Origin of the sequence: Niallia sp. MER 6, assembly GCF_023714395.1 — a bacterium.
Classification (GTDB): Bacteria; Bacillota; Bacilli; order Bacillales; family Cytobacillaceae; genus Niallia.
The window spans coordinates 1-115,343 of record NZ_JAMAUK010000001.1 but is presented as its reverse complement, the minus strand read 5'-3'; the positions used below and the strand labels follow the sequence as shown (position 1 = coordinate 115,343).

Below are 115,343 nucleotides of genomic sequence, written 5' to 3'. Positions count from 1 at the left end.
GCCCTAATGATGGGAATTACAGCTAGCCTAATCATCTTATTCCACATATAGTGGACTAAAGATCTTTTTGTCAAACCATTGATAAAGAGATCTTTTTTTGTTATATATTGGAATAATTAACAAAAAATAAGAAGAACGTACTAGAGAAAGTATGTTATCATAGGGGTGTAATCCTTTTTGTGAAAGAGGTTACATACATAAAACTTGAGGTGATTTTTTTAGATGAGTCTTAATTTGAGAGCGCCAAGAATTTTAGGCATTATTGCATTCGTACTGTTGTTAATCGGTTTCTTAATATCAATAGTACTTTATACGCAAATTGATAAGTGGGATATACTAAGAGATTCTTTTATAGATGCATATAATGCAGATCCGACATTCCAAGAAGATCTAGGACTGACGAACATGCCAAGTACAGCCGAGGAATTTGCTGATGATATGATTACAGCAGGGAAGAATTTCTTGCTACTACCTGTTATCAGTTCATTGATTGCATGCGCAGCAACTTTGTTCGGAATAATTATGATGAATAGGCTACCTCGCACAAGTGGTGTATTATTCATTATTATTGGGGTAATATCCCTTCTCTCTGTCGTTGTCCCTGTATTGTTGATTACAGCAGGCGTAATGATATTGCGCAGATCATCAAGATACAAAAATGAAGCGGGGATACCCGCTTAATACAAGTCCTGCTTGAAGCTTAGATAGGATACCCTCCTAAGCCTTCAGCAGGGCTTTTTTTTGTTTGATTATTCAGTCGTAGTTTTTATACAGTGTTGAGAAACACTTTCTCCCTATGATAAAGGAAACATCGAATCGCTAACGCTCTTGGTGTTTCCTTTATCTCAGTCAAGGCCCTCCAGTTTCTCCGCCGCTAAACGGTCGTCTTCCGCTCGAGGTCATAAGCCAAGCTGTCCAAGAAGGGGGAAGAGCATCCCTTCTCGGCCACCTCGTCTTATGCTTGTCGCCGATAAGCAGGCGCCTTCCGCTTTTCTGTTGACATCTTTTTTGTTGGTGTGTACAATAAGGGTGTAAAGGTGTTTGACTTAACATGGAGGTATTGTTCGATGCTTGAAAAAACAACACGAATGAATTATCTGTTTGATTTCTATCAGTCGTTGTTGACACCGAAGCAACGAAGTTACATGTCTCTTTATTATTTAGATGATTATTCTCTTGGTGAAATTGCTGATGAATATGACGTTAGCCGTCAAGCTGTTTATGATAATATTAAACGGACTGAGGCAATGCTGGAAGAATATGAAAATAAATTACTCTTACTTCAAAAGTTTCAAGAGCGTAATACTCTTTTTGTACAAATAAAAGAGTTATTAAAGGATGATACTCCTTCGGTTTCAGCATTGCTGGAAGCAGTTTGCGAGCTGGAGAAATTAGATTAAGGAGGCGGCGCAATGGCATTTGAAGGTTTAGCTGACCGACTGCAGAATACGATCCAAAAGATCCGCGGAAAAGGGAAAGTAAATGAGGCGGATGTTAAGGAAATGATGCGTGAAGTCCGACTTGCATTGCTTGAGGCGGATGTTAACTTTAAGGTAGTCAAAGAGTTTGTTAAAAAAGTCAGTGAGCGTGCTGTTGGACAAGAGGTTATGAAAAGTCTGACTCCTGGACAGCAGGTCATTAAAGTTGTTAAAGAAGAACTTACGGAGCTGATGGGCGGAGAACAAAGCAAGATTGCTGTATCCAACCGTCCGCCGACAGTCATTATGATGGTTGGTTTGCAAGGTGCCGGTAAGACAACTACAACTGGGAAATTGGCTAATTTACTGCGTAAAAAGCATAATAGAAAGCCGTTGCTTGTTGCGGCAGACATATATCGTCCTGCGGCTATTAAGCAGCTCGAAACACTTGGTAAGCAGCTCGATTTCCCTGTTTTTTCACTTGGAGATCAAGTCAGCCCTGTTGAGATTGCGAAACAGGCGATTGCTAAAGCAAAAGAAGACCATCATGATTATGTGTTAATCGATACTGCAGGTCGTCTGCATGTGGATGAAACATTGATGGACGAGTTAAAGCAAATTAAAGAGCTTTCCAATCCAGATGAAATATTCCTTGTAGTTGATGCGATGACAGGTCAGGATGCAGTCAATGTGGCAAGCAGCTTTAACGAGCAGCTTGGACTGACAGGTGTCGTATTAACGAAGCTAGATGGTGACACTCGAGGCGGGGCAGCGTTATCTATTCGTTCTGTTACACAAACACCGATTAAATTTGTCGGTTTGGGTGAAAAGATGGATGCATTAGAGGCGTTCCATCCAGAGCGTATGGCATCACGTATTCTTGGAATGGGTGATGTGCTAAGCCTAATCGAGAAAGCGCAAATGAATGTCGATGAAGAAAAGGCAAAAGAGCTGGAAATGAAAATGAAAACAGCTTCCTTTACTTTAGATGACTTTTTAGAACAGCTTGGACAGGTCCGTAACATGGGGCCTCTTGATGAGCTGCTGAAAATGATGCCAGGAGCCAACAAAATCAAGGGCTTGGATAATCTCCAAGTAGATGAAAAGCAAATCAGCCATGTGGAAGCGATTATTCGCTCCATGACAAAGGCAGAAAAAGAACACCCGGAAATCATCAACTCAAGCAGACGGAAGCGTATAGCTAAAGGGAGCGGCAGAACCGTTCCTGAAGTGAACAGGCTGTTGAAGCAGTTTGAGGACATGAAAAAAATGATGAAACAAATGACGGGTATGACTCAAAAAGGCAAGAAAAAAGGCAAGTTTAAATTACCATTTAACCCTTTTTAAGGGTGTTAACAAGCGGTTTTTTATTAATTTGAACAGAATGTTTAGTCTGACAAGAAAAAACACTTTACAAACTGTTCAACTATTGATATTATACTATCTTGTGTGAAACTATTCGGAGGTGCATTTTTAAAATGGCAGTAAAAATTCGTTTAAAACGTATGGGAGCTAAAAAGACTCCTTTCTATCGTATTGTAGTAGCAGATTCTCGTTCACCACGTGATGGACGTTTCATTGAAACAGTAGGAACTTACAATCCAGTAGCAAACCCTGCTATCGTGGATATCAACGAAGAGAAAGCTCTACAATGGTTACAAAATGGTGCAAAACCATCTGATACAGTTCGTAACCTTTTCTCTAACGAAGGTATCATGGAGAAATTCCACAACATCAAAAACGGTAAGTAATTCGTTTGAAGATGAAGGAATTAATTGAAACGATTGTTAAGCCCCTTGTGGATTTTCCGGATGATGTTGCGATAAAAGTTACTGAAGAGGATAATCGAATCATTTACTTGCTTTCTGTCAACAAGAATGACATGGGAAAGGTAATTGGGAAGCAAGGGCGGGTTGCTAAAGCGATTCGAACGATTGTTTACGCTGCTGGCTCACAGCAGCAAAAAAAGCTGGTTTTAGAAATTAGCGAATAATAAAGGAGGAGGGGGAACCCTTCTCCTTTATTTGTTTATATCTCTTTGCAGATTCTTTATACTAGAAGTGGGAGCGTATTGGTGGGATGCCGTTTGACGCTTTGCGAGCATTAAAAATAGCAGTGCATGGATAGGAGGAAAAAATGCAGATTCTCCATACTGTCACAGTCAAACAAATATTAACCGAACAAACGAAACAAGCCTTAGAGAAGAAACTCACAGAAGAGCTACTTCAGCTTGAAAAGGAGTGCGAACAATTCAAGTTTGAAGAAAAAAAGCTGCTTAAAAGTCATCCTGCAAATGCTATTAAACAGCAGATTAGCAAGAGACTTGCCAACAAAGAGGAAAAAAAGAAATCACTAGAGTTTCAATTAGCACAATTACATATACTACCATTGGGCAGTGAACTAAAAGAACAAGAGCTTACTGGCATTGTTGATATAAAAGTTGGAGATGTTTGGGATGAGGCCTTGCTTCATAAAACAATACTCCTGAAAGATGGAAAAGTTGTAGACATACGTTAGAGGTGATAATAGTGGAAAAATGGTTTAATGTAGGAAAGATTGTTAATACACATGGTATTCGTGGTGAAGTGCGTGTCATTTCCCGGACGGATTTTCCAGACGAAAGATATAAGATTGGCAATACGATTTTTCTATTTGGAGAAGGCAAAAAAGATCCAGAAGAACTAAAAATAAAAACACATCGCCTTCATAAAAACTTTAACCTTTTGACATTTGAGGGCTATGATAATGTTAATGAGGTGGAATACATGAAAGGCGGCGCTTTAAAGGTGCCTGAAAGCTTTTTAGGAGACTTGGCAGAGAATGAATACTATTTCCACGAAATCATCGGCTGTAAGGTTGTAACAGTTGAAGGAGACGAGATAGGGGTTATATCTGAAATTCTTACACCAGGTGCGAATGATGTATGGGTCATCAAAACTAGTAAAAAAGAAGAAGTTTTAATTCCTTATATCGAGGAAGTTGTTATGAAAGTAGATGTTAAGGAGAAGTTAGTTGTTATCGAGCCAATGGAGGGACTGTTATCATAATGAGGGTGGATGTATTAACACTATTTCCAGAAATGTTTGATGGTGTGTTTAACAGCTCTATATTGAAAAAAGCGAAAGAAGCAGAAAAGGTGACCTATGGTGTCACTAACTTCAGGGATTATTCTGATAACAAGCATCAGTCTGTGGATGATTATCCATATGGCGGCGGTGCGGGAATGGTCCTTAAACCTCAGCCGATCTTTGATGCGGTTGAGGATTTGCAAAAAAAGAGCGGCACTAAGCCGAAAGTGGTACTAATGTGTCCTCAAGGCGAGCGTTATACACAGAAAAAGGCGGAAGAGCTGGCTAAGGAAGAGCATTTAATTTTTATCTGCGGTCATTACGAAGGCTATGATGAGCGAATTCGCGAGCATTTAGCGACAGATGAGATTTCAATCGGCGATTATGTGCTTACAGGCGGCGAGCTTGGAGCAATGGTAGTGATTGATAGTGTCGTCAGACTTCTTCCAGGAGTACTTGGGAGCGAGGCGTCTCATGTGAATGATTCCTTCAGCACAGGACTGCTTGAGCATCCACACTACACCCGTCCTGCTGATTTCAGGGGGATGAAGGTGCCGGATACACTCATTTCAGGAAATCATGCTCATATTGACGAATGGAGAGAAAGAGAGTCGCTGAAAAGAACACTTGAAAGACGTCCGGATTTGCTGGAAAATTACCCGCTCACAGCAAAACAGCAAAAACTATTAAATGAATTGCAGAAAAACAAATAATAGATATTGATGTCTTAAGTTATTTATGTTAAGATAACACTTGTGACTTGAGCAGAAGTATTTCTGCAATGAAAGTCTTATAACGATGTTCCGCTGCAAGGATTTGACTGCAAGAGCGTCTGTTGGAAGGAGTTGAAAACGATGCAAAAATTAATAGAAGATATCACAAAAGAACAACTTCGTTCAGATCTTCCTGCGTTCCGTCCTGGTGACACTGTACGTGTACACGTTAAAGTTGTTGAGGGTACTCGTGAGCGTATTCAGGTATACGAAGGTGTTGTGATTAAGCGTCGTGGTGGTGGAATCAGCGAAACTTTTACAGTACGTAAAGTTTCTTACGGAGTAGGCGTTGAGCGTACATTCCCAGTTCATACACCAAAAATTGCGAAGCTTGAAGTTATTCGCCGCGGTAAAGTCCGTCGTGCTAAACTTTACTACCTACGTAACCTACGTGGTAAAAAAGCTCGTATTAAAGAAATTCGATAATATTTTCAAAAAAGAGCCTGTTCTTTGCAACAAGCTCTTTTTTATTGCAACTTGGCTATTCACCCTTTTTCTTCCGTACTTATATTAGGCATGATAATTTAATTAGGAACGGACCATGGCATTTTACTTCGACTTTTTATTTCGCTACAATAAAAGGGAGAGGGTTTGTCCTTTAGCATTATTTTGTTTAAAAAAGCCTTTTAATAAACTTAAGACAGTTACAATTAGAAGGCATGGAGAAGAGATGCTTACTAAAAACAAGGATTGGTGAACGAAATGGCAAAGAAGAAAAAGAAAAATGAGATATGGGAATGGGGTAAGGCGCTTGTAATCGCAGTAGCATTGGCTTTTGTGATCCGCTCCTTTTTATTTGCTCCGATCGTAGTGGACGGGGAATCGATGATGCCCACATTACATAATTCAGACAGAATGATTGTTAACAAGGTTAACTACAAAATCAGCGAGCCTAACCGCTTTGATATCATTGTTTTCCATGCCCCTGAAGGAAAGGATTATATCAAGAGAGTAATCGGTTTGCCTGGTGATACAATAGAGTATAAGGACGACGTTTTGTATGTGAACGGAAAAGCATATGACGAGCCGTACTTAGATGAATACAAAAAGCAGGTGACTGACGGACCGCTGACAGAATCCTTTAAACTCGAAGATAAAATCGGCAGAAGCACAGTTCCCGAGGGAGAACTGTTCGTAATGGGTGATAATCGCCGTGACAGCAAAGACAGCCGCCATATTGGGACAGTGTCTTATGAGAAAGTACTTGGCAACACGAGCGTGATTTACTGGCCGTTAACAGACATACAAATAGTGAACTAAGGCTTTGCTTATAGAGCAAGCTTGTAACTGAGGTGGATATTTTGACGATACAATGGTTTCCCGGCCATATGGCCAAAGCAAGAAGACAAGTAACAGAAAAGCTGAAGCTTGTGGACATTATTTTTGAGTTGGTGGATGCAAGAATTCCCCAATCTTCCAGAAATCCGATGATTGATGAGATCATCCAGCATAAGCCAAGGATTGTTTTGCTGAACAAGGCAGATATGGCAGATGGAGAAAGAACGAAAGAATGGATTGCCTATTTTAAAGAAAAAGGCATTCAAGCATTAGCGATCAACTCACAGGCTGGTGTTGGAATGAAAGAAATCACAGCTTTAGCTAATGTGGTGCTTGCAGAGAAATTCGACCGAATGCGAGCAAAAGGAGTTAGACCCCGTGCAATCAGAGCAATGATTGTCGGAATTCCGAATGCAGGCAAATCAACATTAATCAACAGGCTTGCCAAAAAGAATATCGCAAAAACAGGGAACACTCCTGGTGTAACAAAAGCACAGCAATGGATTAAAGTAGGAAAAGAATTAGAGCTGCTTGACACTCCAGGGATTCTTTGGCCAAAATTTGAGGATCAAGAAGTAGGTTTAAAGCTTGCTTTGACTGGTGCGATTAAAGACACCATTCTTAATTTGCAGGATATCGCTATTTTTGGTTTGCGCTTTTTAGAGAAAGAGTATCCTGAAAGGCTAAAGGAACGGTTCCAGCTTGAAGAAATTCCAGAGGATATCGTTGAGTTGTTTGACAAAATCGGTGTAGTTAGAGGCTGCCTTACAGGAGGCGCTGTAGTCGATTATGACAAAGTTACTGAACTGGTCATCAGAGAAATCAGAAGCGAAAAATTCGGAAGGCTGACATTCGAAAGAGCAAGAGATTTCATAGAGGAAGACGAAAGCGATAGTTAATAGTAGGGTGAGTCTGACCTTGTTAAAAAAGAGAATTGACCATTATTTTGGGCACTTCTCTTTTTTGATTTTGAGGATACATAACTTGTACTTAAATCTTTCATAATATGGGACGATATAAAGAGAGAGAAGGGAAGTTTCAACAGTGGCAAATGGAACATTAAAAGAAATAAAAGCTAGATTAGATGATATAACAGACAATAATGACCCTTACTGGGAGACGATAAAAGAAGACAAAAGAGTCGGAGTGCAAAAGCTCGTAACTGCATGGGAAAAGCAAAAGGAAAAAGAGTTGCAGCTTCATGCCCGTTTTGTAGAGCTCTGCACATATGAAACAGAACTAAGAAAGCAAGGATATACATATATTGCAGGTATTGATGAAGTGGGAAGAGGCCCGCTTGCAGGTCCCGTTGTAACAGCAGCTGTTATACTCCCGGAAAACTTTTATTTGCCTGGAATAGATGATTCAAAAAAACTGTCTGAAGCAAAAAGAGAGCAATTTTACGAGATTATCCAAAAGGAAGCCGTTTCTATTGGAGTAGGCATTATCGCTCCTGCGGAAATTGACCGTATAAACATATACGAGGCGACCAAAAAAGGAATGCTTGCAGCCCTTCAAAATCTTGATCAGCAGCCTGACTTCCTGTTGATTGATGCGATGAAGCTTGACGTTCCATATCCAAGCAAATCGATTATAAAAGGAGACAGTAAAAGTGTTTCCATTGCTGCTGCTAGCATTATTGCGAAAGTCACGAGAGATGAAATGATGAGAGAGCTTGATAAAGAATTTCCAGCATACGGTTTTGCGAGTAATATGGGTTACGGCACAAAGGAACATCTTCTTGCTTTAGACAGAGAGGGATATACAATTCATCATCGCAAAAGCTTTTCGCCAATTAAGGAAATGGCAGAGGAGAATAGGAGCATGTAAATGAATGACATACGAATTGGACCAAGTTTTCAACCAAATCTAGAAAGAACAATCAGCTCAAAGCTGCTGGAGCTTCGCCAAGGCCAAATTATAATGGGGCATGTTAATAAGCATTTTCCCAACAATATGGCTGAAGTGCAGGCAGGAAGCCAAAGGCTCCTTGCAGAACTTTCTGCTCCCTTAAGCACAGACAAGAACTATTGGTTTCAAGTTCAAGACAATGAAGATGGGAAGCTTAGCTTAAAGGTATTATCAGCAGCAAGTCCAGTAAATCTTGATGGGGGGGCTGACTCTCTTCTTGAGCAATGGTCCTTGCCTCGTACAAATGATCTGAAAAACTTGGCAGCCCAATTGCTAAATGAAAAAATGCCGTTCAATAAAGAAATGCTCTTTCTTGCTGGAAAATGGATGGAATCAGCACAAGACAGCTCGAAAGCTATCGAAACAATTAAGGAAATGCTGCAGAGAAATCTTCCGTTCACAGAGAAGGTGTTTACAAGCCTAATGGCAACAAGGGACGGCAATACGATGAACAATCTTGCTGGTAAATTGCTGAGTGAGATGAGTGCTCAACAACTCTCTCTTCCAAAGCTCGAGGAAACATTAAGGTTGTTTGAGACGGGTAAAAATATTGATTTGCCAGATGGCGGTGCCATCAAAGAGCATTTGCAAAGACTGCTGCATACAATTGGGTTTTCTTATGAAAATGAACTTTTGAACAATCCGGACGGAGGCAAAGGAGCTCAATGGAACCAGCTAAAACCGCTCCTGCTTGATGTATTAAAACAAGATGCTCCCGCTTCTGTAAAGGAGTTAGCAAATGCCCTTACGGACAAGATAACAGGTTTGCAGCTATTAAGTCAGGATTCAGGACCTATTACGCAGCTGATGCTTCAATTTCCCCTTCATTTTCAGCATCATTCCATGGATGCAACCCTGCAATACAGTGGAAAGAAAACGAAAGACGGAAAAATAGACGCAGACTTTTGCCGTATCCTTTTTTATCTTGATTTAGCATATTTAAAAGAAACAGCCATTGATATGCATGTGCAAAAGAGGATTGTTCATTTAACGGTCTTTAATGAAAACCGTGAGATTGAGCCGCTTATGAAAAGTATGCTTGCAGGTTTGCGAGAAAAATTGAACGAAGTCCAATACAGTCTGTCATCAATAGATTTTAAATCCTTTCAAGAAGATAAAGAGAAGAAAATAGATTTAGATTCAAAGCGAAATAACTCTGCCTACTACAAGGGGGTAGATTACAGAATATGAAGAACAAGGATAAGGAAAACCAGCGAAGGCAAGCGGTGGCTTTAAGCTACAAGCAGCATCAGCATGCAGCTCCAATAGTAGCTGCTAAGGGAAGCGGGTTGATTGCCGACAATATCGTGGAGAAGGCGAAAGAAAATGGAGTGCCAATCCAAGAAGATCCATCCCTTGTGGAACTGTTAAGCAAGCTCAATATCCAGGAACAAGTACCGGAAGATTTATATCAGGCTGTCGCAGAGGTGTTTGCTTTTATTTATAAGCTTGATAAAACCTATGGCACACAAAAGGAAATCTAGTATATTAGTCCCCTAAACGAAGGGGATTATTTTTTTTATTGGAAAATAGAGCCTTTTTGATAGACAAAACGGTTGCTTTTTTATAAAATGAAAGCGTGAACAATAGAGTGTTTTTTCCAAAAAGTAAGAAAATATTGTGTTGATAAAGAATATTAATACAGTATTAAAGATACTTTTTAAAAGGAAGGGGTCCTTTTAAATTGGAAAAAATATTTTTTTGTCGAGAAGGAAAAAAGCCATTTTTTTTCGTCCTCGTACATAAGTAAGAGTATGCACTAATGAACCTGGCAAGAAGCGAAAGAAATTTTAGCAAAAGGGGTGTGGGAGAATGAATATTCACGAATATCAAGGGAAAGAAATTCTAGCATTAAACGGTGTAGCTGTTCCTAAAGGAAGTGTTGCTTTTACCGTGGAAGAGGCCCTGTTTGCTGCTGAGCATTTAAACAGTGATGCATGGGTTGTTAAGGCGCAGATTCATGCCGGAGGAAGAGGGAAAGCTGGCGGTGTCAAGGTTGCTAAGTCTCTCGATGAAGTGAAGCAATATGCTGAACAGATTTTAGGAAGCACGCTTGTCACACATCAGACTGGTCCTGAAGGAAAAGTTGTTAAACGTTTGCTGATTGAAGAAGGCTGCCGTATTAAGAAGGAATACTATATTGGCTTTGTAGTCGACCGCTCCACTTCCCGGATTGTCTTGATGGCATCAGAAGAAGGCGGAACAGAGATTGAGGAAATTGCAGCAACACAGCCTGAAAAAATCATCAAGGAAGTTATTGACCCGCTGACTGGGCTAACTCCTTTCCAGGCTAGAAGAGTTGCATTTGCCATCAATATCCCTGGTCCTCAAGTAAATAAAGCGGTTGCTTTTATGACAGGCCTTTATCGTGTATTTTGTGAAAAAGATTGCTCAATTGCCGAAATCAATCCTCTTGTATTGACAGAAGAGGGCGATGTAATGGCGCTCGATGCTAAGCTGAACTTCGATTCCAATGCCTTGTACAGACATAAGGATATTCTTGCATACCGTGATTTGGATGAAGAGGATGAGAAGGAACTGGAAGCTTCAAAATTTGATTTGAGTTATATTGCCTTGAACGGAAATATCGGCTGCATGGTAAATGGTGCTGGTCTTGCAATGGCTACAATGGATATCGTGAAGCATTACGGCGGAGAGCCGGCAAACTTCCTTGATGTTGGCGGCGGTGCGACAGCTGAAAAAGTTACTGAAGCATTTAAAATCATTCTGTCAGATGAAAAAGTGAAGGGCATTTTTGTTAATATATTCGGTGGAATTATGAAATGCGATATCATTGCAGAAGGTATCGTTGAAGCAGCTAAACAGGTGAGCCTGCAGGTGCCGCTTGTTGTTAGACTGGAAGGGACAAATGTAGAGCTTGGCCAAAAAATTCTTAATGAATCAGGCATCAATATAATATCTGCAAGCTCCATGGCGGACGGTGCAGAAAAAATCGTGTCATATGTACAAAAAGGAGGAGAAATCAATGAGCATATTCATCAATAAAGAAACAAAAGTCATTGTTCAAGGTATTACAGGGGCAACGGCTCTTTTTCATACGAAGCAAATGCTCGAATATGGCACAAAAATTGTTGCAGGGGTAACACCAGGCAAGGGTGGCACGGATGTAGAAGGTGTGCCGGTCTTCAATACGATGAAAGAAGCTGTTGAAGCGACAAACGCGACAGTGTCTGTCAACTATGTGCCTGCCCCGTTTGCAGCAGATGCTATTATGGAAGCTGTAGATGCAGAGCTTGACTTGACGATTTGTATTACAGAACATATTCCAGTTCTTGATATGGTGAAGGTTAAGCGATATATGGAAGGCAAAAAGACAAGATTAATAGGACCGAACTGTCCGGGAGTTATTACTCCTGAAGAATGCAAGATAGGAATTATGCCTGGTTATATCCATACAAAGGGCCATGTAGGCGTTGTATCCCGTTCTGGTACTTTGACATACGAAGCTGTCCATCAGCTTACACAGGCGGGAATAGGGCAGTCTACAGCGGTAGGAATTGGCGGAGACCCGGTTAATGGAACTGATTTCATTGACGTCTTAAAGCAATTTAACGAAGATGAAGATACTTATGCTGTTATTATGATTGGTGAAATCGGCGGAACAGCAGAAGAAGAAGCGGCTGAATGGGTAAAAGCCAATATGACAAAGCCTGTAGTCGGCTTTATCGGCGGTAGAACGGCACCTCCAGGAAAAAGAATGGGCCATGCGGGCGCCATCATTTCAGGAGGCAAGGGGACTGCTGATGAAAAGATTAAAACAATGAACGAGTGCGGCATTAAAGTAGCTCCTACACCTGCTGAAATGGGTGCAACATTAATTGAAGTTCTCAAAGAAACAGATCTTTTCGACAAGTGCAAAACTCATCAGGTAGAAGAAAGCAGAGTCTGATTTTTAAAAAAAGACTAGCCCCCTTTTGCGCCATGCAGTTGGGCTAGTCTTTTTATGCTGCAAAAAAACGACGTGTTTCTTCTATTATATAGCAAATCTTTGGAAACTATAGCAAGAAATGATTATAATAGAGATAGCAAGGTTTGTATTTTTATACTTTGCATAGAATATTGTGAGAAAGGAATTGAGTTACTTGCTAAAAAGTTTTAGAGAAAGATTAATACAGCTCCATCATTGCCGCAATATGTCTTGGAAAAGGATCTACACTCTCCTCAAAGCAGACCCTGATCTGCACGCCCTCAACCGTCCCCTTCAAAAAATCGTTACAGACTTTCACTCACACTCCATCCAGCAAACTATCCACCAATACGCCACATTAGGAATACAAACCATCACTTATTTTGATCCTGCATATCCAAGCTTGTTAAAAGAAATATATCAGCCTCCATGGGTGCTTTATGCAAAAGGAGATCTGTCTTTTTTGCAGGAGCAGCGAAAGTTGGCAATTGTAGGCTCCCGTTATCCGACAGTTTACAGTAAACAAGTAATTATAGCCATGATGACTAAACTTGTTCGAGAACGAGTAGTAATTGTCAGCGGTCTAGCAAAAGGTGTGGATGCTATTGCTCATAGGACAGCAGACGAACATAACGGCAAGACAATCGCCATTATTGCAGGAGGATTTAAGCATATTTATCCAAAGGAAAATATTTTACTTGCAGATAAAATAACAAGATCACATCTTCTTTTATCAGAGTATCCACCAGATACAAAACCATTAAAATGGCATTTCCCAATGCGCAACCGGATCATAAGCGGCCTCTCAAGGGGAACGCTTGTTGTCGAGGCAAAAAGAAAAAGCGGCTCATTAATCACAGCGCATCTTGCTTTGCAAGAAGGAAGAGATGTTTTTGCTGTTCCTGGCAGCATATTCAGCCCCACTTCTTTTGGACCGAATGACTTGATAAAACAAGGAGCAAAGCCAGTTTTATGTGCGACTGATATATTAGAAGAGTGGGAATATTATCCATAAAATAGAATAGAAAAGGAAAAAAATGTTTTTCATCTATTTTCAAAAATTTTTAAAAAGGTATTGCTATTTTTTTGAATTTGTTATACTGTTTGCACAGATATAACTTTAATTTTTATGGATTTTCATTCATATAATAACGGTGTAACCGTTTACTTTTTTCGTAATGTTTGACAAAAGAGATCATAGTATACAATAATAGTGAATATTTATTATCCCTCTAAGGAGGACGTTGGATGTCAGAGTTTCTAGTAATCGTAGAGTCGCCTGCAAAGGCAAAAACGATTGAACGTTATTTAGGAAAAAAATATAAAGTAAAAGCATCAATGGGACATATAAGAGATCTACCAAGAAGCCAAATGGGTGTTGATACTGATAAAGAATATGAACCGAAGTACATAACGATCCGCGGAAAAGGTCCTGTTCTTAAAGAATTGAAGACAGCAGCCAAAAAGGCAAAAAAGATTTATCTTGCAGCCGACCCCGATAGAGAAGGGGAAGCAATTGCCTGGCATTTAGCCAACAGTCTGCAGGTTGATGTAGATTCGGATTGCCGTGTCGTATTTAATGAAATCACAAAAGACGCCATTAAAGAATCATTTAAACACCCCCGTCCAATTAATATGGATCTAGTTGATTCCCAGCAAGCAAGACGGGTGCTTGATCGCCTAGTAGGCTACAACATCAGCCCGCTGTTATGGAAAAAGGTCAAAAAAGGGCTTAGCGCAGGAAGAGTGCAATCTGTCGCAGTTCGTTTAATCATCGACAGAGAAAAAGAGATTAAAGCATTCGAACCGGAAGAGTACTGGACAATTGAATCAGACTTCGCAAAAGGGAAAACAAGCTTTGAAGCAGCTTTTTACGGGCTGAAAAATAAAAAAATGGAGCTGCATTCTCAAGCGGATGTAGACAATATTAAAAAACAGCTCAATGGCAATAAATTTACTGTTGAGAAGGTAACGAAGAAGGAACGTAAACGAAACCCAGCAGTACCTTTTACAACATCCTCCCTACAGCAGGAAGCTGCGCGAAAGCTAAACTTCAGGGCAAAAAAGACAATGATGCTTGCCCAGCAGCTTTATGAAGGAATAGATTTAGGCAAAAAAGAAGGGACAGTCGGTTTAATCACCTATATGAGAACAGACTCAACCCGTATTTCTGAAGTGGCTCAAAATGAAGCGTATGAATATATAACAGCCAACTACGGAAAAGAGTATACGAAAGAAGAAAACCGCAAAGAAAAGAAAAATACAAATGCACAGGATGCCCATGAAGCGGTAAGACCTACAAGTACGTTCAAGGAGCCAAACTCCCTGAAAGAGCACCTTTCTCGAGACCAGCTTCGCTTGTATAAGCTGATCTGGGAAAGATTCATTGCAAGCCAAATGGCGCCTGCTGTGATGGATACAATGAGTGTAGATTTACGTAACGGGGATGTCATATTCCGTGCAACAGGTTCAAAGATTAAGTTTCCTGGGTTTATGAAGGTGTATGTGGAAGGATCAGATGATGCGGTTGAAGAGCAGAACAAACAGCTTCCTGATTTGCAAGAGGGAGATGAAGTCATCAATAAGGACATCAATCCGAAGCAGCACTTCACACAGCCGCCACCAAGGTATACGGAAGCAAGGCTTGTTAAAACATTAGAAGAGCTTGGAATTGGCCGTCCTTCCACATTTGCGCCGACTTTGGATACTATCCAAAAACGCGGGTATGTGGCTCTCGATAACAAAAGATTTATACCGACTGAGCTTGGAGAAATCATTCATGAATTGATTCTCGAGTTTTTCCCGGAAATCCTTGACGTTGAATTTACAGCACATATGGAGCAGAATCTTGATAATATTGAGTCAGGCCAGATCAATTGGGTAAAGGTAATCGATAGTTTTTATAAGATTTTTGAACAAAGTCTCGAAAAAGCTGAAAAAGAAATGCAATCTGTCGAAATAAAGGATGAGCCTGCAGGGGAAGACTGTGAGGAATGCGGCAGTCCGATGGTATTTAAAATGGGCAGATATGGCAAGTTTATGGCATGCAGTAATTTCCCGGATTGCCGCAATACGAAGGCAATTGTCAAGGAAATCGGTGTGAAATGTCCTAAGTGCCGCGAAGGTAATATTATTGAAAGAAAAAGCAAAAAACGCCGAATTTTCTACGGCTGTGACCGTTTTCCGGAGTGCGATTTCATTTCATGGGATAAACCAATACAGCGTCCATGTCCGAAATGTGATAATATGCTTGTAGAGAAAAAGCTGAAAAAAGGTGTCCAGGTCCAATGTGTAGAGTGTGACTATAAGGAAGAACCTCAAAGCTAAAAAAAGAGTGAGCGGTCCATGCTCACTCTTTCCGTGTGTTTTTGAAGAAGTGTCTCCTGAAGTTTCTTAAATAATTAATCTTTAGTTGAAACTTTTCAACTTGGCAAACGTAGTGTAAAATGCTAAAGGATATAATTTTAAGCCGAAACTGTATGGACTTTTGTTTTTTTCTAGTCTTTCTACCGAAAACGGATAGGAATTAGCATACATATGCATGATAAAAATGCTATCGCCCATATAAAAACATATAGATATTTAAAAAAGTTGGAGGATTTACAATGCAAGATACACAAAAGGTAGTAAATGTCATCGGTGCAGGACTTGCAGGAAGTGAAGCAGCATGGCAAATAGCGAAAAGAGGTATTAAGGTAAACCTTTATGAAATGAGACCTGTCAAGCAGACGCCTGCCCATCATACTGATAAATTTGCAGAGCTTGTATGCAGCAACTCATTAAGAGGAAATGCACTTACTAATGCAGTTGGTGTTCTAAAAGAAGAAATGAGAAGACTGGACTCTGTTATTATTGAGTCTGCGGATCTTTGCGCAGTGCCGGCAGGTGGAGCACTTGCAGTGGACAGACATGAGTTTGCTGGCAGAGTGACAGAAATGGTGAAGAACCATCCCAATGTAACAGTTATTAATGAAGAGGTTACTTCTATACCAGAAGGGGTAACTGTTATTGCGACAGGACCACTTACGAGTGCAGCTCTTTCAGAAAGTCTAAAGGAGCTTACAGGGGAAGATTATTTGTACTTTTATGATGCAGCTGCTCCTATCATCGAAAAAGACAGCATAGACTTAGATAAGGTCTACTTGAAATCCCGTTATGATAAAGGGGAAGCAGCTTATCTGAACTGTCCGATGACAGAAGAGGAATTTGATCGATTTTATGAAGCGCTAATTAGTGCTGAAACTGTACCTTTGAAGGAATTTGAAAAAGAGATCTTCTTCGAAGGATGCATGCCGATTGAAGTGATGGCTTCAAGAGGGAGAAAGACAATGCTGTTTGGACCGATGAAGCCAGTTGGTTTAGAAGATCCGAAAACAGGAAAACGCCCTTATGCAGTTGTTCAGCTACGTCAGGATGACGCTGCAGGCACATTGTACAATATTGTCGGTTTTCAGACACATTTAAAATGGGGACCTCAAAAAGAAGTGCTACAATTAATACCAGGTCTTGAAAACGCTGAAATTGTTCGCTATGGTGTTATGCACAGAAATACATTCATTAATTCACCGAAGGTTCTAAATGCAACATATCAATTCAAAAACCGTCCAAACTTATTCTTCGCAGGCCAAATGACAGGCGTAGAAGGTTATGTAGAATCAGCAGCGAGCGGACTTGTAGCAGGTATTAATGCAGCGAAGCTTGTTAACGGCGAAGAACCAATTCAATTCCCTGTTGAAACAGCGATTGGAAGCATGGCTAGCTATATCACAAAGACGAATGCTAAAAACTTCCAGCCGATGAATGCTAATTTTGGACTTTTCCCTGAGTTACCAACTAGAATAAAAGGGAAAAAAGAAAGATATGAACAGCACGCTAACAGAGCGTTGGAAACAATTCAGAACTTTATGAAGAATGTGTAAATTAATTGCTTGTCGCTACAAAGTATGTTAATATAGTGAAGCCGTTGTGAGGTGAAGCAATGAATAAGGAACAAAACGCTTTCTTGAACCTGTTTATTGAATACTTGAAGATTGAAAAAAACTGCTCACCATATACGATTGATGTCTATAAAAAGGACATCCAGCAATTTTATCTATTTATGTCCAAGCAGCTGCTTGAACATGTACAGGAAGTAAGCGCCCAAGAGGTGCGGATTTTTTTGACAGAGCTTTTCCATGAAGAGCTTGCAAGAAAATCAATTGCCCGCAAAATTTCAAGCCTTCGGAGCTTTTATCGATTTTTAGCAAGAGAAAATATAGTGGGATCTAACCCCTTTGCCGTTATCAGCATACCGAAACTTGAAAGCAGACTGCCTGATTTCTTTTATGAAGAAGAATTGCAGCATATCTTTCGTTCGGTAGATACGACAAGCATGCTTGGAAAAAGAAATGTCGCCATCCTGGAGCTCCTGTACGCAACAGGAATCCGGGTCGGCGAATGTACAAAAATCGAGATGAAGGATATTGATTTCAGCATCTCGACATTGCTTGTCAAAGGAAAAGGGAAAAAGGAACGGTATGTGCCGTTTGGGAGTTTTGCTCATTCCGCTCTTGAATCTTACATAAAGAACTGCAGAAGCAAGCTGATGGATAAATACAAGACGAATCACCCCTATTTATTTGTTAACTACAAGGGTGGTCCGCTGACAGAGAACGGTGTACGCGACATTCTTAACCGAATGATGGAACATTCTGCTGCCAAAGGAAAGATCCATCCGCATAAGCTTAGACATTCATTTGCTACACATCTCTTGGCAAACGGTGCCGATATGCGGACTGTTCAAGAATTATTAGGTCACGCCTTTTTATCGTCCACCCAGATTTATACGCATGTCACAAGCGAGTACTTAAAAAAAACATATATGTCCTTTCACCCAAGGGCATAGCTGTAAACGGATAAAGGAGGAAGTAAACATGTCTGGACTGCCACAGTTTCACGCAACTACTATTTTTGCTGTTCAACATAAAGGGAAATGCGCCATGTCAGGTGACGGCCAAGTCACTTTCGGCAATGCTGTCGTGATGAAACATACTGCCAAGAAGGTAAGAAAACTTTTTAATGGAAAAGTAATCGCAGGTTTTGCAGGCTCTGTTGCCGATGCCTTTACCTTATTTGAGCTATTCGAAGGAAAATTGGAAGAGTATAATGGGAATCTGCAAAGAGCAGCTGTAGAACTTGCAAAGCTTTGGAGAAGCGATAAGGTTTTACGCAAGCTTGAAGCAATGCTGATCATTATGAACGAAACTGATTTGCTGCTTGTATCTGGCACAGGGGAAGTAATTGAGCCGGATGATGGAATTTTGGCGATTGGCTCAGGCGGTAACTATGCTCTGTCAGCCGGAAGAGCGCTTAAACAATACTCAGGTGAACATCTTTCTGCATACGAAATAGCAAAAGCAGCTCTTGAAATCGCTGGCGATATTTGTGTATATACGAACAATAATATTATTGTAGAAGAATTATAAGGAGAGGATTACTTGATGAATAAGAACACAAGCTTAACACCTCGTCAAATTGTAGAACGTCTTGATCAATATATTGTTGGGCAAAAGGATGCCAAAAAAGCTGTTGCGATTGCGTTAAGAAACCGTTTTCGCCGCGGTTTGCTTGATGAGAAGCTGCGTGACGAAATCAGTCCGAAGAACATCCTTATGATGGGACCTACTGGTGTAGGTAAAACGGAGATAGCAAGGCGTATAGCGAAAATAGTCAGCGCTCCATTTGTTAAAGTGGAAGCTACTAAATTCACAGAGGTCGGTTATGTCGGCAGAGATGTTGAATCAATGGTAAGAGACTTGGTTGAAACATCTGTGCGAATCGTAAGAGAAGAAAAGATGGCTCAGGTAAAAGAAAGAGCAGAAGCAGCAGCTAATAATCGACTAGTTGATCTGATGATGCCTGCTTCGGCTAAAAAGCAAAAAAATTACAGTAATCCACTTGAAATGCTTTTCGGCGGCGGAAACACAGAACCTCAAGCAGAGGAGCCGACTGTGGAGGAATCAAGCCGCTATGAAAAAAGAAAAGTGCTTAAAGAAAAATTAGCACTTGGCGAGCTTGAGAACGAAGTGATTACAGTGGAAGTCGAAGAACAGCAGCCATCGATGTTTGATATGCTGCAGGGCTCAGGCATGGAGCAGATGGGGATGAATATGCAAGATGCATTAAGCAGTTTCATGCCGAAGAAAAAGAAAAAACGCAAATTGACTGTACGTGAAGCAAGGGTTGTCTTGACGAATGAAGAAGCCCAAAAGCTGATCGATATGGATGAAGTTACACAAGAGGCAGTCGTAAGAGCTGAACAAATGGGTATCATCTTTATTGATGAAATCGACAAAATTGCCAGCAAAAGCAGCGGTGGTTCTTCCGCTGATGTTTCAAGAGAAGGAGTTCAGCGTGATATTCTTCCCGTAGTAGAAGGTTCTACAATTGTGACGAAATATGGTTCTGTAAAAACAGACCATATATTATTCATTGCTGCTGGAGCTTTCCATATCTCCAAGCCTTCAGATTTGATCCCTGAGCTTCAAGGTCGTTTCCCAATTCGTGTGGAGCTTGGCAAGCTGACAGTGGACGATTTCTATCGAATCTTAGTCGAGCCGGATAATGCATTGATTAAGCAATATCAAGCATTACTGCAAACTGAAGGTATAGAAATTGAATTTTCTGACGATGCTATACGTAAGATAGCTGAAGTGGCTTTTGAAGTGAATCAGAACACAGATAATATTGGTGCTAGAAGGCTTCATACAATTCTTGAGAAATTACTCGAGGATTTATCGTTTGAAGCACCTGATATAACAATGGACAAAATTACCATTACACCGCAATATGTAGAAGAAAAACTAGGTGCAATTTCAAGAAATAAAGATTTAAGTCAATTTATTCTTTAACTTTAAGTCAGTGTTAGATTGTTAATAAAATACTCCTACAATGATTAGAGCAAATAAATGCTCTTGCCATTAGATAAAGAATAAATGATAGTTTCGGTTTTAGTTAATAGGAGGAAAAAGAAAATGGATTTATTGTCAAAAACGAGAAAAATTAATGCGATGCTGCAAAGAGCTGCTGGAAAACCAGTTAACTTCAAGGAAATGTCTGAGACATTGAGCGAAGTAATTGAGGCAAACATATTTGTAGTAAGCAGAAGAGGGAAGCTGTTAGGTTTTGCAATCAACCAGCAAATCGAAAATGACCGTATGATTAAAATGCTGGAAGACCGTCAGTTCCCAGAAGAGTACACAAATAATCTCTTCAATATTCAAGTAACTTCAAGCAACCTTGATGTGGAAAGTGAATACACTGCATTCCCAATCGAAAACAAAGAGCTATTCAGCAAAGGGTTGACAACTATCGTTCCAATCATTGGCGGTGGAGAAAGACTTGGTACGTTAATTCTTGCAAGACTGCAAGAGCAATTCCATGATGATGACCTTATTTTGGCTGAATATGGTGCGACAGTTGTTGGAATGGAAATTCTGCGTGAAAAAGCAGAAGAAATTGAAGAGGAAGCTAGAAGTAAAGCAGTTGTTCAAATGGCAATCAGTTCGTTGTCTTACAGTGAGCTTGAAGCAATTGAGCATATCTTTGAAGAGTTGAACGGAAATGAAGGACTTCTAGTTGCATCTAAAATTGCAGACAGAGTCGGTATAACAAGATCAGTAATCGTTAACGCATTGCGCAAACTTGAAAGTGCTGGTGTTATTGAATCTCGTTCACTTGGTATGAAAGGTACTTACATTAAAGTATTGAACGATAAGTTCTTATTAGAATTAGAAAAATTGAAAGCAAACTAATATAGAAAAAGAATCTTTTCCTTGTTGGAAAAGATTCTTTTTTTTGCTCTAAAACATTGTTTTTTAACAGGAAATTAGTGGGAAATAATATTCTTTTCTAACAGAATGTTGATAATCTGCGATTTTCGAACTACATGATTCGACATTTTTCCATAAAATTTCATTTACATTACAATCTCTGTCGATTATATTCGTTACATAGACAACAATATTTTTTCACCGATAGTTCATTGATACTATGAACTTAGTCGTTTAATTGTTAAGTAAATGCTGGTTATAAAAAACAAAAATATACCTTTTTAATTAGAAAATTGACCGATTTTATCATAAAGTTAACTAAAATAGGACTATAGAATCATTAAAATTGCGGTTCTACCGATAGACATATTATTTTTCATTTATTACAATTATAGACATCGCGTGAAAAATTCGTCATTAAACTGCAAAATTCTACAAAACGATAATTATAGATGTAAGAGGTGTGTGATGAAACTTTTTTCAAATACTATTTCAACACTTGAGAGTGCGTTAAATTACTCTAATACAAAACAGAAGGTTATATCGCAAAATATAGCTAACGTCGATACGCCTAACTATAAAGCGAAGGAAGTATCCTTCAAAAATACATTGTCAACAGCAATGAATGCAAATAAGACTGACAGCAGGCATTTTGATTTCGAAGGCTCAACTGGTTCTGTGAATGTTACTACAGATAAAAACGTTACTTACAATAACAATGGTAACAGTGTTGATGTCGAAAAAGAGATGAGTGAACTGGCAGAAAACCAGATTTATTACAATGCACTTGTTGAAAGAATTAGCGGCAAGTTCAATTCCCTATCAACTGTCATAAAAGGAGGAAGATAAGATGTCGATATTCCACAGCATGAATACAACTGCAACAGCATTAAGTGCAAACCGCTTGCGGATGGACGTCATTTCCTCCAATATGGCGAATGCAGAAACGACAAGAGGAAAGCTAGTTAATGGCGAGTGGGAGCCGTACAGAAGAAAATCAGTCGTATTACAAGCACAAGAAGGGAATTCCTTTGCATCACATTTAAGTGCAGCACAAGGAAGTAATGATGGAACAGGTAATGGTGTGAAAGTTAGTGCGATTGAGGAAGATACAGAAACACCTTTTGAACTAGTGTATGACCCAGAAAACCCAGATGCGAACGAAGATGGCTATGTACAAATGCCTAATGTAGACCCGTTAAGGGAAATGGTTGATTTGATGAGTACAACGAGATCGTATGAGGCGAATGTCACTGTATTGAACGCATCGAAAAGCATGCTTATGAAAACATTAGAGATTGGAAAGTAGAGGTATTCTAAATGGCAACAGTAAATTTTCCAGCAGTGTCATCCGCATTTCCTTTAAATAATTCTTCTGCAACAACGGCGAAAGCAACAGGTTCAGAAGTTCAAAAGAATTTTGCTTCTTTCTTAAAGGACTCACTTAATGAAGTAAATAAAGCACAGAACGAATCAGACGCTTTAACTAACAAGTTAGCTAAAGGGGAAGACGTCGACTTATCGCAAGTGATGATTACTTCTCAAAAAGCAAGCATTATGATGCAGGCAACAATGGAATTTAGAAATAAAGCAGTTGAAGCATACCAAGAGATGATGAGAATGTCTATTTAGGTTAGGGAATTAGGGGCGGTTATTAACATATAAAATAACGGTAACCGGGGGTAGAAATGAAAGAGAATATGAATAAGTTTTTTAATCCTTTAAAAGAATATTGGACAAACCGTTCGAAAAAGCAAAAGACAATGTTAATAAGCAGTGTTCTTTTGCTTCTTCTTGTGATATGTATTGCGGTTTTCTTTTTAACAAGAGTAAATTTAGTTCCTTTATACAGCAATCTGTCTCCATCCGAAACAGGTGCGATTAAAGAAAACCTTGATGGCAGAGGAATTAAGTCGGAAATTTCTGATGGCGGAAAAACGATAAGTGTTCCAGAAGAGGTTGTTGACACGCTGAAAGTTGAGTTGGCAGCTGAAGGGATTCCAAACTCAGGAAATATTGACTATTCGTTCTTTAGTGAAAATGCAAGCTTTGGAATGACAGATAATGAGTTTAATGTCATGAAGTTAGATGCAATGCAAACAGAAATCGCGAACTTGATCAAGGGGATTGACGGTATCAATGATGCGAATGTAGTCATTACATTGCCAAGTGAAGGTGTGTTTGTATCAGATGAAACAGGAGACGCTTCAGCCTCCATTGTACTGAACACAAAAGCAGGCTATAACTTCTCAGAGAGTCAAATAAAAGGATTATATACACTCGTCTCTAAAAGTGTACCAAACCTTCCTACAGAAAATATCGTCATAACAAACCAAAACTTTGAGTATTTTGACCTAAATTCTACAACTAATACAGCAGGTGATACATTCACTGCTCAAAACAATGTGAAGAAGCAAGTTGAAAAGGATATTCAAAGACAAGTACAGCAAATGCTTGGAACATTAATGGGACAAAATAAAGTCATGGTTTCAGTAACTGCTGATATAGACTTTACCCAAGAAAACAGAGAAGAAAACCTAGTTACACCAGTTGATGAAGAAAATATGCAAGGTATTGCTGTAAGTGCACAAAAAATCTCGGAAACATACACGGGAGAAAATGCAGCGGCACAAGGAACACCTGCTGCTGAAGAAGAGACAGATACAACAACTACTAACACAGAAACAACAACTTCTGGTGATGGCGACTATGAAAAAGTCGATGACACGATAAATTACGAGGTTAATAGAATTAAAAAGCAAATCTCAGAAAGCCCTTATAAAATCCGTGATCTTGGTATTCAAGTAATGGTTGAGCCGCCAACAGCAGATGATCCGACATCACTGCCGCAAGAAAGCATTGATGACATCACAAATATGCTAGGCACGATTGTAAGAACATCTATTGATAAGACGGCAGCTGGCGATCTTACTGATGAAGATTTACAAAATAAAATCGCTGTATCTGTTCAGCAATTTAACGGCAAAGCAACTACGACTGAAACAGTATCTGCTGGAATCCCTTGGTGGGTATATGCAGTTGGTGGAGTATTGCTAGCAGTAATTGGACTATTAATCTTCTTAGTTATTAGAGCACGCAAGAAGAAAGCAGCAGAGCCGGAAGAAGAAATTATTTCTCCTGTCTCAATACCTGATGTAAACGAAGAAGTGGAATCAGAAGGAACGCTTCGCAGAAAGCAATTAGAGAAAATGGCGAAAGAAAAGCCGGAAGACTTTGCGAAACTCCTTCGCACATGGATAACAGAGGAATAAGGCTAGGAGGACAACGATGGCCAGAAAAGAAGCTACGGAACTTACGGGAAAACAAAAAGCTGCTGTTCTGCTTATATCTTTAGGACCAGATGTAGCAGCTTCTGTTTATAAGCATTTGAGTGAAGAAGAGATAGAAAAACTCTCCTTAGAGATTTCTGGTGTGAAGAAAGTAGAGAACACTTCAAAGGAAGAGGTACTAGAAGAGTTTCATAACATAGCATTGGCGCAAGATTATATTGCCCAGGGCGGTATTGGCTATGCAAAAACGGTCTTGGAAAAAGCGCTAGGATCAGACCAGGCATCTGTTATCTTGAATCGATTGACTTCTTCACTGCAAGTCAGACCATTCGATTTTGCAAGAAAAGCAGATCCGAGTCAAATCCTGAACTTTATCCAAAATGAGCATCCACAGACAATTTCATTGATTCTATCCTATTTAGATCCTACTCAGGCTGGACAAATATTGTCTGAACTGCCTCAAGAAATGCAGGCAGATATCGCAAAAAGGATTGCGGTTATGGACAGCACTTCGCCGGAAATTATCAATGAAGTAGAGCAAATCTTAGAGCGGAAATTATCTAGCACTGTTACGCAGGATTACACACAAACAGGCGGCATTGAAGCAGTTGTTGAAGTTCTTAACGGTGTCGATCGTTCAACAGAAAGAACAATTTTAGATGCGCTTGAAATACAAGATCCTGAACTGGCAGAAGAGATTAAGAAAAGAATGTTTGTATTCGAGGATATTGTTACATTGGATAACCGTGCAATTCAGCGTATTATCCGTGAGTGTGAAAACGAAGACCTCATGCTGTCACTAAAGGTTTCTGGCGACGAGGTAAAAGAAATTGTATTCAGCAACATGTCAGCAAGAATGGTCGAGTCCTTCAAAGACGAAATGGAATTCATGGGACCTGTCCGCTTGAAAGACGTCGAAGAAGCTCAATCAAGAATTGTTGCTATTATTAGACGTTTAGAAGACTCTGGTGAGATTGTCGTAGCACGCGGCGGAGGAGATGATATTATTGTCTAGGCTTATTAAATCAAGTTTGGCAAATGCAGAACAGGCAAATGAAAAAATCATCTCCATAAAATACGTGAATAGCTTTCAAACTACAGATATTCAATCAGATGAAGAATATAAACGAATTGTTGATCAAGCAAAGCGCGAGGCTGCAGCAATTCTTGAAGAGGCAAAAAGCGAAGCAGCAGCTGCAAGAGAGCTGCTGCAGCAAGAAAAGGATAACTGGCAAACAGAAAAAAACACTTTGATGGAAGAAGCACATCGCGAGGGATACCAAATAGGTATCAACGAGGGTCAAAATGCTGGATACACAGAGTATGCAGAGTATCTTGAACAAGCAAAAAGCATCATTGAAGCTAGCAAGCTGGACTATGAGAATTATATTAATAGTGCAGAAACGGAAATTTTAGAGCTTGGTATGAAGGTTGCCGAAAAAATCGTTCAGACAAGCATTTCAGAAAATAAAGAACATTTCTTACAGCTAGTCAAAAGGGTTTTAAAAGAAACAAGAGATCAAAAGGAAATTCAGCTTCATGTTAATCCATTACATTATCAATATCTTCTGTCAGAGAAGGATGAATTATTAGCGCTGTTCCCAATTAAGCCAAGCTTGTTCATCTTTCCTGATGAAGCAGCAGCAGAAAATGGCTGTATTATTGAGACGGCTAACGGAAGAATTGAAGCGAGTGTGGATACACAGCTGTTAATGATTAAGCAGAAACTACTAGACCTATTGGAGAGTGAATGAGGATGAAAGCGGCAGAACTTCTATCATCGATTGATACCATCGATCCGTATAAACGTTATGGCAGAGTGAAAAAAGTGGTTGGTCTTATGATAGAGTCGCAAGGTCCTGAAAGCTCCATCGGTGATGTATGCAATATATATATAGGAACAAAGAAGAAACGAGTCATTAAAGCAGAGGTTGTAGGCTTTAAGGAAGACGGGATTATCCTGATGCCATATACGACTGTGAATGATATTTCGCCAGGCTGCCTTGTAGAAGGAACATCTGATCCTCTAGAAATCAAGGCTGGTGCCGGCATGATTGGTACAGTCGTCGATGCACTAGGTATGCCGCTTGATGGATCTTCCCTTCCAAAAGGCTTAAAAAGTGTGCCGATTGACCAAGATCCGCCAAACCCGTTAAAACGTCCGCCTATATCTGAATCAATGGAAGTGGGAGTTAGACTGATTGATGGTCTTCTTACTGTCGGGACAGGACAGCGCCTTGGTATTTTCGCAGGTAGTGGTGTCGGAAAAAGTACATTGCTCGGTATGATTGCCAGAAACACGAAAGCGGATCTTAACGTCATCGCCCTCATCGGAGAGCGGGGCAGAGAGGTAAGGGAATTCATTGAAAGAGATTTAGGTCCAGAAGGTTTAAAGCGATCCATCGTTGTTGTTGCAACAAGTGATCAGCCAGCATTAATGCGGATTAAAGGAGCTTATACTGCAACAGCAATTGCCGAGTACTTCCGTGATAAAGGCTTGAATGTAATGTTGATGATGGACTCTGTAACAAGGGTTGCGATGGCACAAAGGGAAGTGGGGCTTGCAATCGGTGAGCCGCCGACAACAAAAGGATATACTCCATCTGTTTTCGCCATCTTGCCGAAGCTTTTAGAAAGAACAGGTACAAATGAGCATGGCAGCATCACGGCCTTCTACACGGTCCTAGTTGATGGGGATGACATGAATGAGCCAATAGCCGACACTGTTCGGGGGATATTGGACGGTCACTATGTATTAGACAGGGATCTGGCCAATAAGGGCCAATATCCGGCAGTTAACGTTTTGAAAAGTGTGAGCAGGGTCATGAACCATATTGTTCCTAAAGCTCATGTGCGTGCAGCAGAAAAATTAAGAGATTTACTGAGCACCTATATCAACTCTGAAGATTTAATTAATATCGGGGCATACAAAAAAGGTTCCTCCTTGGAAATCGATACAGCAATCCGCTTATATCCTGATATTTTATCGTACATCAAGCAATCGACAGATGAAAAAATCTCCCTAGAAGAAAGTGTTCAGGCATTAATATCATTATCTGGAGTAGGGGATAACCGATGAGCTATAAGTTTAAGTTTGAAAAAATCATGACAATTAAAGAAAGAGAAAAGGATGAGGCGAGCGCGGACTACAACCAAGCTGTCAAGCGCTTTGAGGAAGCGGCCGAGAAGCTGTATGAGCTCTTGAAGCGCAAGGAAGAATTGGAAGAATACCAATCGAACGAGCTTGTTAGCGGACTTTCTGTTCAGTCAATCAGGCATCATCAGCATTTTATCAACAACTTAGCTAAGATGATTGAGCATAGTCAGCAAATGGTTGTTAACGCACGGAACTCCATGAATTTTTATCAGCAGAAGTTGATTGATAAAAACCTGGAAGTGAAGAAGTTCGTCAAAATCAAAGAGAAAGATTTACTACAATTTATCCATACAGAAAAGGTACTAGAGGCAAAGCAGATGGATGACATCTCCATCCAGCAATATATGCAGCCAGGAAGGTTAGGTAGCTAATGGATAACTTAATCGATGATAAAAAGAAATCATTTAACTTTTTTCAGCGTTTTCTGCTGGTTGTTGTTATACCAATAATGTTTGCTGTTGTCGTCGGATTAATCTTAATGGTATATTCCGGTGCGGATGTTGTCACAAAAGGAAAAGAATTAATGAATCAGATTCCATTCCTAAGTTCTGAGAAAGCATCAACAGATCAGATTATTGAAGACAATAAACAGAATATCGCAGATTTAGAAAGTCAGCTTAAAGAGCAGCAAACAAATATAGAAACACTAGAATCACAGCTAAAAGTGAGTGAAGAGGAAAGCAAGGCTTTGAAAGTTGACAAAATCAAGCTCCAGAATCAGCTCGATGAACTCAAAAATACACAAGAAAAAACACAAAAAGCCTTCGATGATATTGTAAAGACATATGAAACAATGTCAGCAAAAAATTCGGCGGCCATTATCTCAGAAATGTCTGAGAATGAGGGATTGAAAATATTGGCATCCCTTAAACCTGCTAAACTTGCGTCGATATTAGAGAAAATGGAACCTTCTGTAGCGAGCAAATATACAGAACTGTTAGCAGCAACTGATTCTGCAGGTGAAACTGCCACAGATAATAGCAGCACTTAAAACAGTATTAAATCCATTTATAGAAATGTTCTGAAAGGAGGTGACAAGATGCTGCTTAATAGTGTGGGGATAAATGCAACAGGAAATACATCAAGTCAGCTTTCCTTTAAGGCGGCAGATAAAAATAAATTTACATCAATGATCAGCGGGATGTTAAAAGGGAAAGCTCCGCAAGAAACAGCAGCGCCAGAGCAAGAGAAAAGCGCGAGTTTACAAGGCTTAACAGATATTTTAACAGAAGAACCGGTAGATCAAGAGCAACTCGCAGAAAGCTTAACTGCGATTCAGCAGCTTCTTGCTGCTAATGGAGAAGAAGGAAAGGATGTATCCGATTCTTTAGAAACAGCTTACGATCTAGTGATCAACCAATTGATGGATTTGTTGAAAGGGCTGGACATTGCAAACATTTCAAACGGCATGTTTACAAATACTGACCTTCCAGAAATGATCAACCAATTAAAGGCAATTCAGCAGGTTGCTGGCCAAAATCCTGATCTTTCCTTGAACAATCAGGCTGCAGATATGATTCAAAGCTTAGCTAAACTGTTCACAAGCTTAATGCAAGCAGCAGGTGGTCAATCACCAACAGCTTCCCAAGCAGCAGAAGCTGCAGCTATTTTGCAGAAAGAGGCCACTGATGACATGTCTGGGACTCCAAGCAGCAAAGCAGGTACAGAAAAAGATGGGCAAACTGCAGTAAAAACTTTGATAGATGCTATTATTCAAAAAGTCGAAACATTAGCTAAAAAGCAAGATAATGCTCCAGCATTGCCTAATAAGGTGCTGAACCCATTGCTTGTTGGAACACTAAAGAAGGCAGAAGCAACAACAGCTGCGGCAGTGACACAAGAGTCAGCTGCTGAACCAAAAGAAACAGACACATCAAGCAAAACAGAATGGAAGATGCCAGCAATTGCAGGACAGCTTCAAAATACAGCTTCTTTCGGAAAGCCAGGAGCATTAACGTTAATTCAAGGCTCAGGCAGCCCGGTTACTGGAAACGAACTCGAAGAGCAGCTTGAAAATATTTTAAAGAGCAGTTCGTTTACGAAAGTCGGCAACAGTCAAAAGCTGATATTAAGACTAGCCCCTGAAAATCTTGGGTCATTAAGAATTGAGATACTGCAAAATGATGGGAATATAGTTGCGAAGATAATGACAACCACAGCACAAGCAAAAGAAGCATTAGATGCTCATATGAACAGCTTAAAGCATGGGCTGAGCTCACAAAATCTTAATGTTGACAAGATTGAAGTTTCCTTTGTTCAACAAGCACAGGACAAAGAAACAAAGGATCAGCAAAGCCAGCAGGAAAACAAACAGCAGCAGCCTGCAGACAAAGAAGGGAATAAAGCAACAGACAAGGAGCAAGAGGAAACAAGCTTCATGGATGAACTTCTGCAAGCAGGATTGTAAGGAAAGGGGATTTACTAATTGGCAACTAAAATCGATGATTCTTCCCTTTATTTATCAAACTATCAGAATCAAACAAGTAATACGGGTAGCACAAGTCTGGGCAAAGATGACTTTTTAAAGATTCTTATTACGCAATTGCAAAACCAGGACCCGACAAACCCGATGGAAGATAAAGATTTTATCGCTCAAATGGCTACATTTTCAAGCTTAGAGCAAATGACAAATATGAACACAACAATGAGTAATTTCATCTCCTTGCAAACACAATCGAACTTGATTTCCTACGGACAGTTTGTCGGCAAGGAAGTTTCATGGACGAAAGTGGAAACAGGTGAAAATGGTGAACAATCCATTACATCTGGAAATGGCAAGGTTGCATCTATTGCTTATAAAGGAACAGATGTTGAATTTACGCTTGAGGATGGCACTGTTGTCAACCCTGGAAACATTTCGACTGTACACAGTGAATCTGCTGACAATAATTTAGTAACAGCAAGCCAGCTAATCGGCAAAACAGTTTCCTACATGAATGCAGACAACGAAGAAATTAGCAGTGTCGTTAAGTCAGTATCATTAAAAAATGGCCAAATCCAGCTTATATTGGATGATGACAAACAAAGCCAGATAACTGCAGGACAAATTACGAAAATTGAATAGGAAGTGATTAGATGGATAGACCTATTTATCCTTCTTTAAAATCACAGGCCGTAATCAATAGTGGCATAAAGACAATTAAATCAAACAGCAGCAATGCTTCTTTTTCATCACATTTACAAACATCAATGCTCTCACTCGATAAACTGTCAATCAGCAAGCATGCATCACAACGTCTCGAACAGCGAGGAATCGTGATAGATGAGGAACAGTGGAAGCAGATTGAACAGAAAGTGAAACAAGCAAAAAAAATGGGAGTCAAGGAATCACTCGTTTTGCTTAATGATGCAGCATTAATCGTCAGCGCAAAAAATAATACAGTGATTACGGCAATGAATCGTAAAGAAGCAACTGAGCAAATATTTACAAATATAAATGGCACAATAATTATGAATGAATAAAAAAAAAATCATTAGGGAGTCAGGCTGGACTGTAATGGAGGCCTAGCTGTGGATAGATAGAAGCAGCTTTTTACTAGAAAGGGGAAAATTAAATGTTACGTTCACTATATTCAGGAATCAGCGGTATGAAAAACTTCCAAACTAAGCTTGATGTTATTGGAAACAATATTTCTAACGTTAATACTTATGGCTTTAAAAAAGGGAGAACAACTTTCAGTGATCTTATCAGCCAAACATCTGCAGGTGCAACAGCTCCAACAGCAACTGCAGGCGGTATCAATTCTAAGCAAGTTGGTCTAGGTTCTCAAGTTGCTTCCATTGACACTATTCATACACAAGGAAGTATGCAAACAACTGGGAGAACGCTTGATTTAGCGATTTCCGGTGATGGATATTTCGTGGTACAAGATGCTGCAGGCTCTAACTTCTATACAAGATCCGGTAACTTCTACTTTGATGCAGACAGAAACATTGTAACATCAAGCGGATTGAAATTAGCTGGAGCAGGCACGATTCCTGAATCAGCACAATCCTTCAGTATCGGAACAGACGGTAGCATCTCATATGTGGATGAAAATGGTGAAACACAAGATGCAGGTCAAATTCAGCTTGCGAAGTTCTCTAACCCAGAAGGCTTGGATAAAGCTGGTGGCAACACTTACCAAGTATCCGGTAACTCTGGTGAAGCTACATTGACTTTTGCAAATGAAAATGGAGCTGGAACAATTAACAGCGGTTATTTAGAAATGTCCAACGTTGATTTATCTGAAGAATTTACAGATATGATTGTTGCCCAAAGAGGGTTCCAATCTAATACAAAAATCATCACTACTTCTGATGAAATCCTGCAAGAATTAGTTAACTTAAAACGATAATAAAAGGAGGAGCAGGAGAGGCAGATAAGTAGAAATCCCCCTCTCCTGTAAATAACAGTGATAAATGTTACTCGATTAAACGGAAAGACTTTCAAGCTTAATGCATTATTTATAGAAACAATAGAATCCTTCCCAGATACAACCATTACATTGGCGAATGGGAGAAAGTATGTTGTGAAAGAAAAAGAAGAAGAAGTTGTTAAGTTAATGAGAGCTTTTTATCAATCTGTTAACCTTTTTGGATTACCGAACTTGGGAGAGAGAGACGATGAAGAACAATAAAGTCCTTGTTATTATGTTAGTTTTAATACTGACAATTGCTCTTGTTGGAGCAGGAGCATTTGTGTATATTTGGAAATTTTCAGGAGAGAAAGAGGAGAAAGAACCTACGATTGATGAAGTAGTGGAAGCTTCTATTGATATTCCTGAATTAACAACCAATTTAGCAACCGATAACTTCATCCGCATATCCTTTAAAGTGCAAACAGATAGTAAAAAAGCGGCAGAAGAACTAGAAAAACGAATTTTCCAAGTTCAGAATATTATCATTCAAGAGCTTTCTGAAAAAACACCGAAAGATATGCAAGGTAAAGAAGGTCAAGTTAAGTTGGAAAATGATTTGAAAGAAAAGATTAATGAGTTAATGCAAGAAGGTAAAGTAGTGCAAGTATATATAACAAATTCTCTTCTCCAATAATAATGGGATGAATGATGAGATTTGAGGTGAAGGTTTTTGTCAGGAGATATTTTATCCCAAAATGAAATTGATGCATTATTGTCTGCGTTGTCATCAGGTGAGATGGACGCAGACGAATTAAAGAAAGAACAGCAAGAGAAAAAGGTTAAGGCTTATGATTTTAGAAGAGCTCTCCGTTTTTCTAAAGATCAAATCAGAAGTTTGACTAGAATCCACGAAAACTTCGCAAGACTTTTGACGACATATTTTTCTGCTCAGCTCAGAACATTAGTGCAGATTTCGGTTACTTCAGCAGATCAGATTCCTTATGAAGAATTTATCCGGTCTATACCGAAAATGACGATTCTGAATGTGTTTGAAGTCACACCGCTTGATGGAAGAATCTTGATGGAAGTGAACCCGAATATTGCTTATGCAATGATGGACCGCATGATGGGCGGTAAAGGAACAAGCGTCAATAAAGTAGAAAACTTGACGGAGATTGAGTCGAAGATTATGTCGAATACATTCGAGCAGGCCTTCGATTACTTAAGAGAAGCATTAGAGGATATTGTGGAAATTGAACCGACGCTGTCAGAGTTTGAAGTGAACCCGCAGTTTTTGCAAATGGTTTCTCCAAACGAAACAGTTGTCGTTATATCTCTAAATACAACAATCGGTGATACAAGCGGAATGATAAATATCTGTATCCCGCATGTTGTGTTAGAGCCAATAATACCGAAGCTGTCTGGACACTATTGGATGCAGACAGAAAAGAAAGCACCTGTGCCTGAAGTGGCTCAAGCGTTGCAAAATAACATTCAAAAATCGATTGTTCCTGTCGTTGCTGAACTTGGAACATCGGATATTTCTATCCAAGACTTCCTGATGCTTGATATAGGGGATGTTATTGAGATGAATCAAACGATAGATCAACCCTTGATTATTAAAGTTGGAGACATACCTAAATTTTTCGGACAGCCTGGAAAAGTGAATAAGAAGGTTGCTGTACAAGTATTAGGGACTTTAGAAAGGGGGAAAGAAGATGGTGAGTAAAGATATGCTTTCACAAGATGAAATTGATGCTCTATTAAGAGGGGATAATCCTGAACCGCAGGAAGAATTAGCAGTGGAGGATTACTTAAATTCAATCCAAGAAGATGCACTAGGTGAAATTGGAAATATTTCATTTGGAAGCTCTGCAACAGCACTTTCTACGCTTTTAAATCAAAAGGTGGACATCACAACGCCTAATGTGACGGTTGTCCTGAAGAAAGACTTAGCAGAGGAATTCCCACATCCATATGTGGCAATCAGTGTGAATTATACAGAAGGTTTCTCTGGCATGAACCTGTTGGTTATCAAGCAATCAGATGCTGCTGTCATTGCAGATTTGATGCTTGGAGGTGACGGCACTAATCCGCCGGAAATGCTTGATGAAATCCAATTAAGCGCAGTTCAAGAAGCAATGAACCAAATGATGGGTTCAGCTGCTACATCTATGTCGACAATTTTTAGTAAAAAGGTGGATATTTCGCCGCCTGCTATCGACATCTTAAATTTGTCAGATGGAGAAGGAGCAGAAACGATTCCAGATCATGATATATTCGTCAAAATCTCTTTCCGTTTAAAAATCGGAGACTTGATTGATTCGAATATTATGCAGCTATTGCAGCTTGATTTTGCAAAAAGCCTTGTAGATAGTCTATTGAACCCGTCTGCAGAGCCTGCTGAACCGCCAGTTCCGGCCCAAGAAGCACCACGGCCAGAGCCTGCTTTAGCGCCGCCAGTTCAACCTAGCTATGCAGAACAGAATTCGGCACCGGCACCAAGCTATGCGCCGCCGCAGCCACAAAGACAGCAGAGCACACCGCAGCACTTTGGGTCAAGCTACAGCGGAGCTCAGCCAAATGTACAGCCAGCAGTTTTCTCTAATTTCGAAACCTTCACACCAAATGAGAGTGAAGCAAGGAATTTGAACATGCTGTTAGATATTCCTTTAAAGGTTACAGTCGAGCTAGGCAGAACAAAGCGTTCTGTTAAGGAAATCCTCGAGCTGAGCTCTGGGTCTATTATTGAACTGGACAAGCTTGCAGGTGAACCAGTTGACATTCTTGTCAATAACAGGCTTATTGCGCAAGGTGAGGTTGTAGTTATTGACGAAAACTTTGGTGTTCGTGTAACAGACATTGTAAGTCAATCAGACCGCTTAAACAATTTAAAATAATCTAATTTATATTTATGGGGGTAGAGAGTTATGGCACAGAAAATACTAATTGTAGATGACGCAGCATTTATGAGAATGATGATTAAAGATATCTTATCTAAAAATGGATATGAGGTAGTTGGAGAGGCTGCAGACGGTGCACAAGCTGTCGAGAAATATAAAGAAACACAGCCAGATTTAGTGACAATGGATATCACAATGCCAGAGATGGATGGTATCACTGCATTGAAAGAAATCAAAAAAATCAATCCAAATGCGAAAGTCATTATGTGTTCAGCAATGGGTCAGCAAGCGATGGTTATTGATGCTATCCAAGCTGGAGCGAAAGACTTCATCGTTAAACCTTTCCAAGCGGATCGTGTTCTTGAAGCAATCGGCAAAACATTAGGATAATTTAGAAACAAATACTAGAGGGTGTCATACTTGAATACAAAACAGTTATTTATTAAATGTTCACTACTCTTAATTGTTCTGCTAGGCTTTAATCATCAAGCCTATGCAGAACAACTTGATAATAGTGTCTATGATGCAATTGAAAAAAATCAGAACCAAACAGAAGAAAACAATAAAAGTAATGAACAAACGGATAACGGCGGGACAGAAGCAACGACAGAAACTAATGATACTGCGGTAACAGAAGCTGGCGATGTGGGGCTTACATTTTGGGATTTTGTTAGAATGATTTTTGCCACTCTTTTTGTTATTGCACTGCTTTATGTTGTGCTCCGCTTTATTAACAAACGTAATCATGTGTTTAAAAGCACACAAATTATTGAGAATCTGGGCGGTACGACATTAGGTGCCAATCGATCTATACAAATTGTGAAAGTCGGCAAACGCTTGCTCGTGGTTGGAGTCGGCGAAAGCATCCAGCTTATAAAGGAAATAGACGATGAAGAGGAATATAAAAGCCTCATCAAAGACTATAACCAAAAGATGGACCAGCTTATACAGCCAAGCGATATTGTGACAAAGGTTATGAATGGCATAAAGAATTATCCTAACCAGAAACAGCAGCAACAATCTTTCGCCAGTCATTTAAAGAAGCAGTTGCAAGAGGTATCGAACGGCCGCAAAGAAATAATGAATGAATTGAAAAAGAGAGGTTCAGAAAAAGATGAATGAGTTTATGCAGCTTTTTAATGACAGTGCACCAGAAAATGTTTCCACTTCTGTGCAATTGTTATTGCTATTGACTGTCCTTTCTTTAGCTCCAAGCATCCTAATATTGATGACTAGCTTTACGAGAATCGTCATTGTTCTTTCCTTTGTCAGAACGGCGCTTGCGACACAACAAATGCCGCCAAACCAAGTTATCATCGGCTTATCCTTGTTTATGACGTTCTTCATAATGGCACCTACATTCCAAGAGGTAAACAAAACAGCCTTAACACCATTATTTAATGAGGAGATTAGTCTCGAACAAGCATATGAGAATGCAGCAGTCCCCTTTAAGGAATATATGAGTAAGCATACAAGACAGAAGGATTTAGCTTTATTTCTCAACTATTCGAAAGCGGAAACACCAGAATCTATCCAAGATATACCACTGACAACATTAGTTCCGGCTTATGCAATCAGCGAATTGAAAACAGCCTTTCAAATTGGCTTTATGATATTCATTCCATTTTTGGTTATCGACATGGTCGTTGCCAGTATCTTAATGTCTATGGGTATGATGATGCTGCCGCCTGTTATGATTTCACTGCCGTTTAAAATATTGTTGTTTGTAATGGTAGACGGCTGGTATTTGGTAGTTGAATCTTTATTAGAAAGCTTTTAAGAAGGGTGATGCATCATGTCACAAGAAATGGTTATATCAATTGCGGAAAAAGGGGTCCTTACGGTTTTAGTCGTTAGTGGGCCATTGCTTATTATAGCCCTTGCCGTAGGGTTGTTAATCAGTATATTTCAGGCTACAACCCAAATCCAAGAACAGACGCTTGCATTCGTGCCAAAAATTGTTGCTGTCCTTTTAGGGATTATCTTTTTTGGAGCTTGGATGTTAAGCCATCTTTTATCCTACACAAGTGACATCTTTTCAAACCTGACAAGGTTTATAGGGTGAAGCTATGGAGGATTTTTTAGCAAAGTTCCCGGCTTTTTTGCTGATTGTTGTAAGGGTGACATCCTTCTTCCTTATGCTCCCTCTCTTTTCTTATCGGACGATACCGACAAGTCATAAAGTAGGTTTTTCATTTTTTCTTTCATTAATGATGTTTTTTGGAATGGAAACCCCAACATTAGAAGTGGACGGGGCATATTATCTCCTTATTATTAAAGAAGCGATGGTCGGACTGTTTATCGGTTTTCTAGCATATATGCTATTTTCAGCTGTCCAAGTTGCCGGGGGATTAATTGACTTTCAGATGGGATTTGCCATCGCCAATGTTGTTGATCCGCAAACCGGTACACAAAGTCCGCTGACAGGGCAGTATTTAAATATTATTGCTCTCTTTTTTTTATTGGCAATTAATGGTCATCATTTGCTTTTGGATGGTGTATTTTACAGCTATCAATTCATTCCACTTGACCAGGCATGGGTCAACTTCGGTGATGAAAACATCATGCAATATGCCGGAAAAACACTCGCATTAATGTTTGCCATTGCATTCCAAATGTCCATCCCAGTTGTGGGCGCGATCTTTTTAGTCGACGTAGCTCTTGGGATAGTCGCAAGGACTGTTCCCCAATTAAATATTTTTGTTGTAGGTGTGCCGGTGAAAATTGTGGTTGGTCTTATTATGCTGATCATTGTAATGGGTGCTATCATGGCATCTGTTTCCAATCTGTTTTCAACGATATTGACGACAATGCGGGATATGATGAATTTGATGGGAGGTTAGTAGCATGCTGTTAAGATTGGATTTGCAGTTTTTCTCTGGTGAAAAAACAGAAAAGGCCACACCGAAAAAAAGGCAGGATACCCGTAAAAAGGGTCAGGTTGCCAAAAGCCAAGATATAAATACTGCTCTCGTGCTGCTGGCTGTCTTTGCTGTCCTTAACTTTGTAGGCGGGTCGATGATGAAAGGGATAGTTTCCCTTCTGAATTTTTCCTTCCAGGATCTTATGCTCATGGATTTGACAGAACATAATATTAAAAGTGTCTTTATTGAGATACTAATACAAACGGCTGTAATTTTAAGCCCAATCATGGCAGCTGCATTAGTTGCTGGTGTGATTGCCAACTACTTGCAAGTTGGCGTGCTTTTCACGACAGAACCGATTAAGTTTAAGCTCGAAAAAATAAACCCGTTATCAGGCTTAAAAAGAATGTTCTCGATAAGATCCATTGTTGAACTGCTTAAATCTATCTTGAAAATTACTGTTATCGGCATTGTTACATTTGCTATTCTTTGGAACAAGCTGGAGGAAATTCTTCTCCTTTCCCAAAAGTCAATCGGGGCTACCTTAATTACCTTGGCAAAATTAACGGTTCAAATGGGGTTATACGGTTCTGGAGCATTGTTATTTTTAGCTCTTTTTGATTATTTATATCAAAAATATGATTATGAAAAAAACATCCGGATGTCAAAGCAGGACATCAAGGATGAATATAAAAACATCGAAGGGGACCCACTAATCAAATCAAAGATTAAACAGAGGCAAAGAGAGATGGCAATGCGCCGAATGATGCAGGATGTGCCGAATGCCGATGTGGTTATTACAAATCCGACTCATTATGCAATCTGTTTAAAATACGATGAAGATAAATACGATGCCCCGTATGTTGTTGCTAAAGGTGTTGATTTTCTGGCTCAGAAAATTAAGCTGATTGCAAAGGAACATGAGGTTATCACAGTGGAAAACAGGCCTCTAGCACGAGCACTGTACAGCCAAGTAGATGTTGGGGAAACAGTCCCTGAAGAGTTTTTTAAAACAGTTGCGGAAATACTTGCATATGTCTACCGCACAAAAAAACAGCATTCTTAGTCAGACCTTTAAATATAGATGTTTGGTTGTTAGTTAGGAGCGAAAATATATGTCTGGTAGAGATTTAACCGTCGTATTCAGCGTAATACTAATCATAGCGATGCTCATTATTCCATTCCCTACATGGTTGCTAAGCATCTTGATTTTGCTGAATATTTCTTTAGCACTATTAATTTTATTATTGACGATGAACATGAACGAAGCGCTGGAGTTTTCCATCTTTCCATCGCTCTTGCTTTTAATGACACTGTTCCGGCTTGGGCTGAACGTATCGACAACAAGATCTATCCTTTCCACTGGGGAAGCTGGCGGAGTTGTTCATACGTTTGGAACCTTCGTGGTCGGCGGAAACTTGGTTGTTGGACTTGTCGTCTTTGCCATCTTGGTTATTATTCAATTTATTGTTATCACAAAAGGGTCGGAGCGTGTATCAGAAGTTGCTGCCCGTTTTACTCTTGATGCGATGCCAGGTAAGCAAATGGCAATCGATGCCGATTTAAACGCCGGTCTTATTTCCGAGTCAGAAGCAAGAACACGCAGGGAAAAAGTCAGCAGAGAGGCTGATTTCTACGGTTCGATGGATGGTGCGAGCAAATTTGTTAAAGGTGATGCCATTGCCGGTATCATTATCGTCTTCATCAACTTAATTTTTGGGATTGTCATCGGGATGACACAGCTGGATATGCCAATAGCTGATGCAGCGCAAAACTTCTCGCTCATGTCTATCGGGGATGGGATCGTCAGCCAAATACCAGCCTTATTAATTTCAACTGCAACAGGGATTGTCGTAACAAGAGCAGCTTCTGACGGCAACTTAGGTTCTGATTTAACAAAGCAGCTACTATCTTATCCGAAAATGCTGTATGTAGCAGGCGGAACTATTTTTGTCCTTGGCTTGATTACACCTATTAATGACCTACTCACAATTCCTATTGCTGGATTGCTCGCTTTTGGAGGATACGCATTATCAAAAGCACCGAAACAGGATCTCGAGGAAATGCTGGAAATCGAAGAGGAAGTCCAGACAAACGAACTGAAAAGTCCAGAAAGTGTTGTCAGCTTATTGAATGTAGATCCGATTGAATTCGAATTCGGCTATGGGTTAATTCCGTTAGCTGATGCCAATCAAGGGGGCGACCTTCTTGACCGGGTTGTAATGATTAGAAGACAGTTGGCAATTGAGCTTGGTCTTGTTATTCCTGTTGTGCGCATTAGGGATAATATTCAGCTCCAGCCGAATGAATACCGTCTGAAAATCAAAGGCAATGAAATGGCAAGGGGAGAGCTGCTGCTTGATCATTACTTAGCAATGAGTCCAGGAATGGATGATGACTCTATTGATGGTATTGATACAGTTGAGCCGTCATTCGGTCTGCCAGCCAAATGGATAACCGAAACGGTTAAGGAACAGGCAGAGATTTTCGGCTATACGGTAGTTGATCCGCCATCTGTTGTTTCCACGCATATTACAGAAGTTATTAAAGCAAATGCTCATGAGCTGTTAGGACGTCAAGAAACAAAGCAGCTTGTTGATCATGTGAAGGAATCTTATCCAATCCTTGTAGAAGAAGTTACACCAAATCCATTATCAATTGGTGATATTCAAAAAGTTTTGGCTAAACTATTAAAAGAAAATGTTTCAATCCGCAACTTGCCCGTTATTTTTGAAACATTGGCTGATTACGGGAAAATCTCTAGTGATACTGAATTGCTGGCTGAATATGTAAGACAGGCTTTAGCCCGTCAGATTACTAATCAGTATTCAAGCAATGTGGATACACTGAAGGTAATTACTCTTTCAGGCAAAGTAGAGAAGCTGATAGCAGACAATATTCAGCAGACAGAGCACGGAAATTATTTAGCGTTGGATCCAAGTATATCTCAAGCTATTTTAGAAGCTGTTGCCTCACAAGTAGAGCAGCAATCTATTATGGAACAAGTGCCGATTATTTTGTGTTCACCTGCTGTGCGTATGTATGTGCGTCAGCTGACAGAAAGATATTTCCCGCAGGTTCCAATATTGTCTTATAACGAATTAGAAGCAAATGTGGAAGTTCAAAGTGTTGGGGTGGTGACGGTAGAATGAAAATAAAAAAATATGTTGCAGCAAGCATGCCTGAAGCGATGAAGCGAATTCGGGCAGAATTAGGTAATGACGCGGTGATATTGCATTCGAAAATCATTCACACCGGCGGTTTTTTAGGAATGTTTAAAAAAAGAAATATAGAAGTACTTGCTGCAATAGACCCTGAATTGGCAGAAGCAAAGGCACCAGTTGAAAAACCGATGCCAACACCGAAGCTGATTTCAAAAGTCGAGCGTAGTCCAATAGAGGAGCCTAAAGTGAAGGCTCCTGTTCTTGCAGATGATAACATCTTAAGACAGCTTGCCCAAATGAATGAAAATATTCAAAGAATGGCAGAAAGCGGTAATGCACTACAGATGGAGCTGCCGCAACAGCTAAAGTCAGTAATCGATCGCTTAAAGAAACAAGACCTAGATAGTGATCTTCAATCAAGTTTGACAGCAAAGCTGTTGGAAAAATGGTATTTAGCTGGAGCAAACAGCAGTGATGAAGAGGTGCGTAGCTGGGCACAAGAATTCCTTTATGAAGAGATGAATCAATACACATTTGGCGGATTAACGCTTACGAAAAAATTTGTGAATGTCATCGGTCCTACTGGTGTTGGAAAAACTACTACATTAGCCAAAATGGCAGCGGAATTTATGATGAAACATAACAAAAAAATCGGGTTCATCACAACAGATACATATAGAATCGCTGCAATAGACCAACTGAAAACATATGCCAATATACTCAATGTCCCAATTGAAGTTTGTTACAACTTAGAAGATTTTGAAAAAGCGGCCCAAAGCCTGTCAGACTGTGATGTCATATTAGTGGATACAGCTGGTAGAAATTTCCGCAACCAACAATATGTTCAAGATTTGAAAGAAGTGGTCGATTATAATAGAGACATGGAAACATTGCTTGTTTTGTCACTAACCGCAAAACAGTCAGATATGGAAGAAATTTATCAGCAATTTTCCTCGATTCATATCGATCAGTTTATTTTTACGAAAATGGATGAAACATCAACATATGGAGCCATGATAAACCTCGTGGTTAAATACAAAAAGGGTGTGGCATATTTGACTACAGGACAAAACGTTCCAGATGATATTATGCCGGCAAATCCCCGCGAAATTGCAAAAAGGATAATTGAGGTCGATTAATATGACAGATCAGGCGGCAATGCTCAGAAAAAGATTCGAACAGTTTCATAGCGATAAGAAGCAAAAGACATTAGCCGTTGTCAGCGGAAAGGGCGGAGTAGGGAAATCTAATTTTTCCTTAAATTTTTCCTTATCGCTTAAAAGAAAGGGCTATTCTGTCTTATTGATAGACATGGATATTGGAATGGGAAATGTGGACATTTTAATGGGTTCACAGCCAAGATATACGATTGTCGATTTTTTTAAGAATCACGCCTCCTTTTCTGATATCATCCATAGCGGTGCAGGAGGAATTGATTTTATTGCAGGAGGTTCAGGCTTAACTGATTTTCTTGACATGGAAGAAAGGCAGCTTGAAAGATTTTTTCAGGAATTCGAAAGTCTTATGCGTCAATACGATTATATTCTGTTTGATATGGGAGCAGGAATAAGCACAGACAGCCTTAAGTTCATTCTATCTGTTGATGACGTTATTGTTATAACGACACCTGAGCCTACATCTATTACAGATGCGTATGCTGCAATGAAATTTATTCACTTGCAGAAGGATGATATTCCCTTTTATATAGTTGTAAACAGAACAATTAGCACACTTGATGGAAAAGAAACATACCAAAAGCTTAAAAATGTCATGGGCCGATTTTTGGATAGAGATATTATCAATCTTGGGCCGATTCCTGATGATCAGAATGTGGCAAGAGCGGTAAGGAAACAAGTTCCATTCATTATTTTTAATGAAAACTCACAAGCCTCTAAAGCTTTGTCAGAAATAGCCGATAGATATTGTAAACAACAGTTTGCAGATCCTCAAGATAACAAAAGGCCGTTTATGGCGAAATTAAAGAGGCTACTGTTTGAAAGGTAGTGGAGTTGCCGTGGGAAAAATTAATATCTTGATTGTTGACGATTCGGCGTTTATGCGTAAGCTTATTTCCGATTTTCTCACAGAAGACTCACGCATGTCGGTCGTAGGCACTGCCAGAAATGGTCAAGATGCATTAAAGAAAATAAAGGAACTTAAACCAGACGTGGTCACGATGGATGTCGAAATGCCAATTATGGATGGCATCAGTGCATTAGAACAGATCATGAAGGAAAATCCAGTCCCTGTCATCATGCTTTCGAGCACGACAAAGGTAGGAGCAGAGAATACGATTCAGGCGATGCAAATCGGAGCAATCGATTTTATAGCAAAGCCTTCTGGAGCGATATCTCTTGATTTATATAAGGTTAAAGAAGAATTAATTGAGAAGGTAATTTCAGCAAGCAAAGTGAAGCTCTCTAAATTGCTTCCACCGCAAGTGCAGGAAAAAAGTTCTATTATCAATCGTCCTACTTATAGTAGAATAGAACCAAAAGAAGTAATGCCAGTCAAACCAATTAAACCGACAGATCCGAGCTGGAATGCTGCAGCTAATAAACTTGTTGTTTTAGGAACGTCAACAGGCGGGCCAAGAGCACTGCAGCATGTTATTACAAAACTTCCTGCAAATATAAATGCGCCAATCTTGATTGTTCAGCATATGCCGGCAGGTTTTACCCAGTCACTTGCCAATCGCTTAAATTCTCTTTCAGAGATAACAGTCAAGGAAGCGGAACATGGAGAGACTATTCATAAAGGCGTCGCGTATATTGCACCTGGTGGATATCACTTAAAAGTGAAATCCTCTGGGAATAGCCTTGTCGTTCATCTAGACCAATCGGCACCTGTAAATGGTCATAGACCGAGTGTTGATGTCATGTTTGAATCGGCAAGTGAACTCGAAACCTATCATAAGCTAGCTGTTATTATGACTGGTATGGGCTCTGACGGCACGAACGGGCTGATCAAGCTTGTCAATAAAGGAAAAGTTAAGTCGATTGCAGAATCAAAGGAAACTTCCATCGTATTTGGAATGCCAAAGGCAGCCATTGCGACAAACTATGTAAATGAAATTCAAAATGTAGAAAATATCGCACAAACAATAATGAAATATGTATAAACGCCAAGGGGTGTAAACTATATGGAGATGAGTCAGTATTTAGAAGTATTTATTGAAGAAAGCAAGGAGCATTTGCAAACATGTAATGAGCAATTGCTGGAATTAGAAAAAAATCCAGAAAACCTACAAATTGTAAATGAAATATTCCGTTCTGCCCATACATTAAAAGGGATGTCGGCAACAATGGGATATGAAGACCTTGCAAGCCTTACCCACCAGATGGAAAACGTGCTTGATGCAATTAGAAACGAGAAAATTTCTGTTTCTCCAGAAGTTCTCGATGTTATCTTCCTTGCTGTTGATGACTTAGAGGCAATGGTGGAATCAATCGCGAGCGGTGGCGACGGAAAAAGAAACGTAGAAGAAGTTGTAAAGAAGCTCGCAGCAATAGAAAACGGCGAAGCATTTGTTGAGACAGGTGCTGAGGAAGCAGCTGCCGCTGTTGTGGAAGAAAAAGCATTAACGCAAAACAGCTATGACGAATTTGAGATAACAGTTATGCAGCAATCGAAGGAACAAGGCTTCAACGCTTACGAGATTGAAGTGTCACTAAGTGCAAGCTGCTTGTTGAAAGCAGCTAGGGTGTTCATGATATTTGAAGCATTAGAATCATTAGGTGAAGTGATTAAATCTAATCCTGCTGTTGAAGAGCTGGAAGAAGAAAAGTTTGAGAACTCTTTCATGGTTACAATTGTTTCAAAAGAAGAGCCTAGCCAAATTGAAGCGAAAATTATGAAGGTTTCTGAAGTTGAAAAAGTAGTAGTTAAAGAATTTGCTGCATCTGAAGTAACAGTTGCAGAAGAAGTTACAGAAACTGCTCCAGCAGTTCAGGAAACAGCGGTTGCAGCGGTAACACCAAGTGCAGCTCCGAAAAAAGAAGAGGAAAAACCTGCTGCTGTAGCGAAGCAATCAAGCAAAACAATCAGAGTTAACATCGAGCGTCTCGATATTTTGATGAATTTGTTTGAGGAGCTTGTGATTGACAGAGGAAGGCTTGACCAGATTTCGCAAGATCTGCAAGTTCAAGAGCTGCATGAGACAGTGGAAAGAATGTCCCGCATTACCGGCGACCTTCAAAATATTATCTTAAACATGCGAATGGTACCGGTTGAGACTGTATTTAACCGTTTCCCTCGTATGGTTAGACAGCTGGCAAGAGATTTGAACAAAAAAATCAATCTAGAAATCATCGGTGCTGATACAGAATTAGACAGAACGGTTATCGATGAAATCGGGGACCCGCTTGTTCACCTTATCCGAAATGCACTTGACCATGGTGTTGAGTCACCGGAAGTTCGAAGAGCGAACAATAAAAACGAAGAAGGTACAGTAGTCCTAAGAGCCTATCACAGTGGAAACCATGTATTCATTGAGCTTGAAGATGACGGTGCCGGCATCAATAAAGAAAAAGTCCTGCAAAAAGCATTAAGCAAAGGCATTATCACGCAAGAAACGGCTAATAGCTTAACAGATTCACAGATTGCAGAACTTATTTTAGCATCTGGCTTCTCTACAGCAGATAAAATTTCAGATATCTCTGGCCGCGGTGTTGGCCTTGATGTAGTAAAAAGCACGATTGAATCATTAGGCGGAACAATCACAATTGAATCACAAGAAGGAAAAGGCTCCTTATTCTCTATCCAGCTGCCATTGACACTTTCCATCATTTCCGTGATGCTTGTGGAAATTCAGCAGGAAAAATATGCGATTCCTTTATCATCTATTATTGAAACAGCAATCGTCAATAAGAACGATGTGATGCAAGCACATAATCAAACAGTAATTGATTTCCGCGGCAAAGTAGTTCCGCTTCTATTCTTGAAGGATATCTTTGAAGTTCCTGTTACGAAGGAAGAAGAGGAGTTCTATTCTGTTGTTATTGTGAGAAAAGGTGAAAAGCTGGCAGGATTTGTTGTTGACTCCTTCATTGGACAGCAAGAAGTCGTCTTAAAATCACTAGGTAATTATTTGACAAATGCATTTGCTATTTCAGGTGCAACTATTCTAGGAGATGGGCAAGTAGCCTTGATCGTTGACTGCAACGCCCTGATTAAATAACGTCAGAATTCATGCAAAGATAGATTGATAGAGAGGAAGAAATGAAATGGTAGAATCGGTTTCAACAGAAGTAAAACTGATTATTTTCGAATTGAAGGGAAAAGAGTATGCGATTCCTGTTAACGATGTAAGATCGATTGAAAAAATCATGCATATTACGAGAATCCCAAATATTGCTCCATTCGTAAAAGGAGTTATAAACTTACGTGGAGTTGTTACACCAATCATTGATCTGCGCAGGCGTTTTGATTTAGAAGAAATCGAGCATACAGATCAAACAAGAATTATCATCATAGCGATTGAGGACATGGAAGTTGGATTGATTGTAGATGCTGCCAATGATGTGGTTGATGTTAATTCAGACGATTACGAGCCAGCTCCAGAGGTTGTAGGAGGCAAGGAAGTTGATTATATCAGCGGCGTCGTGAAAGTGGACAAACGCTTGCTTATCCTTGTTAACCTTGAAAGAGTGTTCGATCGAGAAGAACTAAAAAAATATGCTAGAAGTGAAGTTTAATGAGCTTTACAGACAAGATTAATTCGCTTCATCTCGACATTTTGCGGGAGATAGGGAATATTGGGGCAGGAAATGCTGCCACCGCTCTGTCAAAGCTTCTTAATAAAAAGATTGATATGAAGGTTCCGAATGTAGAAATCGTTTCATTTGATGAAATGATGGATATGGCAGGCGGATCAGATAATATAGCAGCAGGAGTGTTCCTTAGAATTGAAGGGGATGCTCCTGGCAGCATGTTTTTCATGTTGCCGCTTGAACAAGCGACGAATTTCATCAGAGATATGATCGGTGATGAGACAGTCCAATTAGCTGAACCTCCATATGAAGAATTAGCATTATCTGCTTTGCAGGAGCTAGGCAATATTCTGTCAGGCTCTTATTTATCTGCACTTTCTGACTTTACAAATCTATCTTTATATCCATCAGTACCAGCACTTGCTATTGATATGGTCGGCGCAATTGTCAGCTACGGGCTGATTGAACTTTCGCAAGTGAGCGATTATGCTATCGTCATCAACACTGCCCTCAATGAAGATGAAAAATCAATTTCTGAAACAGTCAAAGGTCATTTTTTCTTACTTCCAGACCCAGACTCTTTTCATACCTTGTTTGAATCATTGGGAGTGAAGCTTGGATGATGATCGATCAGGCTGTTGTTATAAAGGTCGGTATTGCGGATATGAACACAGTAAAAGCACCGGATGTCATTCGTACTTCCGGGCTTGGCTCCTGTGTCGGCATTGTTTTGTATGATGAGAGAAGATCGATTGCAGGTTTGGCACATATAATGCTTCCTGACTCCTCTCTAAGCAAGAGCGGCCCAGTTAATATTGCTAAATTTGCTGATACTGCGATTCCTGAGCTTGTAAACAGACTAGGGGAACTGGGGGCTAGCAAGTTTTCCTTAAAGGCGAAAATCGCCGGCGGAGCGCAAATGTTCCAGTTTAGCGGAACAAGTGATATTATGAGAATCGGTCCGCGCAATGTAGAGGCAGTTAAAAAGGAACTGAATGCACTCAATATTAAAATTTACGGAGAGGACGTAGGCGGCAACAGCGGAAGAACGATAGAATTTAATCCTGCTACCTATGAGCTTGCGATTCGTACTGTAAATAAGGGAACACATATTATTTAAGGATTTATCAGAAATATCCAAAGAATAGGAAAGTCTGTCACTTAAAAGAGTGCAGGCTTTTTTGTTTACCATAAACTATTATATTAATAGTTCAAAAGAACTATATAAAACGAAAAATTCAATCCTTTTTTTTACATAAGGTAATTTTACAACAAAAATAGGTTAAATGTACTATTCCGCAGAAATTTCGACAATGTTAAAGTTTAATAGGTGGAAAGCTGTTTAATCACTTGAAGAAACGGGTTTTCAGCGTCAGTTTAAAAAACTGTTTTAATAAAAATGTAGGATAAGCGGCTTATCAAATTAAAGTAGTACAATTATCTTATTGAGTAGTAAAGTACTATTCTGTTTTAAATAATAAATGATTTGCATAAAAGTCTGCTCGGGTCAGGAAGTACCTGAAAGAAAAAGCCTTTCTTACACTTTAGCCGTAGTAGCTTTTGTTTAAAAGAAGGTTTTTAGTATGGGAATGGCTCAGAGCGTTCAAAATAAAGAAATAATACCAAATGGAATGGAAATGCTGTTTTGAGGAGGATGTTTATGGCAAGCGAGACGACGTTAGAGGAGAAAAATGCATGGGAGATGTGGATAACCACTAGAGATACAGATGCGTGCAACACATTGATAAAAAAATATATGCCCCTTGTTAGCTTTCATGTGCAGCGCATTTCTGTAGGTCTTCCTAAGAGCGTCTCAAGAGAAGAGCTGAACAGTTTAGGAATGATCGGCCTATATGATGCACTGGAAAGATTTGATCCTAAACGCGATCTGAAGTTTGACACATACGCGTCTTTTCGCATTAGAGGAAGCATTATTGATGGTTTAAGGAAAGAAGACTGGCTTTCTCGAGGCACGCGGGAAAAGACAAAAAAAATCGAGGCAGCAATTGAAAAGCTCGAGCAGAAAATGATGCGAAATGTGACAGTTCAGGAAATTGCCAATGAGCTCGATTTGTCGACAGAAGAAGTGTACTCGACGATGAATGAACATTTCTTTGCCAATGTCCTCTCCATTGATGAGCAGCTTAATGAATCGGATGAAAAAGAAGGCCCGACATTCGCCATCAGGGATGATAAAACAGAAATACCGGAAGAAAAAGTAATGAAGGATGAATTAATTAAGGAAATGGCATCCATGATTGAGACATTAAACGATAAAGAACAGCTTGTTTTAAGCTTGTTTTATAAAGAAGAGCTTACATTAACAGAAATTGGACAAGTCATGAATTTATCTACTTCCCGTATTTCACAAATCCACTCGAAAGCAATCTTTAAATTAAGACATTCATTAGAGAAGGTCATTTAAAGGGAGTGGGAAAGGGAAATGAGCTTAAAGGCGATTGAAATGCAGGTAGCCTTACCCCGCACATATGATGCTGGGAAAATCCAGGAGCAGCAGGACCAACGAGGGCAATTGATGAATAATCATGCCCTGCAAGCTACCTTGCAAGAAGAATTGAAAAAAAGGACAAGTGTTGTTAAAGGGGAAGAAAAGGGGAATGTCTCCAATAACAACCAACAAGACAGGGAGAGCGCAGATTTGCCGAAAGGGAAGAAGAAACGCACCCAGGAGGAGCTGTCCCTTCCTGATCACCCGTATAAAGGGAATATGATAGACTATAGTGGATAGATTGAGGGAATAAAATGGTTAATTTTCTGCTTGTTTTTAGTATTGCGTTAAATATATTGGCGCTGTTATGCATTGCGCTGTTGTTTATTAGACAAAACAGACTGGCTGCATTTGAAAGCCGACAAGAAAAAGCTTTGGAAGAAATGGAAGAAATCGTTTCGACATTTATTGCGGAAATAAAAGAAGAGAACGAATTGTTCCTGCAAAGAATTCATGAGCTTGATGAACAGCCGAAAAAAAGCCTGGAAGAAGCTGTCGAAGAAAAAGAGGACAAGAATGAGGAGCCTGCTTCATTTACAGTGCCAAAGGCGAATCCTTATGCAGCAGCAGTCAAATCCTATCAAACTTATGACAGTAACATAAAGCCAGATGATGTGGAAGAACTATTGGATCTTATTAAGAACCAAAGGAAATGTCCCTGCTTGAACAAGTTATAGAGCTTGAGAAGCAAGGCGAAACGATTGAACAGATTGCCAAAAAATTAAACAAAGGTAAGACAGAAATAGAGCTTTTACTGAAATTTAGACAAAATAATCAGGAATAGCTTGATTGTCTATCATACATATGCTATATTAAAAAACGGTGTTAATACACACGCTTTTGGATTTAATCATTGGTGCTGTTTATACAGTTTTGATTAAAAATGATAAAGGCGGAGGAAAACAAAACCATTAGGAGGAACAAACATGTCAGTAATCTCAATGAAACAATTGCTTGAAGCTGGTGTACACTTCGGTCACCAGACTCGCCGTTGGAACCCAAAAATGAAAAAATACATTTTCACGGAGCGTAACGGCATCTACATCATCGACCTTCAAAAGACAGTTAGAAAGGTTGAAGAAGCTTACAACTATGTGAAAGAACTTGCTGGTAACGGCGGAACTGTTCTTTTCGTAGGAACTAAAAAACAAGCTCAAGATTCAGTTAAAGAAGAAGCTATCCGTTCTGGTCAATACTATGTAAACCAACGCTGGTTAGGTGGAACTTTAACTAACTTTGAAACAATCCAAAAACGTATTGCTCGTTTGAAAGAAATCGAAAGAATGTCTGAAGACGGTACTTTCGAAGTACTTCCTAAAAAAGAAGTAGTTCAATTGAACAAAGAGCTTGAGCGCTTGGAAAAATTCTTGGGCGGAATCAAAGAAATGAAAAAAATGCCAGATGCATTATTCATTGTTGATCCACGCAAAGAGCGCATTGCAGTTGCAGAAGCGCATAAATTGAATATTCCAATCGTTGGAATTGTTGATACAAACTGTGATCCAGACGAAATTGATGTTGTTATCCCAGCGAACGACGACGCAATCCGTGCTGTGAAACTATTAACTGCAAAAATGGCAGATGCTATTCTAGAAGCTAAACAAGGCGAAGAAGTAACAACTGCTTAAGTCAAATAACTGTGTCTGCTAGAAAAACGAACAGCGCATAGAGATCACAATATGGTCTTTATCAACCTAGTAGTCTTTTGCTAGACACACTAGTTTAGGGACTTGTGAAAAAGGTGATAAAGAGCAGCCCTCTTATCACCTTTTTTTAAAGAGAATTGCTTAAAAGCAATAATAAATGGAAAAACAATAAGTATACGTACATACGGAAAATACAAGGAGGCAATTAACATGGCTGTAACAGCTCAAATGGTTAAAGAACTACGTGAAAAAACAGGTGCTGGTATGATGGACTGCAAAAAAGCACTTACAGAAACAAACGGCGACATCGAAAAGGCAATCGATTTCCTTCGTGAAAAAGGTATCGCTAGCGCTGCTAAAAAAGCAGACCGTATCGCTGCAGAAGGTACTACTTACATCGCTGTAGAAGGTAACGAAGCAGTTATTCTTGAAGTGAACTCAGAAACTGATTTCGTTGCTAAAAACGAAGGTTTCCAAGTGCTTGTTAAAGAACTTGCAGCACATCTTCTAAGCAGCAAGCCTGCAACTGTAGAAGAAGCTGTAGCTCAAAACATCACTGAAGGAACTACTGTTGAATCTCACATCAATGCTGCTATTGCTAAGATTGGCGAAAAGCTTTCATTACGCCGTTTTGAAATCAAATCAAAAACAGACAGCGACGCTTTCGGTGCTTACCTTCACATGGGCGGACGCATCGGTGTTCTAACAGTATTAGAAGGCTCTACTGATGAGTCTGCAGCTAAAGATATCGCTATGCATATCGCTGCACTAAACCCTAAATACGTTTCTCGTGACCAAGTTTCTCAAGAAGAAGTGGAACACGAAAGAGAAGTATTAACTCAACAAGCTCTTAACGAAGGCAAACCAGAAAACATCGTTGCAAAAATGGTGGAAGGCCGCCTTGGCAAATACTTCGAAGATGTTTGTGTTCTTGACCAAACTTTCGTTAAAAACCCAGACCAAAAGGTTCGTCAATTCGTTGAGTCTAAAGGTGCAACTTTGCGTGAGTTCGTTCGCTACGAAGTAGGAGAAGGAATCGAAAAACGCGAAGATAACTTTGCTGAAGAAGTAATGAACCAAGTTAACAAAAAATAATATTTGTCGGATTCAATATAGGAACACTCCTGTGTTCCTTATATTGTGTATCATTCATGAAATGGTTAGTTGATTGGATGCGCTCTTCTTCCAAAACCACTGCTTTTTCCATCTTGGAAGATAAGCAGCATGGAATGGCTAAAGAATGGTGTTTCGACAAGTTTAAGAAGGGGAGCACATTGTGTTCCCTATTTTTAAAGACATTTAATACATACGGAGGTTTCCATGAGTAATCCAAAATATAAACGTGTTGTTCTAAAATTAAGCGGGGAAGCTTTAGCTGGCGAAGCTGGTTTTGGCATTAATCCTGCTGTCATCAAAAATGTAGCGGAGCAAGTGAAGGAAGTTGCTGAACTAGGTGTAGAAGCTGCCGTTGTAGTCGGCGGCGGGAATATTTGGAGAGGCAAAATCGGTGAGGAAATGGGCATGGACAGAGCAAATGCCGATTATATGGGAATGCTTGCCACTATCATGAACTCATTAGCCTTGCAGGACAGTTTAGAACAATTAGGTATTGAAACACGTGTACAAACATCAATTGATATGAGACAAATAGCTGAACCTTACATCAGAAGACGTGCGATTCGCCACCTAGAGAAAAAACGTGTTGTTATTTTCGCTGCAGGAACTGGAAATCCGTACTTCTCCACAGATACTACTGCTGCATTAAGAGCTGCTGAGATTGAAGCAGAAGTTATCTTGATGGCTAAAAACAATGTGGACGGAGTTTACTCTGCAGATCCTAGAGTAGATAAAAACGCAACTAAGTATGATCAGCTGACTTATTTTGATGTGATTAAAGATGGACTTGCTGTCATGGATTCAACTGCATCATCCCTATGTATGGATAACGATATTCCACTGATTGTATTCTCTATTATGGAAGAAGGCAATATTAAAAGAGCAGTTATGGGTGAAAAAATCGGAACATTAGTAAGGGGGAAAAAATAATGCCAAAACAAGTCATTTCAAGTACAAAGGAAAGAATGGATAAAGCAATCCAAAGCTATTCACGTGAACTTGCAAGCATCCGTGCAGGAAGAGCTAATGCAGCCCTTCTAGATCGCATCAATGTGGATTACTACGGAGCGCCAACACCAGTAAACCAACTAGCTGGAATCAGCGTGCCGGAAGCAAGACTGCTTGTCATTCAGCCTTACGATAAATCAATTCTAGGTGAAATCGAAAAAGCTATTCTAAAATCAGATATTGGGTTAAACCCAACGAATGATGGTAATATCATTCGCCTGACTATCCCAATGCTTACAGAAGAACGCCGTAAAGAACTGGTTAAAAACGTTAAAAAAGAATCAGAAGAAGCGAAAATCGCTATCCGTAACATCCGCAGAGATGGGAATGACGATTTGAAAAAGCTTGAAAAGAACGGTGAAATCACAGAAGATGCTTTGCGTGGTTACAGTGATGATATTCAAAAGCTTACAGATGATTACATTACAAAAGTGGATGCATTGACAAAAGAGAAAGAAAAAGAAATTCTAGAGGTATAATAGAAAGTTTGCTGCCAAAAAGGGAAGCGAATTTGAATTTACCAAAGCCTTTTTCACTCTTTCTCTCGCTAAGGAAGATATAATGCAGACTTTAATGGTTGCATGCCAGAGATGAATTCAATTAAGATTTCGTAACCTCTCGGGTAGCCAGTGCTTTCTCATCTTATTCCAGTAATAAGGTAGCGTTAAAGCTTCTGGGCAAGAGGGTGCGTAAAAGACCCTGTTTTATATGCCTGAATGATTGGTTAGGGCTTTGTCTAAACTAAAGAACCCTCTATTATTAGGGGGTTTTTCGCTTTATTATAAGCTATTTGTATTTTTGGTTGCTTATGCAGTCTAGTTTCCTATAAGATATAAAGGGAACATTGTAAGCCTACCCTCACTGTTTTTGCGCATACAAGGAATGTGGATGTTTTTCTACTTATATAAGAAAAAGCTAAAGTAACATAAGAAGGATATAATTGATGTGAGAGGATCTACTTTGGAGGAACAATAGTATGTTTAACAAATTAAGGTTATGGAAGACGGGGACCACTACTAATACTCTCCAAGACCAGATAAGCAAAATAAAGCAGCAGAAAGTTCCGGAGCATGTCGCTATCATAATGGACGGCAATGGCAGATGGGCTAAAAAAAGAAAGCTGCCAAGGATAGCTGGCCATCATGAAGGAATGAAATGTGTCAAACGCATTACGAAGATGGCTGATGATTTGGGGATAAAAGTTTTGACCCTATATGCCTTTTCAACAGAAAATTGGAAACGGCCGAAAACGGAAGTTGATTATATCATGTCACTGCCTGAACAGTTTTTAGGAACCTTCTTGCCGGAGTTAATTGAGAAGAATGTTCGCGTGACTGCCATTGGATATAAAGAAAAGCTTCCGGAACATACCTTAAAAGCATTGGATAATGCAGTGGAAAAAACAAAAAATAATACTGGCTTGAATTTGAATTTCGCTTTGAACTATGGGAGCAGATCGGAAATTCTTCAAGCGGTAAGCAACATCGTAAAAGATTGTCAAAACGGAAGTATGGAAGCAATGGACATTACAGAAGAAGTCTTTTCATCTTATTTGATGACAGGCGGACTGAATGATCCGGATTTGCTGATTCGCACAAGCGGCGAAATCCGTATAAGCAACTTTATGCTGTGGCAGCTTGCCTATACAGAGCTTTGGTTCACAGATGTCCTCTGGCCGGATTTCAAAGAGGAGCATTTAATCGAAGCTATTGAAGTATTCCAAAGTCGCCAGCGGCGTTTTGGAGGAGTCTAATAAGGGTTGTGAATGTATGAAACAGAGAACTATTACAGGAGTGATTGCGGCAGCTATTTTTATCCTGTTTATCTTGCTTGGCGACATGCCATTGGTGCTGTTTACATTTTTAATTGCGGCCATTGGTTTATACGAGCTGCTGAAGATGAGAAAGCTTCCGCTTTTATCTTTTAGCGGCATTCTTTCCTTGCTGGTGACATGGATATTTATATTGCCAGATCAATACAGCGGTTTTCTAGCACATTGGAACTTGTCAAAAACAGAAATAGGCTTGCTTGCCATCATGCTTTATTTAAGCTATATGGTTGCATCTAAAAACAAATTTACTTTTGATGATGTCGGCTTTTCCGTCCTTTCTGTCCTTTATATGGGTGTCGGTTTTCATTTTTTTGTGCAAATTTCAAATAATGATCTGACTATCCTCGTTTACTCATTATTTATTATTTGGGCGACAGATTCAGGTGCTTATTTTATTGGACGAGCTATCGGAAAAAGGAAGCTTTGGCCGGAAATTAGTCCGAATAAGACTGTTGAAGGCTTTATCGGAGGCATTGTTTGTGCCGTTATCGTTTCAGTTCTATTTTATGTGTTTGGCTACATAGAATGGTCTATAATACCGTTTATTACAATCATCTTGTCTATTTTTGGACAAATTGGTGATTTGGCAGAATCTGCGCTTAAACGCCATTACGGTGTTAAAGATTCTGGTAAGATTCTTCCGGGACATGGCGGCATCCTGGATCGTTTTGACAGTTTACTGTTTGTTTGGCCGCTGCTGTATTTTATTTTAGATATAGTAGGTAAAATATAATCAGCATTTAAGTTTGAAAAATGCTGTGAATTTACGAATGAAGAAATATAGCAACATGGTCTGGGAGTGAGACAGTGAAACATATCAGTTTATTAGGTGCAACTGGTTCGGTAGGAACACAGACGTTGGATGTCATAAGAGAACATCCCGATAGCTTTAAGCTTGTCGCCTTTTCTTCAGGCAGAAATATAGAGCTGACAAGGCAGATCATCGCAGAATTCCAGCCAGCATTAGTATCGGTTACTGAAAAGGAAGACTGCGACAAATTAAAGGTTGAGTTTGCTAATACCAAGTTTACGTTTGGTCAGGAAGGTTTGGTAGAGGTAGCAGTCTTTGACAAGGCGGACATACTGGTGAATGCTGTGCTTGGAAGTGTCGGTTTATACCCTACTTTACAGGCAATTGAAGCAAAAAAGACAATTGCAATTGCCAATAAAGAAACATTGGTGACAGCTGGTCACTTGGTGATGGAAGCAGCGAAAAAGAATAATGTTCCCATCCTCCCTGTTGATAGTGAACATTCAGCTATTTATCAATGCTTGCAAGGTGAAAAAGAAAAAAATATTGAACGCTTAATCATAACAGCCTCAGGCGGCAGCTTCCGTGATTTATCGAGAGCAGACCTGCAGCATGTGACAGTAGAGGATGCCCTAAAGCATCCAAATTGGTCAATGGGTGCGAAAATCACGATTGATTCTGCAACAATGATGAATAAAGGCTTGGAGGTTATCGAGGCATTTTGGTTATTTGCATTGCCTTATGATCAAATTGATGTCTTATTACATAAGGAAAGCATCATCCACTCTATGGTCGAATTCCATGACAGCAGTGTCATTGCTCAGCTTGGCACACCAGACATGAAAGTGCCTATTCAATACGCGCTGACATATCCGGACCGCCTTCCCCTTCGATCGTCAGAACGTCTCGATCTTGCAAAAATCGGGAAACTGCATTTTCAGGAGATGGATCTTGAACGGTTCCGCTGTCTGCATTTCGCGATTGAAGCGGGCAAAGCCGGCGGTACGCTGCCAACCGTTTTAAATGCTGCCAATGAAGTGGCTGTTTCCAGGTTCTTGAAAGGGGAAATCAGCTTCTTGCAAATTGAAGAGCTGATTGAAAGAGCGTTGAACAATCATCGTCTTATCGCTAATCCAAGCCTTGCCATTATCCAAGAGGTTGATCAAGAAACGAGAAAAATTGCAAGCACACTTCTATAAAAAGGTGGTTATATATTGTATACAGTAGTTGCTTTTATTATCATTTTTGGTGCGTTAGTGTTTTTTCATGAGCTCGGACACTTCGTATTTGCAAAAAGGGCAGGTATCCTGTGCCGTGAATTTGCAATTGGATTCGGTCCAAAAGTCTTTTCTCAAAAGAGAGGAGAAACAACGTATACCATTCGTCTTCTTCCATTAGGCGGATTTGTCCGCATGGCTGGGGAAGACGCTGAAATGATTGAAATTAAAGCAGGACATCGGATTGGGCTGCTTTTTGGCAAAGATGGATCAGTGGAGAAAATCATTCTTAATAACAAAGAAAAGTATCCGAATGCAAGAATAATTAATGTTGAAGCTGCCGACCTAGATCACGATTTAACGATCAAAGGTTATGCAGAAGATGATATGAATGAAGAGCTGCAAGTATTCCGAATTCATAGAGAAGCGGTTATCATCGAAAATGGCATTGAAACACAAATTGCGCCATATGATCGTCAATTCAATAGTAAAACTCTATGGCAACGCACATTGGCTATCTTTGCAGGGCCGATGATGAACTTTGTTCTAGCTTTCGTTGTGTTTGTTATCATTGCTTTAACACAAGGAATGCCTTCCAATGAGCCGAAGCTTGGCAAATTGACAGAGGATGGTGTAGCAATCACTGCAGGCTTAAAAGAAGGAGATACCGTATTAAGTATTGACGGACAATCTGTTTCTTCTTGGGAGGATGTTGTCTCTATCATTCAGAAGAGCCCAGGTGAAGAGCTTGAGTTCCTGCTTGTCCGAAACGGGCAGGAAATGACTGTTGACGTTACGCCTAAAGAAACGGAAGTGGAAGACGGAGAAAAGATCGGATTAGTTGGTGTATACAGCCCGATGGAAAAATCCCCGTTAAAAGCATTCCAATACGGTGTAACAGAAACCTATACATGGACGAAAACGATCATTGGAGCAGTCGGTAAACTGGTAACAGGACAATTCTCCATCGATGCGTTAAGCGGACCTGTGGGAATCTATAAATCAACGGATACGGTCGCTCAATCAGGTATATACTCATTGATGAGATGGGCGGCTATCTTGAGCATTAACTTAGGTATCATGAACTTGCTGCCGCTGCCGGCTCTTGACGGCGGAAGATTGATCTTCTTTGCTATTGAGGCAATCAGAGGCAAGCCGATTGACAGGCATAAAGAAGGAATTGTTCACTTTGTTGGCTTTGCATTGCTGATGCTGCTAATGATTGTGGTAACGTGGAACGATATTCAGCGTTTCTTCCTTAAATAATCAATTAGTTAATCTGTGAATGGGTGAGGAGAAAATAGACCTCACCTTCATTCGTGATTTGTTTGAAAATAAAAATAGAGGTGCTAAATAATGAAGCAAAGTAAAATGTTAATCCCGACTTTAAGGGAAGTGCCAGCAGACGCAGAAATTAAAAGCCATCAGCTGCTTTTGCGCGCAGGCTATATCAGGCAGAATGCGAGCGGAATATATTCTTATTTGCCATTAGCAAATAAAGTGCTGAAAAAGATTGAACAAATTATCCGTGAAGAAATGGATAATTCAGGATCAGTCGAGCTGCTAATGCCTGCTATGCAACAAGCAGAACTTTGGCAAGAGTCTGGCAGATGGTATTCTTACGGACCAGAATTAATGCGTCTAAATGACCGTAATAATCGTGAATTCGCCCTCGGTGCAACACATGAGGAAGTAATCACAAGCCTAATTAGGGATGAAATTAAATCATATAAGCGTTTGCCTTTATCTCTTTATCAAATTCAAACGAAATTCAGAGATGAAAAGAGACCAAGATTCGGGATTTTACGTGGCCGTGAGTTCATCATGAAGGATGCTTATTCCTTCCACAGCTCTCACGAAAGTCTTGGGGAAGTGTATGATGCAATCTTCCAGGCATATTGCAATATTTTTGAAAGATGCGGTTTGAACTACCGTGCTGTTATTGCAGACAGCGGCGCTATGGGCGGAAAAGATACGCATGAATTTATGGCACTTTCCGATGTTGGAGAGGATACAATCGCTTATTCAACTGAATCAAACTATGCAGCTAATATTGAAATGGCACCAGTGCTTGCTGTATATGAAAAAGAGGATACACCCCAAGGCGAGCTTGAGAAGGTAAAAACAGAAAACGTTAAAACAATCGAGCAAGTTTCAGCTTTCTTGAATGTTTCAGAAAATAAATGCATCAAATCACTTCTATTTAAAGTGGACGACAAGCATGTACTTGTATTAGTTCGCGGAGATCATGAAGTGAACGATATTAAATTGAAAAACTTGCTTGAAGCATCAACTGTCGAGCTTGCTGATGCGTCCGAAACAAAGAATATTCTAGGCTGCAGTGTTGGTTCACTCGGACCAATCGGCGTTAAAGATGTGGAAGTAATTGCAGATAATGCGGTTCAATATGTTGTTAATGGTGTTTGCGGAGCAAATGAAGAAGACTATCATTATACGAATGTAAACCCAGAAAGAGACTTTGCTGTAAGTCAATATGCTGATTTGCGCTTCATTCAAGAAGGGGATGTTTCTCCAGATGGAAAAGGTACAATCGTGTTTGCAAAAGGAATTGAAGTTGGTCATGTCTTTAAATTAGGAACTCGCTACAGTGAAGCAATGGGTGCGAGCTATCTGGATGAAAATGGCCGTTCTCAGTCTATCATCATGGGCTGCTACGGTATCGGTGTGTCTAGAACAATGGCTGCAATCGTTGAGCAATTTAATGATGAGAGAGGCATCGTTTGGCCAAAAGCAATCGCACCATTCGATCTGCATCTGATTACAGTTAATGCTAAGGACGAAGCTCAAACAGAATTGACAGACAAGCTATATAATAGCTTGAAGCAAAACCGTTATGATGTGCTTGTTGATGATCGTGCGGAAAGAGCGGGAGTAAAGTTTGCAGATTCTGATTTGATCGGTTTGCCAATTCGTATTACTGTCGGCAAAAAAGCGGCAGAAGGAATTGTAGAACTGAAAGAAAGAAGCAGCGGCGATGTTCATGAGGTTCATGTTGATAATCTGCTTGAGACTCTTGCAAAGCTTTCCAACTAAGTTTTACAGCTACAGCGACAAGCTGTAGCTTTTTTTATGGTGTAAATAGGCTGCCAACCGTTCTTTAAATTGCCAACATTTAAGCAGCCTTTTATTCAATAAGAAAAAATAGATTATGATATAATGTAGCTTGGTAGAGCACCAATAAAAGAAATATAGAAAAGTAAGGGGAGAACAAATGGCAGAAATAGAAGGGAAATTGGAACGATTTCAATTGCTATTGCAGCAGCTTCAATTAACAGATGATGCGATTGTTACCCATTTTCGTAACGCTAAAATAGATAAAATAGTCATTGAAAGAAAAGCGAAAAAATGGCATTTCCATTTCGCGTTTGAAAGCATTATTCCTTATAACATTTATCAATTGTTCACAACTAAACTTGTCAGCAATTTCGAGCATATTGCAACAGTGACATTCAATATAAATGTTCAATCAAGCCTTGCTGATGAAATACTTATAAGGGATTATTGGTCTGCATGTATTGAACAAATGCAGGGAATTGCACCGCCGCTCATTAAATTGCTTAATGAACAAGTGCCGAAAATTCAAGGCAACAAGTTGACGATAACAGTCAATAACGAAATGGAAGGACTGGCTATTAAGCGCAAATATGCTGATTTAATTTCAAATGCTTATCAGTATTTTGGTTTTCCAGCTATGATGATCGATACAGAAGTGGCAACTCAAGAGACGAATGACGCATATGCCCAGTTCCTTGAAGCGAAAAGACTGGAAGATCAAGAAAGAGGAAAACAGGCCATGCTTGATATTCAGAAGATGGAGGCTGACAAAGAAGCTGGCGATGCGAGCATTCCATCAGGTCCGCTTACAATCGGCTTAACAATTAAGGATGACAGCGACTACCGCCGACTTGAGGAAATTGTCGATGAAGAAAGACGAGTGACAATTGAAGGATACGTGTTCTTCGCAGAGACGAAGGAGCTTCGCAGCGGCAGAACATTGCTGACATTCAAGATTACCGACTACACTAGCTCCATCATGGTGAAGATGTTCTCAAGAGACAAGGAGGATGCAGCGTTATTCCAGCTTGTTAAAAAAGGAATGTGGCTAAGGGCGCGAGGCAGCATTCAGAACGACACCTTTGTCAGAGACTTAGTGATGATCGGGAATGACTTAAATGAAATAAAGCCAGTCGAAAGACAGGACACAGCTAAAGAAGGCGAAAAAAGAGTCGAGCTTCATCTCCATACTCCAATGAGCCAAATGGATGCTGTTTCGTCTGTTGGCGCGCTTGTCGGCCAGGCGAAAAAATGGGGTCATAAAGCGATTGCTATAACCGATCACGCAGTTGCCCAATCCTTTCCGGAAGCCTTTGGTGCCGGAAAGAAAAATGGCGTGAAAATCCTTTACGGAGTCGAAGTGAATCTAGTCGATGACGGGGTGCCGATTGCATATAACGAAAAGGATCTGCATTTAGAAGATGCAACATATGTCGTGTTTGACGTAGAGACAACTGGGTTATCTGCTGTTTACAATACAATCATTGAATTGGCAGCGGTGAAGATTCATAACGGAGAAATTATCGACCGCTTTGAATCATTTGCAGACCCTCATCACAGATTGTCGGCAACAACCATTAATCTGACTGGAATTACAGATGATATGGTCCAAGGTGCGCCAGAGATTGGTATCGTCCTGCGCAAATTCAAAGACTGGGCTGGAGACAGCATACTTGTTGCTCACAACGCTTCCTTTGATGTCGGATTTATTAATGTCGGCTATCAAAAGGCTGGAATGCCAAAATCAGATAATCCTGTCATTGATACATTGGAACTAGGAAGATTTTTGTATCCTGAGATGAAAAACCATCGATTGAACACACTTGCGAAAAAGTTTGATATTGAACTGACACAGCATCACCGTGCCATTTACGATGCAGAAGCAACGGGATATTTAGTGTTGAAAATGTTGAAGGATGCACAGGAAAAAGGCATCACCAATCATAATCAGCTTAATGAGAATATGGGACAAGGCAATGCCTATCAAAGAGCCCGTCCATATCATTGCACACTGCTAGCCCAAAATGATGTTGGTTTGAAAAACCTATTCAAGCTAGTCTCAATTTCTCACTTGAATTATTTCTACCGTGTGCCGCGCATACCGCGTTCTGTCCTGCAAAAGCACAGAGAAGGATTGCTTGTCGGCTCGGGCTGTGATAAAGGAGAAGTATTTGAGGCAATGATGCAAAAAGCGCCGGAAGAAGTGGAAAGTGTGGCGCCGTTTTATGATTATCTGGAAGTAATGCCGAAAGAAGTATATGCCCATTTAATTGAAATGGAGCTAGTACAAAATGAAAAGGCCCTTGAAGAAATCATCGGAAATATCACAAAGCTCGGTGAGAAACTTGATATACCTGTTGTCGCAACAGGAAATGTCCATTACCAAAACCCGAACGACAAAATTTACAGACAAATACTCGTCGGTTCTCAAGGCGGAGCTAACCCGCTGAACAGGCATAAACTTCCTGATGTTCATTTCAGGACTACAAATGAAATGCTTGACGGCTTCCGCTTTTTAGGAGAAGACAAAGCAAAGGAAATCGTCGTTGCCAACAGCAATAAGATTGCCGATATGATAGATGAAATCAAGCCGATTAAAGATGACTTGTACACACCGAAAATTGAAGGCGCAGATGAAGAAATGCGCGAAATGAGCTACAGCATGGCCCGAAGAATATACGGGGACGAATTGCCAGAAATCGTAGAGGCAAGGCTAGAGAAAGAGCTGAAAAGTATTATCGGCCATGGATTCGCCGTTATCTACTTGATTTCTCATAAACTGGTGAAGAAATCATTGGATGATGGATACCTGGTAGGATCACGTGGATCTGTCGGATCATCCTTCGTTGCCACAATGACCGAAATCACAGAGGTTAATCCGCTTCCGCCTCATTACGTTTGTACAAGCTGTAAGCAATCAGAATTCTTCAATGACGGATCAGTCGGTTCAGGCTTTGATTTGCCAGATAAGGACTGCCCGAATTGTGGAATTAGATATAAAAAAGACGGACATGATATTCCGTTTGAAACCTTCCTTGGGTTTAAAGGGGATAAGGTACCTGATATAGATTTGAACTTTTCCGGGGAATACCAACCAAAAGCCCATAACTATACAAAGGTGCTGTTTGGTGAGGAATATGTTTACCGTGCAGGAACGATAGGTACTGTCGCAGATAAGACAGCTTACGGATATGTTAAGGCGTATCAGCAGGATAATAACCTGCAAATTAGAGGTGCGGAAATTGATCGGCTTGCATCAGGCTGTACTGGTGTAAAACGTACTACAGGTCAGCATCCAGGGGGAATTATCGTAGTACCTGATTATATGGATATTTACGACTTTTCACCTATTCAATTCCCGGCAGATGATAGAAATTCTGAATGGAAAACGACTCACTTTGACTTCCATTCCATTCATGATAACCTGCTTAAGCTTGATATACTTGGACACGATGATCCGACTGTTATCAGGATGCTACAGGATTTGAGCGGGATTGATCCGAAAACCATTCCGACAGATGATCCGGAAGTAATGAAAATCTTCAGCGGTACGGAGTCACTTGGTGTTACAGCGGAACAGATTAATTGCAAAACAGGTACTTTTGGAATACCAGAGTTCGGAACTAAATTCGTCCGACAAATGCTTGAGGATACAAAACCAACTACATTCTCAGAGCTTGTCCAAATCTCTGGACTTTCACATGGTACAGACGTTTGGCTCGGCAATGCACAAGAGCTTATCCACAATAATATCTGTAACCTGAGTGAAGTTATCGGCTGTCGTGATGACATCATGGTTTACCTGATATACCAAGGTTTAGACCCGGCATTTGCCTTTAAAATCATGGAAAGTGTCCGTAAAGGTAAAGGTCTAACTGATGAGATGGAAGAGGAAATGCGTAAAAATGAAGTGCCGGAATGGTATATTGATTCTTGTAAAAAGATAAAATATATGTTCCCGAAGGCGCATGCTGCGGCTTACGTCCTCATGGCCGTAAGGATTGCCTATTTTAAAGTGCATCTTCCGCTTCTTTACTATGCAGCATACTTCACAGTAAGAGCAGAAGATTTTGATGTAGACGCCATGGTGAAAGGCGCCCAAAGCATTAAAGCAGTTATAGATGAAATCAGCGGCAAAGGTCTTGATGCATCTACTAAGGAGAAAAACTTGCTTACAGTTATGGAGCTTGCTTTCGAAATGGTAGAGCGAGGATTCTCTTTCCAAAAAGTCGATTTATATAAATCAAGTGCTTCTGAATTCATTATTGAAGGAAATACTCTTATTCCGCCGTTTAACAGTATTCCAGGCCTTGGAACAAATGCGGCATTGAATATTGTGCGTTCAAGACAAGACGGCGAGTTTCTGTCTAAAGAAGATTTGCAACAGCGCGGAAAAGTGTCTAAAACTATCATGGAGTACTTGGATAACCATGGCTGCTTAGCTGACATGCCGGACCAAAACCAGCTGTCACTATTCTAATACAGTTTGTTAATTTAGGGAAAAGGCAGGCGGAGCCTTGCTGTATCAGAGTTCTATTTGCATAAATAGTGCGGTTATGGTATAGTTTAGTTGGAAATACTAAAGATAACTTTCGCGAATGGAGAGTGGGGCAACCCACTCTTTCCTATTGTACGCACCTTTTTACGGGTGGTATTTTCTATTTGGAAAGCGAAAAATTATTAAACAGGTTAGACAAGAAAAGCATGCTTGAACAGTCTGCATTCTTGCCTCAATAATTGTTCCTTGCTTAAGGAGGGAAAAAGTTTGAGCAAAGTAACAGGGATAGTCGAAGAAATGGTTAACCCAATATTAGAAGATCTTAACTTAGAACTAGTTGACATTGAGTATGTAAAAGAAGGTCCTAACTACTTTTTGCGCGTCTTCATTGATAAGGACAATGGTGTAGATATTGATGAGTGTGCTGCGGTCAGCGAGAAGCTAAGCGAAAAACTGGATGAACTGGATCCGATTCCAGAAAACTATTTCCTAGAGGTTTCTTCTCCTGGTGCCGAAAGACCTTTGAAGAAGGATAAGGATTTCCAAAAGGCAATTGGGAAAAATGTACATATTAAAACATATGAACCGATTGACAACGAAAAAACCTTTGAAGGAATCCTTACAGGTTTTGATGGCAATGTTGTCACAGTAGAAGTGAAAATCAAAACTAGAAAAAAAACCATTGAAATTCCTTATGAGAAAGTTGCTAAAGCTAGGCTTGCAGTGAGCTTCTCGTAAGAAATACGAAGTGCTTTGGCAAAATTTTATAGCAAAGCACTTTTGCACTTATTTTATTTTTGCGTCAAGCCCTTAAACCTTCGACACTTAATAGTCAGGCCCGACTTCTAGTACTGACTCGTAAGTTGTTTGGTTTGGTCAAAGGGCTTCCGCTCTATATTTTCCGTTGAGGTTAAAGGGGGATACACTCTCATGAGCAGTGAATTAGTAGATGCTCTTGTATTGCTTGAGAAAGAAAAAGGAATTTCGCGTGATGTAATTATTGAGGCTATTGAAGCCGCACTTATTTCTGCATACCGCCGAAACTTCAATCAAGCACAAAATGTTCGCATAGATTTAAATTTAGGTTCAGGTACAATGCGTGTATTTGCACGTAAAGAAGTGGTGGATGAAGTTTTTGATCCGCGTTTGGAAATTTCATTGGAGGATGCTCAAAAGGTAAATCCAAACTATGAAGTGGAAGATGTCGTGGAACTGGAAGTGACTCCAAAGGACTTCGGCCGAATTGCTGCGCAAACAGCTAAACAAGTTGTTACACAGCGTGTTCGTGAAGCGGAAAGAGGAATCATCTATTCGGAATTCATCGACCGTGAAGAAGATATTATGACAGGTATTGTTCAGCGCCAAGACAGCAAGTTCATTTACGTGAGCTTAGGAAAAATCGAAGCGATTCTACCTGCAAATGAGCAGATGCCAAATGAATTTTACAAGCCTCATGATCGTATTAAAGTATTTTTGACGAAAGTTGAAAAAACAACAAAAGGTCCACAAATTTATGTGTCTAGAACACATCCTGGCTTGCTAAAAAGATTGTTTGAAATGGAAGTTCCAGAAATCTATGACGGCACTGTAGAAATTAAGTCTGTTGCTCGTGAAGCTGGTGACAGATCTAAAATCTCTGTACACTCTGAAAATGAAGAAGTAGATCCAGTAGGTTCATGTGTTGGCCCTAAGGGAACTCGTGTTCAGACAATTGTTAATGAACTTAAAGGGGAAAAAATCGATATCGTCCAATGGTCGCAAGATCCAAAGGTGTTTGTTGCTAATGCTCTAAGCCCATCTAAAGTGTTGGAAGTAATTGTAGATGAGGAAGAAAAAGCAACAACTGTTATCGTTCCTGATTATCAGCTTTCATTAGCAATCGGAAAAAGAGGTCAAAACGCTCGCCTTGCTGCTAAGCTGACTGGCTGGAAGATTGACATCAAATCTGAAACAGATGCAAGAGAAGCTGGGATTTATCCAACTGAAGCTTCGCTGTTAACGTTTGATGACAATGATGAGGAAGAAGAGGATTTTCGCTTAAACAGTGAAGATTTAGATTGATTGGGGTGAATGAGTGTGAACAGCAGAAAAAAAGTACCAATGCGCAAATGTGTTGCTACAGGTGAAATGAGACCAAAAAAAGAACTAGTTCGCATCGTTCGCTCGAAGGAAGGTCTAGTATCTGTTGATTTAACTGGAAAGAAATCAGGACGCGGAGCATATCTTTCTAAGGATAAAGAAGCAGTGCTTTTAGCCAAGAAAAAGAATATTCTAGGAAATCAGCTTGACGTTGCAATTGAAGATTCTGTATACGACGAGCTGCTTGATTTAATAGAGAAGGAGCAAGGACAATCCAAATGAACAATAATCAATGGATGTCATTACTTGGCTTAGCATATCGAGCGCGGAAAATTACCTCTGGTGAGGAACTTACCGTAAAAGAAATTAGAAGCGGAAATGCAAAACTAATATTATTGTCGGAAGATGCTTCACAAAACACGGCCAAAAAAATAATGGACAAGTGCCATTCCTATAAAGTGCCGTTTAAAATGGTACCTAACCGGGAAGTGCTTGGACAGTCAATAGGCAAAGAAGCAAGAGTGGTTGTCGCTGTTTTGGATAATGGATTTGCAAAAAAACTTTTAACGCTGCTCGATTAATTCTTGCGGGGGTGAAATGATGAGTAAAATGCGAGTTTACGAATACGCAAAAAAATTCAACATATCAAGTAAAGATGTTATTACAAAGCTGAAAGACATGAATGTAGAAGTCTCGAATCATATGACAACACTAGAAGAGGAAGCAGTAAAAAAATTGGATAGTATTTATAATAAAAGTACAGAAGCGATACAAAATAACAATAAGAATGCTGTATCAAAAAATATAGCAGAAACTTATGAAGAAGAAAGTGATGCAATGGCTGAAAAAGGAAAAACAACTCAAACTAAAACTAATAATACAAAACCAGGTTTCAACAAACCAAAAGGCAACAACAACAACAATAATAACAATAAAAACAGAAATAACAACAACAATCGCAAGGGGAAACAAGGTCAAGCTCCAGCAGCTCCTCCAGCTCCTAAAAAAGAAAAAGAACTGCCAACAAAAATTACGTTCAGTGATTCATTAACAGTTGCAGAACTTGCAAAAAAACTGCATCGTGAACCTTCTGAAATCATCAAAAAATTATTCATGCTTGGTGTAATGGCTACGATCAACCAAGATCTTGACAAAGATTCCATTGAACTAATTGCTGGAGATTATGGTGTAGAAGTAGAAGAAGAAATTAAAATTGATACAACTGATCTTGAAGTGTATTTTGGTGATGACGAAGAAGCTGCTTTAATCGAACGTCCATCTGTTGTTACAATCATGGGTCACGTTGACCATGGTAAAACAACATTGCTTGACAGTATCCGTAACACGAAAGTGACTGCAGGTGAAGCAGGCGGTATTACACAGCATATCGGTGCATACCAAATTGAAGAGAACGGTAAAAAAATTACCTTCCTTGATACACCAGGACATGCTGCGTTTACAACAATGCGTGCACGCGGTGCTAAAATTACGGATATCACAATCCTTGTTGTTGCAGCTGACGACGGAGTAATGCCTCAAACAGTTGAAGCAATTAACCATGCGAAAGCGGCTGAAGTGCCAATTATCGTAGCTGTAAACAAAATGGATAAACCGACTGCAAACCCAGACAGAGTTATGCAGGAACTGACAGAACATGGATTAGTACCAGAAGCTTGGGGTGGAGATACTATTTTTGTACCGCTATCTGCATTAACTGGTGAAGGTATTGATACACTTCTTGAAATGATTCTTCTTGTAGGGGAAGTAGAAGAGTACAAGGCTAATCCAGATCGCAATGCTGTTGGTACAGTTATTGAGGCAGAGTTGGATAAAGGTAAAGGTTCTGTTGCGACATTATTAGTCCAGAACGGAACATTAAACATCGGTGATCCAATCGTTGTCGGAAACACATTTGGCCGTGTCCGTGCAATGGTAAATGATCTTGGCCGTCGTGTTAAAACTGCAGGTCCATCTACTCCTGTTGAAATCACGGGATTAAATGAAGTACCGCAAGCTGGTGACCGCTTCGTTGTATTTAAAGACGAAAAAACGGCACGCCAAATTGGTGAAGCACGTTCTTCTATAGCAATTCAGGCACAGAGATCTGAAAAGGCAAGAATCAGCCTTGATAACTTATTCGAACATATGAAACAAGGCGAAATGAAAGACTTGAACATCGTACTAAAAGCAGACGTTCAAGGTTCAGCTGAGGCGCTAGCAGCAGCACTTTACAAAATCGAAGTTGAAGGTGTAAATGTTAAAATCATCCATACTGGTGTCGGTGCTATTAACGAATCTGACATTACGCTAGCAGCTGCTTCTAATGCGATTGTTATCGGCTTTAACGTAAGACCAGATGTCAACGCGAAAAGAGCTGCAGATGCCGAAGCAGTAGATGTGCGCTTACACCGCATTATCTATAAAGTAATTGAAGAGATTGAAGCGGCGATGAAAGGTATGCTTGATCCTGAGTTCGAAGAGAAAGTTATCGGTCAGGCTGAAGTTCGCCAAACATTCAAAGTTTCAAAAATCGGTACGATTGCTGGTTCTTATATAACTGATGGAAAAATTACAAGAGACAGCGGTATCCGCATCATCAGAGATGGCATTGTTATCTTTGAAGGAGAAGTTGATGCGCTGAAACGTTTCAAAGATGATGCAAAAGAGGTTTCTCAAGGGTATGAATGTGGTATCACTATTAAGAACTTCAATGATATGAAAGAAGGAGACATCATTGAAGCTTATGTAATGCAAGAAATTGAGCGCAAATGATTGTCGGTCTTCTGACAGTTGAGTGCATCATTTATGATGCTCATTCGCTCAAGGAGAAGCGCGCTGTACTCCAGCGAATTATGGATCGCTTGAAACAAAAATTTAATATAGCTGTTTCGGAGGTTGACTTCCAGGATATGTGGCAGCGGACAGAGCTCGCCGTTGTAACGGTAGCATCTGTCAAGGTTGCAGCAGAAAGAGAGCTTCAGAATGCTTTGAAGCTGATCGATTCATTTCCGGAAATTGAAGCTTCGACGACAGCTATAGAATGGCTTTAATAGAACGAGGTGAGAATGTTATGAGCCTTAGACCCAACCGTGTTGGCGAACAAATGAAAAAAGAGCTTGGCGAGATCATTACGAGAAAGATTAAAGATCCTCGTATTGGCTTCGTTACAGTTACAGATGTTCAAGTAACAGGTGACCTGCAGCAGGCAACTGTATACATTTCCGTATTGGGAGATCAAGAACAACGCGAAAATACCCTAAAAGGGCTGGCAAAAGCAAAAGGATTTATACGTTCTGAAATTGGACAAAGAATTCGCTTGCGCAAAACGCCAGAGATTACTTTTGAATTTGATGAGTCTATTGATTACGGAAACAGAATCGATACATTGCTTCATCAAATAGCAAGAGAATCGGAATCAGAATCAGATAAATAAGAAAGCTGTTAAATAATTTTAGCAGCAAGTATGACTCCTATTTTCATCTGTCTTAAAAGCAAAGAGGGTATTCCTCTTTGTTTTTGAAACAATAGACAATAGGAGTCATTTTGTTTAACAGAAAGGGTTGGAAAATATGGAGGGCATTTTGCCATTATGGAAGCCGAAGGGCATGACATCACACGACTGTGTGTTTAAGCTTCGCAAAATATTGCGCATGAAAAAAATCGGTCATACAGGGACATTGGATCCTGATGTTACAGGTGTTCTACCGATTTGCTTAGGAAGGGCGACTAAGGTTGCTGAATACATAACAGATGCAGGTAAATCGTATGAAGGGGAAGTAACCATCGGATACTCCACAACAACAGAAGACAGCTCAGGCGACAAGGTCGAGGAAAAAGTCGTAACAGGTTCCATTACAAGGGAACAAGTGGAGGAAGTACTCCGTTCACTGACAGGTGTAATTAAACAAACTCCACCGATGTTTTCAGCTGTGAAAGTCAATGGGAAAAGGCTCTACGAGTATGCAAGACAGGGAATAGAAGTAGAGCGGCCAACACGGGAAGTGACAATCTACAAGATAGAACTGCTTGATGAGTGGGAGTCACTGTCCGGTGAGCAAGTTTCCTTCCGCTTTAAAGTGGATTGCAGCAAAGGGACATATATTCGAACATTAGCAGTCATGATTGGAGAGAAGCTCGGTTACCCTGCTCATATGTCGGATCTATCAAGAACCCGTTCGGCCACAATGACTTTGTCCGATTGTCTTACCTTTGAGCAGATTGAAGAAGCGCAAAGTAAAGGGCTTTTAGAGCAAAGCTTGAGACCGATTGAGGATGGGCTCAGTTATTTGCCGAAATATGAAATAAATGATACATTAGCTATGAGAGTCCGCAACGGTGCAGTGCTTGAAGCGCCGCCCGAGCTCCTCCAAACGGAAGGGCCAATTGCTGTGTTTACGGAAAGTGGTGAAGCTATAGCGATTTATGTGCATCATCCTTCCAAACAAGGAATGATAAAGCCTTCAAAAATTTTAAAGGTTTTGTAAATAGACTGTAGCGTTGTCGGTATAAGGACAGGCATAAGAAAAATAAATTTCAGGTGCTAGAAAAAGGTGAGTCAAGTTTGAGAGTAGTGAGAATAGATAATATAGAAAATATGCATTCTATGGAAATTCCTTCACTGGTTATGGCTTTGGGCTACTTTGACGGAGTCCATCTTGGCCATCAGAAGGTCATCGGGGAAGCTAAAAAAATTGCCGGCGAATTGGGATTGAAGACTGGAGTTATGACCTTTGATCCCCATCCGTCTCTAGTGTTGTCAAAAGAAAAGAAACAAATCGGTCTGATTACGTCACTGGAAACGAAAATTGCTGAGATGGAGAAGCTTGGTGTTGATTACTTATTTATCGTCCATTTCACAAAAGAGTTTGCCGGATTGCATCCGCAAAGCTTTGTTGATCAATATTTGGTGGATCTTAATGTTAAGCATGTTGTTTGCGGGTTTGATTATACGTATGGAATGAAAGCAGCAGGCACTTCCGAAACATTGGCTCTTCATGGCCGTGAGCGGTTTGGGACAACAATAATCAGCAAGGAGACCTTTGAAGGGGAGAAGGTTAGCTCAACCTTAATCAGATCCTATATAAATGCTGGAGATATGGAAAAGGTTCCAAAGCTCCTTGGCCGTTTCTACACAAACCACGGTAAAGTCATTCACGGCGACAAGCGGGGCAGAACGATTGGTTTCCCAACAGCGAACGTCAAGACTGGGGACGAGGAAATCATTCCTCCACAAGGCGTATATGCTGTGAAAGTGAATGTTGGCGAGAAATGGTATAATGGCGTCTGTAATGTGGGAACGAAGCCGACATTCCATCCTGGCAAGACTGTTCAATCCGTCGAAGCGCATATTTTCGAGTTTAATCAAGATATTTATGATCAGATTATTACCATTGAATGGCATATGCGGATAAGAAGCGAGAAGAAATTTAACGGCATTCAAGAGCTTGTTGAGCAAATTGAAAGAGATAAGCAGACAGCAATTGCTTACTTTGCTAATCTATAATGTTTAAAAATAACTAGGATTGGCAATGATAGTGACAGGTATCCCAATCCAAAAAAATTAATAGATGATTTTCTTGCTTTTTTTATGAAAAAAGGTTATTCTTATAAACGTACTAAAAACAACCTTTGCTTGGCAAAATCGAATCACCAACGTTTTGCTCAGTAAATGGGGATTAGTGTAATAGGATATAGGAGGTGAAACAGGATGGCAATCACTCAAGAACGTAAAAACGAACTTATCAATGAGTACAAAACGCATGAGAACGATACTGGATCTCCAGAAGTTCAAATCGCTGTCCTTACTGAGTCTATTAACAACCTGAATGATCATTTACGTACACACAAAAAAGATCATCACTCACGTCGTGGTCTTTTGAAAATGGTAGGTAGACGTCGTAATCTACTAACTTACCTACGTAATAAAGACGTTCAACGTTACCGTGTTTTAATCAACAAACTTGGTCTACGTAGATAGTATTAAAAAGCGGGATACTTGTTCCCGCTTTTTTATTGTGCAAGAAGACAACTATAACTATTGACATATATACTTGATAACTAATGAATAGATTACATAATTGTTGGTGGACACTGACTTTTGACATAAACGAATTTAACTGAAATAATATGTAATAAGTATTTTGGTAATGATAAAAAATATCCATGTAGGTTTAGGTAGCACTAAAATAACCAAAACCTCTAACAAGTGAAATGAGTAGAGAGGGGTTTTTAGAATGGGACAAGATAAACATGTCTATTCAATGGACTGGGCAGGCAGGAAGCTCTCAGTCGAAATCGGCCAATTGGCAAAACAAGCAAACGGCGCAGCATTGGTGCGTTACGGGGATACAGCAGTTCTAAGTACAGCAACTGCATCAAAAGAACCAAAGAATTTAGACTTCTTTCCTTTAACAGTTAACTATGAAGAGCGTCTGTATGCTGTTGGTAAAATCCCAGGCGGTTTTATTAAAAGAGAAGGCAGACCAAGTGAAAGAGCAATCTTGGCGAGCCGTTTAATCGATAGACCAATCCGTCCGCTATTTGCTGATGGTTTCCGTAACGAAGTACAGGTTGTCAGCCTTGTAATGAGTGTGGATCAAGATTGCACGTCGGAGATGGCGGCAATGTTCGGATCTTCCTTGGCATTATCTGTATCTGATATACCGTTCGGAGGACCGATTGCAGGCGTATATGTCGGCAGAATTGACGGCGAATTCATCATCAATCCAACAGTGGAACAAGCAGAAAAAAGCGATATTACGCTTGCTGTTGCAGGAACTAAGGATGCCATTAACATGGTTGAAGCAGGCGCTTTAGAAGTACCTGAAGAAGTGATGCTTGAAGCAATCATGTTTGGACATAACGAAATTAAAAAGCTAATTGAATTCCAAGAAAAGATCGTATCCGAAATCGGTAAAGAAAAAGTAGATGTAGTTCTTTATGAGTTGGACAAGGATATTGAAGCAGAAGTTCGCGGACTATGCGAAAAAGAAATGCTTGATGCGATCAGAGTTCAAGAAAAGCATGCTCGTGAAGCAGCTATTAGAGAAGTGAAAAATTCTGTTGTTGCGAAATATGAAACAGAAGAAGCAGATGAAGACAAGCTGAAACAAGTAAAGCAAATTCTTGATAAACTAGTTAAAAATGAAGTTCGTCGTCTCATCACAGAAGATAAAGTAAGACCTGATGGACGTGGACTTGAAGAGATTCGCCCACTGTCATCAGAAGTTGACCTTCTTCCACGTACACATGGATCAGGCTTGTTTACTCGCGGACAAACTCAAGCGCTCAGCATTTGTACTTTAGGAGCATTAGGTGATGTGCAAATCTTGGACGGCCTTGGTGTCGAAGAAGAAAAACGCTTTATGCATCATTATAACTTCCCTAACTTCAGCGTTGGTGAAACAGGGCCAATGCGCGGACCTGGACGTCGTGAAATCGGACATGGAGCACTTGGTGAAAGAGCATTGGAACCAATTATTCCATCTGAGAAGGATTTCCCTTATACAATCCGTCTAGTATCAGAAGTGTTGGAATCTAATGGTTCTACATCCCAAGCAAGTATCTGTGCAAGCACGCTTGCAATGATGGATGCTGGTGTTCCGATTAAAGCTCCGGTTGCAGGTATTGCAATGGGTCTTATTGCATCAGGCGAACATTACAGTATCTTAACAGATATTCAAGGCATGGAAGACCATCTTGGAGATATGGACTTTAAAGTAGCAGGTACAGCAAAAGGTGTTACAGCATTGCAGATGGATATTAAGATTGAAGGACTTTCAAGACAAATTCTTGAAGAGGCTTTGCAACAGGCAAAAATCGGCCGTATGCAAATCCTTGAATCAATGCTTGCAACAATCCAAACACCAAGAGAAGAACTGTCCACATATGCACCAAAAATATTAATGATGACAATTAATCCAGATAAAATCCGTGATGTTATTGGGCCAAGCGGTAAACAAATCAATAAAATCATTGAAGAAACTGGCGTAAAAATTGACATTGAACAAGATGGAACAGTGTTTATCTCTTCAGTGGATGATGAAATGAACAAAAAGGCGAAAGCGATTATCGAAGATATTGTCCGTGAAGTTGTTGTCGGTCAAATGTATCTTGGTAAAGTAAAACGAATTGAAAAATTCGGAGCATTTGTAGAAATCTTCAACGGTAAAGATGGACTAGTTCATATTTCTGAACTTGCAGAAGAAAGAATCGGTAAGGTCGAAGATGTTGTTGCGATCGGTGACGAAATTCTTGTTAAAGTAACAGAAATTGATAAACAGGGCAGAGTAAATCTTTCCCGCAAAGCTGTACTGAAGGAACAAAAAGAACAAGCAGAAGATGCAACAAAATAATTTTTTAAAATGAGGTTTGACTCTAATGATTTCTGTATTTAACGCAGCTATTGCTGTTAGGCAGTGAATTTTTAAGGGTCTGCCTTTTTTTATATAGATGGTAAAAAGACTGCCAAGCTTTAGATATTTACGCTTTTCATTACGTTCTACCTTGTCCTCCTTCTACATAAAGATTTAGTAGGAGGGGATTTAGAATGAAAAGAATAATTCCGATGGCTGGTCTATTGTTAGCAGCATGGTTTGTTGCCAACAATCCATTGTCCAATACATATGTAGCAACTTTAGTTGATAACAGAGAGAGTGTGACTGTGTCCAAAAGCACTAGTCCACTGTATGAAACAATTGAAAGTAATGCAGACAAGTACAGAGTCGAAGCAGTTGATGCGAAGATTGATCCTGTGTGGAAGGCGATTCCAGGTATTAATGGGTTAGAGGTCGACGTACAGGCATCCTACAAGAAAATGAAAAAAGCCGGCGTTTTTGATAAACAAAAACTCGTATATAAACAACTAAAGCCGAAGGTGCATCTCGAAGATCTTCCGGCAGCAGCCATTTATAAAGGCAATCCTGAGAAAAAAATGATCAGCTTTATCATTAATGTTGCTTGGGGCAATGAATATCTGCCTGATATTTTAGCAACTTTAAAAAAGCATCATGTTAAGGCAAGTTTTTTTCTTGAGGGCAGATGGGTTCAAAAAAATCCAGAATTGGCAAAAATGATCGCAGAGGCTGGCCACGAGGTAGGCAATCATTCTTACACACATCCTGATATGAGCAAAATTAGTGAAGCGAAAATCAGAGAAGAAATAACAAAAACAAATGATGTAATTGAAGCAACAACAGGAAAAACAGTAACATGGCTTGCGCCTCCGAGCGGTTATTATAATGAATCAGTTGTGAAAATTGCTAAAGAGCAAAACTTAGGCACCTTAATGTGGTCAGTTGACACAATTGATTGGCAAAAGCCGAGTCCGGAAGTGTTGCTGCAGCGTGTAATGGGTAAAGTCCATAATGGAGCAATGATTTTAATGCATCCAACCGAATCTACGGCAAACAGTTTAGATGAACTCATCAGCCAAATCCAAGCTAAAAATTTGGAAATTAATACTGTCACAGAAATGCTCAGCGAGGACCGTTCTATGCCTGATAAGTAATTGTTTGCAAGTTTTAGAACAATTATTTTCATAATGAAACAACTTTTTGGCAAAAATACGAAGAATAAGATATACTAGCAGTCGCGAGCAGTTACATTGGCAAACGAGAACAGGAGGAACTTACTTGATAAAAAGATACACTTGCCAAAACGGAGTTAGAATAGTGCTGGAAAATATCCCTACCGTGCGTTCTGTAGCTATCGGTGTTTGGATTGGCACTGGGTCTAGAAAAGAAGACGAAAAAAATAATGGCGTGTCTCATTTTTTAGAGCACATGTTTTTTAAAGGAACAAAAACAAGAAATGCTAGAGAGATAGCTGAGTCATTTGATAGCATCGGCGGTCAGGTTAATGCATTCACTTCAAAAGAGTACACTTGCTATTATGCAAAAGTACTTGATACACATGCAGATTTTGCACTTGAGGTGCTTGCTGATATGTTCTTCCATTCCACTTTTGAAGAGGGAGAGCTGAAGAAAGAGAAAAATGTCGTCTACGAAGAAATAAAAATGTACGAAGACACACCTGACGATATTGTTCATGACTTATTGAGCCAGGCAGTGTATGAGAAGCATCCGCTTGGTTATCCGATTTTAGGGACAGAGGAAACATTAAGCACTTTCAATGGCGATACATTGAGAGAGTATATGTTTGAACATTACACACCTGAAAATACGGTTATCTCCATTGCAGGAAATATCACAGATGACTTTATCGCTGAAGTGGAAAAATACTTTGGAGCGTTTGAAGCAGGTAAAAGTGAAAGAGAAATTAGTAAGCCATCGTTCCATACGAACAGAATTTCTCGTAAAAAGGAAACAGAGCAGGCACATCTTTGCCTAGGATATGAAGGATTGCAAGTTGGCCATGAGGATATGTACAGCTTGATTTCTTTAAATAATATTCTTGGCGGCAGCATGAGCAGCAGATTGTTCCAGGATGTAAGGGAGCAAAAAGGCTTAGCATATTCAGTCTTTTCTTATCATTCCTCCTTCCAAGACAGCGGAATTGTGACAATCTACGGCGGAACTGGTGCAAAACAGCTGGATGAGCTGTATGAAACGATTCAGACGACTCTTGCTAACCTAAAACGAGATGGCATTACTGAAAAAGAGCTTTCAAACAGCAAGGAGCAGTTAAAAGGCAGCTTGATGCTGAGCTTAGAAAGCACAAACAGCCGAATGAGCCGCAACGGTAAAAATGAATTATTGCTTGGAAAACACCATACTTTAGATGAGATTATTGCGAAAATAGACAAGGTATCCAATGCAGATGTGAACAAGATGGCACATCAGATTTTCACTGATTCCTTTTCTGTATCGCTTATCAGTCCTGACGGCAATATGCCGAAAAGCCTTCTATAATATAGAAGGGGTTACATAAAAAATACTTTTAGCTAGTCTAATTCTCTACCTCTGTTGATATGATAATAGAAAAGCATTAATCATTAGGAGGCGGAGAAATGAGACTAAGCGAATTAAGCGGAAAAGAGCTTGTAGATGTGAAAAATGCCGTCCGGCTTGGCATGCTCGGTCAAACAGATTTAGAAATAAATGAAAAGGACGGGCAAATCAAAACTTTGTTGATTCCCTCCCTTAAATGGTTTGGCTTCCGGAAGACAGGGGATGAACTGAGAGTGCCTTGGTCCCATATAAAAAAAATCGGCACTGATATGATTATTATCGATATTCCGAATAAGGATGACACGACTAATTTGTAAAAGTCCGGCCCATTATCCCAAGTTAACATAACAGGGATAAATGGCGCCGGGCTTTTTTTGTTTTTGGAAAATACTGCATGCGATGATTTTAGAGGAAAATCTATAAAGCAACTCACCTAAAACAAGATCGTGACATAAGATGTTGGAGTAGTAATTGATTAGTGTTAGGATCTTTAAAAAAGAAGGTGAAATATACATGCTGACAGGGATGAAAATCGCCATTATCGGCGGCGATGCAAGGCAGCTCGAAATTGTCCGCAAGCTGACAGAGCAGCATGCACAGCTTTCTTTAGTTGGCTTTGAACAGCTGGATCATGCTTTTGCTGGAGCCACAAAAGAAAAGATCGATAATGTGGATTTTTCAATGATTGATGCGATCATTCTGCCTGTTAAAGGAACCGATCTAAACGGACAGGTGGATACAATCTTTTCAAATGAAAAGGTTTTTTTAACAGAAGAATTGCTAGAGAAAACACCGTCCCATTGTACTATTTATTCGGGAATCACCAATGACTATTTAAATGGCATTATCTCAAGTACAAATCGTTCGCTCGTACAGCTGTTTAACAGAGATGATGTGGCAATACTGAACAGCATTCCAACGGTAGAAGGCACGATTATGATGGCTATTCAGCATACGGATACAACCATTCATGGTTCGAATATCCTAATACTTGGTTTAGGCCGTGTTGGAATGAGTGTAGCAAGGACGTTTCATGCATTAGGAGGCAAGGTGAAGGTTGCAGCAAGTGAGAGCGAGCACCTGGCCAGAATCTTAGAAATGGGCTTGACGCCCGTCCCGTTATCAGAATTAGAAAAAGCGGTTTGTGATATAGATATGTGCATTAACACCATTCCCCACCTTGTTGTTACATCCTCTGTCATTGAAAAAATGCCACTGCATACATTAATCATTGATCTTGCCTCCAAACCAGGTGGTACAGATTTCCAATATGCAGAAAAAAGAGGGGTTAAGGCGCTGCTTGCACCTAGCTTGCCTGGAATTGTTGCGCCTAAGACTGCTGGGAATATACTAGCAGAGGTTCTATCACAGCTGCTGCAAGAAGAATGGCAAAGTCGAAAGGAGCAATCATAAATGAGCTTACAAGGAAAAAGAATCGGATTTGGAATTTCTGCTTCCCACTGCACATATGCAGAAGTTATGCCGCAAGTAGAAAGGCTTGTAAGTCTTGGAGCTGATGTCGTTCCTGTTGTTACAGGCAATGTTCAGCATACAGACACAAGATTTGGTAAAGGATTGGAATGGATCGGTAAACTGGAGGAAGTAACAGGGAATGAAATTATTGACAGCATTGTCAAAGCGGAGCCTCTAGGACCAAAAATTCCCCTTGATTGCATGGTAATAGCTCCGCTTACTGGGAATAGCATGAGTAAATTCGCTAATGCTATGACAGACAATGCAGTACTTATGGCAGCAAAAGCTACGCTAAGAAACCAAAAGCCAGTCGTTTTAGGTATATCGACGAATGATGCTTTAGGCTTAAATGGAGTTAACCTAATGCGCTTGATGGCAACAAAACATATTTATTTCATTCCTTTCGGCCAGGACGATCCAGACAAAAAGCCAAATTCCATGGTTGCAAGAATGAGCATGCTGGCTGAGACAATTAACGCTGCATTAGAAGGAAAACAAATACAGCCTGTTATCGTCGAAAAATATTTAGATAAGTGAAAATAATAGAATAATTTATACTGTTTTTTAACTTTTTGTCATATTTCAAGTAAAAAGGTTCTGTTCATATAGCACGAATATGTTAAAATAGAGAATATTCATTTGGCGGCGAGCTTGTCGCCGTCATTAATTGTATAATATACAGAGAAAACACCTGAAAGAAGGGGAGCCTTTATGGAGCAAAAAAAAGGATTTAATGTAGCAGTGGTTGGAGCAACTGGAGCAGTAGGACAACAAATGATTAAAACATTGGAAACAAGAGATTTTCCCATTTCAAAATTAACTCTTTTGTCTTCTAAGCGTTCTGCAGGGACAAAGGTTACTTATAAAGGCAAGGAAATCACAGTGGAGGAAGCGACACCTGAAAGCTTCCAAGGAATTGACATTGCCTTGTTCTCAGCAGGCGGAGGCGTATCAAAGGATCTTGCACCACATGCTGTAGAGCATGGTGCGATTGTAGTCGATAATACAAGTGCATTCCGCATGGATGAAAACGTACCGTTGGTCGTTCCAGAAGTGAATGAAGAAGATTTGCATAAGCATAACGGCATTATCGCAAATCCAAACTGTTCTACTATTCAAATGGTTGTAGCTCTTCAGCCGTTAAAAGAAAAATACGGTTTGAAGAAAGTGCTTGTCTCCACATACCAAGCTGTTTCAGGATCAGGTGCAGCAGCGGTGGATGAGCTTAACAGCCAGACGAAAGCAATCATCAATGAAGAGAGCTTTGAACCGAAAATTCTTCCAGTAAAAAGCGATAAGAAGCATTATCAAATTGCCTTCAACGCTATTCCGCAAATTGACGTATTTACGGACAACGGATTTACGTATGAAGAAATGAAAATGATCAACGAAACGAAAAAAATTATGCATGACGAAGATCTTAAAGTAGCGGCTACTTGTGTGAGAATCCCTGTTGCTACAGGCCATTCTGAATCCGTTTATTTTGAACTGGATGCAACAGACGTAACAGCATCCGATATCCAAAGCTTGCTGAAAGACGCTCCAGGTGTAATTTTGCAGGACGACATCCAAAATCAAGTATATCCAATGCCGGCTGATTGTGTCGGATCAAATGATGTATTTGTAGGTCGTATCCGCAAAGACCTTGATACAGAAAACGGGTTTCATATGTGGGTTGTTTCCGATAACCTGCTAAAAGGTGCTGCGTGGAATTCTGTTCAAATCGCTGAAAGTCTTGTAAAACTGGGACTAGTGAAATAAACAAGAATACACTTTTTAACACAGCACATCTCTTTATTATATTCTAAGCAGCGTTGCCCTTATCATAAATTTGCGGCAAACTGTTTCATATAATAGCAATAAGGGGACATGTTTGAGGAACTGCAGCTTTCTAGCAAATGAAGATGCGGATTCTTCATAGTGATCCCCTTTTTATTAAGAAACACTTTTTAAAAGTGTCCAGAGGTGTATAGCAATGACAAACATAGTAGTACAGAAATTCGGAGGAACATCTGTAAGAGATGAAAACAGCCGAAATCAAGCAAAAGAGCATATTCAAGACGCTTTAGCAAGCGGTAAAAAGGTAGTAGTTGTTGTATCTGCAATGGGAAGAAAAGGAGAGCCGTATGCAACAGATACTCTTCTGTCTCTAATTGGAGGTTCTGACAGTCATTTAAGCAAAAGAGAAAATGACTTGCTGCTATCTTGTGGAGAAATCATTTCCAGCGTTGTGTTCACACAGCTTTTACTGGAAAATGACATAAAAGCAGCTGCACTTACAGGCGCACAAGCTGGCTTCATCACAAACGATGATTTTACGAACGCAAGAATATTGGAAATGGATTGCACTCGCGTATTAAAGGAGCTTGAAACACATGATGTCGTTGTAGTAGCCGGATTCCAAGGTGCTGCTACAAACGGAGATACGACTACTTTAGGCAGAGGGGGCAGTGATACTTCTGCAGCAGCATTAGGCGCAGCTTTAAATGCTGAAGTAATCGATATTTTCACAGATGTGGAAGGCATCATGACTGCAGATCCGCGCATTGCAGAAAATGCAAGACCTCTTTCTGTTGTCACATATACAGAGGTGTGCAATATGGCGTATCAAGGTGCTAAGGTAATTCACCCTAGAGCTGTGGAAATTGCAATGCAGGCGAAAGTTCCAATCCGCATTCGTTCCACACATTCAAAGGGAACTGGTACGCTTGTGACATCTAGCAGTGATGACAATAAAGGCAGTGATATCCAGGAAAGACCAGTAACGGGGATTGCTCATGTAGCAAACGTTACTCAAATTAAAGTTCTCGCCAAAAAAGACCAATATGATCTGCAATCACAAGTCTTTAAAGCGATGGCCAATGAAGAAATCAGTGTTGACTTTATTAATATTTCACTGAACAGTGTTGTTTACACTGTAACCGATGAAATGGCTAAAAAGGCGACAGCTGTTCTTCAGGAAATGGGCTATGACCCGATTGTAGAGAGTGAATGTGCAAAGGTATCTGTAGTTGGTGCCGGCATGGCAGGTGTACCTGGTGTCACTTCAAAAATAGTCACTGCACTTTCAGGTGAGGGAATTCGTATTTTGCAATCAGCGGATAGCCATACAACCATTTGGGTCCTCGTTAAACAGGAAGATTTAGTACGTGCTGTAAATGTATTGCATGATTCGTTTGATTTAGATAAGGAACAGCATTAATCACAACAAGATTGAAAATGAGAATAGGAGTGGAACGATGGGTTTATTTGGTAGAGTGTCAACGGCCATGATTACACCATTTGATGCAAAGGGACATATTGATTTTCCAAAAACAACACAGATTGTTAACCATTTGATAGCAAATGGAACAGATTCCTTAGTTGTTGCAGGAACGACAGGCGAATCTCCAACATTATCAAAACAGGAAAAGATAGCATTATTCAAACATGTGGTAAAGGTAGTGGAAAAGAGAGTTCCAATCATCGCAGGGACTGGTAGTAATAACACTTATGACTCCATCGAGATGACAAAAGAAGCAGAACGGGCTGGGGTGGATGCCGTAATGGTTGTAGGCCCATACTATAACAAGCCAAACCAAGAAGGCATGTATCAGCATGTGAAGGCAGTCGCAGATAGCACAACCCTTCCAGTCATGATTTATAATATTCCAGGTCGTTCTGCTGTAAATATCGAACCCGAAACAATTATTCGATTATCAGCTGTTGAAAATATTGTTGCAGTTAAGGAAGCAAGTGGAAACTTAAACAACATCACAAAAATTATCGCAGGCACCCCGGATGATTTTTATGTGTACAGCGGAGATGACAGCTTAACATTGCCATTGCTTTCCGTTGGCGGAACAGGAGTTATCTCTGTTGCCTCACATGTAATCGGTCCAGAAATGCAGGAAATGGTTGGTGCTTTCCTTGAAGGAAACTACAAAAAAGCAGCGCAAATGCATCAAAAATTGCTGCCTGTCATGACTGCACTATTTGCTGCACCGAACCCAGTGCCAGTTAAAACAGCCCTGCAATTAAAGGGAATTGATGTTGGATCTGTCAGATTGCCTCTAGTGCCGCTGACAGAAGAAGAGAGAACAAAACTAGCAAGCTTTTTCTAATGCAGTTATTAGTGGATAGATCAGTTAAGTAAACGAAGCAAAATAGGAATTACATAGCTAGTCTATCCATATAGACGTAAAACAATTTTAGTCAAGGCTTATAGACATGTGGAAAAAACAAATCCAGATTTCCCGTTAAGCCCTGCTGTGCTTGCAGTAGAACTTCGGGAGATTTGGATTTTTTGTTTCATTTTGTTATTATTGGTTATTCATTGTTTAGGAGGATTTGAAATTGGAGACAAAGAATACGCTGCAGAAAAAATTGCAGCCGAGACATATCAGCCTTATGGCGATGGGAGGGGCAATTGGGACAGGCATCTTTAAAGGAAGCGGAGAAACAGTAGGTGTCGCTGGTCCAGGAGTAGTTGTTACTTATATTTTTGCCGGTTTATTATTATTAGTCGTGATGGGAGCCATTGCTGAAATGGCGATTGCATACCCAAACACAAATATGAAGGGCTTCATTTTAAAGGCTTTTGGAAGCAGAATGTCTTTTATTGTTGGCTGGCTTTACTGTGTTCTGTGGCTTGCCGTTTGTATTATTGAAGTGGTTGTAGCAGGAAGCTTTTTGCAATATTGGTTTCCAAACATTCCATTATGGGTATTAAGCATTCTTTGTACCATATTTATTTTGAGCATCAATTTGATGAACGTAAAGCATTATGGAGAGTTTGAGTTTTGGTTTGCTGGCATTAAAATCGCAATGATTATCGTCTTTATTATATTAGGTGCTGGTATCTTATTTGGCATCATTCCTTCAGATGGAGCAGATTATTTCCGCAATTATACAGAGCATGGAGGCTTTTTCCCGAATGGGTGGTCATCCATTTTTGCAGCACTATTAGTAGTTATGTTTTCATATGGTGGCTCTGAGCTTATCGGTGTTACCGTAACAGAGGCGCAAGATGCAGAAAAGATTCTGCCGAAAGTTATTAAAAGTTTTATTTTCCGCATTGTGCTTTTCTATACATTGCCAATTCTTGTTATATGCGGATTGATTCCTTGGAATGAATTGACAGAATCTTCAAGCCCGTTTGTACAGGTGCTTTCCATGTCAGGTCTTCAAGGAGCTGCACATGTGATGAACTTTATTTTAATTATCGCGGTGTTATCCGCAGCAAACTCGGGCATTTACGGCTGTACTAGAATGCTTCACTCTCTTGCAGAGGAAGGAGAGGCGCCTAAGGCTTTCAGTAAATTATCAAAAAGCGGTGTGCCGACATACAGTTTAATACTGACAGGGATAGTATTGATTCTCGGATCAATGATTGCTTTAGTCGCACAAGATGAAGTCTTTACGATTCTAATGGCATTCCCAGGCTTTGTCGTATCAATCGTTTGGGTAAGTATTTGCCTTGCTCAAATCAAACTGCGCAAAAGCTATCCGACAATGCCGAGTTTTCGTCTATGGGGATATCCATATATCACAGGACTTGCAGCTGCAGCACTAACATTAATCAGCATCAGCTTTGTATTAAATAAAGACAACCGAATAAGCATTATGGCATGTTTGCTTGTACTAGTTTACTTAATCATACATGCGGCATTTAAATTTAAGAAAACAAAATAAAAAACATGCTTTTGCATAAGGATTTTTCTTGCAAAAGCGTTTTTTACTCTAAGGTAACGCCGTATTTCTCCCTCCATCTTGCAGGCGTTTTCTTTGAAATTGGTTGTAAACATTTAAATAGATAAAGTATAATATTGTTAACTGATCAATGGTCGGCTAACTCAACATAGGAGGAAACAAAAATTGAAAACAAATGAAAAGATAAAGCTGGTCGCCCTCGGAGGAGTAGGGGAGAACGGAAAAAATATGTTGGCAGTCGAAGTCGATGAAGACATATTTGTAATTGACGCTGGCTTAATGTATCCACAAAACGAGATGCTTGGAATTGATATTGTTGTTCCAGATATCTCTTATTTAAAGCAGAACGAAGAAAAAGTAAAAGGTATCTTTTTGACGCACGGACATGAGGACCATATTGGGGGTCTATCCTTCTTTTTAAGAGAGCTGAACGTACCTGTTTATACGACAAGGCTTACTGCTGAACTGGCAAAAGAGAAAATGAAGGAACAGGACTTTAAAGGGCAAGTTCGTTTTGAAATTGTCACATCAAAAACTGTTCTGAAATTCCCTTCTGCGTCTGTATCCTTTTTTAAAGTGAACCACAGTATTCCTGACAGTATTGCTATTGTCATTCACACTTCTGAAGGTGCGATTGTACATACTGGCGACTTTAAATTTGACCAAACTGCAGGCGATCTTTATAAGCCGGAATTTGCAGAGATGGCGAAAATTGGGGAGAAAGGCGTTCTTTGCTTGCTTTCTGACAGTACGGATGCAGACAAGCCGGGCTACTCAACGTCAGATGCAGTCGTAACAGAGGAATTGACAGCTGCTTTTCTTCGTACAAAAGGCCGAATAATTGCAACTGTGTTCGCAACAGATTTGAACAGAATTCAACATATCTTTGATGCAGCTGCGAAGGCAAAGCGCAAGATTGCGATAATGGGGAAAAACCTTCAAGTTATCTTAAATATTGCGATGAAGCACGGTTATATCGATATTGCCGAAGATATTCTAGTATCATTCCAGGAAATCCAAGGATTTGAGAAAAATCAAACGATTATTTTAACAACAGGAAACAAAGGTGAACCTGTTGAAGCGCTGCAAAGAATGGCAAGGAAAAACCATAAGCAAGTAAATATTGGCGATGGAGATACAATTCTATTTGCAGCATCTTCACTCCTTGGCAGTGAAGTGTTTGTTGGAAAAACAATCGACATGCTTTACCGACTTGGTGCAAGTGTCCTTACAGGAAACAAAACATTCAATAGTTCGAATCATGGTAGCCAAGAAGAGCTTAAGCTTATGATCAATATTCTAAAGCCGAAATTCTTCCTGCCGATTCACGGGGAATACCGCGTGTTGAAAGCACATGCTCAGCTAGCGGAAAAAACCGGCTTGCAACCGCAAAATATCCATATCCCTGAACTAGGTGAAATGATTGAAATTAAAGACGGCAAGCTTCGTTTAAGCGGCAAGGTTCAATCAGGCAATGTACTTATTGACGGAAGCGGTATTGGCGATGTCGGCAATATTGTTTTAAGAGACCGTAAACTTTTATCACAGGACGGAATTTTGACAGTTGTCGTAACATTGAATAAGCAAGAGCGAAAAATCTCTGCCGGACCTGAAATTATTACTAGAGGATTTGTCTACGTTAGAGAGTCCGAACAGCTGCTTGAAGAAGCTGCAAATCGGGTTAAAGACATTGTCGAAAAAAGCATTAGCAAAGACAGCTTTGATTGGACAGGCATTAAACAAGATATTAGAGATACATTAAATCAGTTCTTGTACGAAAAAACAAAGCGCAGACCGATGATTCTGCCGATTATTATGGAAGTTAAAACGCCAAGAAAGTAAGGATAAAAAAGTTTCCTTGTGCAATCAAGGAAACTTTTTTGCATGTACGCTTCCTTCAAAGGAAAGATTAGTGGGTAGATATGGCGTTTAACATTATGAGGTGACAAAATGAGCAAAGCAAAAGGCAAGAGTGGTATAGGCAGAGGGACCGGTAAAAAAGGCTGGAACCGCTGGCAGGCTAGTGCTAAAAAAGCCAAAAGTGCAAAACCCTATAAAAGCAAAGGGGTAAAACACAAACAAGATAGTGAAAACGAACAAGGATAAACGGGAGTAGGATCTTGCTATGAGCAAGGTCCTTTCTTTATGCTCATATCCTTACAGTCTTAAACGGCACCTGGCTTGATTACGATGTCGAATAGAAAGATATTAAAAGGACAAGCACATTAATGTTCAGCCAAATGACGAGGCTTTGCGGAATTTTTATTTTGGTTCGCATGAAATTCTCCTTCTAGCTTCATAATAAAAACATCATGTGAAAGGAAGGGAGAAAATTATGGCTAACCGAAATGAAGCAAATAATACAGAAGAGACTCAGCCAAAAGAAGACAAACCAGCATCTTCTTTAATGGAAAAAATACAGCAGCTTGGTCAAACGAATGTACCGCAACTATCGCAGGATTCTAAAATACATTGTTTAACAATTGTTGGGCAGATTGAAGGACATCTTCAGCTTCCGCCACAAAATAAAACAACTAAATATGAGCATCTTATTCCGCAAATTGTCGCCATTGAGCAAAACCCGAAGATTGAAGGAGTACTTGTCATTTTGAATACAGTCGGCGGTGATGTAGAGGCAGGTTTGGCAATTTCTGAAATGCTTGCTAGCCTTTCTAAGCCAACTGTTTCCCTTGTGCTAGGGGGAGGACATTCAATTGGTGTGCCGATTGCTGTATCTTGTGATTATTCATTCATAGCAGAAACAGCAACAATGACGATACATCCAATTCGTTTGACAGGTCTTGTTATTGGAGTTCCGCAAACCTTTGAGTATTTGGATAAGATGCAGGAGCGAGTAGTGAAATTTGTGACAAAGCACAGCAAAATTGAAGAAGATGGCTTTAAAGACTTAATGTTTGCAAAAGGTAACCTGACAAGGGATATTGGAACAAATGTAATTGGCAGTGATGCAGTGACGTCTGGACTGATTGACAGTGTCGGCGGAGTGGGCGAAGCGATGACAAAGCTAAATGAGCTCATTGAACTGAATAAAGATAAGAACGAAGGTATCGTACAATGATTATGTATACGATGATGCCGGAGGAGTTAATGTTTCCTATCGGTCAAGAAACGTATGAAAAACAGCAAGTAATTGATTTTAACGGTATTCCGCTCCTCGTTGCCAAAAATGAGATGCATGAATATGAGGTAGTGCGTGTGCTTTCGACAGATCCAAGCCATTATTTGCATGCTCCTGTTCAGCCAGGGGCAAAGATTCCATTATTATGACTGTATTTTTCCATCTTATGATATAATAGAATTGAATAACCAAACATTAAGCAGCCGAACTAAGGCTGCTTATTTCATACATAAAGATACTTAAGAAAACATAGAAACATTAGGTGATAAACATGGCAAAAAGAAAAACAAGAAAAACGAAAAAGAAACAGCATCTGAAAAAAACAATTCAGTATGAACTTGCTGCTCTTCTTTTAATTACGTTAAGCTTTATCTCTATCTTGCAGCTAGGAGTTGTAGGAACGACGATTGTGCTGTTCTTTCGTTTCTTTACGGGTGAATGGTATATTTTAAGCCTCCTTGGGCTGATTGTATATGGCGGCTATTTGATGTGGAAAAGAGAGAAGCCATATTTATTTCATACTAAACTGAATGGCCTCTATTTAATTGTTGGAGCAATCCTGCTTTTAACCCATGTATCCTTGTTTAATATGCTGTCAGGAGAAGGTAGATTTACCAATCCAAGCGTCATTTTTAATACTTGGGAGCTGTTTTGGTATGAAGCGGACGGCAATGCCTCAAAGATTGGCTTGGGAGGCGGTATGATTGGGGCAGTCCTGTTTGCGATGTTTCATTATTTATTTGATACGGCAGGCACGCAAATTGTCAGCTTCTTAGCCATTATTACAGGTATAATTCTGTTGACAGGCAAGACGCTCAGCGGTGCTTTCCGCAAGATGATGCTGTCTATTTGGAGCTTTATAAAGCGGCAATGGCTGGAGTTTCTAGATGATATTCGTGAGTGGAAAGAAGCGCGCATTGCAAAAAGGGAAGCGAAAAAAGCGGACAGGCAGTCAGACCGGACAGCAAGGAGACAAAGAGTGGAGCGTAGACAAGAAGCTGAGGAGGAAGTTCAGCCTTTAATTGTTAATCCACCTATCCAGCAGTCTGAAGAGCCTGCATATGCTGAACCTATCATTTCTTCTTTTACAGAGAATGCTTATGATGACAGACAAGTCCAGGAAGAAGCTGGCAACGCTAGTGAACCAATTGAAACAGAGGAGATTATTGCTCCGATTACCTTCACAGAGGTGGAGAATAAAGATTATGAGCTTCCGCCTATCAAACTATTAATGGCCCCGAAAAAGGCAGACCAAAGCGGAGAATATGAACAAATTCATGCAAATGCAGCAAAGCTGGAGAGAACATTCCATAGTTTTGGTGTTAAGGCAAAGGTAACTGAGGTCCATCTCGGCCCTGCTGTCACAAAGTATGAAGTGCATCCGAGCGAGGGAGTTAAGGTAAGCAAGATTGTCAATTTAAGTGATGACTTGGCATTGGCTCTTGCGGCAAAGGACATCCGCATTGAAGCGCCAATCCCAGGCAAATCGGCAATTGGGATTGAAGTGCCTAATTCGGAAGTAGCGATGGTGTCATTACGGGAAGTGCTCGAAACGAATAAAAATGATAAGCCGGAAAGTAAGTTAATGATCGCATTCGGGCGAGATATTACAGGGAATGCTGTTTGTGCTGAACTGAATAAGATGCCCCATCTGCTTGTTGCCGGAGCAACCGGGAGCGGTAAGAGTGTCTGCATCAATGGGATTATCACAAGCATTCTCATGCGGGCAAAACCGCATGAGGTTAAGATGATGATGATTGACCCGAAGATGGTCGAGTTGAATGTGTATAATGGTATTCCCCATCTCCTTGCACCTGTTGTTACGAATGCGAAAAAAGCATCTCAGGCTCTTCAGAAGGTCGTAAGCGAAATGGAAAGAAGATATGATTTGTTTTCCCATACAGGAACTCGTAATATTGAAGGCTATAATGACTATGTCAAAAGGTATAATGCAGAGGAGCAGGAAAAGCAGCCTCTTTTGCCGTATATTGTCGTGATCGTCGATGAGCTTGCAGACTTAATGATGGTTGCGTCTAATGATGTGGAAGATTCGATAACAAGACTGGCGCAGATGGCGCGTGCAGCTGGAATTCATTTAATCATCGCAACACAGCGCCCTTCTGTTGATGTAATCACAGGTGTCATCAAGGCGAATATCCCTTCACGGATTGCCTTTGCTGTATCTTCTCAAACAGATTCTCGGACAATCCTTGACATGGGCGGAGCGGAGAAGCTTCTTGGCCGCGGTGATATGCTGTTTTTCCCATATGGAGCGAGCAAACCAGTTCGTGTTCAAGGTGCTTTCTTGTCGGATGAGGAAGTGGAGGAAGTAGTGGACTTTGTTATCGGCCAGCAAAAGGCCCAGTATCAGGAGGAGATGATTCCTGATGAGATTGCTGAAACAAATCAAGGAGCTGTAGAGGACGATTTGTATGGAGAAGCTGTCGACTTGATTATTGAAATGCAGACTGCGTCTGTAAGTATGCTGCAAAGACGGTTTAGAATCGGATATACAAGAGCTGCCCGCCTCATTGACGAAATGGAGGCAAGGGGCATCGTCGGTCCGTATGAGGGCAGCAAACCGCGGACAGTTCTTGTGCCAAAAGCATCAGAAGAGATCAATTTATAAAACGGATTATCTTTCGTACGCCGAAATAGGTTATACTATTAAAGTTCGGTTTTAAGCATTATAATACAAATGTTTTACTAGACTAAAGGAAAAAATATCTTGTAAAGACGAATATTAAGAGAAAGAAGCAATGGAATTGGAAGTCATTTCCGGACAATTGTTTCTTTTCTCTTTTTTTTTCGACTTATTTCACAATTCACTATTTATTTATTAGTCAAAAAGTGTTATAGTATTTTCGATTAGTAGGAATGATTGAACATCAGATGTCTGATGTCTTAGAAAGTTTTTGGAGGAAGGTCGCATGCTAATTAAGTCAGATACAAGGCATTTATATTTGCAGGTTGTGGACAGACTGAAACGTGATATTGAGAATGGGATTTACAAAGAAAAAGAAAAATTCCCTTCTGAATTTGAGCTTGCAAAAACTTTGGGCGTAAGCAGAGCTACTTTAAGAGAGGCGCTGCGCACACTGGAAGAGGAAAATGTCATCATAAGGCGTCATGGCGTTGGGACATTTGTCAACAGCAAGCCGCTTTTCAATTCAGGCATTGAACAGCTCCACAGTGTGACCCACATGATTCGGCAAGCTGGAATGAATCCAGGAACAATTTTTCTAAGTTCAACAACTCAATGTTCAACTGAAGAGGATGCAAGGCGTTTTTCCTGCACGCAAGACGAAGAGATAGTAGTGATCGAACGTGTTCGAACTGCTAACGGAGAGCCTGTTGTTTATTGTATAGACAAGCTTCTGCAAAATATTCTGCCTGAAAGATTTTCGTATGAAAACGATTCAATTTTTCAGTTTTTGGAAGCGGATGCCCAAAAGAAAATTACATATGCTGTCGCGCAAATCGAGCCGATCGGCTATCATGAAAAAATCTCTCCGATCTTACAATGCGAGCCTGAAACTGCACTGCTAGTCTTAAAGCAGATGCATTATGATGAAAAGGATGAGCCGGTGCTTTATTCAGTCAATTACTTTAGAGCCGATAAGTTTAGCTTTCAAGTGCTAAGAAAACGAATTTATTCGTGACAATCGGAGAAACTATTGTTAAAGCATTTCTCACTATGAAAACAAAAAACAAAAAAAATTAGGGGGTACAAACCTTGAAAAAGCGTAAATTTGGTTTAGCGCTGTCCTTAGTACTTGCTGCTGGGACTGTTTTAGGGGCTTGTGGTAAAAACGATGATAACGAAGGATCTTCTGGAGAAGAAAAGAGTGATTCTTTCAGCGTTGCAATGGTAACAGATGTCGGCGGTGTTGATGATAAATCATTCAACCAGTCAGCATGGGAAGGCCTGCAAGCTTTCGGTAAAGCAAATGGACTTGACAAAGGAAATGGTATCGACTATTTACAATCTCAATCAGACTCTGATTATTCAACAAACTTGAACAGCTTAGTACGCCAAAAATATGACTTAGTGTATGGTATTGGTTTCATGATGGAAGGGGCAATTGATGAAATTGCTAAACAGCAAACAGATGCTCATTTTGCAATTGTTGATGCTGTAGTTGACGAACCAAACGTAGCAAGCATTACATTTAAGGAACAAGAAGCAGGCTTCCTTGCTGGAGTAGCTGCTGGTAAAGCAACAAAAACAAATAAAATCGGATTCATCGGCGGAGTAGAAAGTGAAGTTATCACTCGCTTTGAAGCTGGCTTTGAAGCTGGTGTAAAAGAAGCTAACCCTGACGCTACAATTGATTCCCAATATGCTGGTGCATTTGACAAGCCGGAAGTTGGAAAAACAATTGCAAGCAAAATGTACTCTTCTGATGTTGACGTAATTTTCCACGCTTCAGGCGGAACTGGTGCTGGTCTTTTCACAGAAGCTCGTGAGCTAAAGGAAAAAGATCCATCAAGAGCAATCTGGGCAATCGGTGTTGACTCTGACCAAGCATCTGAAGGTGTTGTCGGCGACCACAATATCGTATTGACTTCTGCACTTAAAGGTGTGTCTGCTGCAGTTCAAGATATCTCTACTAAAGCTCAAGAAGGAAACTTCCCAGGCGGAGAAACTTCTGTATACGGACTTGCTGAAGACGGTGTTGGTCTAGCTGAAATCAACGAAGAAGCAGAAAACAAAGCAGACATCGAAGCTGCTGTTAAAGAATGGACAGACAAAATTAAAAACGGTGAGTACACTGTTCCTGATACTGTACAATAATTAGATTTAAGAAGTTTTTACAGGAATAAGTGGTTTGCATGGCAAAACACTTATTCCTTTTTTACGACCATAACTAGAATTTTAACTAAAAGGCAGAAGCCTTCTGCTTTTTATTAAAAATTTTACGATGGTGAAATTATAGCGAAATAGTTAAATATCATAGGTTGCAGAAATTCCTCTTACTGCTGACACTTAAATATTTTTTTGCCAGCTGTATTTTTAATTATTTGACATTCGTTTGTGGAGAAGAAGGAGTGAATGAGATGGAATATGTTATTGAGATGCTGAATATCCGAAAAGAATTTCCTGGAATTGTTGCCAATAACAATATAACCCTTCAGTTAAAAAAAGGGGAAATTCATGCATTGTTAGGGGAAAACGGTGCAGGAAAGTCAACATTGATGAACGTATTGTTCGGACTTTATCAGCCGGAAAGAGGAGAAATCAGAGCAAGAGGGAAAGTGGTCAACATCTCCAACCCTAATGTGGCGAATGATTTGGGCATCGGGATGGTCCATCAGCATTTCATGCTGATCGATACCTTTACTGTTACAGAAAACATTATTTTAGGAAAAGAAACAGTAAGTAAAGGAAAAATAGACTTAAAAAAGGCAGAAAATGAAGTAAGAGAAATCAGTGAGCGTTACGGGCTTGCAGTAGACCCACGGGCGAAAATTTCTGATATTTCTGTAGGTATGCAGCAAAGGGTGGAAATCTTAAAGACTTTATACCGCGGAGCGGAAATCCTTATCTTTGATGAGCCTACTGCTGTGCTGACACCTCAGGAAATTACAGAACTCATTGGCATCTTTAAAACATTGATTAAGGAAGGAAAATCCATCATCTTAATCACTCATAAGCTGAAGGAAATCATGGAAGTTTGTGATCGTGTAACCGTTATCCGCAAAGGGGAAGGAATCGGTACATACGATGTAAGCGGAACAAATCCAACAGAGCTTGCAAACTTGATGGTCGGCCGTGAAGTTACATTCAAAACCGACAAAAAAGCACCGCAGCCTAAAGAGACAGTTTTGGAAATTTCTGATTTGACTGTTAAAGATTCTAGGGGAGTACCTGTTGTAAATTCGCTTAACTTGAATGTCCGTGCCGGCGAAGTAGTCGGAATTGCCGGTGTAGATGGTAACGGGCAGTCAGAGCTGATTGAAGCGATAACAGGGCTGCTAAAAAAAGATAACGGAAGCATTAAGCTGAACGGCAAAGAGCTCAGCGTGCTGACACCTAGAAAAATCACAGAAAGCGGTCTCGGCCATATCCCGCAAGACCGTCATAAACACGGCTTAGTTCTTGATTTCCCAATTGGTCAAAACATGGTGCTGCAAACGTATTACAAACAGCCATTTTCTAAGGCTGGCTTCTTGAACAAACGGGAAATTGATTTAAAAGCGAAAACGCTGATTGAAGAGTTCGATGTAAGAACACCTGGCGCACATACTCCAGCGAGAGCTTTATCAGGCGGTAATCAGCAGAAGGCAATCATCGGAAGAGAAGTGGACAGAAACCCAGATCTTTTGATTGCGGCACAGCCGACACGCGGACTTGATGTCGGAGCGATTGAATTTATCCATAAACGTCTGATAGAACAAAGAGATAAAGGAAAAGCGGTGTTGCTTGTTTCCTTCGAACTAGAGGAAATCTTAAATGTTAGCGACCGGATTGCTGTTATCTTTGAAGGGAATATTATTGCGGAGGTAGACCCGAAGAATACAACAGAACAAGAGCTAGGATTATTAATGGCAGGATCGAAAGATAAAAAAGTGGGTGTGGAGAAGAATGTCTAATACAATAAGAAAAATAAGTATACCTGTTATATCTGTATTGCTGGGCATTATAGTTGGAACAATCATCATGCTCGTTACCGGCTATGATCCTGCTGCAGCATATACTGCACTGTGGAACGGCGCATTCGGCGAAGTCTACTTTGTCGGTGAAGTAGTGCGCCAGATTACTCCGTTAATCCTTGCAGGACTTGCAGTGGCATTTGCCTTCCGTACAGGCTTGTTTAATATCGGAGTAGAGGGTCAATTAATCGTCGGCTGGCTTGCAGCAGTGTGGGTCGGAGTCGCTTTTGATTTGCCGAAAATCATTCATTTGCCGTTGGCAGTGCTTGCAGGAGCAGCTGCAGGTGCATTATGGGCATTTGTGCCAGGATTTTTAAAAGCACGCTTCCGAGTGCATGAAGTAATCGTCAGCATTATGATGAACTATATCGCATTGCATGTATCAAACTATTTAATTCGTAATGTATTAACAGATAAGGCAGACCGTACGGAAAATATTCCGGCATCTGCGTCTCTTCGCTCAGATTTCTTGAGCAGCATGACAGATTATTCCCGTTTACACTGGGGAATTTTAATAGCTCTAGCATGTGTGCTTATTATGTGGCTTATTCTTGAGAAAACCGTTAAAGGCTATGAATTGAAAGCAGTTGGCTTTAACCAGAATGCTTCGCAATATGCCGGTATGAATGTTAACAGAAATATCGTTCTTTCTATGGTAATCTCTGGTGCCTTTGCAGGTCTTGCAGGTACAATGGAAGGATTAGGAACATTCGAATATGTCAGCAATAAAGCTGGATTCACAGGCGTAGGATTTGATGGAATCGCCGTTGCTCTTCTCGGTGCAAATGGACCATTAGGTATTGTCTTTGCAGCCGCTTTATTCGGCTTCTTGAAAGTCGGAGCGTTGAATATGCCGCTCGAGGCTGGTGTGCCGAATGAAATGGTTGATATCATCATCGCATTAATCGTATTCTTCGTGGCAGCAAACTATATGATACGCATCTTCTTAGAGAAAATGAGCAAAAATAAAAGTAAAAAGGGGGAGAAGTAAGTGGGATTAATGGATGTATTATTAATTGTCATTCCTTCTTCACTATTATGGGCTGCTCCGCTGATTTTTACTGCGCTTGGCGGTAACTTCTCAGAGCGTGCCGGTGTTGTTAATATCGGGCTAGAAGGTCTTATGCTGATGGGGGCATTCTCTTCCATCGTATTCAACTTAACTTTTGCAGACAGCTTAGGAGCATGGACTCCATGGGTAGCCTTATTGTGTGCAATGGTCGTTGGCGCAGTCTTTTCCTTGCTGCATGCTGTTGCGTCCATCACATTCCGCGCTGATCAGACTGTTTCCGGTGTTGCGATAAACTTGCTTGCAGCAGGTTTGGCAATGTTTTTGGTTAAACTGATTTATGACAAAGGACAAACTGCAACAATTCAATACAGCTTCAAAAAAGTGGATATTCCAGTATTGAAAGATATTCCAGTCATTGGAGAATTGTTCTTCCAGAATACGTACTGGACATCTTATCTGGCTATTATAGTAGCTATTATTTCTTGGTTTGTAATGTTCAAAACACCATTCGGTCTTCGTCTCCGTGCTGTTGGGGAGCATCCGATGGCAGCTGATACAATGGGTATCAATGTTACTAAAATGCGCTATATCGGTGTTGTTTTATCTGGTGCGTTAGGCGGTATCGGCGGCGGTGTGTTCGCACAGTCGATTACAAATGACTTCACTCATTCTACAATCAGCGGACAAGGGTTCATGGCTCTTGCAGCATTGATTTTCGGAAAGTGGAATCCATTAGGAGCGATGGGTGCGGCCCTGTTCTTCGGATTTGCCCAATCATTGAGCATCGTCGGAAGCAGCTTGCCATTCCTTGAGAACATTCCGAATGTATACTTGCTGATTGCCCCATATGTGCTGACAATCATCGCACTTACTGGCTTCATCGGCAGAGCAGATGCACCGAAAGCTTCCGGTGTCCCATATATAAAAGGAAGCAGATAATTATATTACAAAAATCTCCTAGTTGCATTTATGCAACAGGAGATTTTTTTGTTTTAAGGATTATGAAGTGGTATTAAAACATACCATTTGATAAACACGGTTGTGATTTGCACGAAAGAAACTTGAAAACGTGTGCTTAACAAAGTTATAGTAAGAATATCCTTTGTATTAGAGTCAATACTATAGTTATAAAAATATGCATTTTTTAGTGCAGTGAACTTAGGAGGTAGCCCATGAGTGTTGCTGAAGAGAAAGTCAGGAAATACGGCGGATATAATCTGCATACTGTTAAGACAGAGAAGTTTAAAACAAATAATATTGTCGTAAAGTGGAAGGCTCCCATTACAGAAGAAAGTGCTACATTAAGGGCTCTTTTGCCGTATGTCCTGCAAAACAGCTCCAATAAGTACCCAAATACCGCAACACTTCGTTCATATTTGGAAGAGTTATATGGAGCGACATTTTTTATTGACCTTTCCAAAAAAGGTGATTATCAAATTATTTCCTTCTCCTTAGAAATAGCTAATGAAAAGTTTTTGAGCAATCCAGACCCGCTGCTGAAAAAAGGTGTCGATTTTTTGGCGGAAATTCTTTTTAACCCTAACGGAGATGGAAAATCCTTTGTAGCAAAAATAGTCGAAGATGAAAAAAGGGCCTTGAAGCAAAGAATTCAATCCATTTATGATGACAAAATGAGGTATGCTAATTTCCGTTTAGTAGAAGAAATGTTTAAAGGAGAGCCATATGCTTTAGGTGTAAACGGCATTGCTGATAAGGTAGATCCTATCACAGCAGAAGAACTGTATCAATACTATGAGAAATCGCGACAAGAGGATCAAATCGATGTATTTGTTGTAGGAGATATTGATGAAGAGGAAATAGCCTCTTATATAAGCACAAAGCTGCCATTTGCTGATAGAACGGCTTCCGAACATACGAGGGCGGTACATAAGGAAGTAAAGGAAAAGGAAGTAAAGGAAGTTCAAGATGTGAAACAAGGCAAACTTCATATCGGTTACAGAACAAATGTTGTGTATGGGGATGAAGATTATTTTGCTTTGCAAATATTCAATGGCATTTATGGCGGCTTTTCCCACTCCAAGCTTTTCCTTAATGTAAGAGAAAAAGAAAGTCTTGCTTACTATGCTGCAAGCCGGATTGAAAGTCATAAAGGCTTGCTGATGGTTTTGTCAGGGATTGACCAGCAAAATTATGAAAAGGCTGTATCTATCATTAAGGAGCAGTTAGAGCTAATGAAAAAGGGTGATTTCACTGATGATGAAATTATGCAGACAAAGGCAGTCACTCATAATCAAATGCTTGAAACACTTGATACAGCAAGAGGTATGATTGAGGTGTTCTACCATAATGCAGTAAGCGGTGTAAAAGTGGATATGTCCCAATGGCTGCAATCCATCAGCAAGGTAACGAAGGAAGAAATTCAAAGTGTTGCTAATAAAATCGAATTGGATACAATCTATTTCCTATCAGGATCGGAGGGGAATAACTAATGGAAAAAATCTCTTTTGAACAGCTGCAGGAAGAACTTTTCTTTGAAGAGCTTGATAATGGGCTTAAAGTCTATATTCTCCCGAAAAAAGGCTTCAACAAAACATTCTGTACGTTTACAACAAATTACGGGTCTGTTGACAACATGTTCGTCCCGTTGAACGGAACAGAATATAAAAAAGTTCCAGATGGCATCGCTCATTTTCTAGAACACAAGCTTTTTGAGAAGAAGGACCGTGATGTCTTCCAAGAGTTCAGCAAAAACGGAGCTTCTGCTAATGCATTTACCTCCTTTACAAGAACGGCTTATTTATTTTCTAGCACACAGAATGTTGAAAACAACCTAGAAACATTAATTGATTTTGTGCAAGATCCATATTTCTCTGAACAGACAGTTGAAAAGGAAAAAGGTATTATCGGCCAAGAAATTACGATGTATGATGATAATCCTGACTGGCGTTTGTATTTTGGCTTGATTGAAAACATGTATAAAAACCATCCTGTTAAAATTGATATTGCAGGTACAATTGAGTCGATATCACATATTACAAAGGATTTGCTGTATGAGTGCTATGATACTTTTTATCACCCTAGCAATATGCTCTTGTTTATTGTCGGTCCGGTAGATCCTAACGAATATATGGAAAGTATTAAAGCAAACCAGCAGAAGAAGGACTATACGAAAAAGCCGGAAATAAAAAGGCAGTTTGAGGAAGAACCACTAGAGGTGCATAAAAAGAAACAAGTGCTTAATATGAATGTGCAAACATCCAAATGCCTTGTCGGCGTTAAAGCAGTGGACACCGAGCAGCAAGGTGCTGAAATGCTGAAGAATGAGCTGTGTATTAACACGTTGCTCGACTTGCTTTTCTCTAACAGCTCCGAAAATTATCAACATCTGTTTTCTGAAGGGTTGATTGATGATACCTTCTCTTATGATTATACACAGGAAAAGGGCTTTGGCTTTGCGATGGTCGGCGGAGATACAAGCAAGCCGGATGAACTTGCAGAGCAAATTCAAAAAATACTTCTAGAGGCAAAATCAACTGCGATTCAAAAGGAAACGCTTGAACGGTCGAAAAAGAAACGAATCGGAACCTTCCTTCGTGCCGTTAATTCACCTGAATATATTGCGAATCAGTTTACAAGATATTCCTTCAATGATATGAATTTATTTGATGTTGTCGGAACGATTGAACAAATAACTGTAGAGGACATTCAGGCAGCTGCACAGCGGTTTATTGACGAAGACAGAATCACTGTCTGCCAAGTTGTGCCAAAGGCATAGCATAAGGCAGTTAACAGCAAAAAGGAAATGGGATGAAACCCACTTCCTTTTTTGCTGTACACATTAGAAATGACGGAGTGAACAAAATGGGGAAACATATTTTAATTACAGGAGCAACAGGGGAAATTGGCACAGCCATTGCAAAATTGCTAGCAAGCAAGGGGTATTCCTTGTATTTGCATTATAACCAGAATGAGGAGGCTATCCGAAAACTGCTTGAAGAGATAGCGCCATTTGGTCAAGATTATATAGCAATAAAAGCTGACTTAAGCAAACGGGATGGATATAAACAAGTGATAAATTCAATTTTTTCCCTTGATGGTATCGTGTATGCCAGCGGAGTGAGTGTTTACGGAATGTTGGCGGATACGACTGATGAAATAATGGACCAGCTATGGAATCTACATGTCGCTTCCTTAATATCTGTCACAAGGGAGCTTTTGCCGAAAATGACACAAAAGCAAGCTGGCAATATTGTCGCTATATCTTCGATTTGGGGACAGATCGGTGCATCGATGGAGGTTGCTTATTCCACTGTAAAGGGTGCCCAACTATCCTTCGTTAAGGCATTGAGCAAGGAAGTTGCCAGAAATGGTATTCGCGTTAATGCTGTGGCACCTGGTGCTATCGATACAAAGATGCTCGGCATGTTTACAGCTGAAGAAAAGGAATGGATGGCAGAGGAAATTCCGATGGGCAGGCTTGGAAAGGCAGAGGAAGTCGCACAAAGCGTTTTATTTTTGCTGTCTGGCGACTCCTCTTATTTAACAGGACAAGTATTATCACCAAATGGCGGCTGGCATGTGTAAAAGATTTTTTCCTAAGTTGTTATGCATATAATTCGGTTGAACAATCCAAAATAACTATGTAATACAACTTACAGAATGGAAAGGAGTACCTCTATGTCTATATTGCAAAACTGGGATCAATGGAAAGACTTTTTAGGTGACCGCCTTAATCATGCACAAAACGAAGGAATGAACAAAGGCGTTATTGGTGATCTTGCATTCCAAATTGGTGATTACTTATCAAACCAAGTAGAACCAAAAAACGATCAGGAAAGAATTCTTGCTGATCTTTGGTCTGTTGCTTCTGAAGAAGAGCAGCATGCAATTGCGAACATGATGGTCAAGCTTGTTCAAAACAACGGAACTGACCGTTAATTAGGGTTATTTTTCGAGGCGGCTATATCTATAGGGAGATCCGTAAAAAGCAAGAAGGCAATTAAAGCTATTCCTTTTTTTCATTTTATGGTCACCTTATGGATAAGCTGCCTCTTTTCCTTTTTGAAAAACAGCTTCAAATAATACATAGCTGCACAGGCTTCTAATTTTATCGGAAAGTGCTTGGTTTTTTCTTTCATCTTTAGGAACTTTCCTTTATTATTATATAGAGTTAAAAAAACGAACAGAACAAGATTTGGGGAGGATTTTTTTGAGAGAGAAGGAATGGTATCTGGAATATGAAATCCAAAAAAATCGACCTGGACTACTCGGGGAAATATCATCATTGCTAGGTATGCTTTCCATCAATATTATTACCATCAATGGGGTCGATGATGGGCGGAGAGGCCTTTTAATGACAACAACCGATGATGAGCAGGTGAGGCGTCTGGAATCCATCCTTTATACGATGGACACGATCAAGGTGTTCAAGCTCCGTGTGCCGACTCTTCGGGACAAAATGGCTGTGCGTCATGGCAGATACATACAAAGAGATGCAGATGACAAAAAAACATTTCGGTTTGTCCGCACTGAACTGGGGCTATTGGTCGATTTTATGGCAGAACTGTTTAAGCTCGAAGGACATCGGCTAATAGGGATAAGAGGAATGCCCAGGGTTGGCAAAACAGAATCGATTGTCGCAGCAAGCGTCAGTGCTAACAAAAGGTGGCTTCCAGTCAGCTCAACGTTATTAAAACAGACTGTCAGAAGTTCACTGATTCAAGATGAGTATAGTGAGAACAATCTTTTTATTATAGATGGAGTTGTTTCTAGCAAGCAGATAAACGAGAAGCATTGGCAGCTGATCAGGGAAGTGATGCGCCTTCCTGCTGTCAAAGTGGTCGAGCATCCGGATGTGTTTGTTCATAATACGGAATATTCACTAGATGATTTTGATTATATTATCGAGCTTCGTCATGAGCCGAATGAAGAAATCATCTTAGATGTCCGCAAAAAGAATGCGCTGCTTTTACAAAATGAGTTTCAAGGATTTGATTTTTAGCAAGTTGGAAGGTGTTATTTGTGAGTGAACTAGGAAACAGATTAAAAGAAGCAAGGCTTGCAAAAGGCTTAAGCCTTGAGGAGCTGCAAGAAATTACAAAAATACAAACCCGTTATCTTATCGGGATTGAAGAGGGCAACTTCAGCATGATGCCCGGGAATTTTTATGCCAGAGCGTTCATTAAACAATATGCGGAAGCAGTAAATTTGCCTGCTGATGACTTGTTTGAAGAATATAAGAGCGAAATCCCGTCAAGCGGCAATGAGGAAATACCAGAGAAGCTCTCAAGGGTGACATCAAGACAAACGATGTCAGAAGGCGGATCAAAGGTATTTGATATATTGCCGAAGATTCTTATTACATTGCTCGTTATTGGTGTGGCTGCCATTGCTTGGTATTTCATATCAAAAGGCGGCAATGGTGACTCTGCTGCAGAGAATGAAAACGCCCCAACAGAGGCGAAATATGGCGAGTCAGAAACGCTGAAGGATACGGAAAACAGCGAGGCGAAAGATGACAATGCCTCTGAAGAAAAAGCGGCCGATACAGCAACTAAAGAAGATGAGCCTGCTGAAGAAGAGGAAGAGGAAACGCCTAAGCAGGAAATTACCGTTAGCGGAACAAGCGGAAGCGCCTCTACATATGAATTGAAAAATGCGGACAAGTTCAGCGTCAAGCTTGTTTCAACAGGACAGACATGGGTGAACATGCAAAACGGCAAAGGGTATTCTTTCTTCCAAGGCATTCTCGATAAAGATGGAGAAGAATCTAAGACAGTAGATTACTCGAAGGAAACAGAAGCGGTGCTTGTCATCGGTAACAGCAGTCAAACAGAGGTTTATGTTAATGATGAGAAAATCGATTTTGCTGTTTCGCCGTCAGATTCCGTACGCCAAGACATCACAATCAAGTATGTCAAGGATAGTGAATAACAAAAACCATTTAGCAAGAAAAAAGGGCTGTGTAATCGGCTCTTTCTTGCTTTTTGCAGACTTCTTTCTTAATATGCAGCATGTTTAGAGAGTCTGCTAGGTCACTATATTTCGCTTTTTTTATTATTATTGGGTATAATACTAATGTTTTCATACTATTTTGGCTAATTTTGCGTAACGTAAGTCTTCTTTGACTGGCCAATGATGAAATAACGCTATTTTTGTACATAAAACGGAGGAAGTAAGATGAATTTACCTAACAAAATAACCATTTCAAGAATACTGTTAATTCCGGTATTTTTAGTCATTATGCTTGCAGACTTTTCTTGGGGCGAACTGGAGCTGCTTGGCGTTTCATTGCCTGTGACTCATTTTGTCGGCGCACTTCTGTTCATTTTGGCATCGACAACAGATTGGGTTGACGGCTACTTCGCACGAAAATATAATCTCGTGACAGACTTGGGCAAATTTCTTGACCCTTTGGCAGATAAACTGCTTGTATCAGCTGCTCTAATTGTACTTGTAAGTTTTGATATGGCTTCTGCCTGGATTACTATTGTCATTATCAGCAGAGAATTTGCTGTAACAGGGCTGCGTGCTATTCTTGCAAAAGGCGGAGAAGTGGTCGCTGCAAACATGCTTGGGAAAATAAAGACATGGGCACAAATCGTCGCAATTTCCGCATTGCTTTTGCACAACATGATTTTTGAATTGATTGGACTACAATTCGATCAAATCGCTTTATGGGTTGCTTTAATCTTTACAATCTGGTCTGGTTGGGACTATTTCGCTAAGAATAAGCATGTTTTTGCTAATTCTAAATAATTTTCAGCAGAAATTAACTTTTGAATTAAAGGCAAGTTGGGAATAAGGAAAGAGACACCCATATATGGGAGAGAGAAAGGGGAAATGAACGGATGAATGCAGAAATCATAGCTGTTGGTTCTGAGCTGCTGCTCGGTCAAATCGCCAACACAAACGCCCAATATATTTCAAAGCAACTGGCAAATCTCGGAGTAAATGTTTATTATCACACAGCGGTTGGGGACAATTCAAACCGCTTGGAGGATGCGATTAAGATTGCCGAGTCTCGTTCAGATCTTCTTATTTTTACCGGGGGCCTTGGTCCTACAAAGGATGATTTGACGAAGGAGACAATCGCTTTGCATCTTGGGAAAAAGCTTGTCTTTGATGAAGATGCTCTCCATTCAATCGAGCAATACTTTGTGCGTTCTAAGCGCACGATGACAGAAAATAACAAGAAGCAGGCGCTAGTACTGGAAGGCTCCCGCATACTTGCAAATGATCATGGAATGGCGCCTGGAATGTTCCTTGAAAAAGACAGCCGTTTCTACATGCTCCTTCCTGGTCCGCCTAAGGAAATGCAGCCAATGTTCGATGTATACGGCTATCAGGCACTGCAGGAAAAGCTGACAACAAAAGAGCTTATCGTCTCAAGAGTGCTGCGCTTTTTCGGCATAGGAGAATCGCTGCTGGAAACAGAAATTGTTGATTTGATTGATAAGCAGTCGAATCCGACAATCGCACCGCTGGCTGGCGAAGGGGAAGTCACTCTCCGGATAACATGCAAGCATGATTCACAAGAGGAAGCAGAGCGTTTAATTGATGCTGCTGAAACAGAGATTTTTGAACGTGTCGGCGAATTCTTCTATGGGTATGATGACACGACTCTTGCTAAAGAGCTTTCTAAGGAATTAGAGAAACACGGACTGACTGTCGCTGCGGCCGAAAGCCTCACCGGCGGATTGTTCCAGCAGGAAATGACGAACATCCCAGGAGCAGGCGTTGTTTTTGGCGGTGGAGTGGTCTGCTATACGAATGAAGTGAAGCAAAATGTTCTTTCTGTTAAGGAAGAGACTATTAAGAATCACGGTGTTGTAAGTGAGCAGTGTGCAATCGAACTGGCTGAAAACGTCGCTAAACTGATTGGCACAGATATCGGAATCAGCTTCACAGGAGTCGCTGGTCCTGATGAGTTAGAAGGGCATCCGGTTGGAACTGTTTATATCGGAATTGCTGTGAAAGGAAAACCGACTATTTCAGAAAAGCTTCTTCTTGGAGGAGGACGTTCGGCAAACAGAAGCAGATCGTCAAAATACGGACAATTTTTCCTGCTTAAAGAATTGAAGAAGCTGTAATTAGCACTCCTGGCTCGTTTCTTAGTTATGGTGCAGCATTTTTAAAAAAACGAATGAATGTTCTACTTTTTGCTGTACAAACTCGGAGAAAAAGAGTATATTTAATATATATTCTTGAACACCAAATGAATCTGCCGAATGGGAAATGATTCATTTTTATATATTAAAGGAGGAGAATTTTTTGAGCGATCGTCAAGCTGCTTTAGAAATGGCATTAAAACAAATAGAGAAACAATTTGGTAAAGGTAGTATCATGAAATTAGGAGAACAGACAGACCGGGTTGTCTCCACTATTCCGAGCGGTTCATTAGCATTGGATGCAGCACTTGGGGTTGGCGGATATCCACGAGGCCGTATTATTGAAACCTATGGTCCTGAAAGCTCAGGTAAAACGACTGTTGCTCTACATGCAATTGCAGAAGTTCAAGCAACTGGTGGACAAGCTGCATTTATCGATGCAGAGCATGCGTTAGACCCTGTTTACGCACAAAAGCTCGGTGTAAACATTGATGAGCTGCTTCTTTCTCAGCCGGATACGGGAGAACAAGCGCTTGAAATCGCGGAAGCATTGGTAAGAAGTGGTGCCGTTGATATCCTTGTTATCGATTCCGTTGCAGCACTTGTACCTAAAGCGGAAATTGAAGGGGAGATGGGTGATTCCCATGTTGGTTTGCAAGCTCGCTTGATGTCACAAGCGCTTCGTAAGCTTTCAGGTGCAATCAACAAATCGAAAACAATCGCGATTTTCATTAACCAGATTCGTGAAAAAGTCGGCGTTATGTTCGGAAACCCTGAAACAACACCAGGTGGCCGCGCATTGAAATTCTATTCAACTGTTCGCTTAGAAGTTCGCCGTGCTGAAACACTTAAACAAGGTACGGATATAGTCGGAAATAAAACGAAAATCAAAGTTGTGAAAAATAAAGTAGCACCGCCGTTCCGAGTTGCGGAAGTCGACATCATGTATGGAGAAGGTATATCCAAAGAAGGCGAGACAATTGATCTTGGTTCTGAGCTGGATATTGTTCAAAAGAGCGGATCTTGGTATTCTTATAATGATGAGCGTTTAGGCCAAGGCCGTGAAAATGCGAAGCTTTTCCTTAAAGAAAACAAAGATATTCTTCTTGAAATTCAGAAGAAGATTCGTGACCACTACGGTTTGGATAACGAAGTTGTCTTAAAACCAGGACAAGATGAAGAAGACCAAGAGTCTTTTGAATTAGTAGACTAACTTAAAGGATAGGATAGCGGTCACTAGACTGCTATCCTTTTTTCGTTATTTGAAAAACAGCTAAAGGTGCTGTTTAGGTATTTTTTTCCTGTCTATACTAGTAATACGAATCGATTTTATCTGAGGGTTGGGAATTAGAATCTATTCGTTTCGCAACAGTTTTTTACAAGAAGAGAGAAAGATGTATAATTTACCAGTAAATGCTAGATTATGCATAGGCGAATAAGATGAAACCCCTTAAATTAGTGTCTATCCTCCTAATTCAAGCTCTTGACAATGAATTGGCACAACTATACAATTATATTGTATATTTTACATTTTTATGAGTATGAAAAACCTAGAAACTATGTACTAGGGCAGTATTTTCGCTTTAAAAAGAACTATAAGCCAATACTTTTAAAATCGTAACAACACAATTTAATAGCAAGAGGAGGTGAAATGATGGAAACCAATACAATTATCATCTCCATTTTGCTTGGCCTAATCGTAATTGCCGTTGTTGGCTTTGTTGTATATTTTATTCGTAAGTCCAATGCTAATGCAAAAATTGCTAATGCGACAATGACTGCTGAACAAATGATTGAAACTGCAAAACGTGAAGCAGAAGCATTGAAAAAAGAAGCTTTGTTAGAAGCAAAGGATGAGATTCACAAGCTTCGCAGTGAAGCAGAACTAGAAGTTCGTGATCGAAGAAATGAACTACAAAAACAAGAAAATCGTTTATTGCAAAAAGAAGAAAACCTTGACCGTAAGGGAGAGGCGCTTGATAAACGGGAAACAATTTTAGAAAAGAGGGACGATTCTCTTAATAAAAGACAACAGCATATGGAAGAGATGGAGAGCAAAGTGGATGAGATGGTTCGCAAGCAGCAAACTGAACTAGAGCGCATTTCCGGTTTAACTCGCGAAGAGGCAAAATCCATCATTTTAGACAAAACAGAGCAAGATATCGCCCATGATATCGCTATAATGATTAAAGAAAGCGATACAAGAGCAAAAGAGGAAGCAGACAAGAAAGCGAAAGAAGTTCTGTCGCTTGCTATCCAAAGATGTGCCGCAGATCATGTTGCCGAAACAACTGTATCCGTGGTTAACTTGCCTAATGATGAGATGAAAGGCCGAATCATCGGTAGAGAAGGGCGCAACATTCGTACGCTTGAGACACTTACTGGAATTGATTTAATTATTGATGACACACCAGAAGCTGTCATTCTTTCAGGTTTTGACCCTATCAGAAGGGAAACAGCAAGACTGGCCCTTGATAAGCTTGTGCAGGATGGCCGCATCCATCCAGCTCGCATTGAGGAAATGGTCGATAAGGCAAGACGTGAAGTTGATGAACATATCCGTGAAATCGGTGAACAGACAACATTTGAAGTTGGTGTACATGCACTTCACCCTGACTTGATCAAAATTCTCGGCCGTTTAAAATTCAGAACAAGCTACGGCCAAAATGTGCTGAAACACAGTATAGAGGTTGCACAGCTTTCAGGTATACTTGCTGCGGAACTTGGGGAAGATGAAACACTTGCGAGAAGAGCAGGATTGCTCCATGACATCGGAAAAGCTATTGACCATGAAGTCGAAGGAAGCCATGTTGAAATTGGGGTAGAACTTGCCACTAAGTATAAAGAACATCCTGTGGTTATTAATAGCATTGCTTCCCATCATGGCGATACAGAGCCTACTTCTATTATTGCGGTACTTGTTGCTGCTGCTGATGCACTTTCAGCTGCAAGACCTGGTGCCCGCAGAGAGACACTAGAGAATTATATTCGCCGTCTCGAAAAATTAGAAGAAATCTCTGAATCATATGATGGTGTTGAGAAGTCGTTTGCTATTCAAGCAGGCCGTGAAATACGAATAATGGTTAAACCTGACTTGATTGACGATTTGGAATCACATCGATTAGCACGTGATATCCGCAAAAAGATCGAAGAAGAGCTGGATTATCCAGGACATATCAAGGTTACAGTTATACGTGAAACAAGAGCTGTTGAATACGCAAAATAAAAAAACGGTGCCATGTGCACCGTTTTTATTTTGAAAAGCTGTATAAGAGAAAAAGAATGAATGTATGTTAAACTAAAGAGAACCTAGTTTGGATAGGAAGCTGCCATATTTGGCAGGGCTTCATAGAAAGGATTTATATTATGCATATTTTATTTATAGGCGATGTGGTCGGATCGATGGGAAGGGACATGATTAAAGAATATGTGCCGAAGCTGAAGGAAAAATACCGCCCTCAATTGACGATTATTAATGGTGAAAATGCTGCTGGCGGCAAAGGGATTACAGAAAAAATTTACCGCGGCTTTTTAGAGGTAGGAGCTCAAGCGGTGACTTTAGGTAATCACACTTGGGATAATCGGGAGATTTTTGATTTTATTGATGAAGCCAAATATTTGGTGAGACCAGCCAATTTTTCGGAGAATAATCCTGGCAAAGGCATGGTTTTTGTCAAAATAAATGATATAGAAGTAGCTGTCATCAATCTGCAAGGAAGAACCTTCATGAATCCAAGTGATGATCCATTTGTAAAAGCAGATGAACTGATTGCTGAAGCGAAAAAACGAACAGATATTATCTTTGTTGATTTTCATGGAGAGGCAACAAGTGAAAAGCAGGCAATGGGCTGGTACTTAGATGGCAGGGTTACAGCAGTTATCGGAACACATACCCATGTACAAACAGCTGATAACCGCATCCTTCCGCAAGGAACAGCATTTATGGCAGATGTCGGCATGACAGGCCCCTATGACGGCATATTAGGAATGGAACGGTCAGCTGTCATTAACAGATTTTTGACAAACTTGCCGACACGCTTTGAGCCGCCAAAAGCAGGAAGAGCGACTTTGAGTGCATGTCTGATCGAGGTGGACAAAAAAACCGGCAAAGCGAAAAAAATCAACCGAATCCTTATTAATGAAGATCATCCATTCTTCTCTTAATAAAGTGGAAACCGAAACGTAAAGTTTCGGTTTTTTTATTTTGTTATACAGTGTTTTACGCAATTTAGGATTATTTTGCCTAAATTTTTGTCCAAGCTGGAATAAGTGTTTTAAAAGCAGAATATAGTAGCAATGGAATGATATATATCCTGATGTGTTCTATTAATATGCTGAACATGCGGGGGGGTTAACAAGGAGGAGCTAGAAATGGAGATATTAAAGGTTTCAGCAAAGTCTAGTCCCAATTCTGTAGCTGGTGCGCTTGCAGGTGTTCTGCGTGAAAGAGGCGGAGCAGAAATCCAAGCTATTGGTGCAGGTGCATTGAATCAAGCTGTTAAAGCAGTTGCTATCGCAAGAGGGTTTGTAGCACCTAGCGGAGTGGATTTAATTTGTATCCCAGCCTTCACTGATATCGTTATTGACGGTGAGGAACGAACAGCCATCAAGCTTATTGTAGAGCCTAGATAAACAGGCGAAAAATAGGCAAATGAACAAACCATAACCCTGTTAACACTGCTCTTTTACATAGTAAATAGCTGGCAGAGGAATAAGGGACTGAACCTGTATGATTAGTCATACAGGTTCTTTTTTTAGCAAGTAGGCGCTTTTGGATAAAAGCAGAATATAATATAGTTAATTATGATTTCACGAGGTGAGAAGATGGCAGCATTGCCTTTTTTTGATGGACATTGTGATGTGTTGTTTAAAATGTTTTTAGACCAGAAGATTCATTTTCATGAAAGCAACAAACTGCAAGTTACCTATAAGGGATTACGCAGCAGCGGAGCAAAGGTTCAATGCTTTGCGATTTATCTGCCTGAATCCGTGCATCCTGATGTGCGCTTTGATGCAGCCTTGAGAATGGTTGATATCTTTTATGAACAAATCTTAAAACCGAATCCGCTTTTAAAGCTAATTAAAAGCCAACAGAATATTGATTCCCTATTGCCGGATGAAATCGGTATTGTCTTAACATTAGAAGGGTGTGAAGCGATCGGGGAGGATTTAGTTAAGCTTAAAACCTTGCTGCGTCTTGGCGTTACCTCTGTTGGACTGACTTGGAATCACGCCAACGCTGTAGCCGATGGAGCGATGGAGCCAAGAGGGGCTGGGCTGACTGTCTTTGGCAAAGAAGTAGTGAAAGAGCTTAATAGTCAGAAAGTCTGGTGCGATGTCTCCCATCTTTCAGAAAGAGGCTTTTGGGATACACTGGAAGTGGCAGACTACCCATTCGCTTCTCATTCGAACGCGTACACATTATGTCCTCATCCAAGAAACTTGCGAGATGATCAAATAAAAGCGCTGATTGATGTGAACAGTGTTATCGGCATCACATTTGTTCCACCTTTTTTGAGCGGAACAGACTCTGCGGCGCTAACAGATGTGATTCGGCATGTAGATTATATTTGTTCATTAGGGGGCGAGGATCATGTGGGATTCGGCTCCGATTTTGATGGCACAGACTCATTTGTGTGCGGCCTCGAGTCCATTTATGGCTATGAAAATCTAATCAATGAACTGTTAAAATACTATACTACCAGTCAGACAGAAAAGTTTCTGTTTCAGAACATGAAAAAACGGTATCCACACGAGTAGCCAACATTCGTTCATCCAGTATGCTCTAAGAACCTTCCTATTGTGTTCATAGCTTGAAAGGCTTATACTAATATAATGTAAACTTGTCAAAACTAGCATATGAATGCGTTAATGGGAAATTTTTCAACAAAAGCTTATGGATGATAATGACATCTCATCGATAAGAGAGGAGTATGTTAAATGAACGAAAAACAGCGTTTAGAAACTCAAAAATTGGATACTGTTACTTCAACGGTTAAAAAACCTGAAAAAGACTACAGCAAATATTTTGAAACTGTCTATACACCTCCATCCTTAAGGGATGCAAAGCGCAGAGGAAAGGAAGAAATCCGTTATGAAAATGACTTTGTGATTTCTGAACAATTCCGCGGTATGGGAGAAGGACGGAAGTTTTATATCCGCACATTCGGCTGCCAGATGAACGAACATGATACAGAAGTAATGGCAGGTATTTTCTTAAGTTTAGGCTATGAGCCGACGAATACAGTAGAGGATGCGAATGTCATCCTGCTGAACACATGTGCAATTCGTGAAAATGCAGAAAATAAAGTGTTCGGTGAGCTTGGTCATCTTAAGTCTCTGAAAACAGAGAAGCCTGATCTTCTACTTGGCGTTTGCGGCTGTATGTCTCAAGAGGAATCTGTCGTTAATAAAATTTTAAAAACATATAACCAAGTTGATATTATCTTTGGAACTCATAATATTCACCGTTTGCCAAACATCCTTCATGAAGCTTATATGTCCAAGGAAATGGTCGTAGAAGTATGGTCGAAGGAAGGGGATGTTATTGAAAACCTTCCGAAAGTACGTAATGGACAGATTAAAGCATGGGTTAATATTATGTACGGCTGTGATAAGTTCTGTACATACTGTATTGTGCCTTATACTCGAGGCAAGGAAAGAAGCCGACGTCCTGAGGATATTATTCACGAAGTCCGTCAGTTGGCAGCACAAGGCTATAAGGAAATCACACTCCTAGGACAGAACGTTAATGCATATGGTAAAGACTTTACAGATATGAACTACCGCCTAGGTGACTTGATGGATGAAATCAGCAAAATCGATATTCCGCGCATTCGTTTTACAACAAGCCATCCGCGCGACTTTGATGACCATTTGATTGAAGTTTTGGCTAAAGGCGGCAATATGGTTGAGCATATTCATTTGCCAGTACAATCAGGTTCTTCTGATGTATTGAAAATCATGGCTCGAAAATATACGAGAGAGCAGTATTTAGAGCTTGTTCGCAAAATGAAAGCAGCGATTCCAAACTTGACTTTAACAACAGATATCATCGTCGGCTATCCAAATGAAACAGAAGAGCAATTCCAAGAAACACTTTCTTTATATGAAGAAGTTGGCTTCGAAGCTGCTTATACGTTCATTTATTCACCGCGTGAAGGAACTCCTGCTGCCAAAATGAAGGACAATGTGCCGATGGAAGTGAAAAAGGAACGTCTGCAGCGCTTGAATGCATTGGTGAATGCAAAATCAGCTGAATCCATGAAGAGCTATAAAGGCCAAATCGTGGAAGTACTGGTAGAAGGCGAAAGCAAAAAACAATCGGATGTGCTTGCAGGCTATACGCGCAAAAACAAGCTTGTGAACTTTGTCGGTCCGAAATCAGCAATCGGCAAGCTCGTATCAGTTAAAATTACAGATGCGAAAACTTGGTCATTAAATGGTGAAATGATTGAGATTATCGAAGCTGTAGAGGCAAACTGAGATGGCTAAATATTCTAAAGAAGAAATATTGAAGCGGACAGAAGAGCTTGCCAAAATGATTCAGGAAACAGAAGAGGTTGATTTTTACATACGTGCGGAAAAACAAATCAACCAAAACAGTAAAGTGAATGACCGAATTGCTCAGATTAAAAAGCTGCAGAAGCAAGCAGTAAATTTGCAGCATTATGGAAAAATCTCAGCACTGAAGGAAACAGAAGCGAAGATTGATGCACTTCAAGCAGAAATTGACGAGATACCGATCGTATCAGAATTTAAAGAATCACAAAAAATTGTCAATGACATGCTGCAGCTCGTGACGAAAACAATTGCCAACAATGTTGTTGATTCCTTTGATGATATAAATACAACAAACAAAAATAAGCTTCATTAAGAAGCATGTTAAAAAGCCAACAATGTTGAACTGCGCCCCAATTGGTAGACACTGTCTAACAATTGGAGGTGCAGTTTTTTTATGACTAAATATACAAGTGATATAAAATTAAATATTGTCCAAGGCTTCAACCCGAAAGTAATTGCCACTAATGGATACTGCATTCTTTTTAAGTTCCCTAGTTATACAATGGTGTATAATTAGCAGAGATAAATGAAGGTTGGCGATATAGAAGCCCCCTGAACCGCAGGAAAAGGGGCATCCATCCGTAAAAAAACCAACCTATTCACTTGTTTCGGAGATGTTAGAGAAAGCCCTTGAACGTTCACCAGAAGAGCAAATCAGATCAAGGCTGGCATTACCAGATGAAAACAATATCATCATGCCCTCCAAAAAAGAGGAATGAAACAAAGTATGTCTCATAAAGGAAACTGTTACGATAGCTCAGTGATGGAGAATTTCTTCGGGATGATGAAATCAGAATTCCTTTAATATAAGGAATTCGAATATGTAGAACATCTTAAATAAGAACCTTGAAAAATATATGGAATAGTATAATGCCAAACGGATAAGGCAAATTCAAAATGAGTCCGGTACAATACCGAACTCATTTTGAGCAAGCTGTCTGATGAAATAACCGTACCTAACTTTTAGGGGTCACTTCCATGTTGTTGGCTTTTTATCTTTTACAGTTATTTATTATTAAGAATGTTGATTGCTTGCAGGAATGCTTTCCTGTATTCCTGCTGTTCCTTCATCGCAGTCTCGAGAGTAGTCAGCAAGGATTTGTTTAGCTGTCTTGTTTCTCTATCTCGATTGTTACTTTGCTGAATAGTATTTAAAAGAAAGGTGTAAACAAGCATTAAGCTCGAATAATTGTCCACATAGGTTAAACTGACTGCACTGCCGCCATTTCCTCCTTCTGCGTGTGTGTTGACAGAAGGTGCTCCTGATTCAAGGATTTTGTCAACAAGCTCCTCTGGCACGCCTAATTCCTGCAGCTTTTCCTTCGTTAAGCCAATGTTCTTTTCCGCCATGTTCCCACTTCCTTTCGTTTATGTAATATATATAAGATAAGAAGGGCAGTCATGCCCATAATTGACGAATCAATCACGGAAATGCTGCCCGGAAATTTTGATTAGTATTAAGCTTCGTTCACCTGTTCAGGGTTGTTCTCGTTGAAAGAAACAGCAGTAGCATCACCAGCACTGTTTGCATTTACAAGAATTCCGCCAATGAAGAAGTTCAACAAGTTTACACCTACAGCAGCTCCTCCAGCAGCACCAGCAGCAGAAAATTGGTTAGCTAGGTTACCGTTACCTTGAGTAGCGTTTGTAAATGCACGAAGTTCTGTACCGTTACCAGAGCCAGAACGGCTTCTTTTGTGAGAATCAGATGTGCATCCAGACAACATATGATTTCACCTCCTTTCAAGCAACATTTCTTTTTTTGTTATTTCTTTATGAAATTAGAAAGGTCTAATGAGAAAAGTGATTTTCCATTTACATTTACTTTTAAATTTCCTTCCTCATTTGAAGCGTCAATGACAGGTAGCTTTTCTTTCAGCTTGCTGAGGTTATCCTCATTCAGCAAGTCTTTAATGGAATTAATATTTAGTGTATTGACTGCTTTTTCCTTTATCGCATCCACACTTTTATTCGCAACAGTGTCTGTGACCTTGCTGCTGAGCTTTTTTGCCAAGCCGCCCATTTCTTCTGTCATCTTGTTCATGAACTGCTCCACATATGCTGCTCTTTCTTCATTTGAAACTTCTTTTCCATTTACATTAAACTTTAAATCGAATTGATCTTTTATATTGAATTTCCCTGCCAACTCCCTCACCCCCTTGCCGTATAGTACAGTATATAAAAACGAGACCAAGCTGTATCCGCGAATTAATCAGTGCAAACGCATATTTTTAAGACAACAATACAAACAAGCCTTGGAAAGCGTTCTTGAACCTTAAAAAACAACAAAAGGGTTAGAGTTTTCAGCATTTGCTGCTTAACATCACTGCTTTTTTCTTTATTTTTATTTTTATCATTCATTTTTATTGAGCCACTTGCCTTTGCAGTTAGACTGTCAGGTGCAAGTTGTTCGACAGGGAAGAGTATGAAGAAGGGCGAAGAGGAGCAGCAGTCATGTACTGCAAGCCTCATAAATAAAGCGCCGAATATAGAAGACACTTGAGTATGTGAAAAAGCAGGAACAGAGTGATGATCCATTTATCAGCAGAGAGGGGCACTCATCTATATGAAGAAGTTTGTAGTGTTCATCCTTGTGCCGAAGATGCCTTAACATAAAGAATCACAGTTGAATGGTTATCCGTACACAGCTCCTGTTCAACCCTCGTGCCGCATACTAAGTTCATCGTGTGACACAGCAGGATTTCAATGAGTATTACTAGAATGTAAACGATAGGAAACTTATCTTTGCTGCTAGAAAAACAGGATCAAATATTTGGAGGTATGTTATGTCTGAAAAGCAAACTTTTGAGCATATAGTCTATTACACGGAAGGTAATAATCTTGTAATAGAGAGAAAGTTTAAGGCACCTAGAGCAGCGGTTTTTAAGGCCTATTCCGACTCAGCACTGATAGAGGCTTGGTGGGGACCAGAGGGCTGGAAAACTAAAAATTCAAGCTTTGAATTCAAGCAAAATGGCGTATGGCATTATTGCATGACTTGTACAGATGAAAATCAGGGAGATTTTTTTGGGCAGGAATCTTGGGGACTTGCAGTGTATAAGAAAATGGTTGCACCAGAAGTCATACTCTATACAGATGCGTTCTCAGATAAGGACGGAAATGTTGCTCCTGACATGCCGGAAATGCAGATCAGCGTCTTTTTCAAGGAAGAAAGCCAGCAAACACTTCTTGAAATTAAGAGCGCCTTTGCTTCAGAGGAAGCGCTGATGCAAGTGTTGGAAATGGGTGTTGTCCAAGGCATGGAATCCCAATTCTGCCGTCTGGACGAATTGCTTGCTAATGGCTTATAAACTAAACAAACAGAATGCCTTTAATAACAGCATTCTGTTTTTTATTTAAAGATAAGAAAGTATAAAAATTTGGGTCTACCACAGTCATTTAAGCTGTGGTATTTTCATTTTATGGAGACCAATATATTGAGAAGAATATTTTTTGATAAACACCAACATTGGGAAGCTTTC

Annotated in this window: 119 protein-coding genes and 1 pseudogene (1 of these 120 running past the window's edge); 116 read left to right on the top strand and 4 right to left on the bottom strand. The window is 40.1% G+C overall.

Features of this window, described 5'->3' with window-relative positions:
• From M3600_RS00595 to M3600_RS00030, 115 genes and pseudogenes are all read left to right on the top strand, one after another.
• A protein-coding gene (locus tag M3600_RS00595; protein ID WP_233314424.1) for a hypothetical protein crosses the window boundary here: on the top strand, positions 1-51 show its 3' portion. 210 nt of this gene lie to the left of the window's left edge; the window shows 51 of its 261 coding nt (coding positions 211-261); its start codon lies off the left edge, out of view; it ends in the stop codon at positions 49-51.
• Between the two features lie 171 nt (positions 52-222).
• A complete protein-coding gene (locus M3600_RS00590; RefSeq protein WP_237941176.1) occupies positions 223-681 on the top strand; it encodes a DUF4064 domain-containing protein in 459 nt (152 codons plus the stop codon).
• Between the two features lie 386 nt (positions 682-1,067).
• On the top strand, positions 1,068-1,400 hold the full coding sequence (locus M3600_RS00585; protein ID WP_233314422.1) for a putative DNA-binding protein: 333 nt from the start codon (positions 1,068-1,070) through the stop codon (positions 1,398-1,400).
• Between the two features lie 12 nt (positions 1,401-1,412).
• Positions 1,413-2,765 (top strand): signal recognition particle protein, encoded by a 1,353-nt coding sequence (gene ffh, locus M3600_RS00580; protein WP_251644590.1) that lies wholly within the window; start codon positions 1,413-1,415, stop codon positions 2,763-2,765.
• Positions 2,766-2,896: 131 nt separating this feature from the next.
• The gene (gene rpsP / locus M3600_RS00575; RefSeq protein ID WP_127734638.1) at positions 2,897-3,169 is read left to right on the top strand and encodes a 30S ribosomal protein S16; all 273 of its coding nucleotides are present in this window, start codon (positions 2,897-2,899) and stop codon (positions 3,167-3,169) included.
• A gap of 11 nt (positions 3,170-3,180) precedes the next feature.
• Positions 3,181-3,411, top strand: coding sequence for a KH domain-containing protein (locus M3600_RS00570; RefSeq protein WP_233314787.1), 231 nt, complete (start codon positions 3,181-3,183; stop codon positions 3,409-3,411).
• A gap of 143 nt (positions 3,412-3,554) precedes the next feature.
• Positions 3,555-3,935, top strand: a complete 381-nt coding sequence (locus M3600_RS00565) for a YlqD family protein (protein WP_233314420.1) — start codon at positions 3,555-3,557, stop codon at positions 3,933-3,935.
• Positions 3,936-3,946: 11 nt separating this feature from the next.
• Positions 3,947-4,465, top strand: coding sequence for a ribosome maturation factor RimM (gene rimM / locus M3600_RS00560; RefSeq protein ID WP_233314419.1), 519 nt, complete (start codon positions 3,947-3,949; stop codon positions 4,463-4,465).
• Positions 4,465-5,199 carry a tRNA (guanosine(37)-N1)-methyltransferase TrmD gene (trmD, locus tag M3600_RS00555; protein ID WP_233314418.1) on the top strand — a complete coding sequence of 245 codons (735 nt, stop codon included), beginning with the start codon at positions 4,465-4,467 and terminating at the stop codon, positions 5,197-5,199. The genes rimM and trmD overlap by 1 nt, the downstream gene beginning before the upstream one ends.
• Before the next feature lie 141 nt (positions 5,200-5,340).
• The gene (rplS, locus tag M3600_RS00550; RefSeq protein WP_127734629.1) at positions 5,341-5,685 is read left to right on the top strand and encodes a 50S ribosomal protein L19; all 345 of its coding nucleotides are present in this window, start codon (positions 5,341-5,343) and stop codon (positions 5,683-5,685) included.
• A gap of 276 nt (positions 5,686-5,961) precedes the next feature.
• Positions 5,962-6,519, top strand: a complete 558-nt coding sequence (gene lepB / locus M3600_RS00545) for a signal peptidase I (RefSeq protein WP_233314417.1) — start codon at positions 5,962-5,964, stop codon at positions 6,517-6,519.
• Between the two features lie 41 nt (positions 6,520-6,560).
• Positions 6,561-7,436 carry a ribosome biogenesis GTPase YlqF gene (gene ylqF, locus M3600_RS00540; protein WP_251644589.1) on the top strand — a complete coding sequence of 292 codons (876 nt, stop codon included), beginning with the start codon at positions 6,561-6,563 and terminating at the stop codon, positions 7,434-7,436.
• Positions 7,437-7,581: 145 nt separating this feature from the next.
• Complete coding sequence (locus tag M3600_RS00535) at positions 7,582-8,367, top strand: ribonuclease HII (RefSeq protein ID WP_311315867.1); 786 nt, start codon at positions 7,582-7,584, stop codon at positions 8,365-8,367.
• Positions 8,368-9,639, top strand: a complete 1,272-nt coding sequence (locus tag M3600_RS00530) for a hypothetical protein (RefSeq protein ID WP_251644588.1) — start codon at positions 8,368-8,370, stop codon at positions 9,637-9,639.
• Positions 9,636-9,932: an EscU/YscU/HrcU family type III secretion system export apparatus switch protein gene (locus M3600_RS00525; protein WP_233314413.1), complete on the top strand. Its 297-nt coding sequence runs from the start codon at positions 9,636-9,638 to the stop codon at positions 9,930-9,932. Before M3600_RS00530 ends, M3600_RS00525 begins: the two co-directional genes overlap by 4 nt.
• Before the next feature lie 328 nt (positions 9,933-10,260).
• Positions 10,261-11,454, top strand: coding sequence for an ADP-forming succinate--CoA ligase subunit beta (gene sucC, locus M3600_RS00520; protein ID WP_233314412.1), 1,194 nt, complete (start codon positions 10,261-10,263; stop codon positions 11,452-11,454).
• Entirely contained in the window at positions 11,435-12,358 is a 924-nt protein-coding gene (gene sucD, locus M3600_RS00515; protein WP_233314411.1) for a succinate--CoA ligase subunit alpha, read from the top strand. The genes sucC and sucD overlap by 20 nt, the downstream gene beginning before the upstream one ends.
• A 193-nt stretch (positions 12,359-12,551) precedes the next feature.
• On the top strand, positions 12,552-13,391 hold the full coding sequence (gene dprA, locus M3600_RS00510; RefSeq protein ID WP_237941182.1) for a DNA-processing protein DprA: 840 nt from the start codon (positions 12,552-12,554) through the stop codon (positions 13,389-13,391).
• Positions 13,392-13,624: 233 nt separating this feature from the next.
• The gene (topA, locus tag M3600_RS00505; RefSeq protein ID WP_233314409.1) at positions 13,625-15,703 is read left to right on the top strand and encodes a type I DNA topoisomerase; all 2,079 of its coding nucleotides are present in this window, start codon (positions 13,625-13,627) and stop codon (positions 15,701-15,703) included.
• A gap of 278 nt (positions 15,704-15,981) precedes the next feature.
• The gene (gene trmFO, locus M3600_RS00500; RefSeq protein WP_233314408.1) at positions 15,982-17,295 is read left to right on the top strand and encodes an FADH(2)-oxidizing methylenetetrahydrofolate--tRNA-(uracil(54)-C(5))-methyltransferase TrmFO; all 1,314 of its coding nucleotides are present in this window, start codon (positions 15,982-15,984) and stop codon (positions 17,293-17,295) included.
• A 59-nt stretch (positions 17,296-17,354) separates the two neighbouring features.
• A complete protein-coding gene (gene xerC, locus M3600_RS00495; protein ID WP_233314407.1) occupies positions 17,355-18,260 on the top strand; it encodes a tyrosine recombinase XerC in 906 nt (301 codons plus the stop codon).
• Positions 18,261-18,297: 37 nt separating this feature from the next.
• Entirely contained in the window at positions 18,298-18,840 is a 543-nt protein-coding gene (gene hslV, locus M3600_RS00490; RefSeq protein WP_233314786.1) for an ATP-dependent protease subunit HslV, read from the top strand.
• 15 nt (positions 18,841-18,855) lie between these two features.
• Positions 18,856-20,265 carry an ATP-dependent protease ATPase subunit HslU gene (gene hslU, locus M3600_RS00485; protein ID WP_233314785.1) on the top strand — a complete coding sequence of 470 codons (1,410 nt, stop codon included), beginning with the start codon at positions 18,856-18,858 and terminating at the stop codon, positions 20,263-20,265.
• Between the two features lie 123 nt (positions 20,266-20,388).
• Positions 20,389-21,168 carry a GTP-sensing pleiotropic transcriptional regulator CodY gene (gene codY / locus M3600_RS00480; RefSeq protein ID WP_233314406.1) on the top strand — a complete coding sequence of 260 codons (780 nt, stop codon included), beginning with the start codon at positions 20,389-20,391 and terminating at the stop codon, positions 21,166-21,168.
• A gap of 486 nt (positions 21,169-21,654) precedes the next feature.
• Positions 21,655-22,035 (top strand): flagellar basal body rod protein FlgB, encoded by a 381-nt coding sequence (gene flgB, locus M3600_RS00475; protein WP_233314405.1) that lies wholly within the window; start codon positions 21,655-21,657, stop codon positions 22,033-22,035.
• A 1-nt stretch (position 22,036) separates the two neighbouring features.
• On the top strand, positions 22,037-22,495 hold the full coding sequence (gene flgC, locus M3600_RS00470; protein ID WP_233314404.1) for a flagellar basal body rod protein FlgC: 459 nt from the start codon (positions 22,037-22,039) through the stop codon (positions 22,493-22,495).
• Between the two features lie 11 nt (positions 22,496-22,506).
• A complete protein-coding gene (fliE, locus tag M3600_RS00465) occupies positions 22,507-22,818 on the top strand; it encodes a flagellar hook-basal body complex protein FliE (protein WP_233314403.1) in 312 nt (103 codons plus the stop codon).
• A gap of 56 nt (positions 22,819-22,874) precedes the next feature.
• Positions 22,875-24,458 carry a flagellar basal-body MS-ring/collar protein FliF gene (gene fliF, locus M3600_RS00460; RefSeq protein WP_233314402.1) on the top strand — a complete coding sequence of 528 codons (1,584 nt, stop codon included), beginning with the start codon at positions 22,875-22,877 and terminating at the stop codon, positions 24,456-24,458.
• Between the two features lie 16 nt (positions 24,459-24,474).
• Positions 24,475-25,491 carry a flagellar motor switch protein FliG gene (gene fliG / locus M3600_RS00455; protein ID WP_233314401.1) on the top strand — a complete coding sequence of 339 codons (1,017 nt, stop codon included), beginning with the start codon at positions 24,475-24,477 and terminating at the stop codon, positions 25,489-25,491.
• Entirely contained in the window at positions 25,484-26,230 is a 747-nt protein-coding gene (fliH, locus tag M3600_RS00450; protein WP_251644587.1) for a flagellar assembly protein FliH, read from the top strand. The genes fliG and fliH overlap by 8 nt, the downstream gene beginning before the upstream one ends.
• Positions 26,231-26,232: 2 nt before the next feature.
• Positions 26,233-27,555 (top strand): flagellar protein export ATPase FliI, encoded by a 1,323-nt coding sequence (fliI, locus tag M3600_RS00445; RefSeq protein WP_233314784.1) that lies wholly within the window; start codon positions 26,233-26,235, stop codon positions 27,553-27,555.
• Positions 27,552-28,004, top strand: a complete 453-nt coding sequence (fliJ, locus tag M3600_RS00440; RefSeq protein ID WP_233314399.1) for a flagellar export protein FliJ — start codon at positions 27,552-27,554, stop codon at positions 28,002-28,004. The genes fliI and fliJ overlap by 4 nt, the downstream gene beginning before the upstream one ends.
• Positions 28,004-28,624, top strand: coding sequence for a MotE family protein (locus tag M3600_RS00435; RefSeq protein WP_233314398.1), 621 nt, complete (start codon positions 28,004-28,006; stop codon positions 28,622-28,624). The genes fliJ and M3600_RS00435 overlap by 1 nt, the downstream gene beginning before the upstream one ends.
• 48 nt (positions 28,625-28,672) lie before the next feature.
• Positions 28,673-30,040, top strand: coding sequence for a flagellar hook-length control protein FliK (locus M3600_RS00430; RefSeq protein WP_237941183.1), 1,368 nt, complete (start codon positions 28,673-28,675; stop codon positions 30,038-30,040).
• A gap of 18 nt (positions 30,041-30,058) precedes the next feature.
• Positions 30,059-30,697: a flagellar hook assembly protein FlgD gene (flgD, locus tag M3600_RS00425; protein ID WP_233314396.1), complete on the top strand. Its 639-nt coding sequence runs from the start codon at positions 30,059-30,061 to the stop codon at positions 30,695-30,697.
• Positions 30,698-30,708: 11 nt separating this feature from the next.
• Positions 30,709-31,095 carry a TIGR02530 family flagellar biosynthesis protein gene (locus M3600_RS00420; RefSeq protein ID WP_233314395.1) on the top strand — a complete coding sequence of 129 codons (387 nt, stop codon included), beginning with the start codon at positions 30,709-30,711 and terminating at the stop codon, positions 31,093-31,095.
• Positions 31,096-31,187: 92 nt separating this feature from the next.
• Positions 31,188-31,970 (top strand): flagellar basal body rod protein FlgG, encoded by a 783-nt coding sequence (flgG, locus tag M3600_RS00415; RefSeq protein ID WP_237941184.1) that lies wholly within the window; start codon positions 31,188-31,190, stop codon positions 31,968-31,970.
• A 57-nt stretch (positions 31,971-32,027) separates the two neighbouring features.
• Entirely contained in the window at positions 32,028-32,252 is a 225-nt protein-coding gene (locus tag M3600_RS00410; protein WP_237941185.1) for a flagellar FlbD family protein, read from the top strand.
• Entirely contained in the window at positions 32,239-32,667 is a 429-nt protein-coding gene (gene fliL / locus M3600_RS00405) for a flagellar basal body-associated protein FliL (protein ID WP_233314392.1), read from the top strand. Before M3600_RS00410 ends, fliL begins: the two co-directional genes overlap by 14 nt.
• Before the next feature lie 36 nt (positions 32,668-32,703).
• On the top strand, positions 32,704-33,702 hold the full coding sequence (gene fliM / locus M3600_RS00400; RefSeq protein ID WP_251644586.1) for a flagellar motor switch protein FliM: 999 nt from the start codon (positions 32,704-32,706) through the stop codon (positions 33,700-33,702).
• Entirely contained in the window at positions 33,692-34,873 is a 1,182-nt protein-coding gene (gene fliY / locus M3600_RS00395) for a flagellar motor switch phosphatase FliY (RefSeq protein ID WP_233314390.1), read from the top strand. Before fliM ends, fliY begins: the two co-directional genes overlap by 11 nt.
• Positions 34,874-34,903: 30 nt before the next feature.
• The gene (cheY, locus tag M3600_RS00390; protein ID WP_233314389.1) at positions 34,904-35,266 is read left to right on the top strand and encodes a chemotaxis protein CheY; all 363 of its coding nucleotides are present in this window, start codon (positions 34,904-34,906) and stop codon (positions 35,264-35,266) included.
• Between the two features lie 30 nt (positions 35,267-35,296).
• The gene (locus tag M3600_RS00385) at positions 35,297-35,998 is read left to right on the top strand and encodes a flagellar biosynthetic protein FliO (RefSeq protein WP_237941187.1); all 702 of its coding nucleotides are present in this window, start codon (positions 35,297-35,299) and stop codon (positions 35,996-35,998) included.
• Positions 35,991-36,656 carry a flagellar type III secretion system pore protein FliP gene (gene fliP / locus M3600_RS00380; protein ID WP_233314387.1) on the top strand — a complete coding sequence of 222 codons (666 nt, stop codon included), beginning with the start codon at positions 35,991-35,993 and terminating at the stop codon, positions 36,654-36,656. Before M3600_RS00385 ends, fliP begins: the two co-directional genes overlap by 8 nt.
• 15 nt (positions 36,657-36,671) lie before the next feature.
• Positions 36,672-36,941 (top strand): flagellar biosynthesis protein FliQ, encoded by a 270-nt coding sequence (fliQ, locus tag M3600_RS00375; protein ID WP_233314386.1) that lies wholly within the window; start codon positions 36,672-36,674, stop codon positions 36,939-36,941.
• A gap of 4 nt (positions 36,942-36,945) precedes the next feature.
• A complete protein-coding gene (gene fliR, locus M3600_RS00370) occupies positions 36,946-37,719 on the top strand; it encodes a flagellar biosynthetic protein FliR (RefSeq protein WP_233314385.1) in 774 nt (257 codons plus the stop codon).
• A gap of 4 nt (positions 37,720-37,723) precedes the next feature.
• Positions 37,724-38,806 carry a flagellar biosynthesis protein FlhB gene (gene flhB / locus M3600_RS00365; RefSeq protein WP_233314384.1) on the top strand — a complete coding sequence of 361 codons (1,083 nt, stop codon included), beginning with the start codon at positions 37,724-37,726 and terminating at the stop codon, positions 38,804-38,806.
• Positions 38,807-38,855: 49 nt separating this feature from the next.
• Positions 38,856-40,892 (top strand): flagellar biosynthesis protein FlhA, encoded by a 2,037-nt coding sequence (flhA, locus tag M3600_RS00360; RefSeq protein WP_237941188.1) that lies wholly within the window; start codon positions 38,856-38,858, stop codon positions 40,890-40,892.
• Entirely contained in the window at positions 40,889-42,043 is a 1,155-nt protein-coding gene (flhF, locus tag M3600_RS00355; RefSeq protein ID WP_237941189.1) for a flagellar biosynthesis GTPase FlhF, read from the top strand. The genes flhA and flhF overlap by 4 nt, the downstream gene beginning before the upstream one ends.
• Before the next feature lies 1 nt (position 42,044).
• Positions 42,045-42,908 carry a MinD/ParA family protein gene (locus M3600_RS00350; RefSeq protein ID WP_233314381.1) on the top strand — a complete coding sequence of 288 codons (864 nt, stop codon included), beginning with the start codon at positions 42,045-42,047 and terminating at the stop codon, positions 42,906-42,908.
• Positions 42,909-42,918: 10 nt separating this feature from the next.
• Positions 42,919-44,025, top strand: coding sequence for a protein-glutamate methylesterase/protein-glutamine glutaminase (locus tag M3600_RS00345; protein ID WP_282581429.1), 1,107 nt, complete (start codon positions 42,919-42,921; stop codon positions 44,023-44,025).
• 21 nt (positions 44,026-44,046) lie between these two features.
• Complete coding sequence (locus tag M3600_RS00340; RefSeq protein ID WP_251644585.1) at positions 44,047-46,083, top strand: chemotaxis protein CheA; 2,037 nt, start codon at positions 44,047-44,049, stop codon at positions 46,081-46,083.
• Positions 46,084-46,129: 46 nt separating this feature from the next.
• The gene (locus M3600_RS00335) at positions 46,130-46,600 is read left to right on the top strand and encodes a chemotaxis protein CheW (RefSeq protein WP_233314379.1); all 471 of its coding nucleotides are present in this window, start codon (positions 46,130-46,132) and stop codon (positions 46,598-46,600) included.
• On the top strand, positions 46,600-47,238 hold the full coding sequence (locus tag M3600_RS00330; RefSeq protein WP_233314378.1) for a chemotaxis protein CheC: 639 nt from the start codon (positions 46,600-46,602) through the stop codon (positions 47,236-47,238). Before M3600_RS00335 ends, M3600_RS00330 begins: the two co-directional genes overlap by 1 nt.
• On the top strand, positions 47,238-47,735 hold the full coding sequence (locus M3600_RS00325) for a chemotaxis protein CheD (RefSeq protein WP_282581430.1): 498 nt from the start codon (positions 47,238-47,240) through the stop codon (positions 47,733-47,735). Before M3600_RS00330 ends, M3600_RS00325 begins: the two co-directional genes overlap by 1 nt.
• Positions 47,736-48,275: 540 nt before the next feature.
• Positions 48,276-49,040 carry a FliA/WhiG family RNA polymerase sigma factor gene (locus tag M3600_RS00320; RefSeq protein ID WP_267913299.1) on the top strand — a complete coding sequence of 255 codons (765 nt, stop codon included), beginning with the start codon at positions 48,276-48,278 and terminating at the stop codon, positions 49,038-49,040.
• Positions 49,041-49,058: 18 nt separating this feature from the next.
• The gene (locus tag M3600_RS00315; protein WP_233314376.1) at positions 49,059-49,364 is read left to right on the top strand and encodes a hypothetical protein; all 306 of its coding nucleotides are present in this window, start codon (positions 49,059-49,061) and stop codon (positions 49,362-49,364) included.
• Positions 49,365-49,378: 14 nt separating this feature from the next.
• Positions 49,379-49,801 carry a hypothetical protein gene (locus M3600_RS00310; protein ID WP_251644584.1) on the top strand — a complete coding sequence of 141 codons (423 nt, stop codon included), beginning with the start codon at positions 49,379-49,381 and terminating at the stop codon, positions 49,799-49,801.
• 249 nt (positions 49,802-50,050) lie between these two features.
• Positions 50,051-50,752, top strand: a complete 702-nt coding sequence (gene rpsB, locus M3600_RS00305) for a 30S ribosomal protein S2 (protein ID WP_233314374.1) — start codon at positions 50,051-50,053, stop codon at positions 50,750-50,752.
• A 228-nt stretch (positions 50,753-50,980) separates the two neighbouring features.
• Positions 50,981-51,865 (top strand): translation elongation factor Ts, encoded by an 885-nt coding sequence (gene tsf, locus M3600_RS00300; RefSeq protein WP_233314373.1) that lies wholly within the window; start codon positions 50,981-50,983, stop codon positions 51,863-51,865.
• A gap of 225 nt (positions 51,866-52,090) precedes the next feature.
• Entirely contained in the window at positions 52,091-52,816 is a 726-nt protein-coding gene (gene pyrH, locus M3600_RS00295) for a UMP kinase (protein ID WP_233314372.1), read from the top strand.
• Positions 52,816-53,373, top strand: coding sequence for a ribosome recycling factor (gene frr / locus M3600_RS00290; RefSeq protein WP_233314371.1), 558 nt, complete (start codon positions 52,816-52,818; stop codon positions 53,371-53,373). Before pyrH ends, frr begins: the two co-directional genes overlap by 1 nt.
• Before the next feature lie 497 nt (positions 53,374-53,870).
• Positions 53,871-54,647, top strand: coding sequence for an undecaprenyl pyrophosphate synthase (locus tag M3600_RS00285; protein WP_233314370.1), 777 nt, complete (start codon positions 53,871-53,873; stop codon positions 54,645-54,647).
• 16 nt (positions 54,648-54,663) lie between these two features.
• Positions 54,664-55,458: a phosphatidate cytidylyltransferase gene (locus M3600_RS00280; protein ID WP_233314369.1), complete on the top strand. Its 795-nt coding sequence runs from the start codon at positions 54,664-54,666 to the stop codon at positions 55,456-55,458.
• Between the two features lie 74 nt (positions 55,459-55,532).
• Positions 55,533-56,675, top strand: a complete 1,143-nt coding sequence (dxr, locus tag M3600_RS00275) for a 1-deoxy-D-xylulose-5-phosphate reductoisomerase (protein WP_233314368.1) — start codon at positions 55,533-55,535, stop codon at positions 56,673-56,675.
• Positions 56,676-56,690: 15 nt separating this feature from the next.
• Positions 56,691-57,959, top strand: a complete 1,269-nt coding sequence (gene rseP / locus M3600_RS00270) for an RIP metalloprotease RseP (protein WP_233314367.1) — start codon at positions 56,691-56,693, stop codon at positions 57,957-57,959.
• 90 nt (positions 57,960-58,049) lie between these two features.
• Positions 58,050-59,747: a proline--tRNA ligase gene (locus M3600_RS00265; RefSeq protein ID WP_251644583.1), complete on the top strand. Its 1,698-nt coding sequence runs from the start codon at positions 58,050-58,052 to the stop codon at positions 59,745-59,747.
• 178 nt (positions 59,748-59,925) lie between these two features.
• Positions 59,926-64,248, top strand: coding sequence for a PolC-type DNA polymerase III (locus tag M3600_RS00260; RefSeq protein ID WP_233314365.1), 4,323 nt, complete (start codon positions 59,926-59,928; stop codon positions 64,246-64,248).
• A 285-nt stretch (positions 64,249-64,533) separates the two neighbouring features.
• Positions 64,534-65,004, top strand: coding sequence for a ribosome maturation factor RimP (rimP, locus tag M3600_RS00255; protein ID WP_233314364.1), 471 nt, complete (start codon positions 64,534-64,536; stop codon positions 65,002-65,004).
• A 192-nt stretch (positions 65,005-65,196) separates the two neighbouring features.
• The gene (gene nusA, locus M3600_RS00250; protein ID WP_233314363.1) at positions 65,197-66,327 is read left to right on the top strand and encodes a transcription termination factor NusA; all 1,131 of its coding nucleotides are present in this window, start codon (positions 65,197-65,199) and stop codon (positions 66,325-66,327) included.
• A gap of 15 nt (positions 66,328-66,342) precedes the next feature.
• Complete coding sequence (rnpM, locus tag M3600_RS00245; RefSeq protein WP_233314362.1) at positions 66,343-66,627, top strand: RNase P modulator RnpM; 285 nt, start codon at positions 66,343-66,345, stop codon at positions 66,625-66,627.
• Complete coding sequence (locus tag M3600_RS00240; RefSeq protein WP_233314361.1) at positions 66,624-66,926, top strand: YlxQ family RNA-binding protein; 303 nt, start codon at positions 66,624-66,626, stop codon at positions 66,924-66,926. Before rnpM ends, M3600_RS00240 begins: the two co-directional genes overlap by 4 nt.
• Positions 66,927-66,945: 19 nt before the next feature.
• Positions 66,946-69,117 (top strand): translation initiation factor IF-2, encoded by a 2,172-nt coding sequence (gene infB, locus M3600_RS00235; protein ID WP_233314781.1) that lies wholly within the window; start codon positions 66,946-66,948, stop codon positions 69,115-69,117.
• Positions 69,114-69,395 (top strand): DUF503 domain-containing protein, encoded by a 282-nt coding sequence (locus M3600_RS00230; protein WP_233314360.1) that lies wholly within the window; start codon positions 69,114-69,116, stop codon positions 69,393-69,395. Before infB ends, M3600_RS00230 begins: the two co-directional genes overlap by 4 nt.
• Before the next feature lie 20 nt (positions 69,396-69,415).
• Positions 69,416-69,778, top strand: coding sequence for a 30S ribosome-binding factor RbfA (rbfA, locus tag M3600_RS00225; RefSeq protein ID WP_233314359.1), 363 nt, complete (start codon positions 69,416-69,418; stop codon positions 69,776-69,778).
• A 136-nt stretch (positions 69,779-69,914) separates the two neighbouring features.
• Entirely contained in the window at positions 69,915-70,829 is a 915-nt protein-coding gene (truB, locus tag M3600_RS00220; RefSeq protein WP_251644582.1) for a tRNA pseudouridine(55) synthase TruB, read from the top strand.
• 77 nt (positions 70,830-70,906) lie between these two features.
• Entirely contained in the window at positions 70,907-71,848 is a 942-nt protein-coding gene (gene ribF, locus M3600_RS00215) for a bifunctional riboflavin kinase/FAD synthetase (protein WP_233314357.1), read from the top strand.
• A gap of 204 nt (positions 71,849-72,052) precedes the next feature.
• Entirely contained in the window at positions 72,053-72,322 is a 270-nt protein-coding gene (gene rpsO, locus M3600_RS00210; protein ID WP_101175791.1) for a 30S ribosomal protein S15, read from the top strand.
• A gap of 256 nt (positions 72,323-72,578) precedes the next feature.
• Entirely contained in the window at positions 72,579-74,699 is a 2,121-nt protein-coding gene (gene pnp / locus M3600_RS00205) for a polyribonucleotide nucleotidyltransferase (RefSeq protein ID WP_233314356.1), read from the top strand.
• A gap of 194 nt (positions 74,700-74,893) precedes the next feature.
• Positions 74,894-75,853, top strand: coding sequence for a polysaccharide deacetylase family protein (locus M3600_RS00200; RefSeq protein ID WP_233314355.1), 960 nt, complete (start codon positions 74,894-74,896; stop codon positions 75,851-75,853).
• Between the two features lie 124 nt (positions 75,854-75,977).
• On the top strand, positions 75,978-77,216 hold the full coding sequence (locus tag M3600_RS00195) for a M16 family metallopeptidase (protein WP_233314354.1): 1,239 nt from the start codon (positions 75,978-75,980) through the stop codon (positions 77,214-77,216).
• A gap of 98 nt (positions 77,217-77,314) precedes the next feature.
• Positions 77,315-77,572, top strand: a complete 258-nt coding sequence (locus M3600_RS00190) for a YlmC/YmxH family sporulation protein (RefSeq protein WP_233314353.1) — start codon at positions 77,315-77,317, stop codon at positions 77,570-77,572.
• Positions 77,573-77,768: 196 nt separating this feature from the next.
• Positions 77,769-78,668 carry a dipicolinic acid synthetase subunit A gene (gene dpaA, locus M3600_RS00185; RefSeq protein WP_237942271.1) on the top strand — a complete coding sequence of 300 codons (900 nt, stop codon included), beginning with the start codon at positions 77,769-77,771 and terminating at the stop codon, positions 78,666-78,668.
• The gene (locus M3600_RS00180; protein ID WP_233314352.1) at positions 78,669-79,265 is read left to right on the top strand and encodes a dipicolinate synthase subunit B; all 597 of its coding nucleotides are present in this window, start codon (positions 78,669-78,671) and stop codon (positions 79,263-79,265) included.
• A 174-nt stretch (positions 79,266-79,439) separates the two neighbouring features.
• Positions 79,440-80,489 carry an aspartate-semialdehyde dehydrogenase gene (asd, locus tag M3600_RS00175; protein WP_233314351.1) on the top strand — a complete coding sequence of 350 codons (1,050 nt, stop codon included), beginning with the start codon at positions 79,440-79,442 and terminating at the stop codon, positions 80,487-80,489.
• 214 nt (positions 80,490-80,703) lie between these two features.
• Positions 80,704-81,930, top strand: coding sequence for an aspartate kinase (dapG, locus tag M3600_RS00170; protein WP_237941196.1), 1,227 nt, complete (start codon positions 80,704-80,706; stop codon positions 81,928-81,930).
• A gap of 37 nt (positions 81,931-81,967) precedes the next feature.
• Positions 81,968-82,831 (top strand): 4-hydroxy-tetrahydrodipicolinate synthase, encoded by an 864-nt coding sequence (dapA, locus tag M3600_RS00165; RefSeq protein WP_233314349.1) that lies wholly within the window; start codon positions 81,968-81,970, stop codon positions 82,829-82,831.
• Positions 82,832-83,117: 286 nt separating this feature from the next.
• Complete coding sequence (locus tag M3600_RS00160; protein WP_233314779.1) at positions 83,118-84,401, top strand: amino acid permease; 1,284 nt, start codon at positions 83,118-83,120, stop codon at positions 84,399-84,401.
• Positions 84,402-84,584: 183 nt separating this feature from the next.
• Positions 84,585-86,261, top strand: coding sequence for a ribonuclease J (locus tag M3600_RS00155; RefSeq protein ID WP_233314348.1), 1,677 nt, complete (start codon positions 84,585-84,587; stop codon positions 86,259-86,261).
• 108 nt (positions 86,262-86,369) lie between these two features.
• Positions 86,370-86,525: a DUF3934 domain-containing protein gene (locus M3600_RS00150; RefSeq protein WP_233314347.1), complete on the top strand. Its 156-nt coding sequence runs from the start codon at positions 86,370-86,372 to the stop codon at positions 86,523-86,525.
• Positions 86,526-86,754: 229 nt separating this feature from the next.
• Positions 86,755-87,498 (top strand): ClpP family protease, encoded by a 744-nt coding sequence (locus M3600_RS00145; protein ID WP_233314346.1) that lies wholly within the window; start codon positions 86,755-86,757, stop codon positions 87,496-87,498.
• Positions 87,495-87,707 carry a YlzJ-like family protein gene (locus M3600_RS00140; RefSeq protein WP_233314345.1) on the top strand — a complete coding sequence of 71 codons (213 nt, stop codon included), beginning with the start codon at positions 87,495-87,497 and terminating at the stop codon, positions 87,705-87,707. Before M3600_RS00145 ends, M3600_RS00140 begins: the two co-directional genes overlap by 4 nt.
• Positions 87,708-87,829: 122 nt before the next feature.
• Complete coding sequence (locus M3600_RS00135; RefSeq protein WP_251644581.1) at positions 87,830-90,187, top strand: DNA translocase FtsK; 2,358 nt, start codon at positions 87,830-87,832, stop codon at positions 90,185-90,187.
• 301 nt (positions 90,188-90,488) lie between these two features.
• Positions 90,489-91,220 (top strand): GntR family transcriptional regulator, encoded by a 732-nt coding sequence (locus M3600_RS00130; RefSeq protein WP_233314343.1) that lies wholly within the window; start codon positions 90,489-90,491, stop codon positions 91,218-91,220.
• A gap of 74 nt (positions 91,221-91,294) precedes the next feature.
• The gene (locus M3600_RS00125) at positions 91,295-92,356 is read left to right on the top strand and encodes a BMP family lipoprotein (RefSeq protein ID WP_233314342.1); all 1,062 of its coding nucleotides are present in this window, start codon (positions 91,295-91,297) and stop codon (positions 92,354-92,356) included.
• A 263-nt stretch (positions 92,357-92,619) separates the two neighbouring features.
• Entirely contained in the window at positions 92,620-94,155 is a 1,536-nt protein-coding gene (locus tag M3600_RS00120) for an ABC transporter ATP-binding protein (protein ID WP_233314341.1), read from the top strand.
• Positions 94,148-95,206: an ABC transporter permease gene (locus M3600_RS00115; protein WP_233314340.1), complete on the top strand. Its 1,059-nt coding sequence runs from the start codon at positions 94,148-94,150 to the stop codon at positions 95,204-95,206. The genes M3600_RS00120 and M3600_RS00115 overlap by 8 nt, the downstream gene beginning before the upstream one ends.
• The gene (locus M3600_RS00110) at positions 95,207-96,166 is read left to right on the top strand and encodes an ABC transporter permease (protein ID WP_233314339.1); all 960 of its coding nucleotides are present in this window, start codon (positions 95,207-95,209) and stop codon (positions 96,164-96,166) included.
• A gap of 233 nt (positions 96,167-96,399) precedes the next feature.
• Positions 96,400-97,677, top strand: a complete 1,278-nt coding sequence (yfmF, locus tag M3600_RS00105; RefSeq protein ID WP_233314338.1) for an EF-P 5-aminopentanol modification-associated protein YfmF — start codon at positions 96,400-96,402, stop codon at positions 97,675-97,677.
• Entirely contained in the window at positions 97,677-98,963 is a 1,287-nt protein-coding gene (gene yfmH, locus M3600_RS00100) for an EF-P 5-aminopentanol modification-associated protein YfmH (RefSeq protein ID WP_251644580.1), read from the top strand. Before yfmF ends, yfmH begins: the two co-directional genes overlap by 1 nt.
• Before the next feature lie 86 nt (positions 98,964-99,049).
• Positions 99,050-99,772 (top strand): elongation factor P 5-aminopentanone reductase, encoded by a 723-nt coding sequence (gene ymfI / locus M3600_RS00095; RefSeq protein ID WP_233314336.1) that lies wholly within the window; start codon positions 99,050-99,052, stop codon positions 99,770-99,772.
• Between the two features lie 93 nt (positions 99,773-99,865).
• The gene (locus tag M3600_RS00090; protein ID WP_233314335.1) at positions 99,866-100,126 is read left to right on the top strand and encodes a DUF3243 domain-containing protein; all 261 of its coding nucleotides are present in this window, start codon (positions 99,866-99,868) and stop codon (positions 100,124-100,126) included.
• A gap of 271 nt (positions 100,127-100,397) precedes the next feature.
• A complete protein-coding gene (locus tag M3600_RS00085; protein WP_233314334.1) occupies positions 100,398-101,189 on the top strand; it encodes a YmfK family protein in 792 nt (263 codons plus the stop codon).
• Positions 101,190-101,209: 20 nt separating this feature from the next.
• Positions 101,210-102,121 carry a helix-turn-helix domain-containing protein gene (locus tag M3600_RS00080; protein WP_233314333.1) on the top strand — a complete coding sequence of 304 codons (912 nt, stop codon included), beginning with the start codon at positions 101,210-101,212 and terminating at the stop codon, positions 102,119-102,121.
• 246 nt (positions 102,122-102,367) lie between these two features.
• Positions 102,368-102,946: a CDP-diacylglycerol--glycerol-3-phosphate 3-phosphatidyltransferase gene (gene pgsA, locus M3600_RS00075; protein WP_233314332.1), complete on the top strand. Its 579-nt coding sequence runs from the start codon at positions 102,368-102,370 to the stop codon at positions 102,944-102,946.
• 92 nt (positions 102,947-103,038) lie between these two features.
• A complete protein-coding gene (locus M3600_RS00070; RefSeq protein WP_251644579.1) occupies positions 103,039-104,280 on the top strand; it encodes a competence/damage-inducible protein A in 1,242 nt (413 codons plus the stop codon).
• A gap of 181 nt (positions 104,281-104,461) precedes the next feature.
• Complete coding sequence (gene recA, locus M3600_RS00065; protein WP_233314330.1) at positions 104,462-105,511, top strand: recombinase RecA; 1,050 nt, start codon at positions 104,462-104,464, stop codon at positions 105,509-105,511.
• Between the two features lie 441 nt (positions 105,512-105,952).
• Positions 105,953-107,524: a ribonuclease Y gene (gene rny / locus M3600_RS00060; protein WP_233314778.1), complete on the top strand. Its 1,572-nt coding sequence runs from the start codon at positions 105,953-105,955 to the stop codon at positions 107,522-107,524.
• Between the two features lie 140 nt (positions 107,525-107,664).
• Positions 107,665-108,462, top strand: a complete 798-nt coding sequence (locus M3600_RS00055) for a TIGR00282 family metallophosphoesterase (protein WP_237941200.1) — start codon at positions 107,665-107,667, stop codon at positions 108,460-108,462.
• A gap of 207 nt (positions 108,463-108,669) precedes the next feature.
• Positions 108,670-108,930, top strand: a complete 261-nt coding sequence (gene spoVS, locus M3600_RS00050) for a stage V sporulation protein SpoVS (RefSeq protein ID WP_016201204.1) — start codon at positions 108,670-108,672, stop codon at positions 108,928-108,930.
• A gap of 192 nt (positions 108,931-109,122) precedes the next feature.
• Positions 109,123-110,058 (top strand): dipeptidase, encoded by a 936-nt coding sequence (locus tag M3600_RS00045; protein ID WP_233314328.1) that lies wholly within the window; start codon positions 109,123-109,125, stop codon positions 110,056-110,058.
• 180 nt (positions 110,059-110,238) lie between these two features.
• Complete coding sequence (gene miaB, locus M3600_RS00040; protein WP_233314327.1) at positions 110,239-111,783, top strand: tRNA (N6-isopentenyl adenosine(37)-C2)-methylthiotransferase MiaB; 1,545 nt, start codon at positions 110,239-110,241, stop codon at positions 111,781-111,783.
• Between the two features lies 1 nt (position 111,784).
• The gene (locus M3600_RS00035) at positions 111,785-112,174 is read left to right on the top strand and encodes a YlbF/YmcA family competence regulator (protein ID WP_233314326.1); all 390 of its coding nucleotides are present in this window, start codon (positions 111,785-111,787) and stop codon (positions 112,172-112,174) included.
• 81 nt (positions 112,175-112,255) lie between these two features.
• Entirely contained in the window at positions 112,256-112,378 is a 123-nt protein-coding gene (locus M3600_RS28805) for a hypothetical protein (protein WP_285854659.1), read from the top strand.
• Positions 112,379-112,448: 70 nt separating this feature from the next.
• Positions 112,449-112,803, top strand: a pseudogene (locus M3600_RS00030) (IS3 family transposase); the annotation flags it as partial.
• Positions 112,804-112,866: 63 nt separating this feature from the next.
• Here the strand turns inward: M3600_RS00030 and M3600_RS00025 are convergent.
• The 4 genes from M3600_RS00025 to M3600_RS00010 form a co-directional block, all read right to left on the bottom strand.
• Entirely contained in the window at positions 112,867-113,211 is a 345-nt protein-coding gene (locus M3600_RS00025; RefSeq protein ID WP_233314325.1) for a hypothetical protein, read from the bottom strand.
• Positions 113,212-113,318: 107 nt separating this feature from the next.
• A complete protein-coding gene (locus M3600_RS00020) occupies positions 113,319-113,588 on the bottom strand; it encodes a hypothetical protein (RefSeq protein ID WP_185766892.1) in 270 nt (89 codons plus the stop codon).
• Between the two features lie 38 nt (positions 113,589-113,626).
• A complete protein-coding gene (locus M3600_RS00015; protein ID WP_233314324.1) occupies positions 113,627-114,007 on the bottom strand; it encodes a hypothetical protein in 381 nt (126 codons plus the stop codon).
• A gap of 62 nt (positions 114,008-114,069) precedes the next feature.
• A complete protein-coding gene (locus tag M3600_RS00010; protein ID WP_251644578.1) occupies positions 114,070-114,222 on the bottom strand; it encodes a hypothetical protein in 153 nt (50 codons plus the stop codon).
• Positions 114,223-114,647: 425 nt separating this feature from the next.
• Here M3600_RS00010 and M3600_RS00005 point away from each other — a divergent pair, with 425 nt between their 5' ends.
• Complete coding sequence (locus M3600_RS00005) at positions 114,648-115,172, top strand: SRPBCC family protein (RefSeq protein ID WP_251644577.1); 525 nt, start codon at positions 114,648-114,650, stop codon at positions 115,170-115,172.
• The last annotated feature ends 171 nt before the right edge of the window (positions 115,173-115,343 follow it).

Bases quoted from the DNA above. Each gene is read 5' to 3' on its own strand.
- M3600_RS00590 (WP_237941176.1), top strand. From the start codon at position 223: ATGAGTCTTAATTTGAGAGCGCCAAGAATTTTAGGCATTATTGCATTC.
- M3600_RS00585 (WP_233314422.1), top strand. From the start codon at position 1,068: ATGCTTGAAAAAACAACACGAATGAATTATCTGTTTGATTTCTATCAG.
- ffh (WP_251644590.1), top strand. From the start codon at position 1,413: ATGGCATTTGAAGGTTTAGCTGACCGACTGCAGAATACGATCCAAAAG.
- rpsP (WP_127734638.1), top strand. From the start codon at position 2,897: ATGGCAGTAAAAATTCGTTTAAAACGTATGGGAGCTAAAAAGACTCCT.
- M3600_RS00570 (WP_233314787.1), top strand. From the start codon at position 3,181: ATGAAGGAATTAATTGAAACGATTGTTAAGCCCCTTGTGGATTTTCCG.
- M3600_RS00565 (WP_233314420.1), top strand. From the start codon at position 3,555: ATGCAGATTCTCCATACTGTCACAGTCAAACAAATATTAACCGAACAA.
- trmD (WP_233314418.1), top strand. From the start codon at position 4,465: ATGAGGGTGGATGTATTAACACTATTTCCAGAAATGTTTGATGGTGTG.
- rplS (WP_127734629.1), top strand. From the start codon at position 5,341: ATGCAAAAATTAATAGAAGATATCACAAAAGAACAACTTCGTTCAGAT.
- lepB (WP_233314417.1), top strand. From the start codon at position 5,962: ATGGCAAAGAAGAAAAAGAAAAATGAGATATGGGAATGGGGTAAGGCG.
- M3600_RS00530 (WP_251644588.1), top strand. From the start codon at position 8,368: ATGAATGACATACGAATTGGACCAAGTTTTCAACCAAATCTAGAAAGA.
- M3600_RS00525 (WP_233314413.1), top strand. From the start codon at position 9,636: ATGAAGAACAAGGATAAGGAAAACCAGCGAAGGCAAGCGGTGGCTTTA.
- sucC (WP_233314412.1), top strand. From the start codon at position 10,261: ATGAATATTCACGAATATCAAGGGAAAGAAATTCTAGCATTAAACGGT.
- sucD (WP_233314411.1), top strand. From the start codon at position 11,435: ATGAGCATATTCATCAATAAAGAAACAAAAGTCATTGTTCAAGGTATT.
- topA (WP_233314409.1), top strand. From the start codon at position 13,625: ATGTCAGAGTTTCTAGTAATCGTAGAGTCGCCTGCAAAGGCAAAAACG.
- trmFO (WP_233314408.1), top strand. From the start codon at position 15,982: ATGCAAGATACACAAAAGGTAGTAAATGTCATCGGTGCAGGACTTGCA.
- xerC (WP_233314407.1), top strand. From the start codon at position 17,355: ATGAATAAGGAACAAAACGCTTTCTTGAACCTGTTTATTGAATACTTG.
- hslU (WP_233314785.1), top strand. From the start codon at position 18,856: ATGAATAAGAACACAAGCTTAACACCTCGTCAAATTGTAGAACGTCTT.
- codY (WP_233314406.1), top strand. From the start codon at position 20,389: ATGGATTTATTGTCAAAAACGAGAAAAATTAATGCGATGCTGCAAAGA.
- flgB (WP_233314405.1), top strand. From the start codon at position 21,655: ATGAAACTTTTTTCAAATACTATTTCAACACTTGAGAGTGCGTTAAAT.
- flgC (WP_233314404.1), top strand. From the start codon at position 22,037: ATGTCGATATTCCACAGCATGAATACAACTGCAACAGCATTAAGTGCA.
- fliE (WP_233314403.1), top strand. From the start codon at position 22,507: ATGGCAACAGTAAATTTTCCAGCAGTGTCATCCGCATTTCCTTTAAAT.
- fliF (WP_233314402.1), top strand. From the start codon at position 22,875: ATGAAAGAGAATATGAATAAGTTTTTTAATCCTTTAAAAGAATATTGG.
- fliG (WP_233314401.1), top strand. From the start codon at position 24,475: ATGGCCAGAAAAGAAGCTACGGAACTTACGGGAAAACAAAAAGCTGCT.
- fliI (WP_233314784.1), top strand. From the start codon at position 26,233: ATGAAAGCGGCAGAACTTCTATCATCGATTGATACCATCGATCCGTAT.
- fliJ (WP_233314399.1), top strand. From the start codon at position 27,552: ATGAGCTATAAGTTTAAGTTTGAAAAAATCATGACAATTAAAGAAAGA.
- M3600_RS00435 (WP_233314398.1), top strand. From the start codon at position 28,004: ATGGATAACTTAATCGATGATAAAAAGAAATCATTTAACTTTTTTCAG.
- M3600_RS00430 (WP_237941183.1), top strand. From the start codon at position 28,673: ATGCTGCTTAATAGTGTGGGGATAAATGCAACAGGAAATACATCAAGT.
- M3600_RS00420 (WP_233314395.1), top strand. From the start codon at position 30,709: ATGGATAGACCTATTTATCCTTCTTTAAAATCACAGGCCGTAATCAAT.
- flgG (WP_237941184.1), top strand. From the start codon at position 31,188: ATGTTACGTTCACTATATTCAGGAATCAGCGGTATGAAAAACTTCCAA.
- fliL (WP_233314392.1), top strand. From the start codon at position 32,239: ATGAAGAACAATAAAGTCCTTGTTATTATGTTAGTTTTAATACTGACA.
- fliY (WP_233314390.1), top strand. From the start codon at position 33,692: ATGGTGAGTAAAGATATGCTTTCACAAGATGAAATTGATGCTCTATTA.
- cheY (WP_233314389.1), top strand. From the start codon at position 34,904: ATGGCACAGAAAATACTAATTGTAGATGACGCAGCATTTATGAGAATG.
- fliP (WP_233314387.1), top strand. From the start codon at position 35,991: ATGAATGAGTTTATGCAGCTTTTTAATGACAGTGCACCAGAAAATGTT.
- fliQ (WP_233314386.1), top strand. From the start codon at position 36,672: ATGTCACAAGAAATGGTTATATCAATTGCGGAAAAAGGGGTCCTTACG.
- fliR (WP_233314385.1), top strand. From the start codon at position 36,946: ATGGAGGATTTTTTAGCAAAGTTCCCGGCTTTTTTGCTGATTGTTGTA.
- flhB (WP_233314384.1), top strand. From the start codon at position 37,724: ATGCTGTTAAGATTGGATTTGCAGTTTTTCTCTGGTGAAAAAACAGAA.
- flhA (WP_237941188.1), top strand. From the start codon at position 38,856: ATGTCTGGTAGAGATTTAACCGTCGTATTCAGCGTAATACTAATCATA.
- flhF (WP_237941189.1), top strand. From the start codon at position 40,889: ATGAAAATAAAAAAATATGTTGCAGCAAGCATGCCTGAAGCGATGAAG.
- M3600_RS00350 (WP_233314381.1), top strand. From the start codon at position 42,045: ATGACAGATCAGGCGGCAATGCTCAGAAAAAGATTCGAACAGTTTCAT.
- M3600_RS00340 (WP_251644585.1), top strand. From the start codon at position 44,047: ATGGAGATGAGTCAGTATTTAGAAGTATTTATTGAAGAAAGCAAGGAG.
- M3600_RS00335 (WP_233314379.1), top strand. From the start codon at position 46,130: ATGGTAGAATCGGTTTCAACAGAAGTAAAACTGATTATTTTCGAATTG.
- M3600_RS00330 (WP_233314378.1), top strand. From the start codon at position 46,600: ATGAGCTTTACAGACAAGATTAATTCGCTTCATCTCGACATTTTGCGG.
- M3600_RS00325 (WP_282581430.1), top strand. From the start codon at position 47,238: ATGATCGATCAGGCTGTTGTTATAAAGGTCGGTATTGCGGATATGAAC.
- M3600_RS00320 (WP_267913299.1), top strand. From the start codon at position 48,276: ATGGCAAGCGAGACGACGTTAGAGGAGAAAAATGCATGGGAGATGTGG.
- M3600_RS00315 (WP_233314376.1), top strand. From the start codon at position 49,059: ATGAGCTTAAAGGCGATTGAAATGCAGGTAGCCTTACCCCGCACATAT.
- M3600_RS00310 (WP_251644584.1), top strand. From the start codon at position 49,379: ATGGTTAATTTTCTGCTTGTTTTTAGTATTGCGTTAAATATATTGGCG.
- rpsB (WP_233314374.1), top strand. From the start codon at position 50,051: ATGTCAGTAATCTCAATGAAACAATTGCTTGAAGCTGGTGTACACTTC.
- tsf (WP_233314373.1), top strand. From the start codon at position 50,981: ATGGCTGTAACAGCTCAAATGGTTAAAGAACTACGTGAAAAAACAGGT.
- pyrH (WP_233314372.1), top strand. From the start codon at position 52,091: ATGAGTAATCCAAAATATAAACGTGTTGTTCTAAAATTAAGCGGGGAA.
- frr (WP_233314371.1), top strand. From the start codon at position 52,816: ATGCCAAAACAAGTCATTTCAAGTACAAAGGAAAGAATGGATAAAGCA.
- M3600_RS00285 (WP_233314370.1), top strand. From the start codon at position 53,871: ATGTTTAACAAATTAAGGTTATGGAAGACGGGGACCACTACTAATACT.
- M3600_RS00280 (WP_233314369.1), top strand. From the start codon at position 54,664: ATGAAACAGAGAACTATTACAGGAGTGATTGCGGCAGCTATTTTTATC.
- M3600_RS00265 (WP_251644583.1), top strand. From the start codon at position 58,050: ATGAAGCAAAGTAAAATGTTAATCCCGACTTTAAGGGAAGTGCCAGCA.
- M3600_RS00260 (WP_233314365.1), top strand. From the start codon at position 59,926: ATGGCAGAAATAGAAGGGAAATTGGAACGATTTCAATTGCTATTGCAG.
- nusA (WP_233314363.1), top strand. From the start codon at position 65,197: ATGAGCAGTGAATTAGTAGATGCTCTTGTATTGCTTGAGAAAGAAAAA.
- M3600_RS00240 (WP_233314361.1), top strand. From the start codon at position 66,624: ATGAACAATAATCAATGGATGTCATTACTTGGCTTAGCATATCGAGCG.
- infB (WP_233314781.1), top strand. From the start codon at position 66,946: ATGAGTAAAATGCGAGTTTACGAATACGCAAAAAAATTCAACATATCA.
- M3600_RS00230 (WP_233314360.1), top strand. From the start codon at position 69,114: ATGATTGTCGGTCTTCTGACAGTTGAGTGCATCATTTATGATGCTCAT.
- rbfA (WP_233314359.1), top strand. From the start codon at position 69,416: ATGAGCCTTAGACCCAACCGTGTTGGCGAACAAATGAAAAAAGAGCTT.
- truB (WP_251644582.1), top strand. From the start codon at position 69,915: ATGGAGGGCATTTTGCCATTATGGAAGCCGAAGGGCATGACATCACAC.
- rpsO (WP_101175791.1), top strand. From the start codon at position 72,053: ATGGCAATCACTCAAGAACGTAAAAACGAACTTATCAATGAGTACAAA.
- pnp (WP_233314356.1), top strand. From the start codon at position 72,579: ATGGGACAAGATAAACATGTCTATTCAATGGACTGGGCAGGCAGGAAG.
- M3600_RS00200 (WP_233314355.1), top strand. From the start codon at position 74,894: ATGAAAAGAATAATTCCGATGGCTGGTCTATTGTTAGCAGCATGGTTT.
- M3600_RS00190 (WP_233314353.1), top strand. From the start codon at position 77,315: ATGAGACTAAGCGAATTAAGCGGAAAAGAGCTTGTAGATGTGAAAAAT.
- dpaA (WP_237942271.1), top strand. From the start codon at position 77,769: ATGCTGACAGGGATGAAAATCGCCATTATCGGCGGCGATGCAAGGCAG.
- M3600_RS00180 (WP_233314352.1), top strand. From the start codon at position 78,669: ATGAGCTTACAAGGAAAAAGAATCGGATTTGGAATTTCTGCTTCCCAC.
- asd (WP_233314351.1), top strand. From the start codon at position 79,440: ATGGAGCAAAAAAAAGGATTTAATGTAGCAGTGGTTGGAGCAACTGGA.
- dapG (WP_237941196.1), top strand. From the start codon at position 80,704: ATGACAAACATAGTAGTACAGAAATTCGGAGGAACATCTGTAAGAGAT.
- dapA (WP_233314349.1), top strand. From the start codon at position 81,968: ATGGGTTTATTTGGTAGAGTGTCAACGGCCATGATTACACCATTTGAT.
- M3600_RS00160 (WP_233314779.1), top strand. From the start codon at position 83,118: ATGGCGATGGGAGGGGCAATTGGGACAGGCATCTTTAAAGGAAGCGGA.
- M3600_RS00150 (WP_233314347.1), top strand. From the start codon at position 86,370: ATGAGCAAAGCAAAAGGCAAGAGTGGTATAGGCAGAGGGACCGGTAAA.
- M3600_RS00145 (WP_233314346.1), top strand. From the start codon at position 86,755: ATGGCTAACCGAAATGAAGCAAATAATACAGAAGAGACTCAGCCAAAA.
- M3600_RS00140 (WP_233314345.1), top strand. From the start codon at position 87,495: ATGATTATGTATACGATGATGCCGGAGGAGTTAATGTTTCCTATCGGT.
- M3600_RS00135 (WP_251644581.1), top strand. From the start codon at position 87,830: ATGGCAAAAAGAAAAACAAGAAAAACGAAAAAGAAACAGCATCTGAAA.
- M3600_RS00130 (WP_233314343.1), top strand. From the start codon at position 90,489: ATGCTAATTAAGTCAGATACAAGGCATTTATATTTGCAGGTTGTGGAC.
- M3600_RS00120 (WP_233314341.1), top strand. From the start codon at position 92,620: ATGGAATATGTTATTGAGATGCTGAATATCCGAAAAGAATTTCCTGGA.
- M3600_RS00115 (WP_233314340.1), top strand. From the start codon at position 94,148: ATGTCTAATACAATAAGAAAAATAAGTATACCTGTTATATCTGTATTG.
- yfmF (WP_233314338.1), top strand. From the start codon at position 96,400: ATGAGTGTTGCTGAAGAGAAAGTCAGGAAATACGGCGGATATAATCTG.
- yfmH (WP_251644580.1), top strand. From the start codon at position 97,677: ATGGAAAAAATCTCTTTTGAACAGCTGCAGGAAGAACTTTTCTTTGAA.
- ymfI (WP_233314336.1), top strand. From the start codon at position 99,050: ATGGGGAAACATATTTTAATTACAGGAGCAACAGGGGAAATTGGCACA.
- M3600_RS00090 (WP_233314335.1), top strand. From the start codon at position 99,866: ATGTCTATATTGCAAAACTGGGATCAATGGAAAGACTTTTTAGGTGAC.
- pgsA (WP_233314332.1), top strand. From the start codon at position 102,368: ATGAATTTACCTAACAAAATAACCATTTCAAGAATACTGTTAATTCCG.
- M3600_RS00070 (WP_251644579.1), top strand. From the start codon at position 103,039: ATGAATGCAGAAATCATAGCTGTTGGTTCTGAGCTGCTGCTCGGTCAA.
- rny (WP_233314778.1), top strand. From the start codon at position 105,953: ATGGAAACCAATACAATTATCATCTCCATTTTGCTTGGCCTAATCGTA.
- M3600_RS00055 (WP_237941200.1), top strand. From the start codon at position 107,665: ATGCATATTTTATTTATAGGCGATGTGGTCGGATCGATGGGAAGGGAC.
- spoVS (WP_016201204.1), top strand. From the start codon at position 108,670: ATGGAGATATTAAAGGTTTCAGCAAAGTCTAGTCCCAATTCTGTAGCT.
- M3600_RS00045 (WP_233314328.1), top strand. From the start codon at position 109,123: ATGGCAGCATTGCCTTTTTTTGATGGACATTGTGATGTGTTGTTTAAA.
- miaB (WP_233314327.1), top strand. From the start codon at position 110,239: ATGAACGAAAAACAGCGTTTAGAAACTCAAAAATTGGATACTGTTACT.
- M3600_RS00035 (WP_233314326.1), top strand. From the start codon at position 111,785: ATGGCTAAATATTCTAAAGAAGAAATATTGAAGCGGACAGAAGAGCTT.
- M3600_RS28805 (WP_285854659.1), top strand. From the start codon at position 112,256: ATGACTAAATATACAAGTGATATAAAATTAAATATTGTCCAAGGCTTC.
- M3600_RS00025 (WP_233314325.1), bottom strand. From the start codon at position 113,211: ATGGCGGAAAAGAACATTGGCTTAACGAAGGAAAAGCTGCAGGAATTA.
- M3600_RS00020 (WP_185766892.1), bottom strand. From the start codon at position 113,588: ATGTTGTCTGGATGCACATCTGATTCTCACAAAAGAAGCCGTTCTGGC.
- M3600_RS00010 (WP_251644578.1), bottom strand. From the start codon at position 114,222: ATGAATGATAAAAATAAAAATAAAGAAAAAAGCAGTGATGTTAAGCAG.
- M3600_RS00005 (WP_251644577.1), top strand. From the start codon at position 114,648: ATGTCTGAAAAGCAAACTTTTGAGCATATAGTCTATTACACGGAAGGT.